Source organism: Kitasatospora sp. NPDC058046 (assembly GCF_042885595.1).
In the GTDB taxonomy this organism is placed as follows: domain Bacteria; phylum Actinomycetota; class Actinomycetes; order Streptomycetales; family Streptomycetaceae; genus Kitasatospora.
Genome location: NZ_JBHVRS010000001.1, coordinates 375,266 through 488,289, shown reverse-complemented (window position 1 = coordinate 488,289; position 113,024 = coordinate 375,266). Strand labels below are relative to the sequence as shown.

Sequence of the window (113,024 nt, the reverse complement as noted above, 5' to 3'; positions counted from 1 at the left end):
GGACCCGCGCCGCCGTGTCCCACCCCGCCATGTACTACGCCGCGACCGGAGGACGGCGCCTCCCCGCGGACCGGCTGGCGGCACTGCGGGAAGCGGTCGTCGCCGTGGCCGCCGAGAACGGTTTCCCGGCGCAGTCCGACAGGCCGCCGGCCCGGCGGGCGGCGGCGCGCTTCGACACGGAGGTGGCGCGACTTCTCTACAAGGACGCGGGGATCATCCCCGCCGAGGCCCTGTCCCCGCAGCTGTGGGCGTTCCTCTCCCTTGTCGTGATGCCGGACGTGGCCGCGTGGCGTTTCCCCGGGTTCAACCCGAGACGCGTCACCGGCCGCGACATCACCCGTCACGTTTTTGGGCGCCTCTGGTGGCGGGCCCATCTGGTGGGTGGCGAGCGGCTCGACCCGGACGACCTCTACGACGCGCTCTCGGTGCTCGGGGAGGAGGCCTTCGACCAGGTCTTCGCCCGGCGGACATCTATCGGCGCCAGCTCGCACCTCGTCTGCGGGATCCTTCGGGTGTGGCAGGAGTTCGACATCCCGGACGAGGAGGTCGCCGATCGACATGTCTTCCGAGACTTTCTGAAGCGCATCCTGCGACTGCGCGCGTTCGTTTCCTTCGACGCCCTCGACGAGAAGGAGCTCGACGAGGAGCTGCGAACCCTCGTCCAGGAGTCGCTGGCGACGGTCACGGGCCGGGACATGGGGCGTGAGCCGGAGCCTCCGGTCCCGATTCCGGCCCAGCGTCCGTCGCTGGACGCGGTGCGCGCGATCGAGGGCCCCGACACGGGCGGGGCGGGACCTACGGGTTCGGCCGTGGGCGGCACCGTGGCGGAGGACGCCCCGTTGACGGTGATCGATCTCTGTGCCGGAGTCGGAGGCATGGCGCTCGGGCTGGAACGGGCCGGGTTCGAGATCGCCGCGGCGGTCGAGATCGACGCGGACAGCTGTGACACGCTCAGGACCAATCGACCGGGCTGGCAGGTGTTGACAGGCGATCTCCAACACCTTGGACCGGAACACTCCGTTTTCCGCGGCAACGTCGATGTCATGGTGTGCGGGTTGCCCCGCTCCCCGTACACGTCGGCCGGTCGACAGCAGGCGACCAGCGACCCCCGCGACGTGCTCGTGGGTGCGTTGGCCGTGGCCGTAGCCGTCCGACCGCGCATTCTGGTGTTGGAGAACATCCCCGACTTCGTGGAGAAGCCCAAGTTCGAGGAGGCCCGGGCCAAGGTTCTCGCCGCTGCGGAGGAGCTCGGCTACGTGGTCGAGAAGGGTGAGCTCCAGGCGGTGGACTTCGGCGTGCCACAGCTCAGGGGGCACGGCTTCGCGGTGGCCATGAGTGCAAACGACATGGCGCGCTTCACCTGGCCCGCCCCGCTTCCCGGTCATCGGCCCACGCTGGGCGAAACACTGCTGCCGTCCATGGCCGCCGGTGGGTGGCCCCACGCCGCGGAGTGGGCCGCCGGGGCGAATGTTCCCGCGCCGCTGATCGTGGGGGGCGCGACGGGGCGCGGGGGCGCCGATCTCGGCCCGTCGCGGTCCAAGGCCATGTGGGCCCGTTTGGGCGTGTACGGGGGGAGTCTGGGGGACGAGCCACCCGCCGCCGACTTCGTTCTGGATCGGGAGGCCCCTCCGCGCGGTGGACTGCTGCGACTTACCCTGGAGCAGGTGGCACTCCTGCAAGGGCTTCCGGCCAACTGGAAGGTTCAGGGCGGGAAGACGTCCGTCTACCGGCAGATCAGCCAGGCGGTTCCGCCGGTGGTGGCCGAGGCGTTGGGCCGCAGCCTGCTCGCGGTACTCGGACCGCGAGCGTGACCGTCCCAGCAGACGCGGGAACACCCGTACGGCGGGCCGACCGCCTTGATCGCAAAGTAGAATCCGACACCATGCCCATCTGTGACTCTGACCTCGCCGACCACGACGGCTCCGCCCGTGAGCTCACGGTGGTGGATCTTTTCGCAGGTGCGGGAGGGTTCACCGCAGGACTCACGAAGAGCTACCGGCCGGAAGGCGCGGAGCACAGCCCGTTCCGCAGCATTGCGGCGGTCGAGCACGATCCCGCGGCCGCGGCGACCTACGCGGCGAACTTCGGTGGGCACGTCGACAACGTCGACATCACCGGTTGGTTGCCTCCCCAGGAGGTACTGAGCGCCGACGTGATCGTGGGGGGTCCGCCCTGCCAGGGTTTCTCGGGCCTGGGAAAGGAGGACCCGGACGATCCGCGCAACCTTCTGTGGAAGGAGTACGTGCGCGTTGTCGGGCTGGTCCGACCGAAGATCTTCATCATCGAGAACGTCGACCGCTTCATGCGCTCGCCCCAGTTCGCCGACCTGCAGAGGGCGCTCGACGACGATCGGCTGGGGGACTACGAGATCGTCCCCGCCGTGCTCAACGCGGCCGACTACGGGGTGCCCCAGGCGCGCCGCCGGACCATCGTGATCGGCACCCGCAAGGACGTGATCCGACGACACCCCGGCAAGCGGCCTCTGAGCCATCCGCCGGCCACCCACGTCCGGGAGCCGGACCTCACGGGCCGCCCGCTCTGGCGCACGGTTCAGGAAGCCGTTTTCGACCACGTCGCCAAGACCGTGGACGGGATCGACCTGCCCGATCGAGCGGCGGCGGACGGCGGTGTGCCGGGGCCGTACCGGACCACCGAACTGCACATCGGCCGGGAACCGCGCCCGCTCTCGATCGCGCGGTACGCCGCTATTCCGGCCGGAGGCAACCGTAAGAACCTGCGGAACAAGACCGCCGTCATCGACGGAGAGGAGATCCCGCTCTCGACGGAGAGCTGGGACCGGCACAACAACGGTTCGGGCGATGTGATGGGACGGCTGCACGCCGACCGGCCCTCGGTGACCATCCGCACCGAGTTCTACAAGCCGGAGAAGGGGCGCTACCTGCACCCGGTGGCGGACCGACCGATCACCCACTACGAGGCGGCGTTGATCCAGGGCTTCCCCAGGGATTTCGTCTGGCACGGTTCCAAGATTCAGATCGCCCGTCAGATCGGCAACGCCGTGCCGGTCGGGCTCGGATCGGCGATCGGCAAGGCGATCGACGAGTACCTGCGGAAGCTCGGGCCGGAGGAGGCCTGATCCGCAGCGTCATCCTGCCCGGCCGTCGGCCCCGAGAGCCGTTCGCTCTCCGCTGACCGGCGCTGGGACGACCTTGGGAGTCGGAACCGGGCGTACAGACCGACTCCTACGTCCTTGAGCGGCCAAAGGCCCCTCGGCCGGTGCGGGAAGCGGCGGTCGGGGGCCTTCGCGCATCGCGGGCCCTCCTGTTGCGGCCAGGCGGGACACGGCTGGAGGGTGGACCGTCGGGAGGACCCGGCGTACAGGCCGACTCTTCCGCCCCCTTTCCCGCCCGCCGGTCAGGCGGGGCGGGCGCCGACCGCGTCGCGGATCTGGTCGCCGAGGCCGCCGTTGACGCGGGCGCAGTTGGCGCAGCAGAAGAACATGCCGGCGACTTCGACGCCGTGGCCGACGATGCGGACGTCGCACTGTTCGCAGCGTGGGGCGAGCTTCTCCATCGCGCACTCGAAGCTGTCGAAGGTGTAGGTGTCGCCGGTGACCGTCCTGATCTCGAAGGCCAGCCAGTAGTCGTTGCCGCAGGTGACGCAGATGGCCATGGCGGCCGTCTCCTTCCGGTGGGGCCGACCCCGGCGGGGCGGCTCGTCTCCCAGTGTCGAAGGCCCGGTCGGCGGCGGCCACCCGGAGGGGGCGGGCGGGGGCTCAGGCGGAGCCGGCGGCGAGGTCCTCCAGGGCGCGGACGGCGCGGTCGGCGTCGGCGGCGGCGACGAACAGGTGGTCGTGGTGGAAGCCGGCCACCACGTTGCAGCTGATGCCCTCCTCGGCGAGCCGGCCGGACACGGCGGCGGTCAGTCCGACGGCCTCCAGCGCCGAGTGGATCCGCAGGGTGATCCAGGCCGCCACGTACTCGTAGCGCAGCCCGAGCGCGTCCGCCTCCTCCTGGGCGATCACCATCGTGACCCCCTCGGGTTCGGCGACGGTCACCACCGGCCGCATGCCGGCGGGCACCCGGGCGGGGAGCGTGCAGTAGACGTACCGCCCGGGGTTGAGCTGCGGGCTCATGCCGCGCAGCAGCGTCGCGAGGTCTCGTTCTGCGGCCATGCCCGCCACCGTAGCGGCTGGGCGGGGGCTGCGCGGTGCTCCGTGGGCGTGTCGGAATCCGTTGACGAGCGACAGTCGCCGATATATCGTCGAGCTATCGAGACAGTGACTCGACTGCCTCGTTGAACCTCAGAGATTCGAGGAGGTGGGCGCGATGCGCTCAGAACGTCAAGGAAGGCGATTCCGCTGGGAGGGCCCGCGCGGCGGTGACGGTGGCGGCCCCGGTGGCCTCGGCGGCGGCGGTCGGCGCCGCGGGCCGGGCCCGGGGCCGGAGTTCCGGGGGATGCCCGGGGAGGGCTTCGAGGGCCGGGAGGCGTTCGGCGGGTTCGGCCCGCCGTTCGGTGGCGGCGGTCCCGGCCGGCCGATGGGCGGCCCGTACGGGCACGGCTTCGGCGGGCACGGCGGCCGGCGCGGTGGCCCGCACGGACGGCGCGGCGGGCGGGCCCGGCGCGGTGACGTCCGGGCCTCGCTGCTGGCGCTGCTCAAGGAGCGGCCGATGCACGGCTACGAGATGATCGCCGAGATCGCCGAGCGGACCGGCGGGGCCTGGCGGCCCAGCCCGGGGTCGATCTACCCCAACCTCCAGCTGCTGGAGGAGGAGGGCCTGATCACCGCGGAGGAGGTCGGCGGCAAGCGGCTGGTCTCGCTCACCGAGGCGGGCCGGGCCGAGGCCGACGCCGGGCCGGCCGAGCCGTGGGCGGAGGCCGGCCGGGAGGTCGACTGGGAGGCCGTCCAGGAGGTCGGCCAGGCGCTCGCCGCCGTCGACCAGGCGATCCGCCAGGTCATGGCCACGGGCACCGAGGCGCAGCGCGCCAAGGGCCTGACGGTGCTGACCGAGGCCCGGAAGAAGCTGTACCTCATCCTCGCCGAGGATGACTGACCGACCGGGGGGAGCGGGGCGGGCGGTGCTGCTGCCCGGGTGGCCCGAGCGGTCCGGGCGGCCGGGGGGAGGGCCTCACGGCCGGACCGTGAACAGGGCCACGCACACCAGCAGCAGCACCGCCCAGCCGAACCAGAGCCAGGCGTTCGGCTCGATGACCACGCTGTAGAGGCACACCGCCAGGAGCAGCACCCCGGTGACGCCGGCGACCTCCCGGTTGTGGTGCCGGACCGCCCGGGAGCGGTCCCGCGGGTGCCGTACCGTCCTCGCCATGCCGACCTCCGGGGGAGACTGCGGCCGACCTCCGGGGGCCGCGGCGGGAGGGGGCGGCCGTCAGCCGGAGGCCGCCTCGTCGTACTCGTAGCGCCAGAACCAGCTCAGGCCCCGAACCTGCTTGCTCCGGACGTACACCAGTGTGCGCGCGGGAGTCCCGCCGTGCGCGGGGACCGGGACCTTGTACTTCTTGGGCACGCCGAGCATCGGCCCCAGCGGGATGGGGAGGATCTTCCCGTCCAGGGGGCCGCCGACGAATGCGGTGTCCGCGCTCTTCATCCCTCCAGGGTCTCACCTCCGCGGACGAGCCCGGGGCGCACCCGTGGGCCGCACCCGCGGCCGTCGCCGGGAGTGTGACCGGAGAGGCACCGCCCCCGGTCATCCGGAGGCCCTCCGCACCCTTATCCTTCCTGTTACGCCCTCGGGGTCCACCCGGGTCAGCGGGCCCGTACGGGCCGGGCGAGGCGCGAATCCGCGCGCCCTCCGGCCGATTTGGCGCGGACAGCGTGCTGCCGCGACTGCGTACCGTGACCCGGGCGTCGGCCGTCCGGTGACCCCGGGCCGCGGCCGGCAGGGCGCCGACGTCAGGGCCGAGCACCCCGGGAAGCAGACGGGGGCGCCGTGCGTTGCGTCGGAGTGGTACGTCGAACGCTGTGTCGCACCAGGCACGGCAGTTGCGCGGAAGGGGCCCGATGGAAGCCGGCAGCAGGTGGACGACCTGGTGGCAGAAGCGTGATCGTCAGCGGGCGGGGGGCCCGGACGGGCCGGCCGCCGACCTCGATCAGCTGCTCGGCGCGGTCCGCGCCGGATTCCCGCTCGCGCCCGCCGCCCACCCGGCCGGCTACCGGTGCTCCTGTGACCGGGTGGCCTGTCCGGCCCCGGCGCAGCACCCGGTCTCCTTCGCCTGGCAGACCCAGGCCACCACCGACCCCGAGCAGCTCTCCCGCTGGCTCTCCCGCGATCCGGAGGCGAACTTCATCACCGCCACCGGCCGGGTGCACGACGTGCTGGACGTCCCGGCGGAGGCCGGACGGCTGGCGCTGGAGCGGCTGACGGCGCTGGGCGTCGAGGGCCCCGTCGCCGCCGTCGGCGAGGACCGCTACCTCTTCTTCACCGCCACCCGCGGCACCCCGCAGGACGAGGACGAGTGGTGGCCGAGCGCGCTCGACTCCACCCCGGACACCATGTCCGAGCACCCCGGCCTGCGCTGGCACTGCCGCGGCTCGTACACCCTGCTGCCGCCGGCCGCGCTGCCGGACGGCTCCCACGTGCGGTGGCTGCGCGGGCCCGAGCAGCCGCTGCCGGACCCGCTGCGCGTCCTGGACGTGCTCACCGACGCCTGTACCGAGGTGGGCGCCGTCGCCGAGGAGCAGTGGCTGATCGGCTAGGGCGCCCACCGGGCCGGGTGGGTCACGGCAGGGTGAGGACCTCCGCGCCGGTCGGCGTGACCACCAGGGTGTGCTCGAACTGGGCGGTGCGCTTGCGGTCCTTGGTGACGACCGTCCAGCCGTCCGGCCAGATCTCGTAGTCGTAGGTGCCCAGGGTCAGCATCGGCTCGATGGTGAAGGTCATGCCCGGCTTGATCACCTCGGTGGCCCGCTCGCTGTCGTAGTGCGGGATGATCAGGCCGGAGTGGAACGACGTGTTGATGCCGTGTCCGGTGAAGTCCCGCACCACGCCGTAGCCGAAGCGCTTGGCGTAGGACTCGATGACCCGCCCGATGACGTTGATCTGACGACCCGGCTTGACCGCCTTGATCGCCCGGTCGAGGGATTCCCGGGTGCGCTCGACCAGCAGCCGGGACTCCTCGTCCACGTCGCCGACCAGGTAGGTGGCGTTGAGGTCGCCGTGCACCCCGTGGATGTAGGCGGTGGCGTCGATGTTGACGATGTCGCCGTCCTGGAGCACGGTCGAGTCCGGGATGCCGTGGCAGATCACCTCGTTGATCGAGGTGCAGACGGACTTGGGGAAGCCCCGGTAGCCGAGGTCGGACGGGTAGGCGCCGTGGTCGCACATGTAGGCGTGGGCGACGGCGTCCAGTGCGTCGGTGGTGACGCCGGGGGCGATCAGCTTGGCCGCCTCCGCCATCGCCCGGGCGGCGATCCCGCTCGCGATCCGCATCTTCTCGATCGTCTCGGCGGTCTGCACCTCGGGCCCGGTGTACGGCGTCGGCGCGGGCTTGCCGACGTACTCGGGGCGCGCGATGTGCGCCGGGACCTTGCGGGTGGGGGACTGGATGCCGGGTACGAGAGCCATGCCGCGAGTCTAGTCGTCGGGCTCCGCGGCCCCGGGTGGTGTGCGGCCGGGCCCGGGGCGGGGAATGATCGGTACCGACCCATCCTTCTGGCCTTCTGAACGGGAGAGCGCCATGCCCCTCGGATTCAACCGCAAGCCGACCGGCAAACCCGGCGAGTGGTTCTACTGCATCAAGCACAACAAGGTCGAAGAGGGCCCGGAGTGCCCGGCGAAGGACCGCCTGGGCCCGTACGGCAGCCCCGAGGAGGCCGCCCAGGCCCTGCGGATCGCGGACGAGCGCAACCGCGAGTGGCGGAACGACCCGCGCTGGAGCGACCGGCCCAAGGACGAGGCCGAGTAACCACGGCGGGACCCCGATCCCGACCCCGGTCAGGCGGTCGGCGCGGCCTCCCGGGCGGCGCGCTCGTGTTCGGCGCGCACGGCCGCGGCGTTCGGGTCGGTGCGGTCGTCGTAGGCGAGCAGCTTCGGGAGGGCGGCGGCGACCGCGAGCACGGCGACGACGCAGGCGGCACCGCCGGCCCAGACGGCGGCGCGCACGCCGACCAGCCCGGCCATGGTGCCGGCCCGGACCTGGCCGAGCTGCGGGCCGACGGAGTAGCTGAGCAGTTCCACGCCGGCCATCCGGCCGCGCAGCTCGTCGGGGATGGACTGGTTCCACATGGTCGAGCGGGCGAGCCCGCTGATCTCGTCGGCGCCGCCGGCCAGCGCCAGGCCGAGCAGCACCAGCCCGATGTGCTCGGTGAGCCCGGCGAGCGCCATCGCCGCGCCCCAGCCGACGGCGGCGACCACCAGCAGCCGCCCGTGCCGGTGGACGCGGGAGGTCCAGCCGCTGGTCGCGCCGACCAGCAGGGCGCCGAGGGCGGAGGCCGCGTACATCGGGCCGAGCGCCCAGTCCGCCCCCAACTCCGAGGCCAGGAACGGGAAGACGGCCACCGGGTAGGCGAACAGCATGGCGCAGACGTCGATCGCGTAGGTGCCGAGCAGGTCCTTGCGGCTCCACGCGTAGCGGACCCCGGTGAGCACCGCCCGGACGGACGGCCGTTCGGCGCCGGTGGGCGGCGGCACCGCCTTGATCCGGACGAGCAGCAGCAGCGAGAGGGCGAAGGAGAGGACGTCCAGCGCGTACGCGGTCTGCACCCCGGCGAAGGCCACCACGACACCGGCCAGCGCCGGGCCGGCCACCGAAGCGGCGTTGTGGTACAGCGACCTGAGGGCGAACGCGGCGGTCAGGTGCTGGTGCGGGACGAGCCGCGGGAGGAGCGAGTCCAGTGCCGGGCGCTGGATGCCGTCGGCGGCCGCGACCAGCGCGGCGACCAGGTAGATCGGCCAGAGCAGCGGGTGCGGCAGCAGGGCGTTGACCAGCAGCAGCCCGGCCAGCAGGCCGAGCGCGACCTCCGCCCGCAGCACCAGTTTCCGGCGGTCCAGGGCGTCGGCGAGGGCGCCGCCCCACAGGCCGAAGACGATCAGCGGCACCAGTTCGACGGCGCCGATCAGGCCGACCGCGAAGGAGGAGCCGGTGAGTTCCTTGATCTGCATCGGCACGGCGACGAGGGTCAGGAAGCCGCCGAAACTGGTGACGCAGCCGGAGGTCCACAGGTAGCGGAAGTCGCGCGAGGCGCGCCAGGGGGACAGGTCGGGCGTCAGCGAGTGCAGCAGCCTCCGGGCGCGCCCGGGCACGGGGGGATGCGGGGGTTCGTCGACGTTCACGAACCGTCATCCTCGGGTGGCGGCCACCGCTTCCGCAAAGGGTTTTCGACCGGGGCGTGAACTTTTCGGCCGGGTGGTGAACAGGGTCACCAGCGGGTGATCGCGGGCCCCGAGGCCAGCCGCCCGGCGAGGTCGGCGAGCCGGTCCCGGACGGAGCGGCGGCCGGTCCGCTGCCCGGCGGCGACGCTGACCAGGTGCTGGGCGAGGTCGAACGGCCCCTCGGCGGCGGTGCCGACGGTCAGCCGCTCGTGCGCGAGCCGGCGGAGTTCGTCGAGGCCGTGGGGTTCGCCACGGCCGCCGGACGCACCGGGCCCGCCGGACGCACCGGGCCCGCCGGAACCACCGGGCCCGTCGGGTGCGGCGAGCCCGTCCGGCCCGTCGGCGTCAGCGGAGCCGCCGTCCAGCGCGAGCACGGTCGCGCCGCGCCGCCGGGCGTCGTGCACCCGCTCCAGCAGCGCGGCGCCGGCCGCCCGGGGGACCACCACCAGCACGGTGTCGCCGCGCCCGGCCTCGGTGAGCCGCCGCAGGTCGTGGGTCAGGTGGGCCGGGGCGTCGGCCGGCGGGCTGTGCCGCAGCAGGGTGGGCGCCAGCCGGGGGACGTCCGACCAGGCGGCCTCGTCGTCCAGGTGGGCGGCCAGGTGCCAGGGTTCGTACGCCTCGGTGCCGACCAGCAGCAGCCCGCTCGCGCTGCGGCGTTCCACGGAGCGGCGCAGCGCGCCGGCGAAGCCGCCGACCTCCTCCAGCCAGCCCGTTCCCGTCAGCCGTTCCCGGAGTGCCGAAACTCTCACCGCGTCCATGCGGGCCAGGATGTCCCGCCGGGCCGGGGATTTGGCAGGATCGGCCCATGACTTCCCTCGATTCAGCGACAAACCCGGCCCACGAGGTCCCGGACGTCTCCCAGCTGGTGGTCGGTGTCCTCGGTGGCACCGGCGACCAGGGGCGAGGACTCGCCCTGCGGCTGGCCAAGGCCGGCCAGCAGGTGATCATCGGCTCCCGCGACGCCGCCCGGGCCGAGGCCTCGGCGGCCGCGCTGGGCCTCGGCGTGCGCGGCGCCGACAACGCCACCGTCGCCCGGGAGAGCGACGTGGTGATCATCGCGGTCCCGTGGGACGGCCACGCCGCCACCCTGACCGCGCTGCGCGAGGAGCTCGCGGGCAAGATCGTCGTCGACTGCGTCAACCCGCTGGGCTTCGACAAGCAGGGCGCGTACGCGCTGAAGCCGGAGGAGGGCAGCGCCGCCGAGCAGGCCGCCGCGCTGCTGCCGGACTCCCGGGTCACCGCCGCGTTCCACCACCTCTCGGCGGTGCTGCTGCAGGACGAGTCGGTGGAGAGCATCGACACCGACGTCATGGTGCTCGGCGACGACCGGGAGGCCACCGACGTCGTCCGGGGCCTGGCCGCCCGCATCCCCGGGATGCGCGGCATCTTCGCGGGCCGGCTGCGCAACGCCCACCAGGTCGAGGCGCTGGTCGCCAACCTGATCTCGGTCAACCGCCGCTACAAGGCCCACGCGGGCCTGCGGATCACCGACGTCTGAGCGGATCCGGGCAGAGGCGTGTCGACCTCACCCCTGGACCCGGTCCGGAGGTGAGGTCGGCGACAATGGGTGGCGGCCGTGACCCGGCCGCCCGCACCCGTTCTAGGAGCCCTCCGCCATGCCTCGCACGTCCCGCTTCGCCCTGGCCGCCGTCGTCCTCGCGCTCGTGGCCTTGGTGGTCTCGCTGGTCCAGGGCTTCTGGCTGGGCCTGATCTGGCTGCCGCTGGCCGGCGTGGCCAGCAACGTGCTGTGGATGGACCGCCGCCGGGCCAGGATCGCCGCCGCGACCGCGGCCGCCGCCGAGTAGCGCCGGCCGCCGAGCAGGGCTAGTTCTTCCAGAAGCTGAACAGGTACCGGCCGAGCGTCGCGTAGTCCTGGTCCACGCCGAACAGGTTCATCAGGCCGTGGACGATCCCGAAGAAGAACTCGTTCACCTGGGGCTGCCACAGCAGCGCGAACACCGCGAGCATCCCGTACGGCGCGAACGGCTCGATCGCGCGCCGGGTCTGGTACGACAGCCAGGGCTCGACGATGCCGTAGCCGTCCAGCCCGGGCACCGGCAGCAGGTTCAGCACCGCCGCGCTCAGCTGGAGGAAGCCGAGGAAGCCCAGCGCGCCGGAGAACGGCGAGATGATCAGCTCGTGGCCCTCCCAGAACGCGTGCACGGTCGGGTCGTCCAGCCAGCCCGCGCCGATCGGGACCAGCAGCGCCGCCGCGATGAGCAGGTTGACCAGCGGGCCGGCCGCCGAGATCAGGCTGTGCTTGAGCCGGCCCTGGATGCGGTGCCGCTCGATCCAGACCGAGCCGCCGGGCAGGCCGATGCCGCCGAGGATCACGAAGACGATCGGCAGCACGAAGCTGAGCAGCACGTTGGCGTACTTCAGCGGGTTGAGCGTGAGGTAGCCCTTGGCGCCGACGGAGATGTCGCCGCCGTGCAGCGCGGTGCGCGCGTGGGCGTACTCGTGCAGGCAGAGCGAGACCATCCAGCCCGCGACCACGAACAGGAACACCCCGAACGAGGCGTTGCCGTAGCCCTGGTACACCGCCCAGCCGGAGGTGCCGAGGACGGCCAGGAGCACCCAGAACACCGGGCTGATCCGGCGGTCCTCGCTGCGGGAGCGCGGCGTGGCGGCGAAGGTCATGGTGTGGGTGCTCCGTGGGCAGAGGGAACGGGAAGGACCGGCAGGGACCGATCATGCCGGGCGGGCCGGTGGCCGGACAAGCCGCCTCCGGTGAACGTCCGAGGGCCCGGGGTCGGTTCCGCCGGGGCGCCGGGCCCTGCACAATTGTGCGGCCCTTCCCCCGCCGATCGACCAGAATGGTCCGGTGCACTACGGCATCCTCGGAACCACGACGGCCCACCACGACGACGGCACCCCGGTACCGATCGGCGGCGCCCGGCTACGGGCCCTGCTCGCGGCCCTGGCCCTCCGGCAGGGCCGGCCGGTGCCGGCCGACCTGCTGGTGGACGAGGTGTGGGAGGCCGAGCCGCCCCAGGACTCCTCCGCCGCGCTCCAGACCCTGGTCGGCCGGCTGCGCCGCACCATCGGCCGGGACGAGGTCGGCTCCGGCCCGGCCGGGTACTGGCTGACCGGTCCGGCCACCGACCTCGCCGACTTCCAGCGGCTGACCGGCGAGGGCCGCCGCGCCCTGGACACCGGGGACCACGCGCTCGCCGCCGAGCGGCTGGGCGCCGCCCTGGCGCTGTGGCGCGGCCCCGCGCTGGCCGACCTGCCGGACCGCACCGGCCCGGCCGTCCGGCTGGAGGCCCAGCGCGAGGAGGCCCGCCGCCACCGGATCACCGCCGACCTCGGCCTCGGCCGCGCCGCCGACCTGGTCGCCGAGCTGGCCGAGCTGTGCGAACGGCAGCCGCTGGACGAGTCGTTGCAGCTGCTGATGATCCGGGCGCTGCATGAGAGCGGACGGACGGCCGAGGCGCTGCGCCACTACGAGCGGACCAGGCGGGCCCTGGCCGAGGAGCTCGGCGCCGACCCGGGCCGCGGACTCCAGTCCCTGTACGCCGAGTTGCTCGCCCCGGAGGCGCCGGAGCCGGTCCACGCCGCGCCCGCGCCCGTACCCGCCGCCGCCGCTCCCCAACTCCCGCGCACCGTCGGCAACCTGCGCGGCCGGCTGACCAGCTTCGTCGGCCGCGAGGACGATCTCGCCGCGCTGCGCGGGATGCTGACGGACCGTCGGCTGGTGACGTTGACCGGCCCCGGCGGCTCCGGCAAGACCAGCCTCTCGACCGAGGCCGGGCGCGCCGAACAGGCCGCCGGGGGCTGGCCGGGCGGCGTCTGGGTGGCCGAACTCGCCCCGCTGGAGAGCCCGGACGCGGTGCCCGCCGCCGTGGTCTCCGCGCTCGGCCTGCGCGAGATCGTGCTGCACAGCACCAGCATGGTCGCCGAGGTGATCGAGAAGCGGGCCGAGGACCCGGTGCGCCGGCTGGTCGAGCACTGCGGCCACCGCCGGATGCTGCTCGTCCTGGACAACTGCGAGCACCTGATCCAGGCCGCCGCCGACCTCGCCGACGTCCTGCTCGCCGAGTGCCCCGGGCTGACGGTGCTCGCCACCAGCCGCGAGCCGCTGGGCGTGCCCGGGGAGACGGTGCTGCCGGTCGAGCCGCTGCCCGACCCGGTCGCGCTGCGGCTGTTCGTCGAGCGCGCCGCCGCCGCCCGCCCCGGCTTCGACCCGCAGGGCGACCCGGAGGCCTGCGCCGAGATCTGCCGCCGGCTGGACGGGCTGCCGCTGGCCATCGAACTGGCCGCGGCCCGGCTGCGGGTGATGACGGCGCGCCAGATAGCCGACCGGCTGGACGGCCGGTTCGCGCTGCTCACCGCGGGCAGCCGCACCCTGCTGCCGCGCCAGCAGACGCTGCGCGCGGTGGTCGACTGGAGCTGGGACCTGCTGGGCAAGCGGGAGCGGGCGGTGCTGCGCCGGCTCTCGGTGTTCGCGGGCGGCTGGCAGCTGGAGGACGCCGAGGCGGTCTGCGCCGACGGCGTCGAGGTGGCCCCCGGCGAGGTCGCCGACCTGCTGCTGTCGCTGGTCGACAAGTCCCTGCTGGTGGCCGACCTGGACGGGGCCAGCCTGCCGCGCTACCGGATGCTGGAGACCATCCACGAGTACGCGACCGAGCGCCTCGCCGGGTCCGCCGCCGAGCGCGCCGCCACCGAGGCCCGCCACCTGGCGCACTTCCGCACCCTGCTCGCCGCCGCTGACGCGGAGATCCACGGCCCCCGGCAGCTGCACTGGCTGACGGTGCTGGAGCGCGAGCAGGACAACATCCGGACGGCGCTGCGCCGCGCGATCGACCTGCGGGACGAGGAGCAGGCGCTGCTCCTCGCCATCGGCATGAGCTGGTACTGGTCGCTGCGCGGCTACAGCATGGAGGCGCGCACCTGGTACACCGCGATCGCCGCGCTCGGCCCGGACCCGTTCGGCCCGGACGCCCCGCGGGCGGTGCCGCTGGAGCGCGGCGTGCTGGCGTACGACCTGCCGCTGCCGACGGCGGTGGTCGAGGAGGCCCGCCGGCTGCTCGCGATGTTCCGGCTGATCGGGCTGTTCGAGGGCAACCTGGACGTCCTCGGGGACCCGGAGGCGATCGAGGTCGCCCAGCGGCTGATGGACGCCTACACCCCGGACCTGCCGCAGTCCTACCGCTTCCCGGCGCTGATGCGGGTGTTCGGCGCCTTCCTGGCCGGCCGCCTGGACATGATGAAGGACCTGATGGACGACGCCGTCCAGGGCTGCGAGCAGTACGGCGGGCCGAGCGACCTGGCGTTCATCCTGCAGGTCCGGGCCAGGATGATGAACGACTGGCCGAGCGGCGCCGAGCAGAGCATCGAGGACGGCGCCCGCTCGCTGGAGCTGTACGAGCAGTCGGGCGACCTCTGGGGGATCTCCCAGGCGCTGTCCGCGCACGGCGAGTCGCTGGCCAACCGGGGCGAGGCCGCGGCCGCCGCCGAGGCGTACGCGCGGGCGATCGAGTTGATCGAGGAGCTGGGGGCGCCGCAGGAGGTGCCGATCCTGCGGGTGAACCTGGGCACCGCCCTGCTGGAGCAGGACATGGAGCACGGCGAGCGGGTCGTCCGCGAGGCGCTGGCCTCCATCGACACGCCGGGCCTCAACCAGGCCACCACCGGGGCGCTGATGTTCGGCCACCTGACGCTCTGCGGCATCCACGCCCACCGCGGCGAGTTCGCGCAGGCGCTGGCCGAGCTGGACGAGCTGGACATAGTCCGGGTCGGCGGCTTCGCGCCGAGCCTGGTGACCGGGATGCTGATGAGCGCCCGCGGCTGGATCACCGCCCGGGCCGGGGACCCGGAGGCGGGGCTCGACCTGCTGCGCGCCGGCTGGCGGCAGCTGCGGGCGGTGACGGCCGCGAGCGGCTTCGCCGAGCACATGACGGTCATGGTGGTGCCTGCGGTGACGGCGGTGCTGGGCAGCTTCGCCCAGCGCGACGGGGACCTCGGGCGGGCCCGGGCGGCGGCCGTGCTGGCCGGCGCCCACGGCGGGCTGAACGGCCCGAAGGGCGGCTACCTGGACCGGGTCGAGCGGGCGCGTTCGGAGGCGGCCCTGCGGGAGTCGCTGGGGGACGCGGGGTACGAGGAGGCCCGGGCGGGCGGGGTCGGGATGACCCAGGAGCAGGTCTTCGAGCTGCTGGAGGGGCTGCTCGGCTAGCCACGGCGCGGTCGGGCCCGGGCGGTCGGTGCCCGTACAGCCGGTGCCCGTACGGCCGGTGCCCGTCCCCTGGTCACCGGCCGCACGGGCCCGTACGGCGGCCGGCGCCTGTCCGGGGCGGCCGGCCGTCCTGCCCGGCGGCCTTCCCCGGCGAGGGCCGGGGGAGCCGACGGTGGTCATGGGGGTCAGGTCCGCTTGCGGAACCGGGCGACCGCCAGCGGGGCGAAGACGGCGGTCACGGCGGCCGACCAGATCAGCACGATCATCACCGGGTGGGCCACCGGACCCGTGCCGTTGAGCAGGGAGCGGGAGGCGTCGGCCAGCGCCGAGAGCGGGTTGACCTTGGTGAAGGACTGCAGCCAGCCCGGCATGGTGTCGGTCCGGGCGAAGATCGAGCTGCCGAACTGCATCGGCATCAGGACCAGCATGGCCACGCCCTGGACGGCCTGGGCGCTGCGCAGGGCCATGCCCAGCAGCATCGAGATCCAGACGATCGACATGCCGAACAGCAGGGCCAGGCCGATCGTGGCCAGCACCTCCAGCGGTCCGGTCTTCACCTCGAAGCCGATGCACATCGCGAAGCCGATCAGGATCGCGAAGGAGAGCAGCCCGCGGAGGGTCTCGGCGACGATCTTGGACAGCAGGACGGAGGCCCGGCCGATCGGCAGCGTGCGGAAGCGGTCCATCACGCCGCTCTGGAAGTCGCTGTTGAGGCCGGTGCCGACGGCCATCGCGAGGGTGAGGCCGGTCTGCCCGAGCAGGCCGGGGATCAGGTACTGCTTGTAGGTGTCCTGGTCGCCGGCCATCGCGCCGCCGAAGACGTAGACGAACAGCACGGTGAAGATGACGGGCATCAGCACGGCGTCGAACATCGACTCCGGGTCGGCCTTGATCCGCATCAGGTTGCGCCGGGTCAGCGCGCCGACGTGGCGCAGGGTGCCGGTCAGGCCGATCCGGGAGTCCTCCGCCGGGGGCCGGGTGTCCCGGGCCCGGGAGGGGGTGAGCGTGGCGGTGGTCATGCGACGGGCTCCTTGGCGAGGCTGGGGGCGGGCACGGCGGCGGACGCGGGCTTGCCGGTGATGGCGAGGAAGACCTCGTCCAGGCTGGGCACCTTGGTGTCGATGCCGGCGATGGCGAAGCCGCGGGTGCCGAGCACGCCGATCACCGCGGTCAGCTGCTCCTCGCCGGTGATCGGCACCGCGAGCAGCCCGGTGTCGGTGGAGACGGTGGCGTTGAGGACGCCGTTCTCGTGCAGGCAGCGGGCCATCTCGGGCAGCTCGGCCGGGTGGGCCGGGCGGACCTGGAGGGTCTGGCCGCCGACCTTGGCCTTGAGCTCGGAGACGGCGCCGTTGGCGATCACCCGGCCGCGGTCGATGACGGTCAGCTCGTTCGCGAGCTGCTCCGCCTCCTCCATGTACTGGGTGGTCAGCAGCACGGTGCTGCCCTCGGCGACCATCCGCTGCACCTCGTCCCAGACCTCGTTGCGGGTGCGCGGGTCCAGGCCGGTGGTGGGCTCGTCCAGGTAGAGCACCCGGGGGCGGCCCATCATGCTGGCGGCCAGGTCGAGGCGGCGGCGCATGCCGCCGGAGTAGGTCTTGGCGGTCCGCTTGGCGGCCTCGGTGAGCGAGAAGCGCTCCAGCAGCTCGGCGGCCCGGGCCCGGGCCTCCCGGCGCGGGAGGTCGAGCAGCCGGCCGATGAGGTAGAGGTTCTCGTACCCGGAGAGCAGCTCGTCCACGGAGGCGTACTGGCCGGTGAGGCCGATCGTGCGGCGCAGCTGCTTGGGCTGGCGCAGCACGTCGTAGCCGCCGACGTACGCGGTGCCGGCGTCCGGCTTGATCAGGGTGGAGAGGACACGCACCAGGGTGGTCTTGCCCGCGCCGTTGGGGCCGAGCAGGGCGAGCACGGTGCCCTCCCGCACGGTCAGGTCGACCCCGTCGAGGGCCTTCGTCTCGCCGTAGTGCTTGACGATGCCCCGCACCTCCACGGCGTTCCCGGAAGTGGTTCCCCGGTCGTTCGGGGCTGTCGCGATTCGTGTCATGCCCCCAGGCTGTCCGCCCCGGCTGTCAGCTCCCTGTCGGCCGGGGCGGTGCGCTGTCGGTTCGCTGTCACGCCGCTGTCAGCGGCCGCGGAGGGGCCGGGAACGGCAGCGGCCCCGCTCCCGGCGGGGGAGCGGGGCCGCCGGCGGCGGTCCTTACGTGAAGCTGTGCTCGGCCGCGGGGAAGGCGCCGGTGCGGACGTCCTGGGCGTAGGCGCGGGCGGCGTCGCCGAGGACGGTGCGCAGGTCGGCGTACTGCTTGACGAACTTGGGCACCCGGCCGGCCGTCATGCCGGCCATGTCGGTCCAGACCAGCACCTGGGCGTCGGTGTCCGGGCCGCCGCCGATGCCGACGGTCGGGATCGCCAGCTGCTCGGTGACCTGGGCGGCCAGCTCGGCCGGGACGGCCTCCAGCACGACCGCGAAGGCGCCGGACTGCTGGACGGCCTTGGCGTCGCGGAGCAGCTGGTGGGCCGCCTCGTCGCCGCGGCCCTGGACCGGGTAGCCGCCGAGGGCGTGCACGGACTGCGGGGTGAGGCCGATGTGGGCCATCACCGGGACGCCGGCCTCGACCAGCAGCTCGATCGAGCGGGCGCTGCGCTCCCCGCCCTCCAGCTTGACCGCGCCGACCCCGGCCTCCTTCATCAGCCGGGCCGCGTTGTGCATGGCCTGGGCGGGGGACTCCTGGTAGGAGCCGAACGGCAGGTCGGCGACGATCATGGACCGCTTGGTGCCGCGGACGACGGCGGCGGAGAGCATCACCATCTGATCCATGGTCACCGGGACGGTGGTCTCGTAGCCGAGGTGGCAGTTGCCCGCCGAGTCGCCGACCAGCAGCACCGGGATGCCGGCCTCGTCGAACACGCCCGCGGTGAGGGCGTCGTAGGCGGTCAGCATCGACCACTTCTCGCCGCGCTGCTTGGCGGCGGCGAGGTCGCGGACGGTGACCCGGCGGTTGGTGACCCCGCCGTAGAGGGTGGTGGTCGACGCCTGGTTCTGGGCAGGCGAAGGCGTAGAAGCGTTCATCGAACGGACTCCTGAAGGGTTGTCGTCTCGTGGCGCCGTACGGCGTCCCCGGATCACCTCCATGCTTGCACGCCCCGGCTCCGGCGCAAAGAGGGGTGCGTTCGTCCCGGTGCGATCCACGCCACACCGGGTGCGATCCGCGCCGCACCGGGTGCGCGGGCGCCCCGCGCCGGGGTGCGCGGGAGGCCCCCGAATTTGCCTGCTCTTTACGAAACGGGTTCGTCTCGTATCGTATCGGCCGCTAGTCTGGTGCAGGGGGTTACGAGACGCATTCGGCTCGGAATTGCCCGCCAGTGCCACACCACCACGGACGGGAACACCCATGACCACCGCAGCCGCGCCACCCCGCGTGCCGGAAGCCATCCACCGTCGGCGCTGGGCGATCCTCGGCACCCTGCTGCTCGCCCTGCTCGTCGTCGTGCTCGACAACTCGATCCTCAACGTCGCGATGAAGACCATCGCGACCCCCGCGCCGGTCGGCCTCGGGGCCACCCAGAGCGACCTGGAATGGTCGATCAACTCCTACACCCTGGTCTTCGCCGGGCTGCTGTTCACCTCCGGCCTGCTCGGCGACCGGTTCGGCCGCAAGCGCGCGCTGCTGGCCGGCATGGTGGTCTTCGGGATCGCCTCGCTGCTGTCCGCGCTGGCCGCCTCGCCCGGTGAACTCATCGGCTACCGCGCCCTGATGGGCGTCGGCGGCGCGCTCGCGATGCCCGCCACGCTGGCGATCATCATGAACGTCTTCGAGCGCTCCGAGCAGCCCAAGGCGATCGGGATCTGGGCCGGCGCGGTCGGCCTGGCCATCGCCATCGGCCCGATCACCGGCGGCCTGCTGATCGAGCACTTCTGGTGGGGCTCGGTCTTCCTGGTCAACGTCCCGATCGTGGTCGTCGCGGTGATAGCGATGGTGATCCTGGTCCCCGAGTCCAAGGACCCCAACCCGGGCCGGATGGACCCGATCGGCGTACTGCTGTCGATCATCGGCCTGGTCGCGCTGATCTACGGCATCATCAAGGGCGGCGAGCTGGCCGACTTCACCGCGGCCGGGGCCTGGGTGCCGACCCTGGTCGGCGTCGTCGCGCTGGTCGCCTTCGTCTGGTACGAGCGCCGCACCGCGTTCCCCGCGCTGGACGTCACCTGGTTCCGCAACCGGGTGTTCAGCGCCTCCGTGGTGGTCGTCGGCGTGATCTTCTTCGCGCTGATGGGCGTCTCCTTCTTCGGCGTCTTCTACATCCAGAGCGTGCGCGGCTACAGCGCCCTCCAGGCCGGTGTGCTGATGCTGCCGCTGGCCGCCGCCCAGCTGGTGTTCGCGCCGCGGGCCCGGCTGGTGGTCGACCGCCTCGGCGTCGCCGCCACCGCCGCCGGCGGCATGCTGCTGGTCGCGCTCGGCTTCGTCGGCTACGTCGTGCTGACCGCCACCACCCCGATCTGGGTGCTGGTCCTGCTCGGCCTGGTGATGGGCGCCGGCATGGCGCACGTCATGCCGCCGGTCACCGTCGCGATCATGGCCTCGCTGCCCCGCGAGAAGGCCGGCGCCGGCTCGGCCGTCAACAACACCTTCCGCCAGGTCGGCGGCTCGCTCGGGGTCGCCGTGCTCGGCGCGGTGCTCTCCACCGTCTACCGCGACGGGATGGCCGACACCCTGACCCACCTGCCCGAGGGGCTGCGCGACAAGGCCGGCGAGTCGCTGGAGGCCACCCTGGCCATCGCCGGCCGCATCCCCGGCGGCGAGGCGCTGGTCGCCCCGGCGAACGACTCCTTCATCCACGCCATGCACGTGGTCGCCTCGCTCTCGGTGGGCGTCTCGGTGATCGGCGCCGTCGTCGCCTGGTTCCTGCTGCCGGGCCGCTCGGCCGCCCCCGCGGGACCGGCCGGGCCGGCCCCCGAGCAGCGCGGCCAGGAGCGGGAGTCCGCGGCCGCGGACGCCTGACCGGCGGCCGGCCGTACCGCGACTGAGTGACAATGGCCCTGTCACCCGGGTACGCCCGGGTGGCGGGGCCTCGGTCCCGGCAGGCCCCCTGCCGAGGGCCCACCGGAGGACACCCCACGGCGCCAGGGCGACCGGGGAGGACGAGGGAGAGACAGCGGGGATGAAGACGGACACGCCGACCGCCGGCACCGGGCAGCACTGCGCGGAGGTACGCCGTGGCCGGCCCCGCAGCGAGGCCGCCGAGCAGGCCATCTTCGGGGCCGTCGAGGACCTGATGGCCGGCGGCACCGCGCTGTCCGAGCTCACCATCGAGGGCATCGCCGCCGCCGCCGGCGTCGGCAAGGCCACCATCTACCGGCGCTGGCCCAACAAGGAGGCCCTGCTGGTCGACGTGGTCAGCCGACTGGAGGAGCCGCTGCCGGAGCCCACCGGCGCCGGCGCCCGGGCCGACCTGATCGCCCTGGTGGACCACGTCCGCCGGCGCGGCCTGGCCAAGCGCACCCGCTGGGTGCTCAAGGCCGCCCTCGGCCAGATGCAGACCCTGCCCGAGCTGTACACCGCCTACCGGGACCGGGTGATCAAGCCCCGCCGGGAGGTCGGGCTCGGCCTGATCCGCCGGGCCGTCGCCGAGGGCGTGATCCGCGACGACCTCGACCTGGAACTGCTCAACGACCTGCTGATGGGGCCGATCCTCTACCGCAGCATCCTGTGGGACGACTCCGACCTGGAGGACCCGGACCTGGCCCGCAAGCTGGTCGACTCCATGCTCGAAGGCCTCGCACCCCGCTGACCCGGCCGGACGGCGCCCCGGACGCGGCCGCGCCCACCGAACCGGACGCGGCCTCGCCCGCCGGACCGGACGTGGCCTCGCTCACCAAACCGGGCCACGCCGGAACCCGCTCAGCGGGCCCGACGTCTGTCCCGGCATAGGCTGAGCCGGGTATCCGATCAAACCGGCACCGGTCCGGTCGTGCCCGCACCTTCGACGGTCCGGGTACCGGAACGGCGGCGGCACGAGCGAACGGGAGCCACTTCATGGCGCAGGCGGACAGGACCGAACGGATCGCGGCCCCAGGGGGCGGCGCCGACGGCCCGGCCCCCGCGTCGCGTCGAGGCGGCTTCCTCGGCCTGCGCCACTGGGGCCGGGACGCCCGCGGCAGCACCACCTGGCGGCGCGGCCTGGTGATCGCCGCGCTGGCCGTGCTCACCGCCGCGCTGATCGCCCTGCACGCCGAGGTCCCCAACAGCGCCGGCAACCTCGGCAGCCTGCTGGAGACCTTCCTGCCCTGGCTGGGCCTGGCCGTCCCGGTGCTGCTGGTGCCCGCGCTGCTGCGCCGCTCCGCCACCGCGCTGATCGCCCTGCTGCTGCCCGTCGTGCTCTGGGCCAACCTGTTCGGCGGCCTGCTGAGCGACAAGAGCGGCGGCAAGGGCGATTGGACGGTGGTCAGCCACAACGTCGCCGCCGCCAACACCGACGTGCCGGGCACCGTCCGCACCCTGGTGGACTCCGGCGCCCAGATCGTCGCCCTGCAGGAGCTGGCCGGCAAGCAGCTGCGCTCGTACGAGACCGGGCTCGCCGCCGCCTACCCGCACCACACCGTGGAGGGCACCGTCGGGCTCTGGTCGAAGTACCCGATCGGCGACGTCACCCCGGTGGACCTGAAGATCGGCTGGACCAGGGCCTTCCGGGCCGAGGTCACCACCCCGCAGGGCCCGGTCGCGGTGTACGTCGCGCACCTGCCCTCGGTGCGGCTGAAGGCCGAGGGCGGCTTCACCGTCAACCAGCGGGACGTCAGCGCGCAGGCGCTCGGCGACGCGATCCAGGCCGAGCCGCTGAAGAAGGTCCTGCTGCTCGGCGACCTCAACGGCACCATGAACGACCGCAGCCTGGCGCCGGTCACCTCGCAGATGCGCTCGGCCCAGGGCGCCGCCGGGGACGGCTTCGGCTTCAGCTGGCCGGCCGCCTTCCCGATGGCCCGGATCGACCAGATCATGAGCAAGGGCGGGCTGAAGCCGGTGGACTCCCGCACCCTGCCCCGGGACGGCAGCGACCACCTCCCGGTGGCCGCCACGTACCGGTACTCCTCCTGAGGGCCGGCCGGGTGAGCGCTGGCCGGGTGGGGGTCAGCCGCGGCGCCAGCGGTTGGTGATCGGCAGGCGGCGGTCCCGGCCGAAGTTCTTGGCCGAGATCTTCGGGCCCGGCGGGTACTGGCGCCGCTTGTACTCGGCGGTGTCGACCAGCCGGACCACCCGGTCCACCAGGGCCGGGTCGAAGCCGGCCGCCACGATCGCGTCCCGGCCCTCGTCGCCCTCGATGTAGCGGGTCAGCAGGCTGTCCAGCAGGTCGTAGTCGGGCAGCGAGTCGGTGTCCACCTGGTCCGGCCGCAGCTCGGCGGACGGCGGCTTGGTGATGGTGTGCTCCGGGATCGGCGGCACCTCGCCGCGCCGCCCGGCCTCCTCGTTGCGCCAGCGCGCCAGCCGGAAGACCAGCGACTTGTAGACGTCCTTGACGGGCCCGTAGGCGCCCACCGAGTCGCCGTACAGGGTCGAGTAGCCGACCGCCAGCTCGCTCTTGTTGCCGGGCGCGAGCACCAGGTGCCCCTCCTGGTTGGAGATCGCCATCAGCAGGGTGCCGCGCAGCCGGGACTGGAGGTTCTCCTCGGCCAGGCCGGTCAGCTCGACGGCGCCCAGGTAGGCGTCGAACATCGGGGCGATGGAGACGGTCCGGAAGCGCAGCCCGGTCCGGCGGGCCAGTTCGGCCGCGTCGTCCCGGGAGTGCTGGGAGGAGTAGCGGCTGGGCATCGAGACGCAGTGCACGTTCGGCGCGCCGACCGCGTCCACCGCGATCGCGGCCACCAGTGCCGAGTCGATGCCGCCGGACAGGCCGATCAGCACGGAGCCGAAGCCGTTCTTGGCCACGTACGCCCGGGTGCCGGAGACCAGCGCGGCCCAGATCTCGGCCTCGTCGGACAGCCGCGGCGCCACCCCGGCGGTGAGCGGTTCGGCGGGCGCGGCCTGCGGCCCGCCGCCCAGCTCGGTACGGACCAGGTGCAGCCCGTCGCTGAGCAGCAGGCCGTCGGTGTCGTCGCCGGCGGCGGCCGGCAGGTCGAGGTCCAGCACCAGCAGGTGCTCCTCGAACTGCGGGGCGCGGGCCAGGACTCCACCGTCCGCGCCGACCACGATCGAGTCGCCGTCGAAGACCAGCTCGTCCTGGCCGCCGACCATGTTGACGTACGCCAGGGCGCAGCCCGCCTCGGCGGCCCGGCGCCGCACCAGCTCCAGCCGCTGGTCGTCCTTGTTCCGCTCGTACGGGGAGCCGTTGACCACCAGCAGCAGCCCGGCGCCGGCCTCGCGGGCGGCGGTGACCCGGCCGCCGTCCTGCCAGATGTCCTCGCAGATCGCCAGTGCGACGTCCACCCCGTGCAGCCGCAGCACCGGCAGCTGGTCGCCCGGGACGAACCAGCGGAACTCGTCGAACACGCCGTAGTTGGGCAGGTGGTGCTTGGCGAAGCGGGTCACCACCTCGCCCCGGAGCAGCACGGCGGCGCAGTTCTGCGGGGAGCCGGCCGGGCGGTTGAAGCGCGGCGAGGCGTGCTCGGAGCGCCCGAGGTAGCCGACCACCACCGGGACCCCGCCCAGCCCCTCCGCCGCCAGCCGGGCGGCCAGGGCGACCAGCGCGGCGCGGGAGGCCTCGACGAAGGAGTGGCGCAGGGCGAGGTCCTCCACCGGGTACCCGGTGAGGGCCATCTCGGGGAAGGCGACCAGCTGCGCGCCGGCCTCCGCGGCCTGCTTGGTCCGGCGCACCACCTCGTCGCCGTTGCGGGCGAGGTCACCGACCCAAGGGTCGGTCTGGCACAGGGCGAGACGGAGATTGGGCATGCCCCGAGTGTAATCGTCTAACTGACGCGATGTCCTGGGCGGGAGCCGGCGGCGGGGGTCGGCACTGCCGGGCCGGGCGGGGATCGGCCATGATGGGGGCAACCGCTTTACGAGGTCTTTCCACGGCCTCCGGGGCGTAACACGAGCGTAAAGAGCAGAGGTGAGACTGTCCCCATGGGCAAGCAGCAGCAGTTCGTGCTTCGGACGCTCGAAGAGCGTGACATCCGGTTCGTCCGGCTGTGGTTCACCGACGTGCTCGGCTTCCTGAAGTCGGTCGCGGTGGCGCCGGCCGAGCTGGAGCAGGCCTTCGAGGAGGGCATCGGGTTCGACGGCTCGGCGATCGAGGGGTTCGCCCGGGTGTACGAGTCCGACATGATCGCCAAGCCGGATCCGACCACCTTCCAGATCCTGCCGTGGCGCTCGGAGACCCCGGGCACCGCCCGGATGTTCTGCGACATCCTGATGCCGGACGGCTCGCCCTCCTTCGCCGACCCCCGGTTCGTGCTCAAGCGCACCCTGGAGAAGGCCTCCGAGCAGGGCTTCACCTTCTACACACACCCGGAGATCGAGTTCTTCCTGCTGAAGAACCTGCCCGGCGACGGCACCCCGCCGATCCCCGCCGACCAGTCCGGCTACTTCGACCACACCCCGCGCGGGGTGGGCCACGACTTCCGCCGCCAGGCGATCACCATGCTGGAGTCGATGGGCATCTCGGTCGAGTTCTCGCACCACGAGGGCGCCCCCGGCCAGCAGGAGATCGACCTGCGCTACGCCGACGCGCTCTCCACCGCCGACAACATCATGACCTTCCGGCTGGTCATGAAGGAGGTCGCGCTGGAGCAGGGCGTGCACGCGAGCTTCATGCCCAAGCCGTTCTCCGAGCACCCCGGCAGCGGCATGCACACCCACGTCTCGCTGTTCGAGGGCGACCGCAACGCCTTCCACGAGTCCGGCGCCGAGTACCAGCTCTCCAAGGTCGGCCGGTCCTTCATCGCCGGGCTGCTGAAGCACGCCGCCGAGACGGCCGCCGTCACCAACCAGTGGGTGAACTCCTACAAGCGGATCTGGGGCGGCTCCCAGCGCACCGCCGGGGCCGGCGGCGAGGCGCCCTCGTACATCTGCTGGGGCCACAACAACCGCTCGGCGCTGATCCGGGTGCCGATGTACAAGCCGGGCAAGCAGGGCTCCACCCGGATCGAGGTCCGCTCCCTGGACACCGGCTGCAACCCGTACCTCGCCTACGCCGTCACCCTCGCGGCCGGCCTGAAGGGCATCGAGGAGGGCTACGAGCTCCCGCCCGGCGCCGACGACGACGTGTGGGCGCTGACCGACTCCGAGCGCCGCGCCCTCGGCATCCAGCCGATGCCGCAGAACCTCGGCGAGGCCATCGACCTGATGCAGCGCAGCGAACTCGTCGCCGAGACCCTCGGCGAGCACGTCTTCGACTTCTTCCTGCGCAACAAGCACAAGGAGTGGGAGGAGTACCGCTCCGAGGTCACCCCGTTCGAGCTGCGGAAGAACCTCCAGGTGCTGTGAGCGGCTGACGGCCGCTCAAACCGTTTCCGGCCCGCTGTCGCCCGAAGGGACGACGGCGGGCCGTCCTATGGAGTGGATCTGCGACGGATCGCCGGTCGCGGTGGCGGAATGTGAAGCTTGTATGACCGGGTGTCATGGTCCGATGGGGTCTGAATGTCCGTTTCATCCTGAAAGAGGATCACATGACCTCCTCCGTCAGTCGCGCCGCCGCCACCCGACTGCTCGTCCGCCGGACCTGCGTCGTGGGTGCCGCCGTGGCCGCCGTCGCGGGCCAGCTGCTGGCCGTCCCGACCGTCGCCGACGCCCGCGGTTCGGGTACGGGCACCGGTGCGAACGCGGGTGCGCAGTACCCGCAGAACTCGCAGAACTCGCAGGCCCCGCAGAGCTCGCAGAGCCCGCAGAACTCACAGAGCCCGCAGAGCTCGCAGCTCCCGCAGCTCCCGCTGCACCCGAAGAACCCGCTGGAGCTGCTGCAGTCGTTGCAGTCGAAGAACCCGCTCCAGTCGTTCCAGGCGCTGCAGGCGCCGCAGCCGCACCGCCCGCAGCAGCGGGCCACCACGATCGCCGAGAACCAGCTGCCGTTCACCACCCGCTTCGAGGGCGACTTCCACGGCTCCATCACCCGGATCAGCAACTCGCTGATGACCTGCGACGAGACGAAGGCGCCGCTCGACCCGGAGCAGCCGCCCTGCGAGGACGCCCGCAAGGGCCTCGGCTCCCGGCCGATCAACAACAAGTACGAGATGAAGTACATCAACATCGACCCGGGCTCGGTCGGCCCGCTCGGCGACGGGATCTACTCCGCCAGCTCCGCCGACCTGGGCCTGATCGACGGCTCCCGGGTCAAGTACGCCCGGCTGTACTGGGGCGGCACCCGCGGCATCGACGACGTCGTGCTGCCGGAGAACCAGATCGACGAGGTGTACCTGAAGGTCCCGGGCGAGGGCCAGTACCGCAACATCGCCAACGACCAGCCCTCGATCGGCTACATCACCACCGACGTGGAGAGCAGCTACCAGGCCTCCGCCGACATCACCGACCTGGTCCGGCAGGCCGGCAACGGCACCTACACCGTCGCCAACATGGACTCGGTGGTGAAGCCGCACAGCTGGGGCGGCTGGACGATCGTGGTCGCGTACGAGAACGACTGCAAGCCGTACCGGCACATCCACCTGTGGGACGGCTTCCGGGTCGAGCTGCCGGACAGCCCGCCGCGCGAGTTCGACCTCACCGGGCTGCAGACCCCCGCCGCCGGCCCGGTCGCGGGCAAGCTCGGCTTCGTCGTCTACGACGGCGACCTCAAGTGGACCGGCGACACCCTCGCCATCAAGTCCACCAACGGCCCGCAGGCGCTGTTTTCGGACCTCAACCACGCCTCCAACGACGCGTTCAACTCCACCATCGAGGAGCTGACCCCGGCCGACCAGTTCATCCGCACCCCGTACAACCGCAACAACTTCGGCTACGACTCCAACCGTTGGGACATCTCGCCGTTCCTGCGCAACGGCGACACCGACATCAAGGTGCTGTTCGACACCGACAAGGACGGCTACGACCTGGGTGTCTTCTACGCCTACGTCAACCTGGACGGCTCCACCGAGGGCTGATCCGCCGAGGGCTGATCCACCGTCCGGCCACGGCGCCGCTGCCGCACCACCCGCACCGCGCGGGGCGGCAGCGGCGCCGCCGCGTCCCGGCCCCGCGGGGCGCCGCGCAGCAGCCGCTCGCAGGGGCGTTCCACCCAGCGGTACAGGGCCCCCGCGGCCACCAGCGAGCCGCCCGCCAGCAGCAGCCAGACGCCGAGCGTCGCGGCCCCCGGCGCCGGGCGGCCCTGGACGGCCAGCCAGCAGCGGACGCCGATCTCGTGCGCCAGGTACCAGGCGTACGACCACTCGCCGAGCCGCACGGCCGTCCGGCCCGCCAGCAGCCGGGGCGGGGCCCCGGCGGCGTCCCGCCGGGCGGCGGCCGCCAGCAGGGCGGCGAACAGCGGCGCGGACAGCAACTGGGAGGCGCTGTACGGGCCGTACCAGGAGGAGTCCGGGACGGCGGCGTGCCAGGGGACCAGCAGGACGTGGAAGAGCAGCACGGCGGCGGCCGCCGGGAGGAGCCCCGGCCGCAGGAGGCGCACCCGGGGGAGCACGCCGTGCCGCACGGTCAGGCCGGTGACCACGCCGAGGACGAACTGCGGGGTCCGGGCCGGCGGCAGGTAGTCCAGCAGCCAGCCGCGCACCGTCGGGTCGGCGGGCAGCACGGCGCCGGCCGCCCACAGCACCGGGCCGAGCACGGTGCACAGGGCCGCGAGCGGCAGCCAGGCGCGCCGGCGCGGGGCCAGCAGGCGCAGCAGCGGCGGGAACAGCAGGTAGAACCAGGCCTCGGCGCCCAGCGACCAGGAGGCCGGGTTGCCGCCGTACAGGGTGGGCAGCGCCCACGGGTGCACCAGCGCCAGCGACCAGAGCGCCGCCGCCACCGGCAGCACCGCGCCGATCGCCGCGTCCGCGCCCAGGGACAGCGCGGTGGTCAGCACGTGCAGCGGCCAGATCCGGGCGAACCGGCGGCGGGCGAAGACCCACGGCCGGGCGGGCGAGGCCCCGTACGTCCAGGCCAGCACGAAACCGGAGAGCACGAAGAAGAACGTCACGCCCGAACGGCCGTACCAGGCGAGCGGGCTGAGCAGCGGCAGCTCGCCCACCTTGCGGGAGAGGTGGTAGAGCACCACCAGCAGGGCGGCCCAGAAGCGCAGCCCGGTGAGCGAGGGCAGGCGGCTGGGGCCGGTCGTGGGCATCGGCGCTCCGGGGGCGGGGGACGGGGGCGGGGGACGGGGGCGGCGCCCGGGTGAACGAGCACGGCGGGGCCGAGGTCACGCCGACGGCGGCGGGCGGTCGCGTCCGGCGACCGGGTGCCGGGGCGCGTAACCTGCTAGGGCCCGGACGGACCTGCCAGGCCCGGACGGGCCCCTGGGCGGACGGATGGAGGGGCCGATGGCGGTGGAGGAGCAGCGGGCCGGGAGTCGGGTCAGCCGGCCGGAGAACCGGCTGGTCCGGCGCGGGTTCACCGACCCGGCGCGGGCGGTGCGGCTGTTGGAGGGCCCCGGGCTGGAGGGCCTGGCCGACGACCCCGTGCTGCTGGACGCGCTCGGCGCCACCGCCGACCCCGACCTCGCGCTGCTCGGCCTGTCCCGGCTGCTGGAGGCCGCCGACGAGGCCGACCGGCACACCCTGCGCGACACCCTCACCACCTCCAAGCCGCTGCGCGACCGGCTGCTCGGCGTGCTCGGCGTCTCCACCGCGCTCGGCGACCACCTGGCCCGGCACCCGCACGACTGGCACGTGCTGGTCACCTTCGAACTGCGCGACATGCACCCCGGCCCGGAGGACTTCCGCCGCTCCCTCGCCGAGGGCGTCCGGGACGACACCCTCGGCCCCGCGAACGCGCTGCGCGTCGCCTACCGCCGCTGCCTGCTCGCCATCGCCGCCCGCGACCTCACCGGCACCACCGACCTCGCGCAGACCGCCGCCGAACTCGCCGACCTGGCCGGCGCCACCCTCCAGACCGCCCTGGACCTCGCCGCCGAGCAGGACCCGGAGGCGGCCGCGGCCTGCCGGCTCGCCGTGATCGGCATGGGCAAGTGCGGCGGTCGCGAGCTCAACTACGTCTCGGACGTGGACGTGGTCTTCGTCGCCGAGCCGCGCGAGGGCGTGGACGAGCACGAGGCGCTCAAGGCCGCCACCCGGCTGGCCGCCGCCCTCACCCGGCTGTGCGCGGACACCACCGGCGAGGGCACCATCTGGCCGGTGGACGCCAACCTGCGCCCCGAGGGCCGCAACGGCCCGCTGGTGCGCACCCTGGCCAGCCACCTCGCCTACTACCAGCGCTGGGCCAAGACCTGGGAGTTCCAGGCGCTGCTCAAGGCCCGCCCGGTCGCCGGGGACGCGGAGCTCGGCGCCGCGTACGTGGCGGCGCTCGCCCCGATGGTCTGGCAGGCCGCCGCCCGGGAGAACTTCGTCGCCGACGTGCAGCAGATGCGCCGCCGGGTGATCGACTCCATCCCGGCCACCGAGCTGGACCGCCAGCTCAAGCTCGGCCCGGGCGGGCTGCGCGACGTCGAGTTCTCCGTCCAGCTGCTCCAACTGGTGCACGGCCGCACCGACCCGGCGCTGCGCAGCGGCAACACCCTGGAGGCGCTGGCCGCGCTCTCCCGGGGCGGCTACGTCGGCCGGGCGGACGCCGCCTCGCTGGACGCCGCGTACCGCTTCCTGCGCTCACTGGAGCACCGCATCCAGCTGTACCGGCTGCGCCGCACCCACCTGATGCCCACCGGGGCCGAGGACCTGCGCCGGCTGGCCCGCTCGCTGGCGGCGCTGATCAACGACGACACCCGCGCCGACCCGGTGGCCGCGCTGAAGCGCGAGTGGAAGCGGCACGCGATGGAGGTCCGGCGGCTGCACGAGAAGCTGTTCTACCGGCCGCTGCTCGACGCCGTCGCCGAACTGCCGCCGGGCGCCACCGGGCTCAGCCCGGAGGCGGCCAGGGTCCGGCTGGAGGCGCTGGGCTACGCGGACCCGGCCGCCGCGCTGCGGCACCTCAGCGCGCTCGCCTCCGGGGTGAGCCGCAAGGCGGCGATCCAGCGCACCCTGCTGCCGGTGCTGCTCGGCTGGTTCGCCGAGTCCGCGGACCCGGACGCCGGGCTGCTCAACTTCCGCCAGGTCTCCGACGCGCTCGGCCGCACCCCCTGGTACCTGCGGCTGCTGCGGGACGAGAGCGCCGCCGCCGAACAGCTGGCCCGGGTGCTGTCGGCCGGCCGGCTCGCCCCCGACCTGCTGCTGCGCGCCCCCGAGGCGGTGGCCATGCTGGGCGACCCGCACGGCCTGGAACCGCGCGGCCGGGCGGCGCTGCAGTCGGAGATACTGGCCGCCGTCGGCCGGGCCGGGTCCACCCACGCCGCGGTGGCCGCCGCCCGCTCGGTGCGCCGCCGCGAGCTGTTCCGCACCGCCGCCGCGGACGTGCTCGGGCGGCTCGGGGAGGACCCGGCCGAGGCGCTGGACACCGCGGGGGAGGCGCTCACCGCGCTCAACGCCGCCACCCTGGGCGGCGCGCTGCGCGCCTGCGTGGCCGGCTGGGAGGCCGAGCACGGGGACCTGCCGACCCGGATCGCGGTGATCGCGATGGGCCGCTTCGGCGGCCACGAGCTGGGCTACGGCTCGGACGCGGACGTGCTCTTCGTCCACGAGCCGCTGCTCGGCTCGCTGGAGGAGGCGGCCGCCCGGGCCGCCCAGGCGGTCTGCCACGAGCTGCGCGCCCAGCTGGGCGCGCCGTCCACCGAGCCGCCGCTGCTGGTCGACGCCGACCTGCGGCCGGAGGGCCGCAGCGGCCCGCTGGTGCGCACCCTCGCCTCGTACGCGGCGTACTACCGGCGCTGGTCGCACGCCTGGGAGAGCCAGGCGCTGCTGCGGGCCGAACCGGTGGCCGGGGACGAGGAGCTGGGCGCGCGGTTCCGGCAGCTGATCGACCCGCTGCGCTACCCCGGCGGCGGGGTGCCGGAGCGGGACCTGGTGGAGATCCGCCGGATCAAGGCGCGGATCGAGGCCGAGCGGCTGCCGCGCGGGGCCGACCCGACCACCCACACCAAGATCGGCCGGGGCGGGCTGGCGGACGTCGAGTGGACGGTGCAGCTGCTGCAGCTCCGGCACGGGTACGAGCTGCCGGCCCTGCGCACCACCCGGACCAGGGCGGCGCTGGCCGCGGCCGCGGAGGCCGGGCTGGTCGAGCCGGAGGACGCCGAGGTGCTGGACACGGCCTGGGTGCTGGCCTCCCGGGTGCGGGCGGCGGTGATGCTGGTGCGCGGGCGGCCCGGGGACAGCTTCCCGGGGGAGGCCCGGGAGCTGGCGGGGGTGGCCCGCTACCTCGGGTACGGCTCCGGGCACAGCGGCGAGCTGCTGGACGACTACCGGCGGACCACCCGGCGGGCCCGGGCGGTGGTGGACCGGCTGTTCTACGGCGCCGACTGACCGGGGCCGCGCACGGGGACGGCCCGCCCGGGGTACGCGAAAGGGGCCCCGGTCGGGGCCCCTTCGAAGACGGGCGCTAGCGGCGCGCGCTGCTGATCGCGGGCTCGCTCCACTGCTCCGGGACGGTGATCGGCCGGTCGGCCGGCGTCTCCCGGGCGGGCACCTTCGGCAGCCGGTAGACCCACTCGTGGTACATCCAGCGGGCGGTGAGGAAGCCCACCATCAGGCAGAGCTCGCCGCCGACGGCGTCCATCCAGAAGTGGTTGGCGGTGGAGACGATCACCACCAGGGTGGCGGCCGGGTACATCAGGCCGAGCACCCTGACCCAGGTGCGGCGGGCCAGGAAGAAGATCGCCAGGCCGCACCACATCGACCAGCCGATGTGCATCGAGGGCATGGCCGCGTACTGGTTGGAGACGTGCGCGGCGGGCCCGGAGGCCATCGAGCCCCAGGTGCCGTGGACCTTCACGGTGTCGACGAAGCCGCCGTCGGTCATCAGCCGGGGCGGGGCCAGCGGGAAGAAGTAGAAGCCGACCAGGGCGATCCCGGTGGTCACGAACAGCACCGTGCGGGCCGCGACGTAGCGCCCGGGGTGGCTGCGGTAGAGCCAGACCAGCACGCCTATCGTGATCACGAAGTGCAGGGTCGCGTAGTAGTAGTTCATCCCCGTGATGAGCCACCCGACGCTGTCCACGGCGTGGTTGATCGAGCGCTCGACGGCGATGCCGAGGTGGTGCTCCAGGTCCCAGATCCAGCTCGCGTGCTTCTGGGCTATCGCTTCCTGTTCGGGAACCGCGTTGCGCACGATCGAGTAGACCCAGTAGCTGATCCCGATCAGCGCCAGCTCGAACCAGATCCGCGGCCTGGCCGGTGAGCGGCGCTGGGCGCTGATGCGGCTGCGCAGGGCGGCGGTACGGGACTGGGCGGCACGGGTGGCTCCATCGGGCAGGCGGCCGGGGACGGCCTTCGCTGCTTCGGAACCGCCACCGCTGGCCGCGTCGGCGCGCCGTACGTCGCCTCGCTGGATCTCGGTCGGTTCCCCCATGGACGGCAAGTCTGCCAGACCGCTCGTAGCCGTCTGCTCATCCTCTGGAAGTGGATTCTTCACCGGCTGTCCCCCTTGAGGGGTAGGGGCCGGCGCCCACCGGGGTAGGGGGTGCTCGGGGGTTGGGTGCATACCGGTGGGACGGACATACGTCCCATTGTCACGCGCGTCGCTCCAGGGGAGTAATCGGGGTGGTCGGAGACGGTCCTCCACCTGGAACTTCCGGCGACGAAACGATTTCTGCATCTTGCTGAAACATATTGCAGGCCGCTAGCTTCCTGGGAAATCGATCGCCCCTTCCCCCTAAGGGAGCCCTCAGTGGCCGATGCCCCGCTCCGCCCCCGACGGAGCACTGCCGAACGAACCCCTGGCCGCCGCAGACCCCCGGGCCGCACGGCCGTCCTGCTGGCCGCGGCCCTGACCGCCGCCACCCTCGGCAGCGCCCCCGCGGCCCTCGCCGCCGCCCCGCCTGCCCCGCCCTCGGACGCCGCGCTGGCGGCCACCGCCGGGCGGCACGACCTCACCCGGGAGCAGTTCTACTTCGTCCTGCCCGACCGCTTCGCCAACGGCGACACCGCCAACGACACCGGAGGCATCACCGGGGGGCGGCTGGAGAACGGCTTCGACCCCGCGGACAAGGGCTTCTACCACGGCGGCGACCTGGCCGGGCTGATCCAGCGGCTCGACTACGTCCAGGACCTCGGCACCACCGCGATCTGGCTGGCCCCGATCTTCAAGAACAAGCCGGTGCAGGGCAGCGGGGCCGACGCCTCGGCCGGCTACCACGGCTACTGGATCACCGACTTCACCCAGGTCGACCCGCACTTCGGCACCAACGAGCAGCTCAAGGAGCTGATAGCCAAGGCGCACGCCCGCGGCATCAAGGTCTTCTTCGACGTCATCACCAACCACACCGCCGACGTCATCGACTACGCCGAGAAGCAGTACGGCTACCGCTCCGCCGGCGCCTACCCGACGCTCGACGCGGACGGGAACCCGGTGGACGAGACCGCCGTCGCCGACGCGGGCGCCCCCTGGCCGCGGACCACCAAGGACTCCTTCCCCTACACCCCGGTCTTCCGCACCCCGGCCGACGCCACGGCCAAGACCCCGTCCTGGCTCAACGACCCGGCGCTCTACCACAACCGGGGCGACTCGACCTTCGTCGGCGAGTCCGCCACCGAGGGCGACTTCAGCGGCCTGGACGACCTCGACACCCAGAACCCCAAGGTGGTGAAGGGCTTCGAGAAGGTCTACCAGCAGTGGGTCAAGGACGCCGGCGTGGACGGCTTCCGGATCGACACCGTCAAGCACGTCAACATGGCGTTCTGGCAGCAGTGGGCCCCCGCGCTCAAGGACTTCGCCGCCAAGCAGGGCAACAAGAAGTTCTTCATGTTCGGCGAGGTCTACTCCGGCGACCCGGCGGTCACCTCGCCGTACGTCACCAAGGGCAGGCTCCAGGCCACCCTGGACTTCCCGTTCCAGGGCGCGGCCCGCTCCTACGTCTCGCAGGGCGGCTCGGCGCGCGGCCTCGCCGACGTCTACGCCCAGGACTACCGCTACACCAGCGCCGACACCGACGCGTACGAGCTGCCCACCTTCCTCGGCAACCACGACATGGGCCGCTTCGGCTCCTTCCTGCTCGCCGACAACCCGGGCGCCGACGACGCCACCCTGCTCAGGAAGGACCGGCTCGGCAACGAGCTGCAGTTCCTCACCCGCGGCCAGCCCGTCGTCTACTACGGCGACGAGCAGGGCTTCACCGGCGCGGGCGGCGACAAGGACGCCCGGCAGGACCTGTTCGCCTCGAAGACGGCCTCCTACAACGGCGACCGGGTGCTCGGCGGCCCCTCTGGCCCGGCCGACCGGTACGGGCAGGGCGGCGAGCTCTACCAGGGCATCGCCGGACTGGCCAAGCTGCGCCGCGACAACCCGGCCCTGGCCGACGGCGCCCAGATCGAGCGGTACGCCGCCGACGGCGCCGGCGTGTACGCCTTCTCCCGGATCGACGCCGGGCAGCAGGTCGAGTACCTGGTCGCGGTCAACAACGCCGCCGAGGCGAAGACCGTCACCCTGGACACCTTCTCGGCGGGGATGGGCTTCGACCCGGTCTACCCGGCGGCGGGCGCCCGCGTCACCAGCGGCGCCGACCGCAAGGTGACGGTCACCGTGCCCGCGCTGTCCTCGCTCGTCCTCAAGGCGGGCGGCCGGCTCTCGCCGGTGGCCGCCGCGCCCCAGCTCTCGGTGCAGCCGCCCGCCGACGGCTCGACCGGGCTCGTCACGGTCGGCGCCACCACGGACGGCGGCTTCAACCGGGTGAGCTTCGCAGCCCAGATCGGCAACGGGCCCTGGCAGACCCTGGGCACCGCCGACAACGGCGGGTACAAGGTCACCCAGGACCTGGCCGCCGTCGCCCCCGGCACGGTGGTCCGCTACAAGGCCGTCGTCCGGGACTCCAGCGGCCACCTGCGCTCCGCCACCGCGAGCTTCACCACCGGCACCCCCGCGCCCAAGCCCGCGCCCACCGCCGGCTCCCGCCCGTACGCCGTCGTCCACTACAACCGGCCGGACGGCGACTACGACGGCTGGAACCTCTACGCCTGGGGCGACCTCGCCGACGGCGAGGCCACCCCGTGGCCGGCCGGGCACGCCTTCACCGGGCGGGACGCGTACGGCGCCTTCGCGTACGTGAAGCTCAAGCCCGGCGCCTCGGACGTCGGCTTCATCGTGGAGAAGGACGGCGTCAAGGACGTCGACGCCGACCGGCACCTCGACGTCGGCAGCACCGGCGAGGTGTGGCTGAAGCAGGGGGACGCGACCGTCCGCACGGCGAACCCGGGACCGCCGGCTGGGTCGACCGGTCCTGGCCAGCCGGCGAACACCGCCGTCATCCACTACAACCGGGCCGACGGCGACTACGACGGCTGGGGCCTGCACGACTGGACCGGCGCCGCCACCCCGACCGACTGGGGCAAGCCGCTGACCCCGGCCCGCCGCGACGCCTTCGGCGCCGTCTTCGAGGTGCCGCTCGCCCCCGGGGCGACCAGCCTCAGCTACATCCTGCACAAGGGCAACGACAAGGACCTGCCCGCCGACCAGTCGCTGGACCTCGCCGTCAACGGCAAGGAGGTCTGGGTGCTCGGCGGCCGCGAGGGCTACCTGCTGCCGCAGAACCCGGCCGCCTCCTCGCAGATCGACCTCACCGGCGCCAAGGCCCAGTGGATCGACGCGAGGACCGTCGTCGTCCCGGCGAACTACGGCGCGGGCGACGAGGCCCTGGCCGGCGGCACCAGCGCCCAGCTGGTCTACGACCCCGAGGGCGGCATCCGGGCCGACAAGGGCGCGCTGACCAAGCCCGGCAAGTGGCTGCGGCTCACCCCGGCCAAGGGCGGGCTGACCGACGCGCAGAAGGCCGAGTACCCGCACCTGGCGGGCTACCGGGCCTTCACCGTGGACCCCAGGGACGCCGCCCGCGTCCCGGCCGCACTCCGCGGCCAGCTGCTGTTCACCGAACACCTGCCCAGCGGCGCCGTCCTGGCCGGCACCGGGGTGCAGACCCCGGGCGTGCTGGACGACCTGTACGCCGGGCGGACCGGCAAGGTCGACTTCGGCCCGGCCTACTACAACGGCAAGGTGGCGCTGTCGCTCTGGGCACCGACCGCGCAGGAGGTCTCCGTCCAGGTCTTCGACAGCGCCACCGGGGGCACCCCGAGGACGCTGCCGCTGAAGCTCGACGACGAGACCGGCGTCTGGGAAGTCGTCCGCGACAAGGGCGAGTTGGACGGCCGGTACTACCTGTACCAGGTGAAGGTCTGGGCGCCGTCCACCCAGCAGCTGGTGGTCAACACCGTCACCGACCCGTACTCGGTGGCGCTGTCCACCGACTCCCGGCGCAGCCTGGTCGCCGACCTCGACGCCAAGGCGCTCAAGCCCGCGGGCTGGGACGACCACGCCCGCCCGCAGGCCGTCCCGCCGGCGCAGCAGCAGATCCAGGAACTGCACGTCCGGGACTTCTCGGTGGAGGACCCCACCGTCCCGGCCGCCGAGCGCGGCACCTACCTGGCGTTCACCGAGTCGGACTCGGCCGGCATGCGGCACCTGCGGGACCTGGCCAAGGCCGGGGTGACCACGGTCCACCTGCTGCCGACCTTCGACATCGCCACCGTCCGGGAGAACCGGGCCGACCAGAAGCTGCCGGCCTGCGACCTCAAGTCCCTTCCGGCGGACGGCCCGAAGCAGCAGGAGTGCGTGGCGGCCGTGGCCGCCGACGACGCGTACAACTGGGGCTACGACCCGCTGCACTACAACGTGCCGGAGGGCTCGTACGCCACCGACCCGAACGGGGTCGCCCGCACGGTGCAGTTCCGGCAGATGGTGCAGGCGATGCACGCGGCCGGGCTGCGGGTGGTGCTCGACGTGGTCTACAACCACACCGCCGCGAGCGGCCAGGCCGAGCACTCGGTGCTGGACAAGGTGGTCCCCGGCTACTACCAGCGGCTGGACGCCGACGGCAAGGTGACGGCGGACAGCTGCTGCGCCGACACCGCGCCCGAGCACGCCATGATGAACCGGCTGGTGGTCGACTCGGTGACGCTGTGGGCCCGCGAGTACAAGGTGGACGGCTTCCGCTTCGACCTGATGGGCCTGGACCCGAAGTCCACCATGCTGGACGTGCAGGCCGCGCTGCGGAAGATGACGCCGGACTCGGACGGCGTGGACGGGAAGAACGTGTTCCTCTACGGCGAGGGCTGGAACTTCGGCGCCGTCGCGAACAACGCCCGGTTCGAGCAGGCCACCCAGCAGAACATGGCCGGCACCGGCATCGCCACCTTCGACGACCGGATCCGGGACGCCGCCCGCGGCGGCAACTTCATGCTGAACTCCGCCCCGCAGCAGGGCTTCGCCTCGGGCCTGTACACCGACCCGAACGGCTCCGCCGCGAACGGCACCCCGGAGGAGCAGAAGGCCCGGCTGCTGCACCAGATGGACCAGCTGAAGGTCGGGCTGACCGGCAACCTGGCCGGCTACTCCTTCACCGACAGCTCCGGAAAGCCCGTCACCGGCGTCCAGGTCGACTACAACGGCGCCCCGACCGGGTACGCGGCCAAGCCCGGCGAGGCGGTGGAGTACGTGGACGCCCACGACAACACCGACCTCTTCGACGCGCTCGCGTACAAGCTGCCGACCGGCACCGCGCCCGCCGACCGGGCCCGGATGCAGGCGCTCGGGCTCTCGCTGACCGCGCTCACCCAGGGCGCGGGCTTCGCCCAGGCCGGCAGCGACCTGCTGCGCTCCAAGTCGCTCGACTCCAACTCCTACGACTCGGGGGACTGGTTCAACGCGATCCACTGGGACCCGGCCCAGGGCAACGGCTGGGGCCGCGGCCTGCCGACGGCGAAGGACAACCAGGAGCAGTGGCCGGCCGCCCGGTCCCTGCTGGCGAACCCGGAGCTGACCGTCGGCGCGGCCGACATCCGGTCGGCCTCGGCGCAGTACCAGGAGTTCCTGCGGATCAAGCAGTCCTCGCCGCTGTTCTCGCTGCCGAGCCTGGCCGCCGTCCAGCAGCGGCTCTCCTACCCGCTCTCCGGCACCGCCGGTGAGGCGCCCGGGGTGATCACCCTGCACCTGGACGGCACCGGGCTGCCGGGGGCGGAGAAGGGCGTCACGGTGGTCTTCAACGCCACGCCCACGGCGCAGGCGCAGACCGTGCCGGCGCTGAAGGGCACCGGCCAGGCGCTGCACCCCGTCCAGGCGGGCGGGGCGGACCGGGTGGTGCAGCGGTCCGGCTTCGACGCCGCGACCGGCACCTTCACCGTGCCGGGCCGCACCGTGGCGGTGTTCGTCCAGCGCTGACCCGCCGTCGCCGACCGGTCGGCACCGGTTCGTTCCGGCGCCGACCCGTCCGACACTGATTCGTACACCCCGACAACTCCCGGGCCCCGTACCACTGTTCAGGTGGTGCGGGGCCCGGTCGCGGTCGGCGGGGGCACGGTTGCGTTCCGGACGCGCGATGGCCGGAAACCGTTGATGGCACGGCCGGAACTGTGACGTGCCGGGTCTGCCGGGCGCTGTCGGCCACCCGCCGGGGCCGGAACCGGCCCTGAGTGCTGGTCACCGACTGCCGGTGGTGATCGAACTTTGTCCGGGGCCATGAAAACCGTGTTCACGAGTTCGTCGTGGGGTAACACAACTGACGGAGCGCCCTCCATACGGTTTCGGTAATGAATCGGCCAATCCGTGGCATGCATCTGTCATTAACGGCTCGTTTGCTGCCACGATTCCCCCGGCTGTAGACGAGGGGACCCCACCCCCCGGTGCAGCTGTTCCAGTTCAGGTGCAGCGCGTCCGACCCTGCAACGAGTTGTGAGCACCGCATCCGCACTCCCGTCGCACCCGGCGGGGGCCCCCACTGCGCCGCGACCCCGCGGCTCAGGTTTCTCTCCACCGTGCGCGACCCAGCGCCGGTCGGAAAAGGAGTCCGCATGTCCCGTTACGCTCACGCACGGAAGGCGGCGGTTGTCATGGCCGCCTCCACCGCGCTGCTGGTCACCGGCATACCGGTGATCGCCCAGGCGGCCACGCCGGACGCGCCGGCCGCCGTCGCGGCCCAGCAGGCGAACCGCGCCCAGCTGATCTCCGCCGCGAACCAGCAGACCACCAGCCTCGCCCAGAGCCTCGGGCTGAGCGGTGAGGAGAAGCTGGTCACCAAGGACGTCTTCCAGGACGCGGACGGCACCCGCCACCTGCGGTACGAGCGCACCCTCAACGGACTGCCCGTCCTGGGTGGGGACCTGGTGGTGCACCAGGCGCCCACCGGTGCGACCAAGAGCGTTGACCGGGCCAGCACCGCCCCGCTGAGCGGTGTCAGCACCACGCCGAAGCTGGCCGCCCCGGCCGCGCAGACCGCCGCGCTCGCCGCCGAGCAGGGCACCGCGGTCGACACCGCGCCGCGCCTGGTGGTCTGGGCCGCGGACAACAGCCCCCGGCTGGCCTGGGAGACCGTCGTCTCCTCAACCAAGTCCGACGGCACCCCGAGCAAGATGCACGTCGTCACCGACGCCACCAGCGGCCAGGTCATCCAGCAGTGGGACGGCATCGAGACCGGCTCCGGCAAGGGCGTCTTCGTCGGCAACGTCACCATCGGCACCACCCAGTCGGGTTCGTCGTACCAGCTGAAGGACGGCACCCGCGGTGGGATGTACACCACCAACCTGAACCACGGGACCTCGGGCACCGGCACGCTGTACAGCAAGTCCACCGACACCTGGGGCGACGGCACCGTCAACAACGGCGAGTCCGCCGCGGTCGACGCCCACTACGGCGTCGCGGCCACGTGGGACTACTACAAGAACACCTTCGGCCGCAACGGCATCCGCAACGACGGTGTCGGCGCCTACAGCCGCGTCCACTACGGCAACAACTACGTGAACGCGTTCTGGGACGACTCCTGCTTCTGCATGACGTACGGCGACGGCAGCAACAACACCGCGCCGCTGACCGAGCTGGACGTCGCGGGCCACGAGATGAGCCACGGCGTCACCGCGGCCACCGCCAACCTGACCTACTCCGGCGAGTCCGGCGGCCTCAACGAGGCCACCTCGGACATCTTCGGCACGATGGTCGAGTTCTACGCCAACATCCCGACCGACAACCCCGACTACCTGATCGGTGAGTTGATCAACATCAACGGGGACGGCACCCCGCTGCGCTACATGGACAAGCCGTCCAAGGACGGTGCCTCGGCCGACTACTGGTCCTCCACCGTCGGCAACAAGGACGTCCACTACTCGTCCGGCGTCGCCAACCACTTCTTCTACCTGCTGTCCGAGGGCAGCGGCGCGAAGACCATCAACGGCGTCAACTACGACTCGCCGACCCAGGGCAACATCGCGGTCACCGGCATCGGCCGGGACAAGGCGGCGGCCGTCTGGTACCGCGCGCTGACCACCTACATGACCTCCAGCACCAACTACGCCGCGGCGCGCACCGCGACGGAGAAGGCGGCCACCGACCTGTACGGGGCCGGCAGCGCCGAGCTGGCCGCGGTCGGCACCGCCTGGGCGGGCGTCAACGTCGGCACGGCGCCCAACCCGGGCGGCGTCACCGTCACCAACCCGGGCAACCAGTCCACCGCCGTCGGCGGCGCGGTCAACCTGGCGATCAAGGCCACCGGTGGCACCGCCCCGCTGACCTACTCGGCCACCGGCCTGCCCACCGGCCTGTCGATCAACGCCTCCACCGGCGCGATCACCGGCACCGCCTCCACCGCGGGCACCTACAACGTGACCGTCACGGCGAAGGACTCGGCCGGCAAGACCGGTACGACCAGCTTCACCTGGACCGTCTCCACCGGTGGCGGCGGCTGCACCCCGGCCCAGCTGCTGGGCAACGAGGGCTTCGAGTCGGGCACGGCCACGCCGTGGACCGCGTCGAGCGGTGTGGTGGACAGCAGCGCCTCGCAGGCGGCCCACAGCGGCTCCTGGAAGGCGTGGCTGAACGGCTACGGCTCCACCCACTCGGACTCGCTGTCGCAGACGGTGAGCATCCCGGCCGGCTGCAAGGCGACGCTGAGCTTCTGGCTGCACATCGACACCGCCGAGTCGGGCACCACCGCGTACGACAAGCTGACCGTCTCGGTGAACGGCACCGCGCTGAAGACCTACTCCAACGTGGACGCCGCGGCCGGCTACCAGCAGCGCACCTTCGACCTGTCGGCCTACGCGGGCCAGACGGTCACCGTGAAGTTCGCCGGGACCGAGGACGCCTCGCTCCAGACCAGCTTCGTGATCGACGACACCTCCGTCCAGACCGGCTGAGCCCGGGCCGGCTCCTGACGGGCCGGTGAACCAGGACAGGTGAGGGGCCCGGCGGCTACGGCTGCCGGGCCCTTGTCGTGCCCGCCCCTCCTGGCCCGGCCCCGGCTCGTCCTCGGCTTCTCCTCGGCTCCTCCCGGGTCTGCTCCCGGGCTCGCTCCCCGGCTCCTCCTCGGCTTCTCCCGGGCTTTCGACCAAGGTCTTGACGGCCCCCGCGGGTGCCTCTAGGTTCGGCGCTGCAAGTTTCCGGCAAGTTGCAGAAACTTCCTGCAGTTCCCCTGCGGCCCTTCCGCAGGCTCCCCCTCCGGCTGCCCCACCCCAGCCACCCCCAGGAGACGACGTGGTCACCACCGCCCCCGCCCGCCGGCCCGCCCGCGCGGCCGGTGCGCTCGCCGCCTCGGCGGCGCTCGCCCTCTCGCTCGGCACCTCCCTCGGTGCCCCCGCCGCCCAGGCCGCCCCGCCCGCCAACAACGGCAAGGACGTCACCGCCACCCTCTTCGAGTGGCGCTTCGACTCCGTCGCCCAGGCCTGCACCTCCACCCTCGGGCCCAAGGGCTACGGCTTCGTCGAGGTCTCCCCGCCACAGGAGCACATCCAGGGCGCGCAGTGGTGGACCTCCTACCAGCCGGTCAGCTACAAGATCGCCGGACGGCTCGGCGACCGCACGTCCTTCAAGAACATGGTCGCCACCTGCCACGCGGCCGGGGTCAAGGTGATAGCCGACGCGGTGGTCAACCACATGTCGGCGGGCTCCGGCACCGGCACCGGCGGCACCGCGTACACCAAGTACAACTACCCCGGCACGTACCAGGACCAGGACTTCCACGGCTGCCGCCAGCCGATCACCAACTACCAGGACCGCGGCAACGTCCAGAACTGCGAACTGGAGAACCTCTCCGACCTGGACACCGGCAGCGCGTACGTCCAGACCACCATCGCGCACTACCTGGACGACCTGGCCTCGCTCGGCGTCGACGGCTACCGGATCGACGCCGCCAAGCACATCGCCGCCGCCGACCTCGCCGCGATCAAGGCCAGGATGGCCAACCCCAAGGCGTACTGGGTCCAGGAGGTCATCTACGGCGCCGGCGAGCCGGTCCAGCCCACCGAGTACACCGGCACCGGCGACCTGGACGAGTTCCGGGCCGGCACCGACCTCAAGCGGATGTTCACCACCGACAAGCTCGCCAACCTCAGCGGCTGGGGCGCCTCCTGGGGATACCTGCCGAGCGGCCAGGCGCGCACCTTCGTCGACAACTGGGACACCGAGCGCAACGGCTCCACCCTCAACTCCACCTACGGCAACACCTACACGCTCGCCAACGTCTTCCTGCTGGCCTCGCCGTACGGCGCCCCCAACGTCTACTCCGGCTACTCCTTCGCCAACAAGGACGACGGCCCGCCGAACGGCGGCACCGTCAACGCCTGCTACCAGGACGGCTGGAACTGCACCCACGCCTGGCGGCAGATCGCCAACATGGTCGGCTTCCGCAACGCGGTGGCGGGCACCGGGGTGAGCAACTGGTGGTCCAACGGCGGCAACGCGATCGCCTTCGGTCGCGGCGGCAAGGGCTACGTCGCGATCAACCACGAGGGCGCCGCGATCACCCGGACCTTCCAGACCGGGCTGCCGGCCGGCACCTACTGCGACGTCCAGCACGGCGACCCGCAGGCGGGCGGCGGCTGCACCGGCCTGACCTACCAGGTGGGCGCCGACGGGCAGTTCACCGCGACGGTCGGCGCGGGCGACGCGGTCGCGCTGTACGTCCAGCCCGGCGCGAGCGTCTCCGGCGCCTCGTTCAACGTCAACGCGACCACCACGCCCGGGCAGAACATCTACCTGGTCGGCGACGCCGCGGCGCTCGGCGGCTGGGACCCGGCGAAGGCGCTGCCGCTCTCCTCGGCGGGCTACCCGGTCTGGTCGCTGGCGCTGTCGCTGCCGGCCGGCACGTCCTTCCAGTACAAGTACGTCCGCAAGGACGCGAGCGGCGCGGTGACCTGGGAGTCCGGCGCCAACCGGACGGCGACCGTGCCCTCGGGCGGGACGGTCACGCTGAACGACACCTGGCGGCCGTGAGGCCGGAGCGGACCGGGGCCCCGTCGGCATCGACCGGCGGGGCCCCTCCCGCGGCCCTCCGGGCCGGGGTTCAGCCCCGCCCGATGTAGGGCATGGCCGTCGCCATCACGGTGGCGAACTGCACGTTGGCCTCCAGTGGCAGCCCGGCCATGTGCCGTACGGTGCGCGCCACGTCGGCCACGTCCATGGTCGGCTCGGGGGCGATCCGGCCGTCCGCCTGCCGCACGCCCGCGCCCATCGCCGCCGTCATGTCGGTCGCCGCGTTGCCGATGTCGATCTGCCCGCAGGCGATCCGGTACGGGCGGCCGTCCAGCGACAGCGACCTGGTCAGGCCGGTCACGGCGTGCTTGGTCGCGGTGTAGGCGATCGAGTGCGGGCGCGGGACGTGCGCGGAGATCGAGCCGTTGTTGATGATCCGGCCGCCCTGCGGGTCCTGCTCCTTCATCCGCCGGAACGCGGCCCGGGCGCAGAGGAAGGCGCCGGTCAGGTTGAGGTCGACCACGGCCCGCCAGTCCTCGACCGCCAGCTCGTCCACCGGGACGGCCGGGCCGAAGGCGCCGGCGTTGTTGAACAGCAGGTCCACCCGGCCGTGGCGCTCGGCGGCCGTGGCGAACAGCGCGTCCACCGCGGCCGGGTCGGTGACGTCGGTCGGCACCACGTCGGCCGGGCCGGCGCAGAGCGCGGCGGTCTCCCGCAGCGGTCCGGACCGGCGGCCGGCCAGCACCGTCCGCCAGCCGTCCGCGGCCAGTTCCACCGCCACGGCCCGGCCGACGCCGCTCCCGGCTCCGGTGACGACGGCGATCCGCTGGTTCATGGCACCCTCCTCGATGACTGTTCCCGGTCGGCCCCGGCCTGGGCGTGCCCTGGGCATGGCCTGGGCACAGCCTGGGCAAGGCCTGGGCGTGCCTTGGAGATCTTCGCGGATCCGGGGGCCGCCGTCACTGGTCGAAGCCGCCGAGGAGCTGGTCGAATCACCAGAATCCGGATGATTCGACGGGGCTCCGACGGCCACCCCCGCCGACCGGCCCCCGCCGACCGGGGGGACGGGTGAAGGCTTTTACCTGATCGCGAACAAACATTGGATTTCCGGTGGCCACCGCGCAACCGGGCCACCCCGGCCTACGTCATAAGATCGCAGGAAGGCGCACCCCCGCGAAGGGGCGACGCGCCATCACTCCGGGGGACGCGCCAGCGCTGTGCCCTCGGGCATGTCCGGCCCCACCGGGGGGCCGCCGCCCGGTCACGGACCGGGCGCGACATCGGTCGGAGAGTCCTCACCGTGCTTAGGCAGTCGTCCCGTTCCCGCGCCGTCCTGTCCGGCGCCGCCGTGCTCGCCCTGGCCGCCTCGCTCGCGGCCTGCGGGAGTTCCGGCGGTGGGAAGGGGGACAGCGCCACGGCGAGCGCCGGCGCGACCGGCGGCAGCTCGTCGGGCAGCCCGAGCACCACCGGCACCGGCCAGCCCGCGACCGGCAGCGCGACCCCGGCCGCCGCCTCCGGCAAGGTGCTGATGCCCACCGGGCCCGCCGCCGCCCTCAGCAAGTCCCGGGACACCGGCGCCGGCCCGATCATGATGACCAAGGTGACCGGCGCGAAGTCCGGCGTCACCGGCCAGGTCTGGGTCTGGCTGCCGCCCGAGTACAACGACCCCAAGTTCGCCAAGACCGGCTTCCCGGTGCTCACCCTGTTCGCGGGCGGCCAGAGCAACGGCTACAACACCTGGACCGACAACCAGCTGCCGATCCAGGAGGAGAACGAGCGGCTGGTCAAGGAGGGCAAGTCCCACCCGTTCATCATGATCATGCCGGTGCAGAACTTCAACGGCGACGAGAAGAACGCGCTGGACTGCTCCGACATCCCGGGCCAGGCCAAGATGGCCACCTGGATGGCCGAGGACCTCCCGGACTTCGTCCGCGCCAACTTCCGCACCGTGAAGGGCCGCGACGGCTGGGGCGTGATGGGCGCCTCCACCGGCGGCTTCTGCAGCGCCAAGCTCGCCCTCCAGTACCCGCAGGTCTACAAGGCCGCGGTGCCGATCGACGGCTACTTCATACCGGACTCGGGGCTGTGGAAGGGCCACGACGCGGAGAAGGCCGCCAACAACCCGGACGTGCTGGTCACCCAGGGCAAGGCGGACGTGAGCATGCTGGTCACCGCGGGCGGTGCCAACCCGTACGAGACCAAGGTGGTCAAGAGCTGGGTGGAGAAGGCGGTGCCGCCGGTGAACCTCCAGTACCACGAGCAGCCCGGCGGCAAGCACCTGACCTCGGACTTCAAGAAGATGATCCCGGACACCCTGGTGTGGCTCACCGCCCACCTGGCGGGGCCGGCGGCCGACTGAGGCCCCTGCTCCGACCTGTTTCCCACCTGCTCCCACCGCTGCCGCCGGTGCCGGGACGCGTTCGCGCTCCCGGCACCGGCGGTTCTGCTTCCGGAGGGTCTGTGCGCGGGCCTTCCCGCGGTTCTTCCGCGGGTCTTCCAGCGGCTTCCCCGGCGGGCCCGCCGGGAGGGGTTCCGGTGCGGGTCCGCCGCCCGTCGGCAGCCCCGTGACCTGCGCGTCAATCGGACATTGATTCGCTTCTGATCGACTGCGAGCACCTTGGCTGGGGCGGTCCTCACCGGCCGCCACCACCCGTCGTGCCCCAAGCAGTGAAGAGAGTCCCATGCCGATCCACCTGGTGCCCCAGCCCGTCCACACCGTGCCCGCCCAGGGCCAGTCCGGAGCCGACTCGCTGGGCGGGGACGCGTACGCGTACGGGCAGGTCGTGGACGACGAGCCGGCCACCCCGCGGTTCGCCGGCCTGCGCCTGGTGCACGCCGCGCTGCGCCGGGACCTCGCCCGGCTGCCCAACGCGCTGCGGCTGCTCCAGCCCGACGAGGACGACAAGGGCGAGGCGCTGCTGCGGCACTGGAACTTCATCACCGCCATGCTCACCTGCCACCACGAGCAGCAGGACACCCGGCTCTGGCCGATCGTGCGCCGCTTCGCGCCCGAGCTGCGGCTGCTGCTCAACTGGCTGGAGGACGACCACCACAACCTGGACCACTCCTTCACCCGGGTCACCACGCTGGTGCGGATAGCGAGCCGGGACACCGGCAGCGCCTGGCCGGTCGCGTACGCGATGGAGGACCTGGCGGCCCGGCTGGAGACCCACCTGCGGATCGAGGAGCGGCAGCTGCTGCCCCGGATGGAGCGGGTGGTCGCTGACGGCTCCCGGCTCGGCGGGCTGGGCGAGCTGCTGGACCTGCTGCGGCTGGCCGACGGCCCGGGCGTCGCGGACGCGCTGGCCTGGCTGCTGGAGGGCGTGGAGCCCGCGCTGGTCGAGCGGCTGCTGGCCGAGTGCGACGACGACGTGGCCCGCAACTGGCCGCACTGGCACGCGACCTACCAGCGCTGCACCTCGCCGCTGTGGGGGCCGGTGGACGGTCCGGTCGGCGGTGCAGGCTCCGGCACGGGCGCGGGTTACGGCCTCGGCCCCGGCCCCGGCTTCGGCGGTCTGGGGAGCGTCGCCGACTGACCCCGGGGCCTCTTCTCGGGCCGTTGATCTACGCGCGTGGCATGGGCCTCCGGTACGGGCCTCCGGCATATGCCTGACGGCTCCCGGGGGCTGGCTGATATTCCAACTCTCCGTATTTCAAGGGGGATTGGGCCCACCGGCATCGGGTGCCGGCCGTCCTGCCCGCCGCTCCGGCCGCTTACTCCGGCAGGCGGTTGAGCCACTCCAGCGGTGCGACCCGGATCGCCGTGTGCGGCGAGCCGTCCCACTCCGCCGTCAGCCCGACGGCCTCCAGCGCGGCGACCACCGTCCGCCCGACCTCCGCCGTCCGGCGCTCCGAGGCCTCGGTCGTCTCCTCCCCGGCGCGGAACCCGCCGTAGCGCAGCATCAGCCCCCGGCCGGCGGCCGCCGCCTCGGTGTCCTGCTGGTGGAAGAAGACGAAGCCGACCGAGCCCTCCCCGGCCTCGCCGCCGATCTCCGCGTAGCCGCAGCCCGCGCAGCAGGTGAAGTCCATCGCCGCGACGATGCCCTGGTCCTCCAGCGCGTCGAAGGCGTCCGCCAGCCGGTCCACGTCGGTGGTCTCCGGCCAGGCCGCCTGCTCGGCCAGCCGCGCGGCCCACAGCGGAGCGACGATCCGCTCCGCCTCCTCCTGCGTCAGCCCCTGGTCGTCGAGGTCCTCGACCAGGGACTCGGCTATCTCGTCCGGCTCCTGGAAGCCGCACCGGATCAACTCGCTTGCCCGCTCCTGGACTTCGCGCAGCACGTCGGGGGTGAGAACCGTCTCCTCGGTCATGCCCGCATCCTCGCACCCGCCACTGACACCGACGGCCGGGCGCGGGGGGCGGGGACCAGCGCTTCGCCGCGGGCCGCCGTCCTGCTACCGTCCCGCCGGTGACCTCCCTGCTGCAACCACCGCTGCTCACCCGGCTGCTGGCCGCCGAGCGCATCCTGATCGCCGGAGCCGGCGGCGGATTCGACGTGTACGCCGGGCTGCCGATCGCCCTCGCCCTGCGGGCCGCGGGAAAGGAGGTGCACCTGGCCAACCTCTCCTTCTCCCACCTCTACGGCCTGCCGCTCGACGTCTGGGCGGAGTCCGACGTGGCCCGGATCGGACCGGACACCGCCGCCCCCGAGGGCTACTTCCCGGAGCGCACCCTGGCCCGCTGGCTGAACCGGCACGGCATGCCCGACACCGTGTGGGCCTTCCCGTCGGTGGGTGTGCAGCCGCTGCGCGAGGCCTACCGCGCGCTGGTCGGCCGCCTGGGTGTGGACGCGGTCCTGCTGGTGGACGGCGGCACCGACATCCTGATGCGCGGCGACGAGGCCGGACTCGGCACCCCGGAGGAGGACATGGCGAGCCTGGGCGCGGTGGCCGGCCTGGACGAGGTGCCCGAGCGGCTGGTCGCCTGCCTCGGCTTCGGCATCGACGCCCACCACGGCGTCAACCACTCCCTGGTGCTGGAGAACCTCGCCGCGATCGACCGGGCCGGCGGCTACCTCGGCGCCTTCTCCGTCCCGCGCGACAGCCGGGAGGGGGTGCTCTACCTGGACGCCGTCGAGCACGCCCGGGCCGCCTTCCCGGAACACCCCAGCATCGTCAACGGCTCGGTGGCGGCGGCGCTGCGCGGCGAGTTCGGCGACGTCCGCTTCACCGAGCGGACCAAGGGCGAGCAGCTCTTCATCAATCCGCTGATGACGCTCTACTTCGGCGTCACGGTCGAGGCGCTGGCCGCCGAGCACCGGTACCTGGACCGGCTGGAGAACACCGTGGTGACCCGCCAGATCGCCACCGTCATCGCGGAGTTCCAGGACGAGCTGCCGCGTCAGCGGCCGCCCCGGCAGTTCCCGCACTGACCCGGGGCGCCTGGGCGGGCGGGGCCGGGGGCGGGCCGGTCAGAGCGGGGCGAGCCGGAACTCCAGGTTCCCGAACCGCACCTGGTCGCCGGGCCGGACCCGGACGCCGCCCGCTATCCGGCGCCCGTTCACATGGGTGCCGTTGGTCGAGCCGAGGTCGTACAGCATCCAGCCGTCCCGCTCGTGCCGCAGTTCGGCGTGGTTCCGGGACACCGAGGGGTCGTGCAGCCGCAGCCCCGAGCCGGGGAGCCGGCCGATCGTCAACTTCCCGGCCCCGGACTGCGGCAGGCTCAGCCCCGGCAGCCGCTCGGTGCGCCAGGCCCTGCCCAGCCGGTCGCCGAAGGCGGAGATCCGCCCGACCGTCCGCAGCACGAACCGCTCGACCGGCCCGCCGGTCGGCAGTCCGGCCACCGCCGCGTCCAACTCGCCGCGGCTGGTGGCCCGGAGGACGATGTCCATCCGGCCGAGGAAGGTGTCGTGCGAGAGCCGCCCGCTGCCCGCGCCGTCCCGCAGCACCCCGAGCGCCTCCTCCCGCTCGGCGTCGGAGGGCCGGACCGCGCCGGTCGGCCCGGCCGTGCCGGCGGGGAGCTCAGGAGGCGTCATGGCCACATTGTCCGCGCGGCCGATTCCGACTGTCCAGATCACGCCGGGCGCGGGCGCGGGGTTCGTACGTCACGGCAGTCCAGACGCCCTTTCCGGCCGGGCGGTTCCGCGCGTTTCCGGTGTGCCGTACGGGCCGTTCCGGGACGCCGTACCGACGGCCCCCGGCTGCCGTCCGGGCCGTCCCCGGCTGCCGTACGGGCCGTCAGGCCTTGCGGGCGGCGGCCAGGATCTTCTCCGTGGTGTGCAGGAACCGGGAGGTGACCGCGCCCCGGTAGGCCTTGCCGAACATCTCCTTGGTGACCCACTTGCCGTCCCGGAGGTGGACAACCACGTAGGCGGCCCCCGGACCGGCGCCGACCACCTCGACGTCGCCCTTCGGCGAGCGGTGGGGGAGGGCGAGTTCGACGGGCAGCGGCTCGGAGAGGAAGGCGACGACCAGCCGGACGTCCGGCGTCACCTCGACGCCCCGGAACGGCTCGGCGGCGAGCAGGTCGTCCACCTCGTCCACCGTCCGCAGCAGCACCGGCACCGGGTACCCGAGCGCCTGCTCCAGGTGCTCCTCGATCCGCCCGGTCAGCGCGGCGCGGTCCGGCTCGGCGGTGGTGAAGAAGACGTTGCCGCTCTGGATGTAGGAGCGGACGTTCCCCAGCCCGAGCTCGGCGAAGAGCGCCCGCAGCCGCTCCATCCGCACCGTCCGGCCGCCGACGTTGATGGCCCGCAGGAAGGCGATGTACGTGGTCGTGGTGGTCACCCGGCCAGTCTGGCACCGGCCACCGACAGCGGCCCGGCGCTCCCGGCCCGCCGCCCCCGACCGGCCCGCCGCCCCTTCCCCGCATCCGCCCGACCGCCCCTGTCCGTCCGGTCGTCCGCGTCCGGCGGTTGTCGGTGCCGGGTGCCAGACTGGCGCCATGGCTACCTGGCAGGATTTCGAGCACGAGGCCCCCGACCTGGCGCCCCTGGTCCGGGCCCGGTTCGAGGCGAACAAGCACCACGTCCTGGCGACGCTGCGCAAGGACGGATCGCCCCGGGTGAGCGGGACGGAGGTCGAGTTCGTCGGCGCCGACCTGTGGATCGGGTCGATGTATGGCGCGGTCAAGGCGCGTGAGCTCCAGCGCGACGCCCGCTTCGCGCTGCACGCGCACCCGGGGGACGAGACCATGGCCGGCGGGGACTCCAAGGTCTCGGGCCGGGCGGTGGAGGTCACCGACGAGACCGAACTCGCCGCCTTCGCCGCCGATCTGCCCGAGCCGCCGCCCACCCCGTTCCACGCCTTCCGGCTGGAGCTCGACCAGGTGGTGCACACCGCCCTGGAGGGCGACCACCTGCTCGTCTTCAACTGGCACCCCGGCCGGCCGGTGGAGCGGATCCAGATCCACTGACCGGCCGACCCGGCTGACCGGGCTGAGTCGGGCGGGTCGGCCGGGCGGGCCGGGTGGGCCGGGTGGGCCGGGTGGGCCGCAACCGCCCTACGGCAGAACGGACTTGAGGGCGTCCGGGGTGCGGGCCACGACGGCGTGCCCGTCGTCCGCGGTGATGATCGGGCGCTGGATCAGGATCGGGTGCTCGGCCATCGCCGCGATCCAGCGGTCGCGCGAACCCTCCTCCCGGGGCCAGCCCTTCATCCCCAGGTCCTTCGCGGCCTGCTCGTCGGTGCGGGTGACGTCCCACGGCTCCAGGCCCAGGCGCTCCAGCACCCGCACCAGCTCGGCCGCGGTCGGCGGATCCTCCAGGTAGCGCCGTACGGTGTACTCGACCCCGGCGCCGTCCAGCTCGCCGAGCGCGGTCCGGCACTTGCCGCACCGGGGGTTGATCCAGATCTCCATGCCGACCACCCTACCGAGCCGCCCGCGCCCGCCCCGGCAGCCGCCGCGCGCGCCCGCCCGCTTCCGCCCCTGCCCGTCCCCGCCCCCGGTTCCGTCCCGGGCCGCCGCGCGCGATCCGTTCCGTACGGGAACTCCGCCCCGCCCACCGGCAGTTGACCGGTCAGGAAGCGTGAGCTCGGGAGGGGAGCAGCGGATGGACGGCGCGGCGATCATCGAACAGCTGATGACCACGGAGGTCAGGACCGATCCGTACCCGTTGTACGCGAGGGCCCGCGAGCTGGGCCCGGTGGCCCCGGCCGGGGACGGCATGTTCGTGGTGAGCGGCTACGCGGCGGTCAAGAAGGTGCTGCGCACGCCCGCCTTCGGCGTCGCGACCGCCGAGATGACCGAGTACGCCGCGCACTCCTCGCTCGCCCTGCTCGGCCGCTCGATCCTCCAGCGCAACGCCCCCGACCAGCCGCGGGTCCGCTCGCTGATCGCCTCGGTGTTCACCGCCCGCCGGGTGGCCGCGCTGCGCCCGGCCGTGGAGGCGGCGGTCGGCCGGCTGCTGGACGGGATGGCCGAGCAGGGCGCCGACGGCTCGCCGGTGGACTTCATGGACGCCTTCGCCTTCCGGCTGCCGGTCGGGGTGATCTGCGAGCTGCTCGGCGTCCCCGAGCAGGACCGCTACCGCTTCCGCGGCCTCACCTCCGACCTGACCGTCGCGCTGGAGATCATGCAGGACCTGGACGGGCTGGCCGCCGCCGACGAGGCCGCCGACGAGCTGGCCGGCTACTTCACCGAGCTGGCCGCCGAGCGTCTGGCCCGTCCGCAGGACGACCTGGTCACCGACCTGGCCCGGATCGCCGCCGCCGACGACGAGCGGCTCTCCGCCCGGGAGCTGCTGGCCAACCTGGTGCTGCTGCTGGTGGCCGGCTTCGAGACCACCACCAACCTGCTCGGCAACGGCCTGGCCCTGCTGTTCCGCCACCCCGAGGCGGCCGCCGGGCTGCGCAGCGGAAGGATCACCCCGGCCGGGTTCACCGACGAGGTGCTGCGGTTCGACGCCCCGGTCCAGGCCACCGGGCGGGTCGCGCTGGAGCCGGGCCTGGTCGTCGAGGGCCTGCCGATCCCGCCCGGCAGCGGGCTGACCCTGCTGATCGGCTCGGCCAACCACGACCCGGCCCGGTACGAGCGCCCCGAGGTGTTCGACCCGACCCGCACCGACAGCCAGCCGCTCAGCTTCGGCGGCGGCACCCACTTCTGCCTGGGCTCCCAGCTGGCCCGGATGGAGGCCGAGGTCGCGGTGCCCGCCCTGCTCGACCGCTTCCCCCGGCTCGCCCCGGGCGGCGTGCCGACCCGGCGCGACCGCCTGGTGCTGCGCGGCTACGAGACGCTGCCGGTGACCGTCCGCTGACGCTCCGCTCCCGGGGGCCGGGGATTTGGCTCCTCCGGCCCCGGGGACCGGGACGTTCGGCCATTCGTGGCAGGGTCGTCCGTGGGAGAGCATGGAGGGACCAAACCGGCCAATCCGGGCGGATCGCCCGGAGCGGCCGCCTGCCAGGAGGTCCCGCCGTGCGCACAGCACCCCGCCCGCCGCGTCCCGCGGCGCTGGAGCCCAAGGCGCCGCGGTGGGTGCCCTGGCTGCCGGTGCTCCTGCTGGTGCTGGACCTGGTCGCCGAGGCCGTCGTCCCGGACGCCGTCGCCGCCGGCTTCCTGCTGACCGCGCTGCCCGTGGTGGCCGCGTTCAGCTACGGCCCGGTGCTGACCGCCGTCACCACGGCCGGCTCCCTGGGCCTCCAGCTCGTCCTGGCGCTGCGCGCGGACCACGTCGACGAGCAGCACCACGTCTGGGTCTACATCGCCACCCTGCTCTCCGGCGTCATGGGCACCGCCCTGTCCTGGCAGCGCACCCGGCAGAACCGCAACCTGCTCCAGGCCCGTACGGTCGCCGAGACCCTGCAACGCACCGTGCTGCGCCCGGTGCCCGAACGGGCCGGCGGGCTGCGGGTGGCCGGCCTCTACCGCCCGGCCCAGGCCGACGTCCTGGTCGGCGGCGACCTGTACGAGGTGTGCGACACCCGCTTCGGCGTGCGGGTGCTGCTCGGCGACGTCCGGGGCAAGGGCCTGGCCGCGGTCCGCACCGTCGCCGACGTCCTCGGCGCGTTCCGGGCGGCCGCGTACGACACCCCCGGGCTGGTCGACCTCGCCGACCAGCTGGACCGCGCGGTGCTGCGCGACGCCGCCGACCGCGGCGACGACGAACTGTTCGCCACCGCCGTCCTGCTCCAGTACCGGCCCGGCTCGGACTGCGTGGAGATCGTCAACCGCGGCCACACCACCCCGCTGCTCCTCGGCGGCGGGGGCATATCCCCGGTGTCCTGCGCCGACGAGCTCCCGCTCGGCCTCGGCCACCTCGGCCCCGCCGACGAGCGCAGCAAGGCGATCGCCGTCGCGCTGCCCCCGGGCCACACCGTCCTGCTCTACACCGACGGCGTCAGCGAGGCCCGCGACACCACCGGCGCCTTCTACCCGCTGGCCCCCCGCCTCGCCGCCCTCGGCACCACCGCCCCCGACCGCGTGGTCTCCTTCCTGGCCCAGGACGTCCACCGCTACGCCGGCCTCCTCGCCGACGACCTCGCCGTCCTCGCCCTCACCCCGGACACCCCGTAGCCCGACGGCCAGAACAGGTCAGGACGTCCCCTGGGAACGCAGAAGCTGAATTCACTCGATCGAGCTAAGGAAGCCCTCAGTAGGAGCGGATCGCCGAGTCGGTCCAGCATGCTCTGTCCAGGCCGATGGGCCAGATCTGGGGTGGGTTGTGCGTGACGTTTTCGATCGCATACAAGAGTACGCTCGCACGGCTTGTGGCGAGGGTCCGGTCTGCGTTCACATGGAAGATATTCGGGACTGCGAAATCAAGCGGCATCCGGACTATGAGAAATTCCGCGCAGATGCCGTTGCCGCCGGGCTGCGGGCTACCGCGGGCTCTCGATCCCGCCTCTGGGAGTCCATAGTGGCCAGGGCGAGGTTGTGCGATGTCGAGAGTGGCGAAAAATGGCGGATGATTATCCTGGACTGCCTCGCTCCAGTCCTTCGCACGCGGTCCTGGAAGATATCCCGGGAGTTTTTCGTCGATCGACACGATGTCCAGTCGGACATGGTGGAGGCCGCGCTTGAAGCATGGAAAGCCACCGAAAAGGGGGTTCCTGTACACCAGGTTCGGGGGGCCATGGTGAAGGCGGCCGTCTCGTCGGCTTATCGACGGGCGAAAGTGGACTCGCTCAGAAGCCTGACGAGCGATGTGGAAGCGCTCCTCTCGCTGGACAAGATGACCCATGTCCCTGCGCTGAAGGCGTCTTCGGTCATCGGTGCAGCGAATCTCCAGGATCCCGACCTGGCTGAAATTATTCGCGGTGAGCGACAAGGGGCCTTGTTCCAGGAGGTCGGCTGCGTCGATCGAATGAGGATTTTTCACGAGCAGATCCGTTCCGGTCAGCGCCCGAAAATGAGCGCACAAGTCGCCGGTGATTTGGCGTTGGCCCGCTCGGGAATCGCGGGTTCGGATAACTACTATAAAATTTCCGACTTCTTGCCTGCGGTCATGGGAATTCAGGAGGCGGCAGTGGCCATGGGGCTGTCCGAAGCCACTGTGCGTCGAATGGTCAGAGATGGCACCTTTCCCTGCCCCGTGACGCTGATGGGTCGGATCTACAAAGTTTCAGTGAAAGCTTTCATGCGTGGCGTTGGAATCCAGGATGCGATCGTTCATCCGGACGACGTGGAAAACGGTGCAGTCCACGCCGCCGGATTCGGCGAGGTGAACATCGCGGAAAGCCCGACCGGGTTCGACTGTCCGGACGGGTGAGGGCGATCGACGGAGACCTCGTGCTTCGACCAGGCGGCACATGACGGCCGGCGCGTCCGCCCCGGCCGCTGTGAGGCGGAGGGTCACATCAAGAACATCAAGGTCCGGTTGAGGCACCTTTGTCTCAAAGGTGCCTCGGCATCGCCGTCTTCGGGCGCGGTCAGAACCGCGAACACCTACCTCCAGACGAGGTTCAGGTGCCTCGCCGCCTGCCCGTGCCACCCGCCGACGGTGGGGCATCTCAACCAGGTCGGCTGCACCGTCACCCTCAACCCGATCGAGACCCTGGCCTGACCAATAGCACGACAGAACCCGGCGGCCGTTGACGGCCGCCGGGTTCAAACCCTGCCCAAAACCCGTCTGAACTGCTGCGGTCTACGCGTCAGAGGGGGCTCCTACAGGTCGTAGTTCTGATCGAACATGCCTCTGACCTGCGGAAATAGGGGTTTCTCGGAAGATCATTTCACAATCAGTGCACACGCGGCGGCTTCAACAGATGAGAGGAGTCGAGAAGCAGCGAGCGGAGGCCACGAGGTTGAGCCCGGGGCCACCGCGGGGTGCTACGCAGTGCCACTGATCGTGCAGGTGCGATGTCGATGAGCCTCAGCGACCTTGAGGGTCGACTACGGCTGCGAAGAAGTCTCGAAGCATCGCTGGCGCTGTCTCCTGCCCGAGCTCGTGCCCGCCGAATCGGTATACCTGGTATCCCTTGAGCCGTAGGGCCCGGTCGTCGGCGACCATCTTCGAGTACAGGCGCGGAGATGCGACAGCGCCTTCGGCGTAGTGTTGCTTTCCGTCAACCTCAACGACAATTCGCACGGCGCCGGGGAGCAGGAGCAGGAAGTCCATGCGCTCCCGGCCCAGGACGCTGTCCTTTCCTCCCCGTTCTGCGCGGGTCCGAGGGTCGAGGTGCAAGTAGACCTGGGGGAGCAGGGCGGGGTAAGCGGCTCCTGTCTCGTTGATCGGATAGTGCCGGCAGTAGGTCCGGAAGAGGAGCCTTTCCGGGGTGATCGCTTCGGGTTGCTTTGGGTCGTAGTGCAGCGAAGCCCAGAGTCGTCTGTATAGGGATTTGCCGACAGCCTCACCTGTTGTGCCTTCGGGGAATGGAGCCTGTATCCGCCACCAATCCATCAAGTCGCCCCAAGTGAGGCCGGGAGCCGCCAGGGGGCGGTCGTACTGGAGGCAGAACTCACCGTTCTTCACGACCAGGATGTCGTTGTTGATGGCGTCGCCGAGTACGAACTCCGGCTTGGGTCCGTTGGAGGCGAAGAACAGGTTCTTCATGGTGCCGGTAACGCCGGCGCCGATGGGGCGGGGTATGAAGACGGGTGCGCCGCTGATGCTGTCGGTCTCGGTGAGTTCGTATCCGTCGTGGACCAGCGTTGCGTTGATGAGTGTCTTGAGTTGCCCGACCTCTGTGGCGTCGGTGCGGACTTCGGGGTGCAGCATCTCGGCGAGGAACCGGAGCAGGTACTCGTCGCCGTCCGCGAGAGCGAATCTCGGGTCGGTCCAGATCCAGTCCGCCTCCCAGTCGTACGGATCGGCAATACAGTGATGCCCGATGTCCTGGGTGGCGGAGGCGTGCCTGTGGTCGCCGCTGGGCAGGTTGTCGAGGTCGTAAAGACGGCCGAGGAACTGCACCTCGTCGAGGGTGCCCCACCAGTCGGTCGGCAGCCGTTCGCGCAATCGTCGGCGTGTGACGTCGGTGATTCGGTGTGACTTCGGGCGGTCGTGCACCAAGTGCGGATGGTGGGTGTCAAGCTTGGCCAGGACCGGGTCGAAGAGGCTTGCGAGGTACCTGCGTCGTGTCTCATGGCTTCCGGTCATGCCCTGGTGCTTCCAGTAGCTCCTGAAGCTCTTGAAGTCTCGGAAGGGCAGGCTGAGGCCCACACCAAGCCGACGGAGCACTGCAGGAAGCGCTCCGAGGAGTACGGCCATCTCGTCGTCGTCCAGGCATTCTCCGCCGGATGTGCCGAACGCCTCCAGGTCGGCCCTGGCGATTCGAACGAGCGCGTAGGCGGCGTCCAGATCGGTCACATCGCCCAGGGAACCGGCACGCAGTCGCTCTACTCGTCCGGAGTCGAGACCGGTCCTGGCGAATCCGAACCCTCCTTGAGGGGTGGGTTGGCGTACGAGGAACTGGCGGTTCACGGCACCGTTCACCTTGGGTCCTAAAAGTCGACGTCGAGGAGGGTGTAGGGGCGACGGTCGAGTTTCGCGTTGCGGGTCTTCTGGCGCAGCCAGTCGGCAAGGCTCTCCTCGCGCTCCAGGAGCAGTACCAGTTCACGCAGTTCACCGAGAACCATGACCTTGAACGCCAGGAACTGCACACACTCTGCGATTGCCGGAGCGCTGTAGCCGGATGCTGAGATCATCAGGCCGCTGACATCGGCACGGTTCATCAGCCGAACCATGTGGCGGCTGACCGGGTTGACGTCCAGCGGCTTGGCCCACCACTTCACTTCGACGAGGAAGGTCTGGCCGTCGAGTTCGACAACGCCGTCGATCTGCTCGGCTGCCTCGCCGTCCTCCAGTCGGAGAGTGAACGATTCCCTGATGCCGATCCCGTCCAGGGCGAAGACGCGGTTGAGGAGGCTTTCGAGCTCCAGACCGCGCTTTTGGGGGTCCTCCATCGAGAAGAGAGCGGCGAGTTGCGCTCTCAGGTCCGCGTAGAGCGTGCTCCGACGCCTGCGCTCGTCCTCGGCAGCCCGGCGGTCGGCCAGGTGAGCCTCGCGTTCCCGGTCGCGCTCCTGCTGCATGCGAGTGAAGGAGTCCTTCACGCCGACGACCTGGCGTATCTGCGCGACGAGACCGCGGGCCTTGAGCTGGTCGTCCGGCCAGCAGGTCGAGAAGTCGTCGAACTCGGTGACCCTGCGGAGCAACGCGCGGCGCACTCCCAGACTTTGGTCGCCTTGCTCGTTCAGCTGCCTGATCACCTCGCGGGCGATCTGGTACTTACTCACCGCAGTGCGGTCGACCGAAAGTTGCTGGCGGAATCGGCCCAGGAGCGCCTCGCTGGTCCCGGCTCCGCGTAGGAAGTTGACGACGTCGTCCTTGCTGCGGCAGAGCAGGGGGATGGTGTCGGTCAGCAAGGCCATCAGTTCCGGGGGCCAGTGGTACGCGGCGTCGTGGGCCATCGAGGGCGGTGCTCCCAACTCTTCGCGGCGGGAGGCTTCGGAAGCGGGCCTCCGCGATGGAGACCATCATCTATCTGACTGCGCAGGAAGTCTCAGAGTCGGCTGAGAATGCCAGCGCGTCAGTGACGGTTGCGCAGTAGCCAGTGGTGATCATGGAGCGGGAAACAGCAGCCCGGGTCCAACCGCCATAAGGCTGGTTGGACCCGGGCGCTTGCTGGGTTCAGCAGCAGCCGCCAGCGGGAGCCTCGACGGGGGCGCCGATGCTGATGGCTACCGGGACTGGCGCGGCCGCGGGGGCCGCGCAGCAGCCGCCCCCCGCGTCCTGCTGGGCGGTGGGCTGGTCGAAGAGGCCGGCTCCGCCGCAGACACCGGTCTCGGGGAGGGTGAGTTCGACTCGGGCGGCGGCTTCGTGGTCGCCAGCGAGGTGGGCGGCGACGGAGCGGACCTGCTCGTAGCCGGTCATGGCGAGGAAGGTCGGGGCGCGGCCGTAGGACTTCATGCCGACCAGGTGGACACCCTGCTCGGGGTGGGAGAGTTCGTTGACGCCGTGCGGGTAGACGGTGCCGCAGGAGTGCTGGTTGGGGTCGATCAGCGGGGCGAGGGCTGCAGGGGCCTGGAGGCGCTCGTCCAGGCCGAGCCGCAGTTCGCCGAGGAAGGACAGGTCGGGGCGCAGGCCGGTCAGGACGATGATCTCGTCCAGGTCTTCGGCGCGGTGCCCGTCCTCGGAGACGAGGGCGAGCTTGTTGCCGACCTGCTCGATGGCGGTGATGCGGAAGCCGGTGAGGGCGCTGGCGTAGCCGTTCTCGACGGCGGCCTTGGCGGCAAGTCCCAGGGCACCGCGGGCGGGGAGCTGGTCGGCGCTGCCGCCGCCGAAGGTGGAGCCGGTGATGCCACGGCGAAGCACCCACACGGTGTGCGTCCGCTGTTCCTGCTTGGCGAGGTCGGCGAGCGTGGCGAGGGCGGTGAAAGCGGAGGCGCCGGAGCCGACAACGGCGATGCGCTTGCCCGCGTACCGGGCACGGACGGCCGGGGCCTTGAGGTCTGGGACACGGTAGGAGATGCGGGCGGCGTGAGCCTTCTCGCCGATCGCGGGCAGGCCGTCGGCGCCGAGCGGGCTGGGGGTGGACCAGGTGCCGGAGGCGTCGATCACGGCAGCGGCAGTGATGCGCTCTTCGCGGCCGTCAGCGTGGGTGACGTGCACGGTGAATGGCTGGGTCTCGCGGCCGGAGTCCACGACGCGGTCGCGGCCGGCGCGGGCGACGCCGGTCACCGTCGTGTTGTAGCGGACCTTGTCACCGAGGGCGTCGGCGAGCGGCTGGAGGTACAGCTCGGCCCAGTCGGCGCCGGTCGGGTAGGTGCCGGGGGCGGGGCGGCTCCAGCCGGTGGGGGCGAGGATCTTCTCTGCGGCGGGGTCCACGAGTTCGGCCCAGGTGGAGAACAGCCGCACGTGGCCCCACTCGCGCACGGCACTGGCGGCGGCCGGGCCCGCTTCGAGCACCAGCGGGGTCAGGCCGCGCTCGGTGAGGTGGGCGGCGGCGGCCAAGCCGATCGGGCCGGCACCGATGACGAGGACGGGCAGGTCGGAGCCTTCGGACATGGCGGTGGTCCCCTTCGCGGTAAGCGGGTGCGGCCCCGGCCGCCCCGCCTGATTCGACAGGCGTCGATGTGTTGACGATCTCGACCTTGCCACTCCGATTCGATGGATGTCAACATAGACACATGTCGAATCTGGAATTGACGGTCCTGGAGCCCGAAGCCGTACCGTGCTGCCCGCCGATCACCTCGGCCGAGCTGTCCGCCGAGGACGCGGTGCGGATGGCCGCGATGTTCAAGGCGCTGTCCGACCCGGTCCGCCTGCGGCTCTTCTCGAAGATCGCCTCGCACCCGGGCGGGGAGGCGTGTGTGTGCGACATCCAGGATGTGGGAGTGTCGCAGCCGACCGTCTCGCACCACCTGAAGAAGCTCCGCGAGGCCGGGCTGCTGACCAGCGAACGCCGGGGCACCTGGGTCTACTACAAGGTCGAGCCCTCCGTAGTGGCCGGCATGTCCGCCCTGCTTGACCTGCCCCGCTGATACCCACCCAGAAGGAGTACCGGTGCCGCACGCCCTCCCCGTCCTCGCCCCGATGACCCCCGGGCACGCCGACCAGGTCTTGGCGATCTACCGGGCGGGCATCGAGGAGGGCAACGCCACCTTCGAGACCATCGCCCCCACCTAGCCGGATTTCGACGCCGCCCGCCTGCCCGGCCACCGGCACGCCGCCCTGGGGTCCGATGGTGAGGTGCTCGGCTGGGCAGCGGTGAGCGCCGTCTCCGCCCGCCCCGCCTACGCCGGGGTGGTCGAGCACTCCGTCTACGTCCACCCCGAGGCGCGGGGCCGGGGAGTTGCCGGGGCGCTGCTGGAGGCGTTGGTCGCCTCGACCGAGGCGGCCGGGATCTGGACGATCCAGTCCGGGGTGTTCCCGGAGAACGCCGCCAGCCTCGCCCTTCACAGGCGCCCGGGAGGTCCCCACTCTGGACCGGTGCGTACCCGGGTGCGGGAACACCGTGCGTACCGACCGCCACGCCGACCAACTGCGGGCGCGCGCCGACCAGCTCCACCAGCAGGCCCACCACACCCCCGAGCCCGTCGCCGAACGGCTTCGGGCCAACGCCGCCCGTCTCCGGTCCTGGGCCGACGAACACGACCGCACGCGCCTCACCGAGCCGGAGACCTCACGACGATGACCCCCGCCCTCGACGAGCGCGACCGCATCCGCGCCGCCATGCAGCGCATCCTGGCCGGCGCCCCGCAGCACTCCAACGGCGCGTTGACCATCGTGGCTCTCGCCCAGGAAGCCGGAGTCCCCCGCAACGCCCTGACTCAGCGCCACCCCGATCTGCGCAACGAGTTCTACGATCACGTCCAGCAGCGCGGCGCCGTCCCGGACACCGAAGCCCGGCTGCGGGAGACCGTCGCCAAGCTGAAGAAGACGATCGCCGCGAAGAACAAGGAGCTCGGCCAGCTCCGCGCCGATGTCCCGGCCCTGGTGCGTGTCGTCAACCAGCTCGCGCTGGAGAACCAGCGACTCCGCGACGAGCTGGTCACCGGCGATCCCCACGTCGTCCCGATCAGGCCGCGCCCGCTCCAGTAGTGATCACCCGGATGGGCCAAGCGCGGCCCGGCGGGCCTTCGCCCTCCCGCTCTGCATCACGGGAAATTGGTCCGGTGTGCTCCCGGGCCGTCAGCTCCCAGTACCGCCGCTGCCGGGTCGGGTTGTCGACCACCGCGCTCCGCTTGGCACGCAGAGGATGTCTGTCCGTCAGGTCACCTCCGCGCCATTCAGCCTGACGGGTGGTTGTGACAGCCCATTGGAGTACCTGCACTCAGGTCGTACGCGTCCTTGTGCTCGGCTGCGCGAGCATGATCGTCGTCTCTGCAGGCGCGGAGTGCGTCCGTACCACCATCGGCCGAGCAGAGGAACTCAACTCTCCAGCGAAGGCACTGTGATGACCTCTCTGCGTCACCAGTTCGGTCGGGCGGTCTGCGTTGCCGCCACCGCACTCGCACTGATCTGCACGGCAACCCCGAACGCCTCCGCCAGGCCCCTGCCGGGCCGCGATGTGCCCGAGACTGCGGACATCGACCGCGGCACCACGGCCGAGGTCCCATGGACCTACCAGAACAGTGGTGGCCTCTCCGCGCCCCCCAGCGGCAGTACGGTGGTCTTCCAGGCCCCTGGCAACACCACGTTCACCGAGCAGACCACCGTGAACACCAGCTACAGCACGAACGGCCAGAACTGGGGCGCGACCAACCTGGGTCTGCGCAACTGCCAGCGCAGCAACAACGATCGCACGCTGACCTGTGAGGCTTACGGCAAGAATGGCCAGCGGACCACCTGGGGCACCGGGGGCTACTTTCAGTTCCGCCCCGAGGTGACCGTCGATTATGACGCGCCTTTCGGCAAGACCCCTGCGGGGAGCGGGGAGTTCTCCTTCACCAGCATCACCGGCATCCCGTTCACCGCCGAGGCCACGCTGAATGTCAACGTGCCGGTCCCGGTGATGTGCCTGGTGGCGCCGAAGGACGCCGACCAGCACGATCCGGTGCGGATCTGGAAGTGCGCCGACATCGACAGCGCCCGGTTCTCCTCGGACTGGCAGTACGTGGGGAAGGAACTGCAGTCGACCGACGGCACCGGGTATGCCAATTGCGTGTACAACTGGCCCACCCAGGCTAACGAGGTCCAGATGTGGCAGTGCGGTGAGACCTACGACGACCGGACGCACTGGACCCGCCAGGGGCTGACGTTCATCCACGACCGGAGCGGGATGTGCCTGGACGCGGGCAGTGGCCGCCGCAACGGCGACATCGTGCTGCTGCAGCCGTGCACGGCGGGCAACACCGCCCAGGACTGGACCTGGTCGGGCAGCAAGCTCGTCGTGAGCTGACTCCGCGCTGAGTCTGGTGGCCCCTGGCGTACACGCTGAGTCCGGGGCCACCACACGGCGCGGCGGAACAGACGTGAGGTTGAGGTATTCGAACACCCCGGCCCGTGGATGCTGTCCCAACTCGTGGGCAGAGCCAGCCCGGAGACCGGCTCGTACAGTCCCCCTCAACACGCTGACTTGACAGGGAAGTGCATGCCGCGTGCGAGGTCGGCCTCGGTCTCCGCGTCCAGGCTGCGGTGCAGGGCGGAGATGACGCGGTCGAACTTCGCGCCCATTCGCCGGTGCCCGTAGACGTGGACGGCCGCGCAGGGCCCGAGGTAGTTGATGACGTCGAACGGCTTGGTCGTCGCGTCCAACAGCCGGGCGTACGCTCTGCCGGCGCCTCGCGGGAGCCGTCCGAAGACGCGCACCAGGACCAGCAGCGCGCGGACGATCATGTAGCCGAAGAGCATGTGGAACAGCAGCTGCTCGTTGTTCCACCGGGTGCCGCAGGTGGGCCTGCCCAGGGCGTCCTCGTCGGCCGCGTCGAGCAGGCCGTGGAACTCGGCGCGGGCCCGCTCCAACTCCTCATGGACTGAATCCCGGTCCAACAACGGTCTGTCGGTCACGGCCCACCAGCTCCTTCGGCTTGACCGGCCCTACGGTCTGGCCGGGGGTTCGATGATGCCCGCCGACCTCGCCGTCAGTCGTCAGAGCGGCGGCTGGTTCCTGCGGCGCGGCCCGGACAAGCGGTCTGTCAGCTGGCGGTGAGGATGCGGCAGATGTCGCCCTCGGTGCAGGTGGCGGGGTCGGTGGTGGACGCGGTGCGGGCCAGGTCGCGGAGCATGACGCGGGTCGCTCGGAGTTCGGCGATCCGGCGCTCCACGTCGGCGAGGTGCTGGTCGAGCAGGGCGGTGACGTGCTCGCAGGGGGCCTGGCCGCCGTCGCGCACGGCGAGGATGCCGCGGATCTCGGCGAGACTGAGCCCGGCCGTCTGGGCGGTGCGGATGAAGGCGACGCGGGTGGTAGCGGCGGGCGGGTAGTCGCGGTAGCCGCCCGGGGTGCGCTGTGGCTCGTCCAGCAGCCCGGCCTGCTCGTAGAAGCGCAGGGTCTTGGTGGTGGTGCCGGTGGCGGCGGCGAGGGCTCCGATGCGCATGCCTTCACGGTAGCCCTTGACCTTCCAGCGCGGTGGAAGGTCTAGCGTGGGCCGCAGCGAAGGACGAGGGAGGTACCGCGATGCGGGTGGAGATGCTGACGGTTCCGGACTGCCCGAACGGCCCGGTGCTGGAGGAACGGCTACAGCTGGTGCTGGCCGGGCTCCCCGCCGTCGAGCTGGCGCACCACGTGGTCGAGGACCAGGAGGAGGCCGAGCGGCGGGGCATGCACGGCTCGCCCACGTTGCTGATCGACGGGCGCGACCCGTTCGCCGCCCCGGGCACCCCGGCCAGCGTGTCGTGTCGGCTCTACCGCGGTCCGGACGGCCGCGCGGGCGGAGCGCCCTCGGTCGACGACCTCCGGCGGGTGCTCGCCGGGAGCAACACCAGCGCCGACCCGGATCGGCGGACGGCGCATTCCGGTCCGGCCGGTCGAGGCGGCCGGGGCCGACTCGCGCCCGCCGAACGCGGCCTGCGCGCGGTGCAGCAGGCCGTGCTGCGGTCCTTCGCCACCACGGGCACCCCGCCCGAGACCGCTGATCTGGAGCGCGCCGCCGAACCCTTCGGCGTACCAGCCGAGCAGGTGCTCGCGGAGCTGGCCGCAGAGGACTTCCTCACCCTCGACCAGGCCGGACAGATCCAGGCCGCGTACCCGTTCTCGGCCACCGAGACCGAGCACGCGGTACATATCGCGGGTGGGCCGCAGGTGTGGTCGATGTGCGCGATCGACGCACTGGGCATCCCCACAATGCTCGGGGCCGACGCGGTCATCACCTCGACCGACCCGGTCACGGGCCACCCGATCAGGGTCGAGTTCACCGGCGGAGCGACCACCTGGCAGCCGGCATCAGCGGTGGTCTACTACGGCGCCCGCAGCGGGGACGGCCCGGCCGCGTCCGTGTGCTGCGGCTACCTGCGCTTCTTCACCGACCGCACCACCGCCGAGCAATGGACCGGACAGCAGGCCGGGCTCAGCGGGGCGATCCTGAACCAGGCGGACGCCGAACGCCTCGGCGCCGAGATCTTCGGCGCACTGCTGACCGACGGCGCCGGATAGGCCCGGCGCACCATGCACCCACCCACGCACTCCCGACACCGCGACCCCGAGGGCCCCGGCGGCCTCGGCCTGTTCGCGGCGGTGGTGGCCGCAGCCCTCCTGTGCTGCGCGGGGCCTGCCTTGATCGTCGCCGCGGCGTCGGGTGCGCTGGCCGCGTGGCTCGGCAATCCGTGGGTGATCGCCGCCGCTGTGCTGCTGGCCGTGGGCGCTGTGTGGTGGCTGCGGCGGCGCCGGCAGCGGGCGTGCTGCCCGCCACGCTCCGAGCCCTCACACGACGCCGTTCCCCGTGGCGGCGACCCGCGCGGCAACTGACGCCCTGTCGAGGATGATTGGCCCATGCAGATCCGGATCGACGCCTTCGACCTGCCGGGCCGCACCTGCGGAGCTGGCCCGGACTTCCCCGGCTACACCAACATCCACGTCGCGGTCCAACGCCTGGAGCGGCGCGAGGAACTGCTCGACCCCCAGCCCGGCGACGCCGCCTCGGCGACCTGGACGCTGGACTGCACCGCCACCACCACCCCGGAGGGCACCGACCTCAAGGGCCCCTACATCCAGGGCCGTCCAGGCGGCCGGTTCATCTACCTCTCGTGGGGCACCGTCGACGAAGCCGGCGCCTTCACCCTGTTCCGACGCGCCAAGCTCATGCTCGACGCCGTCGACCCGGCGACCGCTGCCGCCGCTACCCGGCTTGGACGGCTCACCGGACGTCTTCGCCTCACCGACGCCAAGGGCCACCCCCTGTGTGCCGCCGTCCGGCCGCCGCTCGTCGAATGGTCCGCCGAGGCCGCACGCTGATCACCGTCCTGGCGGTGCCGCAGGGGGTGCTCCGGGTCAGCTCAGCAGGGCACTGATCTCCTGGACGGCGGCACGGGCGGTACGGCCGACGCCGATGAGGGTGGCGGAGGCAGGTCCGGTCCAGTCGCCGTAGCCGAGCAGGTGGACTCGCGGGTCGGTCACAGCCCGGGTGTCGACGCTGGCGATCCGGCCGCGCTCGCCGGTCCGCAGGCCCAGCGGGGCGAGGTGGGTGAGGGCCGGGCGGAAGCCGGTACACCAGATCACGGCGTCGGCCGACCACACCGTGCCGTCGTCGAAGCGAGGCCCGTCTGCGGTGAGGGCGTCGAACATGCGGTGGTCGTCGAGGAGTCCGGCTGCACGGGCCTGGCGGACGGGTGGGACGGCGACGATGTCGCCGAGGTCGCTGATGCGCGGGCCGCCGTCCTGGACGCGGCGGGTCGCGATCTCGAACAGGGCGCGGCCGTCGATCTCGTCCGGCAGGAGGCGGGCCGGGCGGCGGGTGACCCAGCGGACGGCGTCGGCATGGCCCGTGAGGTCGGCGGCGATCTGCGCGCCGGAGTTTCCGCCGCCCACCACGACGACCCGCTGGCCGGTGAAGTCCTCAGCGCGGTGGTATTCGCGGGTGTGCAGCTGCCGTCCGGCGAACAGCTCGCGGCCGGGGACGGCGGGAATGAAGGGCCGGGACCAGCTGCCGGTGGCGCTGATCAGGGCCCGGGCGTGCCAGGTGCCCTCGTCGGTGCGGGCCAGCAGGCCGCCGTCGCCGGTCTCCTCCACCGCCTGCACCCGAACTGGCCGGTGGACGGGCAGCTCGTACCGCTTCTCGTACTCGGCCAGGTACTCGGCGACGTGCTCCGCGTCCGGGTAGGTCTGCCCGGCCTGACCCGGCATCGGACGTCCGGGCAGCGAGGAGTACGCGGCCGGGGAGAACAGGCGAAGGCTGTCCCAGTAGTGCTGCCACGCGCCGCCCGGCGCCTCGGAGGCGTCGAGGATCGCGAAGTCGAGTCCGGCACGCCGCAGGTAGTACCCGGTGGCGAGGCCGGCCTGGCCGGCTCCGACAACGAGCGCCTGGACGCGCCGGACGCCGCTCACTTGGCGGTGGCCTTGACGCGATGGGTGAAGATCAGCGCAACGAGGGCCAGGCCCACGACGCCGCCGATCAGCTGCATCCCGATGAAGCCGGGCAGCGAGCTCGGGGCGATGCCGGCGAAGGTGTCGGTGAACGCCCGGCCGATGGAGACTGCGGGGTTGGCGAAGGAGGTGGAGGAGGTGAACCAGTACGCGGCGCCGATGTAGGAGGCGACCGCGACCGGCGCGAAGCGCAGGTGATCGGTCTTCGCCAGGCCGAAGATCAGCAGCACCAGGCCGGCCGTGGCGACGACCTCGCCGATCAGCAGATGCCCGGCCGAGCGGTCGTGGGTGGACCACTTCACCAGCGCCTCGCCGAACATGGCGTCGGCGAGGATCGCCCCGGCGATGGCGCCGACGATCTGCGCCGGGATGTAGGCCGAGACCTCGCGCAGACCGAGGCCCTTGGGGTCCTTGCGGCCGCTCCACCACTCGGCCAGCGTCACGACCGGGTTGAAGTGCGCGCCCGAGACGGGGCCGAGGAGCAGGACCAGCACGCCGAGACCGAACACGGTGGCCAGGGAGTTGGCGAGCAGTTGGAGTCCGACGTCCTTGGTGAGTTCGGTGGCCTGGATACCGGAACCGACCACGACCGCGACCAGGGCGGCGGTGCCGACCAGCTCGGCCGCCACCCGGTTCAGCAGCGGAATGGCAGGCGGCTCGACGGCAAGGGGCTCGGCCTCGGTGATCTCGGGTCTCGCCTCGTCTATGGCGCTCAACAGGTGCTCCTCGTGCAGGGCGGAGTGGGGCCGCCGGGATGGGGCTGGGTGGTTCAGCAGGACCGCTTGCGGCCTTCCGCGGCGGCTTCGCGGGCGGTGGCGGCCAGCCCGGAGAACTCGGCGGCGACGGCCTCCAGGGCGTCGGCGCGGAGCTTGTAGTACGTGAAGCGCCCGCAGGGCTCGGTGTCGACCAGCCCGGCGTCGCGCAGGATCTTCAGATGGTTCGACAGGTTCGTCTGCTTGGCGCCGGTCTCCTCGACCAGGTGCGTCGTGCACAGCGCCTCCTTGGCGAGGAGCGCGACGATCTGCATCCGGAGCGGGTCGGCCAAAGCCTTCAAGACGTCACTGTCGACTGATGTCACCATGGGCTGATACGTTACCCGTGTCGGGCCCGCGAAGCGAGCCCCCTTATCCCGGCCGCCACCGGGGACACCTGCGCGTCTTCGCTCCACGACCGCTGCCCCTGAAGGGCTGGAACCCCTGATGAACGAATCCCCGCCCGCGTCGCCGGACCCGAGACTCCAGGCGGGCGCCACCCGCCTGGCCCTGCGCTACGACGGCGTCTTCGCCCCCGAGACCGTCCAACACCTGCTCGCCGACTCCTACCGGCTCCTGGCCGAAGGAGCCACCGTCCGTACCCACCTGATCGTCCTCGCGGAGCACCTCGCGGACCAGCGCCTGGACGCCCTCGCCCACACCGAGGGCCGCACCGCCTCCGCCGTCCCACGCGTGCTCTTCGTCTGCTCCGGCAACGCCGGGCGCTCCCAGCTCGCCGCCGCGATCCTCACCCACCTCGCACACGGCCGGGTGCATGTCGCCTCGGCCGGCACCGACCCGGCCGACGACCTGGACCTGCACATCGCCGAGGTTCTAGAGGAGGTCGGCGTCTCCCTCCCGCGAGAGGTCTTCCCGAAGCCGCTGACCGAGGAGGTCGTGGCCGCCGCCGACGTGGTGGTCACCATGGGCTGCGGCGACGCCTGCCCCCTTCCCGCGGGGCGCCGCTACCTGGACTGGCACATCCCCGACCCGGACGGCGCCCCGATCGAGCGCGTGCGCGCCATCCGCGACCAGATCACCTCCCGCGTCGAAGCCCTGCTCGCCGAACTCATCGCCCAGCCGAAGTAACCCCCACCCGTCCCACAGCGGGCACCGCACAACCGAAGGACACCTCACCATGACCACCGCGCCGACCGCCTCCGTGCTGTTCGTCTGCATCCACAACGCTGGGCGCTCCCAGATGGCCGCAGGCTTCCTGCGCCACCTCGCCGGCGACCGCGTCGAGGTTCGCTCTGCCGGCTCCATCCCGGGCGACCAGATCAACCCCTCCGCCGTCGCGGCGATGGCCGAGCTGGGCATCGACATCTCGGACCAGAAGCCGAAGGTGCTGACCACGGAGGCCGTCCAGGCGTCCGACTACGTGATCACCATGGGCTGCGGCGACGCCTGCCCGTACTTCCCGGGCAAGAAGTACCTCGACTGGAAGCTGGACGACCCGGCCGGCCAGGGCGTCGAGGCCGTCCGCCCCATCCGCGACGAGATCAAGGGCCTCATCGAGGGCCTCATCGCCGAGATCGACGCCAAGGCCGAGCAGGGCAAGGAGAGCTGAGCATCTTCATGACCGCGAATGCAGAGACCGGGGCCGAGGTGCGCGAGGTCGTCATCATCGGCTCCGGCCCCGCCGGGTACACCGCCGCCCTCTACACGGCCCGCGCCCAGCTCAAGCCACTGCTGTTCGGCAGCTCGATCTTCGTCGGCGGCTCGCTGACCACGACGACCGAGGTTGAGAACTTCCCCGGCTTCCCGCAGGGCGTCGACGGCCCCGATCTGATGACCAACATGCGGGCCCAAGCCGAGAAGTTCGGCGCCGAGATGATCGACGACGACATCGTCGAGGTCGACCTCACCGGCGACATCAAGCTCCTCACCGACTCCGCCGGCACCGTCCACCGCGCGAAGACCGTGATCGTCGCCACCGGCTCCGGCTACCGCAAGCTCGGCATCGACCGCGAGGACGAACTCTCCGGCCGCGGCGTCTCCTGGTGCGCGACCTGCGACGGCTTCTTCTTCCGCGGCAAGGACGTCATCGTGGTCGGCGGCGGCGACACCGCCCTGGAAGAGGCCACCTTCCTCACCCGCTTCGCCGACTCGGTCACCGTCGTCCACCGCCGCGACAGCCTCCGGGCATCGAAGGCCATGCAGAACCGGGCGTTCGCCGACCCGAAGATCACCTTCGCGTGGAACAGCGAGATCGCCGCCATCCACAGCGACAAGCTGGTCTCCGGCGTCACCCTGCGCGACACCGTCACCGGCGAAGAGCGCGAACTCGCCGCCTCCGGCCTGTTCATCGCGATCGGCCACGACCCGCGCACGGAACTCTTCACCGGCCAGCTCGACCTGGACGGCGCCGGTTACCTCAAGGTCTCCTCGCCTACCACCCGCACCAACGTCCCCGGCGTGTTCGGTGCGGGCGATGTGGTCGACCACACCTACCGCCAGGCCATCACCGCGGCCGGCAGCGGCTGCTCGGCCGCGCTCGACGCCGAGCGCTACCTCGCGGCCCTCGCTGATGTCCGGGACGACCTCGACGAGGCCACCGTGGAGACCGTGCCGGTCGGCTGACCGCTCCGGCGCCAACCATCTCCTCAGCACGGCCCGGGTGGAGATCACCACCCGGGCCCTCTCGGAACTGGAGTCACCGTGGCAGGAGCCACCATCACCGTCACCGACGAGACCTTCGCCGCCGACGTCCTGCAGAGCGACAAGCCCGTCCTGGTCGACTTCTGGGCCGACTGGTGCGGCCCCTGCCGCCAGATCGCCCCCGTCCTGGAGCAGATCGCCGCCGAGCACAGCGACAAGATCACCATCGCCAAGCTCGACGCCGACGCCAACCCCGAGACCACCCTCAAGTACAGCGTCCTGTCCCTGCCCACCCTCCACCTGTTCAAGGGCGGACAGGTCATCCAGACCATCACGGGGGCAAAGCCCAAGGCGGCGCTCATGGCCGACCTCGCCGAGTACCTGTAGCCCGGCGGAACCAGCTTCTCGCTGGTGCGCCGCGAGAGGCACTACACAGAACTCCTGCTGAGATCGAACTCAGTGCACTCTCATTTCACATCGCGAGCCCCAGAGCGTTCAGCGTGAGTCGGCGGCCGAGCATTTCCGCAGGTCAGAGCGTTGCCGACCTGCGGAAATGATGAGAGATCAAACTGCGTTTCCGCAGGTCAGAGGCGCCTCTGGCAGTCGTAGAACATGCCTCTGACCTGCGAGAATAGGGGTTCTGCGGAAGATCATTTCACAACCAGTGCACACTCGGCGGCTTCAACGGATGAGCCGTGTCGAGAGACGCTGAGAAACGATGAGCGCATCGTGTCGGCCACCCGCACCCGCCGCTACGCAGCGCCACTGATCTGGAAGGCGCGACGACCGCCAGGCTGTCGCAGATACCGATCCTACGCGGCGTGCTTGTAGCGCCGACCGATCGCCTCGCGAGCCTTGCTGAACGACCGCGCCACCCGGTGGACGTACCTGCGGAGGGTGAAGGCAGGGTCTTCGTGGCCAAGGAGATCGGCCAATGTGTAGATGTCGACTCCCTCGTTCAGGGCCTCAGATGCGAACAGGTGCCTGAGTGAGTGCATCATCTTGTCCCGGCACTTTTCCCACAGCCGGCCGCGGCCGACCGGCTTGTCATTCAGGGCCTGAATTAGCCCGATCTCCTCAAGGGCCGCTTTCCAGAGCCAGTTGTAGTAGTTCTTATTGATTGGCTTGTGCTCGCGAGACGTGAAGAACAGCTTCACCGTTACCGGCGGACCATTCTTTTCGATCCATGGGAGTGTGATCTCAACCGGAGGGAACAGGCGGATGTGCTCGGAAAGAAGGAACGCCAGATCGTCTCCGATTGGAACCATCCGGTCCTTCGGGTCGTCCTCGCCGCCGCCCTTCGGAGGGGCAAATACCATCACGCCGCGGTCATGTGCAATCTGGCGACGGATGTGAACGACCTTCTCCTTGTGGAGCCAGTTGACATCGTCGGGGCTGAACGCGAATATCTCGCCCTGCCGCATCCCGATGCCGCGGCCGCAGTCGACCGTGACCTTGTATCGGTCCGGAAGGTTTTGCTTGATACCTTCGGAGTCTTCCCAGTCCACCGGAAGTTCCTTTGGTGTCTTGCGCTGACGCCTCGGCTTGACACGCTGGACCGAGCGTGAGGCGCAGGGATTCTTGAGGATCAGGCCGTCGTCAACTGCCATCGTGATGATGGAGTTGAAATGGCTAAAAATCAGGCCGGCGTACGTCTCTCCGATGGTCCGAAGCATTCCCTTGATCCACGAGACGATGCGCGAAGGAATCAGGTCCTTGATCTTTATATGCCCCAGCGGTTCGATGATGTAGCGATTCACGCGAGCGATGTACTGCGGCTCGGTTCGAGGGTTCCGAAAGACAAGGTCTGTCAGCCACTGCTCCGCCAGGCTTTTGATGAGAGTAGCGCCCTTATCTTTGGAGATGTAGGTGCCCTCAGTGACACTCGTCTCGATCTTTGCCAAATGCTGCTTGGCATCGTCGTACTTGTCGAAACTCTCGCTGAGCTGCTTCCCATCGTGGTCCCGCCATCGAGCTAGCCAGCGCTTACCTTGGCCGTGGCTGCTCGACGCTACCTTTTTGTGGGCCGTGCACTTCTTTTCCCCGGCGGCCGGGCGCGACTTGTGCCAGCGATCGTAAGGTTCAGACATGTGTTTTCACCGTGCTTCATTGCGATTTGGTCCATGGTGATAACTCCTTCTTTCTGCCCGTTCGAATGTGCGGATTCTGCCGCACTTCGGGTTGCATGGTTTATCTGTAGTCCGCATGTGGCGCTGGTGGTTGCGATGCAGACGAGGGGCGGCCAGAGGCTGGGGCGCCGTGACAGAGATCAGGCCGGCCGTGGGAGGGGGCGAATGCCGAGTGCTGGGTTGCTTGGGAGGAAGCCGCGCCGGACTCCGAACTCCAGTGCACGCTTGAGCGTCGCGAGGATTCCGTTGATCGTGGCGGTGCTCAACCGGCCCTCGGCGCGAAGTGCGGCCACCAGTCGCTCGACGTCTGATCGGCTGATCGTCACGGCGAGCCGGGCGCCGAGGTGCGGCAGGGCGTGCAGGTCGAGCGGCCTGCGGTTGGGGAACCGCGGCGGGCCGGACTTGGCGGGCATTGCGGGCACGGCCGACCAGAGCTCAACCAGACGGTTGAGCGTCAGCGGTGTCCAGCCGCGGGCGATGTCAGCTTGTGCGGCCGTCGCGAGTGATCGCGTCGGCAGGCTCATGCTGCGGAGGCTGCCGGCTTCGTCGCGCCAGCGGACGCGGTACCGGGCCGGAGGAGTGCGGTGGGCCGCGCGAGCGCGTGCGACGGCCTGTTGGTAGTCCGCGTGCCTAGCGCGGTCCTCGATTCGAGAGGGGTACATGCTGTTCTGCCGATCTCTGGTGAGTACATGTCATGAATCTGCCTCTTTCTCTGCCCGTAGGGGTGCGGCCGGTCGGGCACGCAATCGGGTTCGCTTGGATTCGGCGTCCGGCATGGCCGGACGCCAGGTGGTGGGGCCCTACCGTGAGCCGGGTTGGCCCGGCTTGAGCAGGGTGGCGATCTCCTCCGGGCTTGCGCCCGACTCGACCGCGGCGTTGATCTTCGCCAGAGCCTCCGCCATCCCCGAGTTGAAGTCCTCGGTCAGGGCGGCGGCCCGGTCTTGGAGTACCGCGCGGGTGAGGTCCGCGACCGTCTGCTGGCCGTCGTTGGCCGGCATCCGCTGGAGGGCTGCGGAGTAGAACTGCCGCGAGTCGCTTCCAGGCAGCGCCTTCTGTCCACAGAACCACTCCAGGAGCAACTTGGGGTCGCTCTCCGCGAGTTGTGGGGTCAGCTGGAGGGCGGTCCCCGGCTCGACGTCATCGGGCAGGCCCATCAGGTGTGCCGGTGAAATATCCAACACCACTGCCAGGGCCACGAGTTCATCGATCGTCAGGTCGCGCTTCCGGGTGCCGTCTGCGTCTCGCCTGCCGGTTTCGATGTTGTTCAGCACGATGGCCGTCAGCTTCGGGACCCCGGCCTCTTGGCAGGCGTTCGCCAGCTGCTTCGTGGTCCATCCGCGCCTTGTCCGGGCCGCCTTCAATCGGAGTGCCGCCGCGTCGCTCACCGACATCGCCGGTAGAGCCGGGTCGCTGGACATCTGGCCTCCTTGCTCGTCGTATCGGCGACTCTACCCATCGTCTCTCGATCGCGCAATCGACGCTTCGCAACAGGCGGCCGCTCGCCGATACGGCGCACAGCGCATCCGAGGCCCCAGTCACAGTGCAGCAATCGCCCCTCGTTCGCCGATTAAGCGAATTGGATCGCCGTATTGACAACTTGGTCGCAGGCGGATGATGCTCATCCCAGCAGTTCGAAACGGCGAATTCAATCGCCGAAACGGCGAACGAGATGGATGTGAGTACTCATGAGTGCGGACAGGTTGTGGACCTTGCCGGAACTGGCGGAGTTCCTGGGTGTGCCGACGCAGACGATCTACCAGATGAACTGGAAGGGCACCGGACCGCGGAGCTACAAGGTCGGGCGGTGCAGGCGGTACGACCCGCACGACGTGCGGCGGTGGCTGGAAGACCGCTCCTCCGACGCGGGGAGCCAGCGATGAAGCGACAGCACTGCACGAGCCGTCACCCGTGGTGGTCTGTGGATGACGCGGCGATGTACCTCGGGATCACGAGCACGCATCTGCGGGACCTAGCCGCCATCGGTACCGGCCCCAGGTACACCGAGAGCACTGACGGCCTGCGGCGCTACCGGCCGTCCGACGTCAGGCTCTGGGCCTCGGCGGGCCTGGTGCGCGACAGCTGCGGATGGAACAGGGACGCCCGATGACGAGATGGCGTGCCCGCCCGTCCGCTTGTGGGCCGGCCAGCCCAGCGGGATGCCCGAGCCCGCCCCGCCCACCGTGACCGGAACTGCTCCTCCCGACAGACCGGCGCCGAAGCCACCCCTAGCACCGCAGGAGTCACCATGAACAACATCACCCACGACCGCTACGCCGCGCAGCCTCCCACCACCTGGATAGGCCGGCACTGGATGGCGACGACCAGGGACGGCTCCGGCCAGTACCTGCGCGGATTGATCATCGACGTGCGCCCCGGAGGTGTTCACGTCCAGTGGCCACCCTCGGACGGCCAGGATGAACACGCCGAGTGGACCACCACCGACAGGGGGACGCTGGCCAGGGAGTGACGAATCGCAGAGGGCCGGGGCCTCACCACGAACGGTGAGGCCCCGGCCCTCTGCCTATGTACGCGAGTCGATCCCGTAGGCCGACAACACCGCCGACTGTGTCAGCTGACGCGGCTCAGTAGCTTCACCACCGCGGAGCCGTACGCTCTGGACCGCTCCCAAATCGCGTGGCGGTCACGGCTGGCCTGCTGGAACTCCTCCTCCAGATCGGCCCGGACCCGCATCCCGAAGTCGGGGTGCAGCCACGTCTGCTCCTTCCAGCTCGTCTTCCTGCTCAGCGCGGCGATGGGCGGGACAGAAGCGCCCTGCCCGTGTTGACCGTCCGGCTTGAACGCCTCGTAGTAGGCGTCGCGGTTTTGGTGCCCGAGCAGGCTGGCGCGCAGGAGTCGTGCCTGCTCGGCCACGGCCAGGACAAGCGGGTCGTCCTCTGGAAGACCGACGAGGCGCTCCGGACCGGGCAGCGGGATCGCGTGCCAGATCCCGGCGTCGTCCCGGTGGACGGCGGCGTTTCGCCACCACCGAGGGGAAGCTGCTCCGGGCAGAACCCGGCCGAACGGAAGCCACAGCGGCGCCGGTCGGCCGGCAGCACGGCGACGAAGGGCGAACCCGGCGGCCTTGAGGAGAGCGGCATCCCGTGCCCGGCTGAGCGCGACGGCGGAGAACAGTTGCTCGCGGCCATCGCGCTCGCCCGGAGCACGGTCACCGGGGAGCCGCTCGCGGACGACCTCAACCTTGGACGCGGCGCTGCGCGCGAGGTTCGCCCGTTCGGCGAGATCGCGGACCGTCCGGTTCCACGACTGTTGGATCATGTTCCCTACTCACGTCGGGGTGGTGGTGCAGGCGGGCCAGGACGAGGTCAACCGGGACCTACGAGGGAACGATCCGCCGGAAGGCCACCGCTTGCTTGTCCCAGTATCCGCCGGTGAAGTTCGTGATCTGGATGTTCTTGCCCGTCCGTGGAGCGTCCAGGACGAGGTTCGACCCGAGGTACATCCCGACGTGTCCGGGGGAGGTCGGGGTGCCGTCCGTCCCGGCCAGGAAGATCAGGTCGCCCGGCTTGAGCTGCGCCGCGCCGTAGACCGGTGTCCCGTCGAAGACCTGCTCGAACGTGGTTCGGTGGATCGTGATGCCGGCGGCCTCGTAGGCGCGCAGCATCAGGCCGGAGCAGTCGTAGCTCGGATCGCCGGTTCCGCCCCACTGGTAGGGCATGCCCAGCTTCGAGATGCCGAACTTGATCGCGGTGACGACCTGGACGGGTGTTCCGGCGGGGAGGGAGAAGCCGGCCGGGAGGCTGGTGGCCTCCGTCGTCGTCTGACCGTCGCCGTTGCCCTGCGAGCAGCCCGTGGCGTTCCCGCTGTAGGTGGCCACCAGCTGCTGGGCGGTGCTCTCCCACTTCGCGTAGGCGGAGGGGAACGCGCTGGCCTGGACCCGTTGGGCGGCCACGGTGACCGGCAGGGTCTCCCAGCCCGGAACCTTGACGAGGGCGGCGTAGAACTTGGTTGCGGAGTAGACGGGGTCCATGATCTGTGCAGGCGAGCCCCACCCCTGCGACGGGCGCTGCTGGAACAACCCGACCGAGTCGAGGTCGCCGGAGCTGAGGTTCCGCAGCGTCGACTCCTGCAAGGCGGTCGCGATTGCGACCACCGCGGCCTGCGGCGGCAGCTGGAGCTGGACCGAGACCTGGTAGATGATCTGGCCGTTGTTGATCTGTTCCGTGGTCAGCTGCTGTCCGTCCGCGGTGATCTGTCCTGGTGCCACGGGCTTGAAACAGCCCAGCCCGCCGTTCGCGGCGGAGCCGGCCGGGGTGGCGGCGGCGGTTCCTCCGCCGGAGAGCGCGATGCCAAGGACCACCCCGAAGGGCGCCAGGACGCCCGCGAGAGCCAGATGGGCTGCCTTCTTCACGTGCCACCTCTGCGGCCGTCGCCGCAGAGCAGCGCACGGCCGTTTCACATCAGCTAATGGGATTCGTTCGAACCATAGGCTGACGTGGTGCACTCTGGTCAACCAGAGTGAGCGTGATCAATGCCACTGATTAGCCAGAGTGAATTCGTTTGGGCATGCCCGGCCTAAGAAGTCATGAGAGGGGCCCTGCTGTCGCGAGGTGGTCGCGGTGCACGTGCTGGCAGCGGCTCAGGCGCCGGCGCGGCCGAACAGGTGCTGGAGAGCGGCGGGCCTCAGATCCGGGAAGGCCAGGCGAAGGGCCGCTTCGGCGACCCCCTCCGCCCCAGCCGCGTGGAGCCGGATGTCCGCCGTTGCAGGCGAGCGCCGCCTCGGCGGCGCTCCGGCCGATGTCGGCGGAGCGGCTGCCGCCGGCGACTGCTGGGATGGCTGCGAAGGGGCGCCATGGTCCAGCTGTCGGTTGCCGCAGAGCTGCGACGCGCTCATGAAGATGCCTCCCTGGTCGGGAGGCAGTCCATGGAGCGGTGCGCCGGTAGTCGGCCGGTCACTCCTCCCGGCTCGCAGAACTGTATGCGACCGAACACCGGGAGTGTGCCGACTATGTGAACTTGTGATGATCGGGTGAGCGAGGTGGCGTGTGGGCCTCGTCACTCGGGTGCGGCGCTGGAATCGGGCAGACCCTCCATCGCTCGCGCCGATTGGATCATGGTGGCGATGGCCGCCATGCTGCGCTCCGAGAGGCCGTCCATGTCGAGCACCATCTGTCGGATCGACGCGCTTCGCAGTGCGCCCGCGAGGCGTAGCTGCTCGTCGGTCCGCTTCGCCGTCTCCTCCTCGTAGAAGTAAAGCGGGGAGACGCCGAAGAAGTCCGCAATTGCCGTGAGGCGACTGTGTGTTGGGTCGGTCCGCTTGCCCTTGCGTAGCTGCCATAGATAGGTGGCTCCGAGGACCTGGTGGCCCGCCTTCTCGTTGATCGCTTGGGCGACCTCGGGGTTGGTGTACGGACCCCGGTCGGCAGGGTGGACCGTCGCGAACAGGTGTTCCAAGCGGCTCGCGACCGAGCCGGCCCCGGCGGATTCTTCGACTGGCATGACGCGGGTAGCACTCCTTGCTGCTGACTGGGTCTCATCGTTGCGCACAGTGACGCCGATTAGCCACCGTAAACAGAGAGTGGTCGGGTGAGGCTAGTCACATTCACTTTGGTTGACGCGCAGGGCCTGCGGGCGCTTATCGTTTGCTCACGGCCGATTAGCCAATGTGAATCGCACTGACCTGACGTGCTGCACTCAGGTGAAGGCCGCTTCATTCGCCTCCCCATGCCCGACAGCAGGGGCGGCTCCTTCTGGCCAGGACAGATCCTGCGGGATCGCTGGCACGTCTGCCTTCCGGGAGCCCGGTATGTCCCTCACCCTGCAAGCCGTTCACCACCTTGCAGACGTCCACTACCTCGCGGATATCCAGAATCCCGCGCCGGCCGACCCGACCAACGGCAGCAAGGGCGCGAACTTGCTGCTCAGCTACGCGAAGTGGGGCGCGCTGATCGCGTGCGCCGTCGCCGCCGTGGTCTCCGGGGGCCTGATGGGCATAGGCCACCTCTCCAACCGGCCCGACAGCGCCGAGAAGGGGAAGCGCTCCCTGGTCTGGTCGCTGGGCGGCGTCATCGTAACCGCCTGTGCAATCCCGGTCGTGAACACCGTTTTTGGCGCTGCGGCCTAAGACGCGTCATGAACCAGTTCCTCGACCACCGCCCTCGCCGCCGGATTCTGCCGCTGCTCCTCCTCGGTGTCGTTGGCCTGCTCGCCTTCGTCGCCATCGGGGTTGCCATCGAGTCCGGCAGCGAGCCCCGCGGGCCCAAGGTGTTCACACCGCCGGCTGCCATCCCGCCACCGGGATCGGTCACCGGAGTGGACTCCACAGGGTCGCCCACCCCCGGGCTGACCGGCCCGCTCCAGCTCGTGCGCGGAGAGCGCCTCGTCAACGGGGTGCAGTTGGGCTTCCCGCATTCCACGGTAGGCGCTGTTTCGGCGGCGGTCGAGTACTGGCGCCAGCTCGGCTCCACCCTTGAACCCGACCGTGCCGCAGCCGTCGCCCGGCTCGTCGCAGCCGACTCCTGGTCTTCCGCCGCGGACGACCTCGCCAAGGGCCCGGTCGCCACCCGCAAGGGGCTCGGTTTGCCGCAGACCGGCCAGTTGCAGCCCGGGGCCTCCGTCGTCCTGTCACCCATTGAGTACCAGGTGCGCTCGGTCGGCCCCGACAACGTCCAGGTCCTGCTGCTGGCCACTTACACCACCAGCGTGCCCGGCACCGGAATGCAGACCCGCATGGGCGTTTACCCGCTCGACCTCACCTGGTCCGCGAACGACTGGCGCATCCCTGCCCCCTCGGGCAACTCCACCACCGACTACACCAGCCTCACCGCCGAGCCGGGCAGCCCCCAAGCCTCGGCCAAGGGCTGGCAGGAATTGAAGCGATAACCATGGCCACCACCAGCACCACCAGGGGGTCAGCATGGCCTGCGGCCTGACCAGTCCCCTCGACTGCGTTCCCGGCATCGGCGACACCGTCCTGGGCAGCCTCGCGGGTGACGCCGCAGGCAAGGTCGCGGGCAGCGCGTGGGAGTCGATCTGCAAGAACTTCGCCGACTCCGCGACCGAGCTGCTCAAGACCTTCGCCACGGCCTTCGTCAAGATCCCGCCCGTCGACCTCGCCAGCAACGGCATACGAAGCGTCTACGCGATATCCCTCGGCATCGCCGGCCTCGTTGCCTGCCTGCTCGTCATCGTCCAGGTCATCCGTACGGTGATCACCCACGACGGCCGCCCGCTGGCCACCGCCGCCGTAGGTATCGGCAAGGCGGTGCTCGCGTTCATGCTCACGCTGATCGTCGCCTCAACCGCACTGGTGGCGAGCGACGAGCTGACCAAGTACATCGTCGACAACTCGCTCGGCGGCGAGAAAGCCCTCAGCGACAAGATCGCCAAGCTCGTCTCCTACACACCGGGGACAGCGGCCTCGCTCCTGCTGATCATCGCCATCATCGGCATCCTGCTGACGCTGGTGCTCTGGTTCGAGATGCTCCTGCGCAACGCCGCGATCGCCGTGCTGATCGCCACATCACCGATCTCGGCGGCGGGCCAGGTGTCCGACTCCACCAAGAGCTGGTGGTCCAAGCTGGTCTCCTCCACCGTCCAGCTGATCATCCTCAAGCCGATCATCGCGCTGGTCTTCGCCCTCGGCTTCAACGTTGCGGGCGACTCGAAGGACCTCCAGACCACCCTGTCGGGGATGCTCATCCTGCTGCTTGCGGCCCTCGCCTGGCCAGCCATCGCGAGGTTCTTCACGTTCGCATCGGTGCAGGTCGGCGGCGGCTCCGGTCTCGCCGCTCTGCTCGGCTTCGCCGGAGGCCGGATGAGTGCCCCAGGGGGTTCGCCGACGGGTGCCTCACCGGACTCCTTCGGTCAGGAGAGCGCCAGCCGGACGATGAGCAACTTCGCTAGCAAGGGTGGCGGCGGTGCTGCAGCAGGAGGCGCCTCCGGGGGTGCCGGAGGTGCGGCAGCTGGTGGTGCCGGAGGCGCGGCGGCCGGAGGAGCCGGTGCAGCAGCAGGACCCATCGGGATGATCGCCGTCGCAGGGGTAAAGGCCGCGCAGCAGGCCGTCAACAGCCTGGCCAGCGGCATGGAGAAGATGGCCGGTCACGCCGGTGTGCAGGGGGCGAATCCGTACGCGGCGCAGCCCGCTGGCTATGTCAATCGCCACGCAGGAACACCCTTGCCGACAGGGGGCCAGATGGTTCCGGGGCAGCCGGAGCCTGACTGGTCCGGCCAGCAGGGGTCTCAGGAGGAGCCGGTGCAGCCGGCCAGCCCGCAGGCCGACCACCATCAGGCGCTCCAGGACTCCACTCCGGATCTGCCGGTCGCCGGTGCTGGGCGGAGTGACCCTCCCACGATCGAGATGCCCCCGGTGCCCGCAAGCCCGCCCACCGGCGCCTCGGCAGCGCAGGTTCCCCTGGCCGGGGCCGCACCCAGCGGCGGTGCCGCGCCGACTCCCACGCCGGGGGCCTCCCCAAGCGGTAGCCCGGCCGGTGCGCCCGCTCCGTCCGCCACGGCGGCATCCGAGGGTGAAGCCCCGAGTGCTGCGGCCCGGCCGGTCTCCGGGGCGGCACTCAACGCGAACCAGCCCGCTCCTGGCTCCCGGGCCGAAGCCGCCCCGGCCGAGAGCGCTGCCAAGCCGCCTGCCAAGTCCATCCGCCCTGACCGCTCCGAAGGAGGGGCCAAGTCATGAGTACCGAAGTTGCCCGCACCCGTACGTACTTCGGGTGGCAGCAAGAGCGGGTGGCCTTCCTCTTCGGCCTCTCCGCTCAGCGGGCCGCCATGCTCGGCGGTGCCGTCCTCGGCTTGATCTGGCCGTTCGCTATCTCCTACGTCCGGGCCGGCGTCGTGACCTGGCCCCTGTCCTTTCTCCTCTTCCTTCTCGCGTTCGTCCGGATCGCCGGGCGCACCGTCGACGAATGGGCGGTCGCCGCAGTGTCCTTCGAAATCCTCCGCTTCCGTGGGCAGAATCGTTTCCTCTCCGGTGCCTTCGCGCCGCGCAAGGCAGCTACGGACGAGCCGAAGTTGGACCTTCCCGGCATCCTCGCCCCGCTGGCGATCCTCGAAGCAGACGGGGGTGGCGGCGTCCCGATCGCCGTGATTCACCACCAGCTCGACCGCACGTACACGGCGGTCGCGCGAGTGCGCTTCCCCGGCATCGGCTTGGTCGACTCCCATCGCCGCGACCAGCGGGTGGCCAGCTGGGGTGAACTGCTCAACTCCCAGTGCACCGAAGGCAATCCGATCATCCGAATCCAGGCCCTCCAGCGCTTGGTCCCGGAATCCGGTGCGGCCCTCCAGCGCTGGCACACCGACCACGTCGCCACCGAAGCGCCCACCGTCGCCGTCGACATCACCAAGTCGCTGCTGTCCACGGCCACCCTGGCCACCAGCCAGCGCGAGGCGTACCTGGCGATCACGATGGACGCCACCCGCGCCGCCGGGCCCATCAAGGCAGCCGGCGGAGGAAGCGCGGGAGCCGCCGCCGTCCTGGTCCGCAACCTTCGGGCCATGACGTCCTCGATCGCCTCCGCGGACCTCCAGGTGGAGAGCTGGCTCAACCCCCGTGAGCTGGCCGAGACCATGCGGACCGCCTTCGACCCGGACTCCGGCCGGATGCTCGCAGAACGACGCGCGACGGCCACCGCAGCCGCGATTCGCGGACACAAGGCCCCCTTCGAAGCCGGAGTGGACCCGGCAGCGGCAGGCCCGTCCGCTGCCGAGAGCTGGCGCGGCCGGTACGAGCACGACGGCGCGATGTCCGTCACCTTCTCCGTCCACAGCTGGCCGAAGAACAAGGTGTACAGCACCGCCCTCGCCCCGCTGCTGGGCGAAGGCAAGTACCGCAGGTCGCTGAACATGCACATCGAGCCCCGCAGCCCCCGCGCCGCCGAGCGCGAGGTCATGCAGGAGCGAACCGCCCGCGAGGTCGCCGTCAGCATGCGGCACAAGACCGGCCAGATCATCCCGGAGCACGAGAAGCAGGCACTTCGCCAAGCAGAGGCCCAGGACGCCGAACGCGCCGCCGGCCACGGCCTGGTCCGCTACACCGCCTACTGCACCGTCACCGTCACCAACCCCGCCGACCTGGAAGACGCCTGCGCCGAGCTGCTGGCCGACGCCAACAACGGCCGGATCGAACTCCAGCGCATGTGGATGGCCCAGGACGTTGGCTTCGCGCTCGGCGCGCTGCCGGTCGGCATGGGCCTGCCCAAGAAGCGGGTGGCGTGATGATCTTTCGCCGACGTGCCACCGACCTGCCGGTGCTCGACCTAACCGACGTGCTCGGCCGCCCGGCCCCGGTCGCGACGAAGCCCGTGAAGCAGAAGGCGCCCAAACAGCGCCGCGAGCCGGTCGCACCCCGGCGCGGCCACGCCCGCCCCTTCGGCGGGCGGGCACCGAGGATGCCCCAGGTGCCGGTGTACCGCGGCTCCACCGGCCAGGTGCAGGGCCTCTACCCCTGGCTGTACGGGGCATCCATGCCCCCGGCCGGCGCCTACATGGGCGTCGACTGCCTGGCCGGCGGCGCCTTCTCCTGCCACCCGATCGAGTGGCTGCACCGTGGACTGATCACCAACCCCAACCTCTTGATCACCGGGGTCCCCGGTACGGGCAAGAGCGCGACGATCAAGTCCCTGGTGACCCGCCTGTCTGCCTACGGCGTCCGGAGCTTCGTCCTCGGCGACATCAAGAACGAGTATGCCGGGCTGGCCCGGGCGTTCGGCGTCGAGCCGGTCGAACTCGGCCCGGGATTGCGCAACAGGCTCAACCCCCTCGACTCCGGCCCGCTCGGCACGAACCTGCCGTCCGACCCGGAGGAGCTGCGCGAGCGCCTGGACGAGGTCCACCGCCGCCGGATCACCCTGCTCTCCTCCCTGCTGGTCATGCGGCTTGGCCGCAACCTGACGCCCACCGAGGAAGCCGCGCTCTCCCTCGCCATCCAGCACGCCTCCGGACAGGCCGCTGGAGCGAGCCACCTCGCCGACCCGACCATCCCGCAGGTGTGGGCCCTGCTGCGCGACCCGCTGCCCGAGATGGCCCAGGACCTGCGCGTCCGCGACGCCGACGTGACCGAACTGCGGGAGATGATCCGCCCGGCCGCCGACGCGCTCGGGAACATGGTCCGCGGCTCCCTCAGCGGGTTGTTCGACGGGCCAACCACCGTACGGCCCGACTTCGACGCGCCGATCCAGACCGTCGACCTCTCCCGGATCGACGGCCGAGGCGACGAGACGGTGGCCATGACCCTTGCCTGCGTGAGCAGTTGGGGCCAGGCGGCGATCGACGAACCGGGTGGACCTGTGCGCCTGGTCGTGCGCGACGAGCTGTGGCGCGCGATGCGAGTCCCAGCGATGATCCGCAAGCTGGATTCGGACCTGCGGCTCTCGCGCGCCCAGGGAACGATCCAGGTCTTGAGCACCCACCGCTTGTCGGACTTCGAGGCGGTCGGCGCCCAGGGCAGCGAAGAGGTCAGCATCGCCCGCAACTTGATCTCCAGTTGCGACGTGCGGATCTGCCTGCGCCAGGACACCGCGCCCCTGGCAATGACGCGCGACGTGATCGGCCTTACCGACACCGAATGCGCGCACATCGCCAGCTGGTCGGGCGAGCAGATCGGCCGCGCCATCTGGAAGATCGGTCGGACCTCCAGCCACGTGGTCCAGACCATCCTCAGCCCGATCGAGCGCCAGCTGTACTACACCAACGAGCGGATGGCTGTGTGAGATGGCCTCCGCCTCGAACTCCACCGTCGCGCGGCGGCCGGTGCTGGACGGCCCTGCGGACTACTTGATCGTACTGCTGATCATCGTGGTGGTCACCGTCACCGCGGGGACGTGGGCCACCGGCCAGGTCGCCGGGCTGATCACCCACGCCTCGTGGCCGGCGGTCCCGTTCGGCGACGCGTTCAGCGTCGCCAAGCAGCTGCCGCACCACCTGGACGACCCGAGAGCGGCCTGGCCCGGGCAGGTCCGTCGTGACCTGCCCGGCCCTGTCGGCTTCGCCGTCGCCGCCACGATCGTCGCCAGCATGATGGTCACCGCTGGCGCCTTCGCCCTGCGCCGTCTCCGGCGGAGCCGTTCTGTGCGCGGCTTCGCCTCCGTCTCCCAGCTCTCGAAGACCCTGTCCGCCGCCGCGGTGGTCAAGCGCGGCCCCATCGTCCGGCCCTCGCTCAAGGGCCACCGGATCACCCCAGCCGACGTTGCAGTGCAGCTCGGCCGCACCCTGGCCGGCATGCTGCTCTGGGTCTGCATCGAGAACTCCGTGCTGATGCTGGCCGCCCCGCGCCAGGGCAAGACCAGCCAGGTGATCATCCCCTGGATTCGTGCCTGGCGCGGTCCGATGCTCATCACCAGCGTCCGAGCCGACGTCCTCGACGCGACCGCGCTGATCCGACGCGGCCTCGGCCCGACCCTGGCGATGCTGCCGACCGGCATGGTCGAGTGGCCCGACCAGGTGCAGTGGTCGCCCACCAGCGGCTGCGAGGACTTCGGCAAGGCCATGCAGAGAGCCGACCTCATGGTCAAGATCGGCAAGAGCGAGACCACCGACTCCAGCGGCGCGGGCTTCTTCGGCGCCACCGCAACCTCCCTGCTCGCCGGTTGGCTGCACGCCGCAGCCATTACCGGCCGCAGCATGGAGGACGTCCTGCGCTGGGGCTTCAACGCCCACCTCGAAGAACCGATCAAGCTGCTCGCCGAGTCCCGCCGCGCGGAACCGGGCGTCGCCGAGATGCTTGACGGCCTCTACCGCAACCCCGGTGACACCCGGGCGAACCTCTTCGCCACCGTGCAGACCGCGCTGACGCCCCTCTTCTCGCCGCTGGCCCGCGCCACCTTCGTCCCCAAGGCCGGCCAGGGCATCGACATCGAGGACTGGCTGCGCAGCAACGGCACCATCTACCTGCTGGTCGACAAGGAAGATGCCACCGCGCTCGCCCCCCTGATCTCCGCCTTCGTCTCCGAGGTCTTCGGCACCGCCAAGCGCCTCGCCGACCGTTCGCCCGGCGGCAGGCTCGACCCGCCGATGGGAGCGCTGCTGGACGAGGTCGCCAACGTCACGCCGCTGCCGAACCTGCCCGACCTGATGTCCTTCGCCGGCGGCTCAGGCATCTACGTCGTCGCCGTCCTCCAGAACATGGCCCAGGCCCGCAAGGTCTGGGGCCGCGAAGGGGCCGAGATGCTCTGGGGAAGCTCCACCGTCAAGATCGCCCTCGGCGGCCTCGGCGGCGACGAACTCGAAGAGTTCTCGAAGCTGGCCGGGATCTTCCGCGAGTCCCTTACGACCTACCAGAGCGGCGCGCAGGGCACCACGATGCAGACCACCCTCCAGGACCGCAAGACCGTCACACCGGACGAGATCCGCACCCTCGACGAGGAGAAGCGCGAAGCCCTGGTCATCCACGCCACCACCCCCATCGCCAAGGTCCGCATGCAGCGCCACTACGAAGGCCCCGACCGCAAGCTGTACGAGGAAAGCAACGACTGGTCGAAGCGGTACCGGGCGGGCGACGTCGACTTCATCAAGGACGCCGCATGACCGCCCGACCCGTGTGGAGCGGGCACCAGGGCGACGCGCGGACCGATGCCGACCGGCGATGGGAGTCCCGGTTCGACCAGCGGCACCGTCGCGGCCTGCTCAGCCGCCCAGAGACCCTTACCGACTACAGCCTGCGGTGGAGCGGGCCGGTGCGCGGAATCGACGGCGCCCTCTACCACGCCGGCGAGGACCACGCCGGTGCTCCGGTGATCTCCGTGTTCAGCCCCGGCTATCAGGAGGTCGTCCCCGTCTCGTGGGCAACGGACGACTGGGCCGAGCACCGGGCGCTCACCGATGGGCAGTTCGTGGCTCTCAGCGACTGGCGCAGGGCACGCGCGGACTACGAGGACCTGGTGCTCGCCTACCTCATCCAGCGCCCGCGTGAGCTGAACGACCTCGGCAGGTGGGTGCCGGTGGACACCTTCACGACCCACGTCCGCTACGGCATCTTCGAGGCCATGCTGGCGCTGCACACCGACGCGGAACCGGTCACCCCCGCCGCCGTCGAGGAGCGCGTGCGCCGGAGCATCGAAGAGCTGTCGCCCCGCCTTGCGCAACTGATCGCCGACACCATGGACAGCCCCGCCTACCTTCGGCGCCTCATGCTCACCCCGAGCACGTCGATCGAAGCGCTCGACGCCGCCGTGTACCTCGTGATGGCTGACTGGAAAGCCGCATCGACCGCCGACCGTACGGACACAAGGCACCAGTACACCAGGCTCCCGGACGACCTCGCCGAGACCAGCCCGCATCTGCCAATCCAGCTCCAGGAACAACCATGACCGAGCCCGCGATCACGCCGATCGGAAGGGTCAAGCACCGCCCGCACGCCCGTATCCGCCGCTCGCGCGGGCGCCGCGCCACCCCCGGACCCGTCACCGGCACCAAGCCGGCCGCCACCGAGGCGAGCCCCCGCACCCGGTTGGTCGAGTGGCACACGATGACCGGACCCGAGCGCATCGCGGCCTGGGGCGGCCTCTGCGACTGGGTGACCTGGTTCCACGACCGCTACGAGCTGGCCGTCGAATCCAGGCTGCCACGCTGCTGGGCCGAACACCCCGGCCTAATCGAAGAGCTGTGGGCCCTCAAGGTCTGGCGGGAGGAAATCTACGGTGCCGCCCCGGACCAGCAGGTTGGCCAGGCCGCTCGCTACTGGCACACCGAACTGCGCACGGTGGTTGCCAACGCGACCGCCGTCTACGCCACCGCATGCCGGACGGGCCACCGTGGCCAGGAGTTCCCGGCCGCCGAGGACCGGGAGCTCCAGAAGCGCTGGACCGACGCGGACCCCTGGGCCGGCATCCCCGGCCGACTGCTGGCCGCCCACGCCGACACCGCCGAAGCCGGTAGCCCGGACCGCCTCACCGCAGCCCAGATGGACGACGCCCGGGCCCGCGGCCTCGCCAGGCCGATCAGCCCCGGCATCCCCGAGTACGTGCGGTTCGCCGACACCTGGTGGGCCGTCGACATCGACGGCGCCTGGCTTCGCGTCGTCAACGAGGAACTGTTGGCACGACTCGACGACGCCGCCGCCCGGATGGCCGCCGCGGACGACGCCGCCCGCCGCTACAGGGAAGCCACCACCGGAACGAAGTCGAGGACGAACTGACAATGACCCACCCCGACCTCGTACTCCGTGCCGAGCAAGCCGTCATCGGCGCCGCCCTCCGCGACCGCCAACGCCTGGACGACATCGCTTACCTCACCCCCGACCGCATGGCCCACCCCACCCACCGCGCCGTCCTGACCGCGCTGATCGACTCGCGGACCAGCAGCCCGACCACCCCGACCGCCCAGCTGCCGGAGCTGATCGCCCAGCGAACCGCCATCCCCGGGGTCACCGCCGACTACCTACGCCGTCTCGCCGACGCCGCGCCGCAGCCCCGAGCCATCGCGAGTTACGCCCGCATGGTGCAGGAGGCGGCCGTCCGCCGCGACCTCGCACAGCACGTCGACCGACTGCGGACAGCCACCCCGGGCCTGCGTGGACCGGACCCGGTGCTCGACCGCCTCGCCCAGGCGGTGCGGCACACCGAGCACGCCGCCCCCGTGGCCAAGTACAACGAGCCCGCCCCGGCGCCGTACGAGGTACGGGCGAGGCCGGCGGGGGAGGGGGAGGCCCGGGTCGAGAGCCGCCTTGAGCGCCAGGACGCCGTACTGGCGGACCTGCTCCAACGCCCGGAGCAGGTCCGGGAGGTGAGCACCTGGCTGTACCCCGAGGTGTTCGAGGAAGGCCCCCGCCGCGAGGTCTACGAGGCGATCGTGGTCGTGGCGGAGCGGGGCGAACCGGTCGACCAGCTGACCGTCGAGTGGGAGGTCTACCAGCAGGACCCCCAGGCGTACGAGGTGACCGTGGAGGTTCGCGTCGAGCAGCGTGAGGAGCGCCCCGACTACCTCGCCCGCCTGGCCGCCACCGCGGTCGTCGTCGGTGCCGCCATCGAGCTGTCGGGGGAGATGATGGCGGAGGACATCCGGACGAAGCTCGCCACGGAGTTCGCCGCCGTAGACGTCACCGCCCGCACTCCCGGGGCGGAGCCCAAGGCGGACCTCGCCATCAGGGCCGTCACGTCGACCGCCCCCGTAGAGCCGGCGCCACTTCTGCAGCCACCGCCAGTGCAGCAGGCCCCCAGCATCCAGCCGAACATCCGGCCGTGAGGGGGACCACGATGACCAACTCCGACGCGGGCATGGCCGACCTCAGCCACGCCGTCATGAACGCCGCCCTCGCGGACGGCAGTGCCCACCACCTCAGCGAGACGATCACGGACTTCGCCCGCTACCGGGAGTCCTGGTGGATCTACGACCGTGCAGGCTGGTGGGAGGTCACCAGAGCAGACGTCGCCGCCGGACTGGACCTCATGGAGGCGAACATGCGACTCGCGGACCAAGCCGTTCGCCGGAGCACTAGCAGGGCGTGAGGGTATTCGCCGTTGGCGGTCGCCCTCTAACCCCGGGACCGCGCAGAGCAAGGCGTACGCGGTCGCGCGGGAGCCAGGTGCCGCGTTCCGGGCCGGACGGGCGTCATCGGTTTGTCCAGTCGGTGGGGGTGTTGAGGACGTCAGCGGCCCACTGGTAGTGGCCGGTGGTGCGGATGTGCGTGTCCGGCTCGGGGTAGAGGTCGCAGCTGAGTAGGGCGGTCAGGTGCAGGTAGTCGGCGAGGTCGGCGCGTCGGTCGGGGGTGAGGTCCGCGGAGGCGGTGGCAAGGAGGCGGGTACGGACGGCGGCGCGGTCGTCGTCGTACATCCGGTAGTAGGCGCAGGCGCCAGCGAGGTCGTAGAGCGGGTCTCCGAACAGGGTGAAGGTGCCGAAGTCGAGGACGGCGCCGATCTTGCCGTCGACGACGAGGATGTTGTCGGGGTAGAGGTCGCCGTGGATGACGCCTTCGGGGCCGGTGTAGGGGTAGGCGAAGCGGGCGGTGAGCCGGTCGGCGATGCTGTCGACGGCGGGGACGTCGATGCGCAGATTGGGCAGCACGGTGGGGAGCTTCTGCTCTAGGAGACGGAGCAGGAAGGCGGTCCAGTTCTCGCCGGAGTGGGTGGTCGGGTCGGGGTCGAGGAGCATCCGCCGGCCGAGCGGGGCGGTCAGGCGCAGGCCGCCGAAGTTGTGGAGGGCGGCCAGGTAAATCTCCTCGGCTGCCGGGGTGTTGAGGTCGATGGCCTTGCCCATGGGGGTGCCCGGCAGGCGGGTCTCGGTGACGGCCAGCAGGGTTCCGTGCTGCTCGATCGAGTGGATCTCGGGCAGGGAGAAGGGGACGGTGGCGCGGTCGAGGTGCTCGTACAGGTCGGCGATGCTCGCCAGCGCCTGGAGCTGGCCGGGGTCGGCGTAGACCTTGAGGACCCGGTCGGAGCCGAGGGCGTAGACGCGGGCCTCGGTGCCGGTCGCGATCAGGTCGGAGGAGGTGAGTTCGTGGGCGGCGAGGAGTTGCTGCTCGGCGTCGTCGGTGATGCTGCTGACATCTCGGCGGGTGATCACGTGTTCGGGCTCCTGGTGCCGGTGGCGACTACGACCCGTCTCTTCGGCCGGACCAGGGTGTATCTGAGGAGAGCACGACGAGAGGCGGTGCTGGTAACGGGGAGCGGCCCGAGAATGTGTCCGCTCGGGCCGCTCTCCGGGACGCTCAGGGCCTGCGAAGTTCGCCGCGCATGATGCCGGAAACGAAGACGTCGTACTCGGCGTCGTCGAAGATGTGCGGTGGCTTGTGCCTGTTTTTGGAGTCGCGGATCGCCACGATGGCGCTGTCGAGGAAGGCGACCTCTACGCAGTTGGTTCCGCCGCTGCTGGCGGTCTGCCACTCGGCTCTGGCGAGTTGCTCTTCGAGCCAGGCAGGGGCGAGGTCGTTCTTGTTCATGACGCGAGTTCCTTGGCGATCGTCTTGAGTAGGGACAGGGATGCCTTCTGACCGAGGGCATCGGACTTCAGGTGGTTGCTGGTGGTGCGGTAGACCTCGACCGACTCCGGGTCGGTGAGGTGGAGTCGCGCTCGGGTGGCCTCTATGGTGACCGTGTCGTTGCCGGTGGCGAACGACATCAGCATGAACGGTCCGTCCATGCCTGCGTGCGCGCCGGCGCTCAGCGGCAGGACCTGGATGGTCGTGTTCGGGTCGCTCTTGAGAAGGTCGATGAGGTGCTCGACCTGGGCCTGGGCGACGGCCCGGCCGCCGACTTCCTGGCGGAGGAGCCCTTCGGGGATCACGGACCATATGCGCAGGGCTGGTTGGCGCTTGGCCATGGCCTGGCGATGCTCTGTGCGCATGGCGAGGAAGCGCTCGATGTCTTCGGCGGTAGTCCAGGCCCGGCTGCCTTCGACGATCGCCCGCTCGTACGACGGGATCTGGAGCAGGCCATGCAGGGCGCCGGAGTTCCAGTGGAACAGGTCGAGGGCTTCCTCGATCTCGGTCAAGTAGTCACTGAGGGGGTCCTCGACGACGCCCTGGTAGCGCTGGTGCCAGTCCGGCTCGCCAGCACGTCGGACCAGCTCGCGCCACTGCTCGCGCCGGGCCTGGTCGTGGATCTGCAGGACCTCGAAGAAGTGGGGGAGTACCTGGAGTTTGACTCCCTGTGTCCCGTTCTCGATCTTGCTGACGGTCGACAGCGCCTTGTAGCCGAGGTGCTGGGCGGCCTCTTCCAGGCTCCATCCCAGTGCCTCGCGGGCACGCCGGATCTCTGTCCCCAGGCGCCTTCGGCGCGGGGTCGGCTCGACGGGCATCGCACCTCCTGACTCCGGAACCGCAGCTTTCTCAGGGAAAGCGTAGTGCCCGTGCCAGTAAGTGCATATGACAGTTCGCCAGAAGGAAAGGTTTTCCTCTCTGGAGACCTTGCCCTTCTGCCATTGCGGGTCCATCATCGAACTCCGGCCGAGCGCAGAGTGCCCCATTGGGTACGGAGCGCAACGGCAGCCCTGTATCCGAAGCCGTCCGGAGGGCCCATGTCTGCCGCGACTGTCGATCAGCCCGGGGAACTCCGCCTGGTCCTTCCCGTGCTGCGACCCGAAGCGATGGGGCGCGTGCGCGAGATCGTGCGGGCCCAGCTGTGGATCTGGCGCAAGAGCGAGTTTGCGGACATGGCGGAGCTGGGGGTGACCGAACTGCTGACCAATGTCCTCCTGCACACCGAAGGCGGGGGCGAACTGCGGATGCGGGAGACCGTGGACGGCATCTGCGTCGGCGTCACCGACTTCGACGACCGGCTGCCGCTGGCTGGCGAGCCGGACCGGGACGCGACCGGCGGGCGGGGCCTCCTCCTGCTCGCCGGCCTCGTGGGCGGACTGGAGACCGAACTCCTGCCGCGAGGCAAGGAGATCCGGTTCAGCCTCCAGTCCACGGACCGCGAGGGCGAAAACGCCTTCGAAGGGGTGTCGGCGATGGCCGTGGCACCCGGCTGATCATCCCATCGCACCGTGGTCCGACCGCCCCGGCAGGGGGCGGGAGAACGTGAGTTGACGGTCACTCAGGAGATCTAGACTCGTGGGCTTCCCGGTCCGGCGTCACCGCCGGACCGAAGGGCTGGAGCCGTGCTCCCGCAGGCTCCAGATGATCATTCCCGACCACGTGGAGGTTCCGATGCCCGAGAAGGTCACCAAGGAGAAGGTGCTCGTCTACGTCGTACGCGACGGGCGGCTGCTGGTGTTCCGGCACACCGACTACAGCTACGAGGAGGTCGGCATCCAGGCCCCGGCCGGCAGTATCCGCCCCGGGGAGACCCCGGAGGCTGCCGCCCTGCGCGAGGCCCGGGAGGAGACCGGCCTGAACGACTTCAAGATCGTGCGCAAGCTCGGCGAGACCGAGTACGACATCAGCCCGTACCGGTTCGAGATCCAGCACCGGCACGTCTTCCACCTGGAGCTCACCGAGCCCACCCCGGAGCGGTGGATGAGCCAGGAGGACCACGACGGAGAGCAGGAGCCCACCCACTTCGAGTGCTTCTGGATTCCGCTGGAGGCCGCGCACATCCTCCAGTCCGGCCAGGGCGCCCTGCTGGGACGCCTGTCCGACTAACCACCCGGTCACGGCAGCAAGGGAGGCAGCCGATGCACCGCACCACCGAACAGCACCACCCGATCGACCGGCTCTACCGGAGCCTTCAGCCCGAGGACACCAGCACGGCGGTGTCGGTGATCGTCAAGCTGCGCGGGGAGACCTGTGACATCGACTGCCCCCACTGCTACGAGAAGCGCAAGGAGGTGCCCGGCGGAGCCCGGATCAGCGCCGACCAGATCGGACAGCTGGCCCGGCTCTTCCGGGGCCGCCCGCTCGCCGTCGAGCTCCACGGCGGGGAGCCGCTGACCGCCGGCCGAGAGGCCGTCGCCGAGGTGCTGCGCGAACTCGCCGCCCAGCCGCAGGTGGTGCGGGTGTCGATGCAGACCAACGGCGTCCAGCTCGACGGGCAGTGGCTCGACCTGTTCGACGATCTCTGCCCGCAGTTGCAGATCGGGGTCTCCCTCGACGGCGACGCCCAGGGCAACGCCTGGCGCATCGGCTACGACGGTCAGCCCGTCTACCTGCGCGTCGCGGCGGCTCTGGAACTGCTGGCCGAGCGGGGCCGCAAGGTCGGCGTCATCACCACTGTGACCCCGGCCGTGCTGGGCCGGGCCGAGCAGGTCCTCGACCACCTCGCGTCGTTCGCGGCGGTCAACGCGGTCAGCTTCGTGCCCTGCTTCGACACCGCCATCCGCCGCTCCACCACGGTGCGAACCAGGCGTGTCCCGGCGAGCCGCCTGCTCCAGCAGGCCGCCCTCGCCGGTGAGGGTGGCCCGGCGTGGGCGATCCACCCGGACGAGTATGCCGAGTTCGTGCTGGCCGCCACCGCCCACTGGATCGGCGCCGGGCACTTCACCCGGATCAAGCTGGAGCCGGCCGTCTCCACGATCCGGCGCCTGCGCGGCTTAGGCAGCGGCTTCTGCCACTTCTCCGACCTCAAGTGCGACCACGTCTTCACCCTCTACCCCGACAACCGGTTCGGCTCGTGCGACGAACTGCCCTGGCCCCAGGCCCACCTGAGCCAGCTCGACGAGATCACCGGCCAGGCCGAGGTGGCCCGCCTCCAGCACGGCAGCCTGCTGCTGAACCAGGGCAAGGCGCTGATGGCCAAGTGCACGAGCTGCGACTACCGCAGCACCTGCGGCGGCGGCTGCATCGCCACCCGCTGGCGCCAGGACCCGGCCGTGGACGGCGACGCCTACTGCGACTACCGGATGCGCATGGTCGACGGCATCGCCGCCCTCCTCGCCCAGCCCGCCCACCCCGAGGGCGCCTGGTGCCAGACCCTGCGCTGGCACCCCCGCAGCCCGAACAGCATGCGCGACGTGAACGCCTTCACCGCCCGCTGGGACGACCCCGCGGCCGTCCGCGCCGAGGTGAGGCTGCACGCCAGCGAGCACGGCAACATCAACACCGTCGGCCTTCCCGGCGTCCACGAGGCCGACGACCTCGATCCCGCCCACCCGAAGTGGCGCGAGGCGATCGAGCCCCGCATCTGGCCGCTGGTGGACGTCCTCACCACCGGCTGGGGCCTGATCACCTACGACAGCTGCCAGGGCCACCCGTACGGCGGCCTGGACCTGGACCCGGCCGAACTGCGGGTCGGCCTGCTGCCACGCGACCGCGCCGAGTACGCCCGCACCGCAGCGGCCCTGTGCCGCGCGGCCACCGCCGTCGCCTCCACGCTGCCCGGCGGCATCGAGGTCCGCGTCGCCCGCTCCGAGCTGACCTGCGAGACCTCCGGCGCCACCGTCCCGGTGCTCGACCTCAGCCTCCACCCGGACCACCGCCAGGACTGGGACGCCTACTTCGCCGACCTCGACGCCGCCGCCCGTGCCCTGGCCACGGTGCTGGCGGCCGAGCGCCCGGCGGGCACCACGTGCTCCTGCCCGCTGCCGGCCCCGGCCGCCGTGGAGCGGGAGGTGGCGGGATGAGGCCCGGCGACGAGGCGACCGTCCACCAGCTCCTCGGGCGGATCTCCTACTTCCACGCGCTGTTCATCGAACCCGCCCTCGCCCCGGCCACGGCCGCCACCGACAGCGAACCGTGCTGCAACCACCGCACCCCGGCGCGGGCGGTGCGGCCGGACGCGGGCGCTCTGCTGGCCCACAGCGCGTGGGCGGTCCTCGACGAGGTCGCCGCCACCCTCGGCGCCAGGGCCGGGAGGTGCCCGTCGCACGGGACCGCCTGCTGTGCGACGTGCCGCGTCGCGAGCGCGGCTGCCGCCGTCGCCGACGCGTGGCTGGCCACCGAGCACCGCGCCTACCAGCGGCCTGAACCCCACGGCCCGATGCGGCAGGCGTGCCGGGAGGCCGCCGCCGCCCGGCTGACCCGCGTCTTCGTCCACCAGCACCACGCCCCCTGCCCTGCGGCCCAGGCCGGAGAGACGGCCGGTGCCTGGCTGCTGCCCGGCACCGGCGAGCTGCCGCTGACCGGCGAACTCCTCGCCCTGTGGCGCGACCCGCTGGCTGGCGGCGGCAGCCCGGTCGTCAGCTGGCTCAACCACTGCACCGACCTCGACGACATCCGCCGTGTCCTCGACACCAGGAGGCCCACCCCGTGACGATCCACATCGCCGAGACCACCGGCGTCGGCAGCATCGAGAACTTCCTCGGCTCCACCGAGCGGCTCCAGCTCGCCGCCCTGATGCACGATGTCCTGGCCGACGCCGACGCCGACCGCTTCGGCGACGAGCGCCGCACCTCCATCCACGAGATCCCCGGCCACAGCCACGAGCAGGCGATGGCCGTCTACGAACCCGCCGGCCGCGTCGAGATCCCCGACATCCCGCAGGCGGCGGAGAAGATCCTCCAGGACGCCTTCGACCGCGCCCTCCCGGCCCTGGCCCGGATCATGCCCTCCATCACCGTGTGCCGCCCGTGGACGTACGTCGAGTACGGGGTGGGCCAGCACATCACCAGCCACCTCGACGGCATCGCCCCCGACCCGCTCGCCTGGCCCCGCCAGATCGCCGGCATCAGCGTCGTTATCGCCCAGGCCGACGCCGGGGGCGCCTTCTACGTCGAGACCGCCTCCAGCAACCGTCTCTGGTACCGCCCGGCCCCCGACCCGGAGGCGAACGGCTACACGGAGGGCATGTGGCTGGCCCACGACGGCGCCGACAACTCCACCGACTGGTTCACGACGATGCCTCGCACCCGCTGGTCCGTGGACCCCGCGCCGGGCACCGCGCTGCTGTACGGCTCCCAGCTCGCCCACGGCACCCTGCCGGTCACCGCCGGGCGGTGCGCGAAGTTCATCAGCTGGCTCGCCGCCGACGAACCGGCGAGGTGACCGCCGTGCTCATGGCCCTGGAGGGCTTACCCGGTGCTGGCAAGAGCACCCTGCGAGACCGGCTCCTCGCCGACGCCCGCACCGGCGGCGTCCCGCTCGACCACACCGGCCAGTTCTCCTGGCTTTCCCTGGCCGCCACCCGCACCCTGGTGCGGCTGCGGGCCGGACACAGCTCCGACGATCCCGAGGAAGCCGCCGAGGCAGCCTGCTGGGACCTCGCACTCCACGCCCGCTTCAACCTCACCCCCGCGCTCGCCCGCGGCCTGGTGGTCGCCGACCGGCTCAGCCTGTCCACCGCCTGCCTGCTCGCCCTGGTCCACCGGCGCCCGGTCGCCGAGTACGTCGAGCGTCTCGCCGAGCAGGAGCGGGCCCGTCCGCAGCTGACCGTCCTGCTGACCACCGAGCCCGGCCTGTGCCAGGCCCGCCTCGCTGGCCGCGAGAGTGCCCCGCGCTTCACCGACCGCCCCGAGGCCGCCGCCCGCCTCGCCGACCTCTACCCGCAGGCCGCCACGGCCTGGACCAGCTGCACCGGCCTGGAGGTCTGGCAGCGGCCCTGCACCACCAAGGCCGACCTTGACCAGCTGGCCGCCGACTGCCTTGCCCACCTGACCGGCTCCATCCGCCCGTCCGTGACCTGAGGAAGCGAGCCGATGAACCTCCACCCCCTCCACCCCGCCGCTTGGGTCCTCGACCAGCTCCGCGCGGACGGCTGGCAGGTGAACGACCTGCTGGCCTTCACCCGCGCCAGCACCCTGGTCACCGCCCACCGCGACGGCCAGCAGCCCGTCGTGCTGAAGGCCGGCTTCGGCTCCAACCACGTCCTGGCCGAACTCCCCGCGGACCAGCGGCCCGCCGCTTACGGCTTCTACTGGTACGCGCAGATGACCGACGCCGAACGCGCCTTGGCCCGCGAGGACTTCCGCCACGAGGCCGACCTCACCCGGGCCGCCTCCGGCGCCGACCACGTCGTCCCCCTGCTCGAACACGGCACCGGCGAGCGGTTCGACTGGTACACCATGCCGCTGTGCGACAGCGGCAACTTCCGCACCTTCATGGCCTCGGGCAAGGACACCGACGAGGGCCTGAACATCCTCGCCGACGTCGCCGAGGGCCTGACCGCCCTGCACCAGCGCGGCATCGTCCACCGCGACGTCTACCAGGAGAACATCCTCATCCACGACGGCCACGGCCTGATCACCGACCTCGGCGCCGCCCGCCGCCTGGCCACCGAGCGCGGCCCCGAGCACCGCGGACCCGAAGTCCACTGGCCGCCCGAGTACCTCACCGGCTACCACCAGGCTGACCCGGCCGCCGACGTGTTCAGCCTCGCCGTCCTGGTCTACCGCTACCTGTGCGCGGACATCCCCCGCCTCGGCGGCCACGCCAACCTCGCCCTCATCCCCGCGGTGCTGCGGACCCTGGTCGTCGCCGCGCTCTCCGACGAGGGCCGCGACCGTCCCGCCATGAGCGACCTCGCCGCCGCTCTCCGCGCCGCCGCCCGCACCGCTTCGCACTGACCGGGAGGCCGCCGTGACCCGGGCGCGTTCACCGCCCGGTGCCCGAGCACGCACCACCGCAACGGGCACGCACAACCATCCGATTCGCTCAGAAGGAGAAGGACCCGATGGACAACGACCGCATCTCCGAGTTCCTGGCCGACGTCGAGGGCCTGCGCGGCGAGGACGAGACCGTCCGCACCACCGCCCACACCTCCAGCGTCTCCGCCGAGGGCTGGCTGACCGCCGAGGGCGACGTCGCCTGAACACCCCTGACCGCCCGGCGCGCTGAACGCCGGCGGTAGCCAACCTGGGGCCGGACCCGACCGCGGCGGGCCCGGCCCCAGGCCACCCCTTCCGCCCTGGACAGGAGCCCGCACGTGGACAACCCCGGCCTCTTCGACTTCCCGCCGACCAGCCGCCTGCACGACGAGCGCACCGCAAAGATCCACACGATCCTCAGCCCCGGGGCCCCGCCCCGGCCCACGGGCCTGGGCCCCGCTGCCGACTACTGCCTGGCCCACCACGCCCTCGAAGGTGCCGAAGCCGCCGCCCGCTCCGGGGAGCGGGCCGCCTTCGACTGGTACACCGCCAACCCGCACGCCGACGCCACCGCCGGCTCCACCCCCACCGTGCTCGGCCCGCGCGTCGTCGTCGCCCCCGACCCCGCCGGCCTGCCCCGCTCCCCGATCTCGGAGACCCCGTACTACGTGCTCGGCCCCGGCACCGAACACGCCGCGCCCGGCCTGCGGACGCTGGTGGCCGACGCGTTCACCACCGCCGACCAGACCGGCTTCGGCCCCCTGCTGGCCGCGCACGCCGTCGTGGTCGTCCTGCTGCGGGCCAAGCAACTCGGCCAGACCCTGATCAGCTGGACCATCACCCGCCTACCCGGCACGGTGTTCCTCGACCACACCGGCGACCCCGCCGTGCTGGCCCGCGACCTCATCCACGAGGCCGGCCACAACTGGCTCAACGACGCCCTCGCCGCCGCCGGGTGCACGTTCGACGACCAAGCTGTCTTTCACTCCCCCTGGAGGGAGAGCATGCGGCCCGCGTTCGGCTTCCTCCACGCCTGCTGGGCCTTCCCCCTCACCATGCTCTACACCGCCCGCGTCCTGGAGCACACCGAAGGTGACGTGCGCGCCTTCCTAACCGCCTACCTCGACCAGCAGCGCGACCTCCTCGCCGCCAGCGCCGCCGACCACCCGCGCGCCCTCGAACTCATCCACGACGAGGACCTGCGCGAGCGCCTGGCCGCCGTCCACCGCCAGGCGCTCACCCTGTAACCGCCGACCGCCCCACCTCCCCGGGCCCGACGTTGCTCGTTCGTAGCGAGCTCGTTTGTGGATCGAACGTCAGTCGGTCGATCTGAGAGCGTCGAGCACGTCTTCAACCGTGAGATCGCTACGGTCTTTCAGGCTGTCCCACCTCATCAGGGTGCTGGCAGCTGCGTGCGCGAGGTCGGCGGGCAGGCCGGCGTCCGTCAGAGTCCGGGCCACATCCTGCATCTCTGGCACCCATCGCCAGGCTCGGGGGGCGACGGTGCGGAGGTAGTCCCGATCGGCCAGGAATGGGCCGGCCATCGTGTTGCCTTCGTCGATCAACTCAGCTGTCACTCCGTGGAGATCGGCGAGTGCGTGTGCGACGCCTACCAGGCTCCTGACGGCCTTCTGGTAGCTGGCGAACGCCAGCTTGAGTGCTGAGGCCGCACCGGCGTCCCGGTCGAGGCAGCGGACAGTGACCAACGTGTTGTCGAAGATCTCGGCCACCTGCCTCGCCGCTGCCGGGTCGCCGGCAAGGTACAGACGTGCAGTAGTCGAACCGGCTGGGGGCGGGCCGATAATGGAGCCGTCGAGGAAGGTCGCACCTGCTCGGGAGACGGTACGGGCGATGTTCGTGGCCCGGGCGGGGCTGATCGCGTTCGCGTCCACGAAGATGCCCGCGAAGGTCGGGACGGCCGCCACGTCAGCCGCGACGTCCTCGGCGGCGGCCGGTGGGCAGATCGAGATCACGATCTCGCTCTGCCCGAGCGCGGTGCGCAGGTCATCGACGGGGAGCAGGCCCGCGTCATCGGCACGGCGCCGACTGCTCTCGCTGCGGCCCTTCGGGAGCCACAGCACCCTGTGCCCGGCGGTGACGGCCTGGGCGGCAACAGCGGCACCCATCTGTCCCGGGTGCAGAACCGTGATGGTGCTCAACCGCGTCCCCCAGCTGGTAGTTCGTTGCGGGCCCTTCGATGCTGCATGATCCCATCCTGGAGGGACAACCCGATCGCCGAGGTACCGGCCGGACTCGCAGCCAGTCGGCGCGCGAACTGACCGAGTCGTCGGCTGACGCTCTCTGTGGGTCGCCTGCTCGCGACGGCGATCACCGCGTCGATCTGGTGGGCTGCTCCCTCTATCTCGTCACCCGCCAGCTCTGCGAGGGCCAGGTCCATGCGGGCAAGAGACAGCTCGCCCAGCCGCTGATTCTCCGGCGGGGCGGACTCGTAGAGTGCGACGGCCTCTTCGGCCAGGGCCGCTGCCTCCCTGTTGTTCGCGTCGCCGCCGAGCCACAGGCGAGTGGTGGCGGCGTAGAACCGTTGCTTGGCCAATGGGAAGGCGAGCATCCCGCCAGGGATGTCGTCATCGGCCGCTTGCTCCCGATACTCGTCGGCCCGGCGCAGGGCTGCCACTGCGTCGTGCTCCTGACCGAGGCGGGCGTGCGCCCTTGCGGCGATGCTGGCGAGACGGATGTGGGCGGTTCCGTTTTCCGGGACGTACTGTTCGCCTGATTTCACCAGGCGGATCGCGTCGTGCGGGCGCTCCTCCCAGTAGCAGATCAGCGCTTGGGTGCCCCTGATCCACGATCGCAGTCCGTTGTGGCCGGCCTGTTCGGCGCAGACGAACGCGGTCCGGGCCTGGGTTTCCGCTTCGCGGTAGGCGCCGAGGTCGAAGCTCGCGTTGGCGAGGATTCCGCAGAGCACCGAGGCCGCCAGGTAGAGGTCGCTGGTGTACGCCGGAGGCTGTCGGCCTTCCAGAAGCTCGAAGCATCGGTCCCGAAGGGAGAGGACTTCCTCGAAGAGGGGGACGACCGGCCGGTTGGGGTAGGTGGAGACGATCCTGCGGATGTCGGCCGACAGCTGTTCGAGGCTGTGCGGGCCGACGTTGCTCTGTTCCGCATAGGCGGCGAAGGAAGCCGATTCGCTGGCGGCTGTCATCAGCAGGTCCCGGGTGTGAGCGTCCGAGCTGGCGCCCGGCTCTATGCATTGTGCGGCAGGGAGACGCGAACTGCGCTCCCCCGCGGCGCGGGCAGGCCCGAACAGGTCCCGGGCACTGCGCTGGAACAGGTGCTCCAAGACCCGCGCTGTCAGCGGCCTGGGCCCGCTGCCGTGCTGTCCGCGCGTCCATCTGGAGAACTGACGCTCTCCAATGGTGACCTTCGCCAGCGCGGGGTTGTGTTCGAGGCGCGCTACCTCGGCAGCAGCGGTTTGCAGCTGCTTGAGGAAGACGAGGTACTCACCCAGCCCGCGCTGCTGCACCAGGACCTGGAACAGGGAGATCTCTTGGTCTGACGCCATGACAACTCCGTTACGGCGATCGATGGAACGGCCTCAGGTCAACGATCTCCGATCCCAGCCCGAGGCGGGAGGGGCAGCGGCGAAATGTCGGCACTCATGTCGGCTCATGTCCACCTGTGTCGGCTCGTGTCAGCGTTTGATTACTAGCCGAAGTCGGTCGGACACGAGCAGGATTCCCCCTGTCGCGCCAGACGAGCGCCGTCCGCCTGGGTGATCCAAGCGGTGGACGAGCACCCGAGTCGGAGCGGCAGGCCGGCCGCCGTAGCAGCGGCTACGGCCCGGGGCAGGTCGGCGCGCTGGCCATAGGGGCATCACGCGCAACTCAGAGACGACAGCCCCGACTTCTCGGCCATCTCCCCGCACGACCTGGCGAAGGAGCAACACCGTGAGTTCACCCCACCCGCAGTTCCTGAAGGAGCTGGTCACCGACACCACCGGTGCCGTTGCCGCCATCCACGTCAGCTCCGAGGGCCTCGTCGTGGGCACCTCTCCCGGGCTCGACCGCGACGATGCGGACAAGTGGGCCGCCGTGATGGCGGCGCTGAGTGCCGTGAGCACCAACGGGGTTGACATCGTCGGCAGCGTCACCTCCATCAGGTACCCCTGGGGGCACAGCATCATCGAGGACCGGCTCGGCCGGAACCTCACGCTGGTCGGCGCGCCCGACAAGTCGATGCTCGCCGTGGTCGGCACCGAGGCCACGGACCTGGGCGAACTCTTGGACCGGATGATCCGCCTTGCGGAGCAGGGCCTCCTCGCTCTGGTGGCGGCGTGAAAGCGGCACCGGCCGGGCGCGCCGCCCGGGGCTTCCGATGTCCCCGCCCGCTTCCCGACGTCCTGATCGCCCCGCACGTCGTCGACCCGCACAGCCCCGGCATGGCCGGGCTCGCGTCCTACCTGGCCCGGCGCGGTGCACGCGTGACCGTCGCGCCACAGCACGACGGCCGCGAAGACGAGCTGCTCCAGCGCCTCGCCCGCGCCGGCGCCGTGCTGCAGCCCGTGGTGCCGGGCGTGACGACGGCGCTGCTCTGGGGCGGACACGGCGCAGCGGTGCACGAGATCCTCGATCGTGCAACCGGCCAGGGCCTGCCGAGCATGGGCTACTCGCGCGCGCTGGAGCTGCTGGGCGGCACCGCGCCCACCGTCGTGGCCGTCGTGGGCAGCCACTCCACCACCATGGCCGCCGCCGCCCTGACCTGCGCCCTGACCGCCCGCGACCCGGGCTGGATCCTGACCGCCGCCCCGCACGGCGACGCACCCGGCTACGACGGCAGCGGCGACGTCCTGGTGGTGGACCTCTGCCCCGACACCGCTCTCCACGAGGCCGCCCCGCCGGGCTGGCGCCACCGCACCCTAGGCTCGGGCCTGCACCCGGCGGTCACGCTGGTCACCGCCGTGGACACAGCACCGCCGATGTTCGCGACCCGCGAGGACGCGTTGGACGACATCGAGGCCCTGGCCCGCAGCAGCGAGAGCGTGGTGGTGTGGGCCGGGCAGCCCGGCTGCGACGAACTGCTGGAGCGCCTGCGCCGAGCCCCAGGCCCGCGGGTCGTGACGGTGGGCCGGGGCCAGGGCATGGACGTGCAGATCCTCCGTCTCCTCTGGAGCGGGGAGGACCACCACCTCACCATCCAGGCCGGCGGCGAACGGGTCTCGCTCACCGTGCCCATCGCGGGCACCACGTCCGCCCTCGGCGTCGCGGCGGCGTTCGCGGCCGGATGGGCCCTCGGGGTGTCCGGCTCCGACCTCGTCGACGGGCTCGGGGCGTTCACCGGGGCCGAGAGGTCGCTGACCCGGCTGGGCACGGTCGGCCGCGTCACCGTGATGGAGTCCCGCGCACAGCACCCGGAGGAGATCGCCGCCGACCTCCAGGGGGCGCGGATGCTTACCGAGGGTGCGGTGATCGCGGTGTACGAGCCGGTCGGTCACCTGCGCACCGCCGCGCTCGCTGACCGGATCACCGCGGCCCTGGCCGCCGCCGACCACACGGTGCTGCTGCCCGTCCTGTCCACCCCGGCCCGCCCCCAGCTCCACCTTGACGGCATCGCCGCGCTCGCCAGCGCCAGCGACGGTGTCGGCGGTCAGGACGGCGGCGCGCTAGTGATCCCCGAGCCCGGACCCTGCGAGATGGGCGCCGAGGAGGTGGCAGCCTCCCTCGCCCGCGCCGACGACGTGATCCTCACCATCGGCAGCGAGGGCGCCCGCCGCAGCGGCCCGAGGCTGCTGGCCGCCCTTGACCGGGCCGCCCAGTAGCAGCACACCCCACCCTGCCCTCACCTGATCGTGCCAAGGAGCTTCGTCATGCCCGTTTCCCTTCCTGACCGGCCGGACCTGTCCGAGGCCGACGTCCTGCTGCTGCGCCAGGTCGCCGGTGGTCACCTGATCGACCCGATCAGCCGCGCCACGGGCCTCGCCGCCAAGGCGGTCAACCCCGCCGTCGAGGCGCTGACGGCCCGGCTCGGCACGCCGTACCGCCACCGCGCCGCCGCTCTCGGCGCGGCCTGGGGATGGGTGCGCCCTGAGGACGTGCCCGTGTCCCACCCGACCGGCGAAGCGCTGCTTCCTCGCCACAAGCAGGTGCTCGCCGGCCTGGTCGCCGGTGAGGACCCGAGGGCGACCGCGAAGCGCCTCGGCCTGGCCGAGAGCAGCGTCCGCACCTACCTCCAGACCATCATGCGCATCCTGGGCGTCCGCACCCGGCAGCAGGCGACGGCCCTCGCCGTCCTCACCGGCATCGTGCCGCTGAGCGCCCTGGGCAACGGCTGGCCGGACACCCGGCTCTCCGCGGCCACCAGCCCGCCCGCGCAGCAGCAGGCGAGTTGATGCCCGACACCCGGCCGTAGCCGCGCAGCCGCTCCACCCGCCCCGAGGCCGCCGGGAACGCCCGTCCCACGAGGCGCCCTGCCATCCTCTCCACCCAGCGTCAGGACCACCATGTCCCTGCCCATGTCCGCCCCGCCGATCGAGGACCATGCCCTGATCGGCAACGGCCGCACTGCCGCTCTCGTCACCCGCGACGCGATGCTCACCTGGTTGTGCTGGCCCCGGTTCGACTCCGCCGCCGTGTTCAGCGCGCTGCTCGGCGACGACGAGCACGGCTTCTGGCGCGTCGCTCCCGCCCGCGACAGCGATGGTGCGCCGACGCTCAGGACCCGGCGGCGCTACGCGGGCAACTCTGCGGTGCTGGAGCAGGAGTGGAGCACCCCGCTGGGTTCGGCCCGCGTCACGCTCTTCATGCCGGCGCCCGACGCGACGGGTTACGCCCCGGCCCGGATCGTGTGGGTGGTGGAGGGCCTGACCGGCAAGGTGGACTTTGCCTCCGAGTTCCACCCGCGCCCCGGCTACGGAAGCCTCCGTCCGGTCTTCCACCGTGTGGAGCACAGCGGACAGGCCCGGCTCGTGGCCACTAGCGGGCACGACTCCTTCTGCCTCGACGGGCCGCTCCACAGCGTCGGCCAGCAGGGCCCCTGCCGGGCCGACTTCACGGTGGCAGCCGGCCAGAAGACGGTGCTCGCCCTGTCGTGGCAGCCCGCCGACCTGCCGCTGCCCGCGCCCACCGACAGCCTGGCCGAACTCGCGGACGCCCTGCGCTTCTGGGAGTCCTGGGCGTCCACGTGCACCTACCAGGGGCCGCACCGGGCCGTGGTCCTGCGGGCCCTGGTGACCCTCAAGTTGATGTGCTCCGCGGACGGGGGGATGGTCGCGGCCCCCACCACGTCGCTGCCCGAGGCGCTCGGCGGCGAGCGCAACTGGGACTACCGCTTCGCCTGGCTGCGCGACTGGTCGCTGGCGGTCAAGACCATGGTGCGGTGCGGGTTCCTGGACGAGGCCAGGACCTTCCGCGAGTGGCTGCTGGCCCACGTCGACCCCGTCGACCCGGGCGTGCTCTACGGCATCGGTGGTGAGACCGGCGTGGAGGAGTACGTCCTGGACCACCTGCCCGGCTACGAGGGCTCGCGTCCGGTCCGGGTGGGCAACGGCGCCGCCGGCCAGCTCCAACTCGACGTTCCCGGCGAGGTGGCCGACGCCCTGCTGGCCGCTGAGGACGCCGGGCTCGCCCCCGACCCGGACGCCGACCGGTGGCTACTCCTCCAGGCCGACGTGCTGGAGCAGCGGTGGCGCGACCCGGACGAGGGAATCTGGGAGGTGCGCGGGCCGCGCCGGCACTTCACCCACTCCAAGATCCTCGCCTGGGTCTTCTTCGACCGGCTCGTGACGCTGCTGGAGCGCCGGACTCCTGTCGATTCGGAGCGGCTGGAGCACCTGCGCGCGGTGCGCGAGGAGATCCACGCCGACGTGTGCGCGCGGGGCCTGGACCCGCAGCGCGGGGCGTTCACCCAGTACTACGGCGGCGAGGACTTGGACGCCTCCCTCCTGCTGATCCCCGCGCTCGGGTTCCTGCCCGGCGACGACAAGCGAGTGATCGCCACGGTGGAGGCCGTCCAGCGCGAACAAGCCACCCCCGATGGCCTAGTCCACCGCTACCTCACCCACGCGGCGAGCGGTGCGAACGTCGACGGCCTGGCCGGGCGCGAGGGCGCCTTCCTGCCCTGCGCGTTCTGGCTCGCCGACGCGCTCCACGCGATCGGCTACCGGGACGCAGCATCCGAGCTGCTCGACCGCCTTCTGGTGCTGCGCAACGACGTCGGGTTGCTTGCCGAGGAGTACGACCCGGTGAGCGATCGCCAGTTGGGGAACTACCCGCAGGCGTTCAGCATGCTCGCGCTCGTCGACTCCTGCCTCGCCCAGCAGCACCAGACGGTTGCTCTGCCCACCCAGCCCAGGCCCGCACCGGCCGTGCTCACCGCTGTGGAGGCACAGTGACTCACGGCTCGGTGAGCAACACCATCGGCGGCTCCGCCGAGCTCCACACCGCCGTGCAGGCGCGTGACATCCACACCATCCACTTCCACCCCGAGCGCCGGGCCTGGCCGACGCCCCGGCAACTGCTCGCGGTGCCCGCGGTCTTCACCGACCGCTCGGACGCGCTCGCCTTCCTCGACGCGGCGCTGGCCGACCCGCCGCCGACCACCGCGCCGGTCGCGGTGATCAGCGGCCCGGACGGAATCGGGAAGCGGACCGTCGCCGCCCGCTGGGGCCACCGGGCCGCCGAACGGTTCCCGGACGGCCAGCTGGTCGCCCGGCTGCGCGCCGGCCGTCCGGCCTCGGTCGGCGAGGTGACCCGAGCCCTGCTTCGGGCGCTCGGTCTCGGCAACGGCGAGGTGCTGCCGTGGCACACCGAGGAGCTGCTGGCGTTGTGGCGGTCGGTGACCGCCACCCGGCGGCTGCTGGTGGTGCTGGAGGACACCGAAGCGGCCGAGCAGGTTCTCCCGCTCGTGCCCGCCAGCCCTCAGTGCGCGGTCGTCGTGACCTGCTCGGCGCCCCTTCCCGCCCTCGCCGCCCACGGCGCACGCCACCACCGTCTGGAGGCGCTCTCACCCGAGCACTCCCTCCTGCTGCTCGGCCGGATCGTCGGCGAGCAGCGCGTTCACGCCGAGCCGCAGGCCGCCGCCGCGATGGTCCTGGCCTGCGGCGGCAACCCGCTCGCGGTCGGCCTCGCCGCCGGGGAGGCCGTGCTCGACCCGGCCCGGCCGCTCAGCGCTCACCCGGTGCTCGCCGCACCCACAACCACGGAGGCCGTCACGATGACGACCGCGCTCGTCTACGACTCGCTGCCCGAACCCGAGTCCCGGCTGCTGCGGCTCCTGGCGCTGCTGCCCGCACCCGACTTCGACGTGCTCACGGCCGCCGCGGCGACCGCGACCCCGGTCGTCCAAACCGGGATGCTGCTCCAAGACCTCACCGCCCGCCACCTGTTGGAGCACACCGGCCGATGTACCGGCCGCGGCGAGGTGTACCGGTTCCGGCCCGCCCTGCACGACAGCTTCCGGACCTCCGCAGTCGGCGCCGACTCGAACAAGATCCGGGTCCTGGTCGTCCAGCGCTACCTGGACGTCCTGACCGCCACCGCGCACGCCACCGTCCAGCAGCTCACCCCGCACCACCGCGTGCTGCCCCGCCAGCACCGCCACCTGCCCAGCGAACCGATCCGCTTCGACGGCGAGCACAGTGCGCTGGCCTGGCTGGAGGCCATCGCACCCGCCATCCAGCCCGCCCTCGACGCCGCCCGCGAACTCGGCGAGCACCAGGCGCTCACAGTCCTGGTCCACGACCTGTGGCCGCTCTTCCACCGCCTGCGACGCCTCGACCTCAGCGTGGCCGCCCACAAGCAGGGCCTGTGGTCCGCCAAGCTCTGGGGCGACCGCATGGCGATCCGCGAGATGACCACCACCCTGGCCCTCGCCCTGAAAGGGACCGGCAGCCTCGCCGACGCCCGACAGCGCTACCAGGAGGCCCTCGACCTGGCCGCCGCCGACGAGGACCTCGGCGGGATCGCCCAGTGCACGATGGGCATCGGCTCGTGCCTGTGGGCCGGCGAGCACTACGCCGACGCGAAGCCCCACCTCAGCGAGGCCGCCCGCCTCTACGACGACCTCGAAGACCTCCGCGGTGCCGCGCTGGCGGACATCCTGCTCGGCTCGGCCGCCGCCCGCCAGGGCCAGCCCGACGACGGCGTGGCCCCGCTCTCGGAAGCCCACGCGAGTCTGGCCCTGCTCAAGCCGCCCGACCCGCTCAACGCCGCCCGGGCCCTGGCCTTCCTCGGCGAAGCCCACTCCCTCGCCGGACGCCATGACCTCGCCGTCACCGCCCTCACCCAGGCCCGGCAGATGTTCGAGGACATCGGCCACGCCCACTGGTGTGCCCACGCCACGGAGTTCCTCGGCCAGGACGCCGAACGCGCGGGGGCGAAGGAGGCAGCGCTCGCCTGGTACAGCGCCAGCCTCGACCAGTACACCGCGCTGGCCAGCCTGAGGGACATGGATCGCCTCGACGCCCGGATCACCCAGACGAACCTCCCGTGACCGCCCCCGGCCGAACCAGCACGAGCCACGCCGGCGACGACCGCTCCCCGGTCCGTCCCGCGCCCGGTCACCGCGACCGGCCGTAACGCCCCGCGCGCACGGCTGACCGCCCGCCGCCCGTGGACAGCCGGCCACGGGCGGCGAGGTCGCCTCACCATCTCCTGGTGATGCGAGGCGCACGTCCGCGCCCCGACGCCAGGTCCCGCAAGGGAAGTTCGAACAGGAGGTATCACATGGCCCGTCAGATCAAGGCCGAGACCCCGGCCGCCCCGGTGGCGGCCACCGACGAGTTCGACCTCGACGTGACCATCGTCGAGCGGACCGACGCCGCCAGCCTGGAGGTCCTCACGGACGACGGCTGCGGCGCGACGTGCGGTGCCTGCACCACCGGCTTCCACTGATCCACCCGGTGCCGCCGGAAGGACAGCCGTCCTTCCGGCGGCACCACCGCCCCGCCAGCGTCCCGACAACTCCCGAGGTCCCCGATGCGCCGCTCCGCCCGTTCGGCCCCTTACCGCGCTGCAGACGTGGCACTGGTGCGCGCTGTCGCCCGTCCCGCTCTGCCGGTCCCCGCCTGGCCGGACCTCACCACCACCAGCCCCGAGCCGGACGCCCAACAGGCCGAGTGGCTGCGCGAGGTGTGGGCCGACGAGGACACCGCCGAGGCGCTCGCTCTGGCAAGCCCTGCCCTGGCCCGCCAGGTCCGACAGCTGCTCTCCGGTGAGCAGCAGCCGCGGGAGGTGCGGCGCGCCGCCCTGTCCACCGCCCGCTACCTGGTGCGGGCGACCGGGCGGCCGACTCCGTTCGGGCACTTCGCCGGTGTCCAGGCGGCGACCTTCGCTCCCGTCGCCGACCTGCGCTGGGGCGACGGTCACCAGGTTGTCGCGCGGGCCTCGTCCGCCTGGCTCGCCCATGTGATCGGCCAGTTGGAGCGCATATCTGCGCTGCTCTGCCGGCTGGAGGTGGCGGCGAACGACACCGGCCACGTTCGCGGTGACCGGCTGGTGATCCCGCACCGGCCGCTGGAGCGGCCCGGGGGCGGTACGGGCGCGGCGGAGGTGAGCCTGCGCCACACCCGCCCGGTCGCCTTCGCGCTCGATGCCGCCCGCCGCCCGGTCCCGTTCGGGGTGGTGACCGGCAAGCTCCGTGCGGAGTTTCCCGCAGCGGCCACGGCGAGGATCGAGGGCGTGCTGGCCGAGCTGGTCGCCCACGGCGCGCTGATCACCAGCCTCCGGGCCCCGGCCACCGAGCCTGACCCGCTCGCTCACCTGCTGGCCGCGCTGGAGAAGGCCGGCGCCGACCAAGCCCCGGAAGCCGCCGCCCTGCTCACCGACCTGCGCGCCGCCGACCGTGCGATCGCCGCCCACACCCGGTTGCCGAGCCGTACCGCCCGCACGGAGATCACCCGGGCGATGACCGCCACCGCCCAGCCCGGCGCGCAGGACCGGACGGGGCTCGCCGTGGACGTGCGTCTGGACGCGGACCTCGTCCTGCCCCAGGCCGTGGCCGACGAAGCGGCGAAGGCCGCCGGGCTGCTCACCCGCCTCAGCGCCCTCCCCTTCGGGACGGCGGCATGGCGTTCCTACCACCAGCGGTTCTACGAGCGGTTCGGCCGGGGCGCGCTGGTACCGCTGCTGGACGTGGTCGCGGACAGCGGGATCGGCTGGCCGGACGGCTACCCGGGCGCCCGGCCCGCCGAGCCGCCGCGTTTCGGCGAGCGCGATGAAATCCTGGCCTCCCTCGCCCAGCGGGCGGCGCTCGACGGGCACCGCGAGGTCGTCCTCGGCGAGCAACTGCTGGACGCGCTCGACCTCGGCCCCGCCGAGGGGCCGCGCCTGCCCCCGCACCTGGAAGTCGTCTTCGGCCTCCACGCCGCCAGCCGACAGGCCCTTGACCGGGGCGAGTTCTGGCTGGAGGTCGTCTCCGTCGCCCGCGCCGCCGGTGTCTCGACCGGACGCTTCCTCCACCTCCTCGACTCGCAGCACCGGGCGGCCTTCACCAGCGTGTTGACGAACCTGCCGGCCATGGACGACCAGTCGGTCACCGCGCAGCTGTCCTGCCCGCCGCTGGACCCGGCGACCGGGCACGTGGCCCGCAGCGCGGCGACCGGGCAGCTGGTCGTCAGCCTCGCCGAGCACCGCTCGGGCGCCGAGGGTGTCGTGCGGCTGGAGGACCTGGCGGTCGGCTGCGACGGGCGCCGGATGTACCTGGCCGCGCCCGCGCTCGGGGTGCGGATCGAGGCGAACGCCACCAACGCCCTGAACCTGCGCACCCACACGGCGCCGATGGCTCGGCTGATCTGCGAACTCTCCCGTGCCCAGGGCGCGCAGGTCACCGCCTTCTCCTGGGGCGCGCTCTCCAGCTTGCCGTTCCGGCCCCGGCTGCGGCACGGCCGCGTCATCCTGTCCCCGGCCGCATGGCGGCTGTCCGCCGCCGAACTGCCGGACCCGCGCGCGCCGTGGCAGCAGTGGGAGGCGGCTCTGCTCGACCTGCTGGAGCGGCGCCGGGCACCACGGCGGGTGCTGCTGGCCGCCGACAGCCAGGGCCTGCCCCTCGACCTCGACCACCCTGGCCACCGCGTCCTGCTGCGCTCCCACCTCACCTCCGCGCCGCACGCCGTCCTCGTGGAGACACCGGCCCCGACCGACCTGGGCTGGTCGGGAGGCCGGGCCCACGAGATCGCCGTCCCGGTCACCGCCACCCAGGCGCCGCCCTGGCCGGTGCTGCCCAAGCCCACCACCGCGCGGCTCCTGCCGCCCGGGCACGGCGACGCCCCCGGCACCTCCCGCCTCCTGCTCGCCTCGCTGTACGGCGACCTCGACCGCCAGGACGTCATCCTCACCCAGTACCTGCCCGACCTCCTGGACCAACTCGGTGACCCCGACTGGTGGTTCGTGCGCTTCCGCGACCCCGGCCAGCACCTGCGGCTGCGCATCACCCTGCCCCACCCCGACGCGTTCGGGCACGCCGCCACGGTGATCAGCACCTGGACCGCCGGACTCCACCGGGCCGGGCTGCTGTCCGCAGTCGTCTACCCCACCTCCTACACGGAGCACGGCCGCTGGGGCGAGGGCCCCGCCTGGGCCGCCGCCGAGCACGCCTTCCGCGCCGACTCCGCCGCCGCCCTCGCCCACCTGTCCCAGCCCGCCCGGCCCGGGAGGCTGGCGCTGCTGACCTCCCACGCCGTCGCCATCGCCTCAGGTTTCACCGGCTCGCCCGGCGCCGGGCTGCGCTGGCTCATCCGCAACGTCCCCGCCATGCCCCCCGCCACCATCGCCCGGCCCGTCTTCCGCGAGGCCGTCCGCCTCGCCGACCCCGCGGACGGCTTCGCGGCGCTGCGCGAACAGCCCGGCGGCGCCGCGATCGTGGACGCCTGGGCCGAGCGCCACCAGGCCCTCGACGCCTACCGCCGCTTCTTCCCCGGACCGCACACCCAGGGCGTCTCCCCGGACGACGTCCTCGGCTCGCTGCTGCACTGCTCCTACGGCCGCACCCACCGCATCGACTTCGACGACGAGGCCCAAGTCCTGTACCTGGCCCGCGCCGCCGCGTTCGCCCGCCTCTCCCGGGACGGTGACCTGTGAACCCGCACCCCGCCCTCCACCTGTCCGACCGGATCGCCGACCTCCTCGCCGACCCCAACCGCGTCCCCGTGAGCTGGGCTTCGCGTCCGCAGTGGCGCCAGTCCCTGGCCACCGGTGCCCCCGGCGTCGCCCTGCTCCATATCGAGCGCGCCGCCGCCGGGCGGGGCCCGTGGGAGCGTGCGCGGGCCTGGCTGGAGGTGGCGGCCGACAATCAGGTCACCAGCGGCCCCGACAGTCACCTCTACTACGGCGCCCCCGCCCTGGCGCACGTTCTCGGCTGCGCCGCCCAGGCCCGGCCCGGCTCCTTCCGGCGCGCGCTCGACCACCTAGGCCAGGCCGTCGCCGCCGACGCGCAGCGCCGCTGTGAGGCGGCGCTCGCCCGGATCGACGCCGCGGAACTCCCGGCCCTGGCCGAGTTCGACACGATCCGCGGGCTGGCCGGCATCGGCTCCGTCCTGCTGCACCGCGCCCCGCGCGGCGAGGCGATCCGCACCGTGCTCACCTACCTGGTCCGCCTCACCGACGACGTCAAGCACCACGGCCGGGTCCTGCCCGGCTGGTGGACCCCCAGCGGCCCCTCCGGCGAACCGGACGACCGGTTCCCGGACGGGCACGCCAACAACGGGCTCGCGCACGGGATCGCAGGTCCCCTCGCCCTCCTCGCCCTGGCCCTGCGCCACGGCGTCGAAGTCGACGGCCAACGGGCCGCGATCGCAACGATCCTGGCCTGGCTGGAGCGCTGGCGCGAGCGCCACGCCTGGCCGTACTGGATCACCCCTGCCCACCTGACCCGCGCGGTCCGCGGACCGCTGGCCCCGCAGCGGCCGAGCTGGTGCTACGGCACCGCGGGAATCGCCCGCGCTCAGCAGCTCGCCGCCCTCGCCCTCGGCGACCAGCGCCTACGGCACGACGCCGAAGACGCCCTCGCCACTGCCCTGCTGGACCCGCCGTCGCTGGCGGCGACCACCGACCTGTCCGCCTGCCACGGCTACGCCGGGCTCGCCCACATCGCGCACCGAGCCGCCGCCGACGCCCTTCCGCGCACCGCGGCCCGGCTGCGGTCCGCCGCCGCCCTGCTCCTGGACACCGCCCACCCGCCGCGCACCGACCCCGACGCCCAGGCCCGGCGGCTCCTCGCCCAGACCGGACCCTCCTTCCTGGACGGCGCCGCCGGCACCGCCCTCGCGCTGCTCGCCCCCGCCACCCACGCCGCACCGGCGACCCGCTGGGACGCCTGCCTCCTGACCGCCTGACCGCCTGACCGAGGACCGACCGATGACGACCAGCTGGATTCAGCACGACCTCACCTTCGCCGACCCCGCCAACGTCGAACCCATCGCCGCCCACCACCTCACCCCCGCCCTCGACTTCGCCGAGAAGTCCGGAGCGCTGGAGGGCTGGTGGTACATGCGCAAGCACGGGCTGCGGCTGCGCTACCTCGCCGACGCCCCCGCCCCCGTCGTCACCTCGCTCCTGGACACCCTCACCGAGGAGGGACTCCTCACCGGCTGGGCGAGCGTCGTCTACGAGCCCGAGACCATGGCGTTCGGCGGTGCCGAGGCCATGGAGACCGCCCACCGGCTCTTCCACACCGACAGC

General features: G+C 71.7%; 103 protein-coding genes and 1 pseudogene (2 of these 104 running past the window's edge). 66 read left to right on the top strand and 38 right to left on the bottom strand.

Features of this window, described 5'->3' with window-relative positions; genetic code table 11:
* Both ACFVU7_RS02250 and ACFVU7_RS02245 read left to right on the top strand, forming a co-directional pair.
* Positions 1-1,811: the 3' portion of a DUF6339 family protein gene (locus ACFVU7_RS02250; protein WP_388043873.1), read on the top strand. Its footprint begins 85 nt before the window's first position; 1,811 of the gene's 1,896 nt are visible here — the last part of the coding sequence; its start codon lies beyond the left edge, outside the window; it ends in the stop codon at positions 1,809-1,811.
* A 71-nt stretch (positions 1,812-1,882) separates the two neighbouring features.
* Entirely contained in the window at positions 1,883-3,097 is a 1,215-nt protein-coding gene (locus ACFVU7_RS02245; protein ID WP_074000844.1) for a DNA cytosine methyltransferase, read from the top strand.
* 278 nt (positions 3,098-3,375) lie between these two features.
* Here the strand turns inward: ACFVU7_RS02245 and ACFVU7_RS02240 are convergent, their stop codons facing one another.
* Both ACFVU7_RS02240 and ACFVU7_RS02235 read right to left on the bottom strand, forming a co-directional pair.
* Entirely contained in the window at positions 3,376-3,633 is a 258-nt protein-coding gene (locus ACFVU7_RS02240) for a hypothetical protein (RefSeq protein ID WP_049658025.1), read from the bottom strand.
* A gap of 103 nt (positions 3,634-3,736) precedes the next feature.
* Positions 3,737-4,135, bottom strand: coding sequence for an ACT domain-containing protein (locus tag ACFVU7_RS02235; RefSeq protein ID WP_074000845.1), 399 nt, complete (start codon positions 4,133-4,135; stop codon positions 3,737-3,739).
* Between the two features lie 154 nt (positions 4,136-4,289).
* On the opposite strand from ACFVU7_RS02235, the gene ACFVU7_RS02230 reads away from it, so the two are divergent.
* Complete coding sequence (locus ACFVU7_RS02230; protein WP_117487491.1) at positions 4,290-5,015, top strand: PadR family transcriptional regulator; 726 nt, start codon at positions 4,290-4,292, stop codon at positions 5,013-5,015.
* 75 nt (positions 5,016-5,090) lie between these two features.
* On the opposite strand, the gene ACFVU7_RS02225 is transcribed toward ACFVU7_RS02230, so the two are convergent.
* Together ACFVU7_RS02225 and ACFVU7_RS02220 are read right to left on the bottom strand one after the other, a co-directional pair.
* Positions 5,091-5,288, bottom strand: coding sequence for a hypothetical protein (locus ACFVU7_RS02225; RefSeq protein ID WP_375874053.1), 198 nt, complete (start codon positions 5,286-5,288; stop codon positions 5,091-5,093).
* A gap of 60 nt (positions 5,289-5,348) precedes the next feature.
* Positions 5,349-5,567 (bottom strand): hypothetical protein, encoded by a 219-nt coding sequence (locus ACFVU7_RS02220; protein WP_053112518.1) that lies wholly within the window; start codon positions 5,565-5,567, stop codon positions 5,349-5,351.
* Between the two features lie 413 nt (positions 5,568-5,980).
* Between ACFVU7_RS02220 and ACFVU7_RS02215 the strand changes: the two genes are divergently transcribed.
* Positions 5,981-6,676, top strand: a complete 696-nt coding sequence (locus ACFVU7_RS02215; RefSeq protein ID WP_049659894.1) for a bifunctional DNA primase/polymerase — start codon at positions 5,981-5,983, stop codon at positions 6,674-6,676.
* Between the two features lie 22 nt (positions 6,677-6,698).
* On the opposite strand, the gene map is transcribed toward ACFVU7_RS02215, so the two are convergent.
* Complete coding sequence (map, locus tag ACFVU7_RS02210; RefSeq protein ID WP_049659897.1) at positions 6,699-7,544, bottom strand: type I methionyl aminopeptidase; 846 nt, start codon at positions 7,542-7,544, stop codon at positions 6,699-6,701.
* A 112-nt stretch (positions 7,545-7,656) separates the two neighbouring features.
* Here map and ACFVU7_RS02205 point away from each other — a divergent pair, with 112 nt between their 5' ends.
* A complete protein-coding gene (locus ACFVU7_RS02205; protein WP_049659898.1) occupies positions 7,657-7,884 on the top strand; it encodes a hypothetical protein in 228 nt (75 codons plus the stop codon).
* 29 nt (positions 7,885-7,913) lie between these two features.
* Here ACFVU7_RS02205 and ACFVU7_RS02200 read toward each other — a convergent pair whose 3' ends face one another.
* Entirely contained in the window at positions 7,914-9,251 is a 1,338-nt protein-coding gene (locus ACFVU7_RS02200; protein WP_375874052.1) for an MFS transporter, read from the bottom strand.
* Between the two features lie 86 nt (positions 9,252-9,337).
* Positions 9,338-10,048, bottom strand: coding sequence for a hypothetical protein (locus ACFVU7_RS02195; protein ID WP_388043870.1), 711 nt, complete (start codon positions 10,046-10,048; stop codon positions 9,338-9,340).
* Positions 10,049-10,095: 47 nt separating this feature from the next.
* On the opposite strand from ACFVU7_RS02195, the gene npdG reads away from it, so the two are divergent.
* Both npdG and ACFVU7_RS02185 read left to right on the top strand, forming a co-directional pair.
* Entirely contained in the window at positions 10,096-10,788 is a 693-nt protein-coding gene (npdG, locus tag ACFVU7_RS02190) for an NADPH-dependent F420 reductase (RefSeq protein WP_049660247.1), read from the top strand.
* 118 nt (positions 10,789-10,906) lie between these two features.
* Entirely contained in the window at positions 10,907-11,095 is a 189-nt protein-coding gene (locus tag ACFVU7_RS02185) for a hypothetical protein (protein ID WP_074000852.1), read from the top strand.
* A gap of 19 nt (positions 11,096-11,114) precedes the next feature.
* Here the strand turns inward: ACFVU7_RS02185 and ACFVU7_RS02180 are convergent, their stop codons facing one another.
* Positions 11,115-11,930, bottom strand: a complete 816-nt coding sequence (locus ACFVU7_RS02180; RefSeq protein ID WP_049660242.1) for a site-2 protease family protein — start codon at positions 11,928-11,930, stop codon at positions 11,115-11,117.
* 184 nt (positions 11,931-12,114) lie between these two features.
* On the opposite strand from ACFVU7_RS02180, the gene ACFVU7_RS02175 reads away from it, so the two are divergent.
* Positions 12,115-15,465 (top strand): ATP-binding protein, encoded by a 3,351-nt coding sequence (locus ACFVU7_RS02175; RefSeq protein ID WP_388043867.1) that lies wholly within the window; start codon positions 12,115-12,117, stop codon positions 15,463-15,465.
* Between the two features lie 185 nt (positions 15,466-15,650).
* Here ACFVU7_RS02175 and ACFVU7_RS02170 read toward each other — a convergent pair whose 3' ends face one another.
* The 3 genes from ACFVU7_RS02170 to panB form a co-directional block, all read right to left on the bottom strand.
* Positions 15,651-16,484 carry an ABC transporter permease gene (locus ACFVU7_RS02170; protein ID WP_074000854.1) on the bottom strand — a complete coding sequence of 278 codons (834 nt, stop codon included), beginning with the start codon at positions 16,482-16,484 and terminating at the stop codon, positions 15,651-15,653.
* Entirely contained in the window at positions 16,481-17,503 is a 1,023-nt protein-coding gene (locus tag ACFVU7_RS02165) for an ATP-binding cassette domain-containing protein (RefSeq protein ID WP_388043866.1), read from the bottom strand. The genes ACFVU7_RS02170 and ACFVU7_RS02165 overlap by 4 nt, the downstream gene beginning before the upstream one ends.
* 153 nt (positions 17,504-17,656) lie before the next feature.
* Complete coding sequence (gene panB / locus ACFVU7_RS02160; RefSeq protein ID WP_049652786.1) at positions 17,657-18,526, bottom strand: 3-methyl-2-oxobutanoate hydroxymethyltransferase; 870 nt, start codon at positions 18,524-18,526, stop codon at positions 17,657-17,659.
* Between the two features lie 322 nt (positions 18,527-18,848).
* On the opposite strand from panB, the gene ACFVU7_RS02155 reads away from it, so the two are divergent.
* From ACFVU7_RS02155 to ACFVU7_RS02145, 3 genes are all read left to right on the top strand, one after another.
* Positions 18,849-20,456 (top strand): MFS transporter, encoded by a 1,608-nt coding sequence (locus tag ACFVU7_RS02155; protein ID WP_117487485.1) that lies wholly within the window; start codon positions 18,849-18,851, stop codon positions 20,454-20,456.
* Positions 20,457-20,616: 160 nt separating this feature from the next.
* On the top strand, positions 20,617-21,246 hold the full coding sequence (locus ACFVU7_RS02150) for a TetR/AcrR family transcriptional regulator (RefSeq protein WP_074000856.1): 630 nt from the start codon (positions 20,617-20,619) through the stop codon (positions 21,244-21,246).
* 245 nt (positions 21,247-21,491) lie between these two features.
* Positions 21,492-22,547 (top strand): endonuclease/exonuclease/phosphatase family protein, encoded by a 1,056-nt coding sequence (locus tag ACFVU7_RS02145; protein WP_388043864.1) that lies wholly within the window; start codon positions 21,492-21,494, stop codon positions 22,545-22,547.
* A 33-nt stretch (positions 22,548-22,580) separates the two neighbouring features.
* Here the strand turns inward: ACFVU7_RS02145 and ACFVU7_RS02140 are convergent, their stop codons facing one another.
* Positions 22,581-24,335, bottom strand: coding sequence for an NAD+ synthase (locus ACFVU7_RS02140; protein WP_388043862.1), 1,755 nt, complete (start codon positions 24,333-24,335; stop codon positions 22,581-22,583).
* A gap of 174 nt (positions 24,336-24,509) precedes the next feature.
* Between ACFVU7_RS02140 and glnA the strand changes: the two genes are divergently transcribed.
* Together glnA and ACFVU7_RS02130 are read left to right on the top strand one after the other, a co-directional pair.
* Positions 24,510-25,871, top strand: a complete 1,362-nt coding sequence (gene glnA, locus ACFVU7_RS02135) for a type I glutamate--ammonia ligase (protein WP_049652796.1) — start codon at positions 24,510-24,512, stop codon at positions 25,869-25,871.
* A 182-nt stretch (positions 25,872-26,053) separates the two neighbouring features.
* Positions 26,054-27,478 carry a hypothetical protein gene (locus ACFVU7_RS02130; RefSeq protein WP_388043860.1) on the top strand — a complete coding sequence of 475 codons (1,425 nt, stop codon included), beginning with the start codon at positions 26,054-26,056 and terminating at the stop codon, positions 27,476-27,478.
* Here ACFVU7_RS02130 and ACFVU7_RS02125 read toward each other — a convergent pair.
* Positions 27,445-28,653: an acyltransferase family protein gene (locus ACFVU7_RS02125; protein WP_388043858.1), complete on the bottom strand. Its 1,209-nt coding sequence runs from the start codon at positions 28,651-28,653 to the stop codon at positions 27,445-27,447. The two genes, ACFVU7_RS02130 and ACFVU7_RS02125, sit on opposite strands and share 34 nt — an antisense overlap.
* A gap of 196 nt (positions 28,654-28,849) precedes the next feature.
* On the opposite strand from ACFVU7_RS02125, the gene ACFVU7_RS02120 reads away from it, so the two are divergent.
* The gene (locus ACFVU7_RS02120; protein WP_388043856.1) at positions 28,850-31,876 is read left to right on the top strand and encodes a bifunctional [glutamine synthetase] adenylyltransferase/[glutamine synthetase]-adenylyl-L-tyrosine phosphorylase; all 3,027 of its coding nucleotides are present in this window, start codon (positions 28,850-28,852) and stop codon (positions 31,874-31,876) included.
* 76 nt (positions 31,877-31,952) lie between these two features.
* Here ACFVU7_RS02120 and ACFVU7_RS02115 read toward each other — a convergent pair whose 3' ends face one another.
* Positions 31,953-32,921 carry a phosphatase PAP2 family protein gene (locus ACFVU7_RS02115; protein ID WP_388043854.1) on the bottom strand — a complete coding sequence of 323 codons (969 nt, stop codon included), beginning with the start codon at positions 32,919-32,921 and terminating at the stop codon, positions 31,953-31,955.
* A 318-nt stretch (positions 32,922-33,239) separates the two neighbouring features.
* Here ACFVU7_RS02115 and pulA point away from each other — a divergent pair, with 318 nt between their 5' ends.
* From pulA to ACFVU7_RS02100, 3 genes are all read left to right on the top strand, one after another.
* Positions 33,240-38,774 (top strand): pullulanase-type alpha-1,6-glucosidase, encoded by a 5,535-nt coding sequence (pulA, locus tag ACFVU7_RS02110; RefSeq protein WP_388043851.1) that lies wholly within the window; start codon positions 33,240-33,242, stop codon positions 38,772-38,774.
* Positions 38,775-39,403: 629 nt separating this feature from the next.
* The gene (locus ACFVU7_RS02105; protein ID WP_375874041.1) at positions 39,404-41,737 is read left to right on the top strand and encodes a M4 family metallopeptidase; all 2,334 of its coding nucleotides are present in this window, start codon (positions 39,404-39,406) and stop codon (positions 41,735-41,737) included.
* Positions 41,738-42,074: 337 nt separating this feature from the next.
* Entirely contained in the window at positions 42,075-43,811 is a 1,737-nt protein-coding gene (locus tag ACFVU7_RS02100; RefSeq protein ID WP_388043848.1) for a carbohydrate-binding module family 20 domain-containing protein, read from the top strand.
* A 70-nt stretch (positions 43,812-43,881) separates the two neighbouring features.
* On the opposite strand, the gene ACFVU7_RS02095 is transcribed toward ACFVU7_RS02100, so the two are convergent.
* Complete coding sequence (locus ACFVU7_RS02095; protein WP_388043846.1) at positions 43,882-44,625, bottom strand: SDR family oxidoreductase; 744 nt, start codon at positions 44,623-44,625, stop codon at positions 43,882-43,884.
* A gap of 465 nt (positions 44,626-45,090) precedes the next feature.
* On the opposite strand from ACFVU7_RS02095, the gene ACFVU7_RS02090 reads away from it, so the two are divergent.
* Both ACFVU7_RS02090 and ACFVU7_RS02085 read left to right on the top strand, forming a co-directional pair.
* Positions 45,091-46,149, top strand: coding sequence for an alpha/beta hydrolase family protein (locus tag ACFVU7_RS02090; protein WP_079271752.1), 1,059 nt, complete (start codon positions 45,091-45,093; stop codon positions 46,147-46,149).
* 322 nt (positions 46,150-46,471) lie between these two features.
* On the top strand, positions 46,472-47,326 hold the full coding sequence (locus ACFVU7_RS02085; protein WP_388043844.1) for a hemerythrin domain-containing protein: 855 nt from the start codon (positions 46,472-46,474) through the stop codon (positions 47,324-47,326).
* A gap of 178 nt (positions 47,327-47,504) precedes the next feature.
* Here the strand turns inward: ACFVU7_RS02085 and ACFVU7_RS02080 are convergent, their stop codons facing one another.
* The gene (locus tag ACFVU7_RS02080) at positions 47,505-48,098 is read right to left on the bottom strand and encodes a DUF6891 domain-containing protein (protein WP_380737860.1); all 594 of its coding nucleotides are present in this window, start codon (positions 48,096-48,098) and stop codon (positions 47,505-47,507) included.
* Between the two features lie 98 nt (positions 48,099-48,196).
* Between ACFVU7_RS02080 and ACFVU7_RS02075 the strand changes: the two genes are divergently transcribed.
* Complete coding sequence (locus ACFVU7_RS02075; RefSeq protein WP_074000867.1) at positions 48,197-49,159, top strand: DUF1152 domain-containing protein; 963 nt, start codon at positions 48,197-48,199, stop codon at positions 49,157-49,159.
* A gap of 39 nt (positions 49,160-49,198) precedes the next feature.
* Here ACFVU7_RS02075 and ACFVU7_RS02070 read toward each other — a convergent pair whose 3' ends face one another.
* Together ACFVU7_RS02070 and ACFVU7_RS02065 are read right to left on the bottom strand one after the other, a co-directional pair.
* Entirely contained in the window at positions 49,199-49,762 is a 564-nt protein-coding gene (locus ACFVU7_RS02070; RefSeq protein ID WP_380737858.1) for an FHA domain-containing protein, read from the bottom strand.
* 202 nt (positions 49,763-49,964) lie between these two features.
* Positions 49,965-50,513: a DUF1697 domain-containing protein gene (locus ACFVU7_RS02065; RefSeq protein ID WP_380737856.1), complete on the bottom strand. Its 549-nt coding sequence runs from the start codon at positions 50,511-50,513 to the stop codon at positions 49,965-49,967.
* Positions 50,514-50,670: 157 nt separating this feature from the next.
* On the opposite strand from ACFVU7_RS02065, the gene ACFVU7_RS02060 reads away from it, so the two are divergent.
* On the top strand, positions 50,671-51,141 hold the full coding sequence (locus ACFVU7_RS02060) for a pyridoxamine 5'-phosphate oxidase family protein (RefSeq protein WP_074000870.1): 471 nt from the start codon (positions 50,671-50,673) through the stop codon (positions 51,139-51,141).
* An 87-nt stretch (positions 51,142-51,228) separates the two neighbouring features.
* Here the strand turns inward: ACFVU7_RS02060 and ACFVU7_RS02055 are convergent, their stop codons facing one another.
* Positions 51,229-51,585, bottom strand: coding sequence for an arsenate reductase family protein (locus ACFVU7_RS02055; protein WP_388043841.1), 357 nt, complete (start codon positions 51,583-51,585; stop codon positions 51,229-51,231).
* 169 nt (positions 51,586-51,754) lie between these two features.
* On the opposite strand from ACFVU7_RS02055, the gene ACFVU7_RS02050 reads away from it, so the two are divergent.
* From ACFVU7_RS02050 to ACFVU7_RS02040, 3 genes are all read left to right on the top strand, one after another.
* Positions 51,755-52,981: a cytochrome P450 gene (locus ACFVU7_RS02050; protein ID WP_388043840.1), complete on the top strand. Its 1,227-nt coding sequence runs from the start codon at positions 51,755-51,757 to the stop codon at positions 52,979-52,981.
* A 158-nt stretch (positions 52,982-53,139) separates the two neighbouring features.
* Positions 53,140-54,237 (top strand): PP2C family protein-serine/threonine phosphatase, encoded by a 1,098-nt coding sequence (locus ACFVU7_RS02045; RefSeq protein WP_159028402.1) that lies wholly within the window; start codon positions 53,140-53,142, stop codon positions 54,235-54,237.
* Positions 54,238-54,457: 220 nt separating this feature from the next.
* Entirely contained in the window at positions 54,458-55,432 is a 975-nt protein-coding gene (locus tag ACFVU7_RS02040) for a helix-turn-helix transcriptional regulator (RefSeq protein WP_388043837.1), read from the top strand.
* 603 nt (positions 55,433-56,035) lie between these two features.
* On the opposite strand, the gene ACFVU7_RS02035 is transcribed toward ACFVU7_RS02040, so the two are convergent.
* From ACFVU7_RS02035 to ACFVU7_RS02025, 3 genes are all read right to left on the bottom strand, one after another.
* Positions 56,036-57,469 carry a hypothetical protein gene (locus ACFVU7_RS02035; RefSeq protein WP_388043834.1) on the bottom strand — a complete coding sequence of 478 codons (1,434 nt, stop codon included), beginning with the start codon at positions 57,467-57,469 and terminating at the stop codon, positions 56,036-56,038.
* 134 nt (positions 57,470-57,603) lie between these two features.
* The gene (locus ACFVU7_RS02030; RefSeq protein ID WP_388043831.1) at positions 57,604-58,569 is read right to left on the bottom strand and encodes a restriction endonuclease; all 966 of its coding nucleotides are present in this window, start codon (positions 58,567-58,569) and stop codon (positions 57,604-57,606) included.
* A 220-nt stretch (positions 58,570-58,789) separates the two neighbouring features.
* Complete coding sequence (locus ACFVU7_RS02025) at positions 58,790-60,166, bottom strand: FAD-dependent oxidoreductase (RefSeq protein ID WP_388043829.1); 1,377 nt, start codon at positions 60,164-60,166, stop codon at positions 58,790-58,792.
* A 122-nt stretch (positions 60,167-60,288) separates the two neighbouring features.
* On the opposite strand from ACFVU7_RS02025, the gene ACFVU7_RS02020 reads away from it, so the two are divergent.
* From ACFVU7_RS02020 to ACFVU7_RS02000, 5 genes and pseudogenes are all read left to right on the top strand, one after another.
* On the top strand, positions 60,289-60,642 hold the full coding sequence (locus tag ACFVU7_RS02020; RefSeq protein ID WP_388043827.1) for an ArsR/SmtB family transcription factor: 354 nt from the start codon (positions 60,289-60,291) through the stop codon (positions 60,640-60,642).
* Positions 60,643-60,694: 52 nt separating this feature from the next.
* Positions 60,695-61,114 (top strand): annotated as a pseudogene (locus tag ACFVU7_RS02015) (GNAT family N-acetyltransferase); the annotation flags it as partial.
* 1 nt (position 61,115) lies between these two features.
* Positions 61,116-61,295 carry a hypothetical protein gene (locus ACFVU7_RS02010; RefSeq protein WP_388044185.1) on the top strand — a complete coding sequence of 60 codons (180 nt, stop codon included), beginning with the start codon at positions 61,116-61,118 and terminating at the stop codon, positions 61,293-61,295.
* Positions 61,292-61,702: a hypothetical protein gene (locus tag ACFVU7_RS02005; RefSeq protein ID WP_388044172.1), complete on the top strand. Its 411-nt coding sequence runs from the start codon at positions 61,292-61,294 to the stop codon at positions 61,700-61,702. The genes ACFVU7_RS02010 and ACFVU7_RS02005 overlap by 4 nt, the downstream gene beginning before the upstream one ends.
* Positions 61,703-62,057: 355 nt before the next feature.
* Complete coding sequence (locus tag ACFVU7_RS02000) at positions 62,058-63,002, top strand: ricin-type beta-trefoil lectin domain protein (RefSeq protein ID WP_388043825.1); 945 nt, start codon at positions 62,058-62,060, stop codon at positions 63,000-63,002.
* A gap of 164 nt (positions 63,003-63,166) precedes the next feature.
* Here ACFVU7_RS02000 and ACFVU7_RS01995 read toward each other — a convergent pair whose 3' ends face one another.
* Together ACFVU7_RS01995 and ACFVU7_RS01990 are read right to left on the bottom strand one after the other, a co-directional pair.
* Positions 63,167-63,610, bottom strand: a complete 444-nt coding sequence (locus tag ACFVU7_RS01995) for a DinB family protein (protein ID WP_388043823.1) — start codon at positions 63,608-63,610, stop codon at positions 63,167-63,169.
* A 128-nt stretch (positions 63,611-63,738) separates the two neighbouring features.
* Positions 63,739-64,137, bottom strand: coding sequence for a MerR family DNA-binding protein (locus ACFVU7_RS01990; protein ID WP_388043820.1), 399 nt, complete (start codon positions 64,135-64,137; stop codon positions 63,739-63,741).
* 80 nt (positions 64,138-64,217) lie between these two features.
* Between ACFVU7_RS01990 and merB the strand changes: the two genes are divergently transcribed.
* Genes merB through ACFVU7_RS01975 form a run of 3 tightly spaced genes read left to right on the top strand, consistent with a single transcriptional unit; the run spans position 64,218 to position 65,990 of the window.
* Positions 64,218-65,192, top strand: coding sequence for an organomercurial lyase (merB, locus tag ACFVU7_RS01985; RefSeq protein ID WP_388043819.1), 975 nt, complete (start codon positions 64,218-64,220; stop codon positions 65,190-65,192).
* 12 nt (positions 65,193-65,204) lie between these two features.
* Complete coding sequence (locus ACFVU7_RS01980; RefSeq protein ID WP_388043817.1) at positions 65,205-65,504, top strand: LPXTG cell wall anchor domain-containing protein; 300 nt, start codon at positions 65,205-65,207, stop codon at positions 65,502-65,504.
* Positions 65,505-65,528: 24 nt separating this feature from the next.
* Entirely contained in the window at positions 65,529-65,990 is a 462-nt protein-coding gene (locus ACFVU7_RS01975) for a DUF5990 family protein (protein WP_388043815.1), read from the top strand.
* 36 nt (positions 65,991-66,026) lie between these two features.
* Here ACFVU7_RS01975 and ACFVU7_RS01970 read toward each other — a convergent pair whose 3' ends face one another.
* From ACFVU7_RS01970 to ACFVU7_RS01960, 3 genes are read right to left on the bottom strand one after another with little or no spacing between them, the layout of a single operon-like run.
* Complete coding sequence (locus ACFVU7_RS01970; RefSeq protein WP_388043812.1) at positions 66,027-67,079, bottom strand: ArsO family NAD(P)H-dependent flavin-containing monooxygenase; 1,053 nt, start codon at positions 67,077-67,079, stop codon at positions 66,027-66,029.
* Positions 67,076-67,834, bottom strand: a complete 759-nt coding sequence (locus ACFVU7_RS01965; protein WP_388043810.1) for an aquaporin — start codon at positions 67,832-67,834, stop codon at positions 67,076-67,078. The genes ACFVU7_RS01970 and ACFVU7_RS01965 overlap by 4 nt, the downstream gene beginning before the upstream one ends.
* Positions 67,835-67,887: 53 nt before the next feature.
* Positions 67,888-68,199 (bottom strand): ArsR/SmtB family transcription factor, encoded by a 312-nt coding sequence (locus tag ACFVU7_RS01960; protein ID WP_388043808.1) that lies wholly within the window; start codon positions 68,197-68,199, stop codon positions 67,888-67,890.
* 118 nt (positions 68,200-68,317) lie between these two features.
* On the opposite strand from ACFVU7_RS01960, the gene ACFVU7_RS01955 reads away from it, so the two are divergent.
* The 4 genes from ACFVU7_RS01955 (at position 68,318) to trxA (ending at position 70,858) form a co-directional block, all read left to right on the top strand.
* The gene (locus ACFVU7_RS01955) at positions 68,318-68,959 is read left to right on the top strand and encodes a low molecular weight phosphatase family protein (RefSeq protein WP_388043807.1); all 642 of its coding nucleotides are present in this window, start codon (positions 68,318-68,320) and stop codon (positions 68,957-68,959) included.
* 49 nt (positions 68,960-69,008) lie between these two features.
* A complete protein-coding gene (locus tag ACFVU7_RS01950) occupies positions 69,009-69,440 on the top strand; it encodes an arsenate reductase ArsC (protein ID WP_388043805.1) in 432 nt (143 codons plus the stop codon).
* A gap of 8 nt (positions 69,441-69,448) precedes the next feature.
* Complete coding sequence (trxB, locus tag ACFVU7_RS01945) at positions 69,449-70,453, top strand: thioredoxin-disulfide reductase (protein WP_388043803.1); 1,005 nt, start codon at positions 69,449-69,451, stop codon at positions 70,451-70,453.
* 78 nt (positions 70,454-70,531) lie between these two features.
* The gene (gene trxA, locus ACFVU7_RS01940; RefSeq protein WP_388043801.1) at positions 70,532-70,858 is read left to right on the top strand and encodes a thioredoxin; all 327 of its coding nucleotides are present in this window, start codon (positions 70,532-70,534) and stop codon (positions 70,856-70,858) included.
* Between the two features lie 425 nt (positions 70,859-71,283).
* On the opposite strand, the gene ACFVU7_RS01935 is transcribed toward trxA, so the two are convergent.
* From ACFVU7_RS01935 to ACFVU7_RS01925, 3 genes are all read right to left on the bottom strand, one after another.
* Positions 71,284-72,561 carry a tyrosine-type recombinase/integrase gene (locus ACFVU7_RS01935; protein WP_380655239.1) on the bottom strand — a complete coding sequence of 426 codons (1,278 nt, stop codon included), beginning with the start codon at positions 72,559-72,561 and terminating at the stop codon, positions 71,284-71,286.
* A gap of 179 nt (positions 72,562-72,740) precedes the next feature.
* Positions 72,741-73,124, bottom strand: a complete 384-nt coding sequence (locus ACFVU7_RS01930; protein WP_380655242.1) for a hypothetical protein — start codon at positions 73,122-73,124, stop codon at positions 72,741-72,743.
* Positions 73,125-73,400: 276 nt separating this feature from the next.
* Positions 73,401-74,018, bottom strand: a complete 618-nt coding sequence (locus ACFVU7_RS01925) for a helix-turn-helix domain-containing protein (protein ID WP_388043799.1) — start codon at positions 74,016-74,018, stop codon at positions 73,401-73,403.
* A gap of 267 nt (positions 74,019-74,285) precedes the next feature.
* On the opposite strand from ACFVU7_RS01925, the gene ACFVU7_RS01920 reads away from it, so the two are divergent.
* Positions 74,286-74,480 carry a helix-turn-helix transcriptional regulator gene (locus tag ACFVU7_RS01920; RefSeq protein WP_380655246.1) on the top strand — a complete coding sequence of 65 codons (195 nt, stop codon included), beginning with the start codon at positions 74,286-74,288 and terminating at the stop codon, positions 74,478-74,480.
* 365 nt (positions 74,481-74,845) lie between these two features.
* Positions 74,846-75,067: a hypothetical protein gene (locus tag ACFVU7_RS01915; protein ID WP_388043797.1), complete on the top strand. Its 222-nt coding sequence runs from the start codon at positions 74,846-74,848 to the stop codon at positions 75,065-75,067.
* A gap of 101 nt (positions 75,068-75,168) precedes the next feature.
* On the opposite strand, the gene ACFVU7_RS01910 is transcribed toward ACFVU7_RS01915, so the two are convergent.
* From ACFVU7_RS01910 to ACFVU7_RS01900, 3 genes are all read right to left on the bottom strand, one after another.
* Positions 75,169-75,876: a hypothetical protein gene (locus ACFVU7_RS01910; protein ID WP_388043796.1), complete on the bottom strand. Its 708-nt coding sequence runs from the start codon at positions 75,874-75,876 to the stop codon at positions 75,169-75,171.
* 58 nt (positions 75,877-75,934) lie between these two features.
* Positions 75,935-76,969: a C40 family peptidase gene (locus tag ACFVU7_RS01905; protein WP_380655860.1), complete on the bottom strand. Its 1,035-nt coding sequence runs from the start codon at positions 76,967-76,969 to the stop codon at positions 75,935-75,937.
* 644 nt (positions 76,970-77,613) lie between these two features.
* Positions 77,614-78,057 (bottom strand): XRE family transcriptional regulator, encoded by a 444-nt coding sequence (locus ACFVU7_RS01900; RefSeq protein ID WP_388043794.1) that lies wholly within the window; start codon positions 78,055-78,057, stop codon positions 77,614-77,616.
* Between the two features lie 307 nt (positions 78,058-78,364).
* Between ACFVU7_RS01900 and ACFVU7_RS01895 the strand changes: the two genes are divergently transcribed.
* The 10 genes from ACFVU7_RS01895 to ACFVU7_RS01850 are packed head-to-tail and all read left to right on the top strand — an operon-like array spanning position 78,365 to position 89,009.
* Positions 78,365-78,682: a hypothetical protein gene (locus ACFVU7_RS01895; protein WP_045700742.1), complete on the top strand. Its 318-nt coding sequence runs from the start codon at positions 78,365-78,367 to the stop codon at positions 78,680-78,682.
* Positions 78,683-78,690: 8 nt separating this feature from the next.
* Positions 78,691-79,440 carry a hypothetical protein gene (locus tag ACFVU7_RS01890; protein WP_388043791.1) on the top strand — a complete coding sequence of 250 codons (750 nt, stop codon included), beginning with the start codon at positions 78,691-78,693 and terminating at the stop codon, positions 79,438-79,440.
* A gap of 34 nt (positions 79,441-79,474) precedes the next feature.
* Positions 79,475-81,247, top strand: a complete 1,773-nt coding sequence (locus tag ACFVU7_RS01885) for a hypothetical protein (protein ID WP_388043790.1) — start codon at positions 79,475-79,477, stop codon at positions 81,245-81,247.
* Positions 81,244-82,785 (top strand): SCO6880 family protein, encoded by a 1,542-nt coding sequence (locus tag ACFVU7_RS01880; protein ID WP_388043789.1) that lies wholly within the window; start codon positions 81,244-81,246, stop codon positions 82,783-82,785. The genes ACFVU7_RS01885 and ACFVU7_RS01880 overlap by 4 nt, the downstream gene beginning before the upstream one ends.
* A complete protein-coding gene (locus tag ACFVU7_RS01875; protein ID WP_388043787.1) occupies positions 82,785-84,278 on the top strand; it encodes a VirB4 family type IV secretion system protein in 1,494 nt (497 codons plus the stop codon). Before ACFVU7_RS01880 ends, ACFVU7_RS01875 begins: the two co-directional genes overlap by 1 nt.
* 1 nt (position 84,279) lies before the next feature.
* Positions 84,280-86,091, top strand: a complete 1,812-nt coding sequence (locus ACFVU7_RS01870; RefSeq protein ID WP_388043785.1) for a type IV secretory system conjugative DNA transfer family protein — start codon at positions 84,280-84,282, stop codon at positions 86,089-86,091.
* Positions 86,088-86,873, top strand: coding sequence for a DnaB-like helicase N-terminal domain-containing protein (locus ACFVU7_RS01865; RefSeq protein ID WP_388043783.1), 786 nt, complete (start codon positions 86,088-86,090; stop codon positions 86,871-86,873). The genes ACFVU7_RS01870 and ACFVU7_RS01865 overlap by 4 nt, the downstream gene beginning before the upstream one ends.
* Complete coding sequence (locus tag ACFVU7_RS01860; RefSeq protein WP_388043781.1) at positions 86,870-87,700, top strand: hypothetical protein; 831 nt, start codon at positions 86,870-86,872, stop codon at positions 87,698-87,700. Before ACFVU7_RS01865 ends, ACFVU7_RS01860 begins: the two co-directional genes overlap by 4 nt.
* Positions 87,701-87,702: 2 nt before the next feature.
* Positions 87,703-88,746 carry a DnaB-like helicase N-terminal domain-containing protein gene (locus tag ACFVU7_RS01855; RefSeq protein WP_388043779.1) on the top strand — a complete coding sequence of 348 codons (1,044 nt, stop codon included), beginning with the start codon at positions 87,703-87,705 and terminating at the stop codon, positions 88,744-88,746.
* 11 nt (positions 88,747-88,757) lie between these two features.
* Positions 88,758-89,009, top strand: a complete 252-nt coding sequence (locus tag ACFVU7_RS01850; RefSeq protein ID WP_388043777.1) for a hypothetical protein — start codon at positions 88,758-88,760, stop codon at positions 89,007-89,009.
* A gap of 103 nt (positions 89,010-89,112) precedes the next feature.
* On the opposite strand, the gene ACFVU7_RS01845 is transcribed toward ACFVU7_RS01850, so the two are convergent.
* The 3 genes from ACFVU7_RS01845 to ACFVU7_RS01835 all read right to left on the bottom strand — a co-directional run bounded on the left by ACFVU7_RS01845 (position 89,113) and on the right by ACFVU7_RS01835 (position 91,296).
* Entirely contained in the window at positions 89,113-90,063 is a 951-nt protein-coding gene (locus ACFVU7_RS01845) for a phosphotransferase family protein (RefSeq protein WP_388043775.1), read from the bottom strand.
* Between the two features lie 145 nt (positions 90,064-90,208).
* A complete protein-coding gene (locus tag ACFVU7_RS01840; protein WP_388043773.1) occupies positions 90,209-90,439 on the bottom strand; it encodes a DUF397 domain-containing protein in 231 nt (76 codons plus the stop codon).
* Positions 90,436-91,296 carry a Scr1 family TA system antitoxin-like transcriptional regulator gene (locus ACFVU7_RS01835; protein ID WP_388043771.1) on the bottom strand — a complete coding sequence of 287 codons (861 nt, stop codon included), beginning with the start codon at positions 91,294-91,296 and terminating at the stop codon, positions 90,436-90,438. The genes ACFVU7_RS01840 and ACFVU7_RS01835 overlap by 4 nt, the downstream gene beginning before the upstream one ends.
* A gap of 270 nt (positions 91,297-91,566) precedes the next feature.
* On the opposite strand from ACFVU7_RS01835, the gene ACFVU7_RS01830 reads away from it, so the two are divergent.
* The 9 genes from ACFVU7_RS01830 (at position 91,567) to ACFVU7_RS01790 (ending at position 98,645) form a co-directional block, all read left to right on the top strand.
* Positions 91,567-91,971 (top strand): ATP-binding protein, encoded by a 405-nt coding sequence (locus ACFVU7_RS01830; protein ID WP_388043769.1) that lies wholly within the window; start codon positions 91,567-91,569, stop codon positions 91,969-91,971.
* Between the two features lie 178 nt (positions 91,972-92,149).
* On the top strand, positions 92,150-92,584 hold the full coding sequence (locus ACFVU7_RS01825) for an NUDIX domain-containing protein (RefSeq protein WP_388043767.1): 435 nt from the start codon (positions 92,150-92,152) through the stop codon (positions 92,582-92,584).
* Between the two features lie 32 nt (positions 92,585-92,616).
* Positions 92,617-94,500, top strand: a complete 1,884-nt coding sequence (locus ACFVU7_RS01820) for a radical SAM protein (protein ID WP_388043765.1) — start codon at positions 92,617-92,619, stop codon at positions 94,498-94,500.
* Entirely contained in the window at positions 94,497-95,129 is a 633-nt protein-coding gene (locus tag ACFVU7_RS01815) for a hypothetical protein (protein WP_388043763.1), read from the top strand. Before ACFVU7_RS01820 ends, ACFVU7_RS01815 begins: the two co-directional genes overlap by 4 nt.
* Complete coding sequence (locus ACFVU7_RS01810) at positions 95,126-95,860, top strand: hypothetical protein (protein ID WP_388043761.1); 735 nt, start codon at positions 95,126-95,128, stop codon at positions 95,858-95,860. The genes ACFVU7_RS01815 and ACFVU7_RS01810 overlap by 4 nt, the downstream gene beginning before the upstream one ends.
* Positions 95,857-96,498: a hypothetical protein gene (locus ACFVU7_RS01805; protein WP_388043758.1), complete on the top strand. Its 642-nt coding sequence runs from the start codon at positions 95,857-95,859 to the stop codon at positions 96,496-96,498. The genes ACFVU7_RS01810 and ACFVU7_RS01805 overlap by 4 nt, the downstream gene beginning before the upstream one ends.
* A gap of 12 nt (positions 96,499-96,510) precedes the next feature.
* Positions 96,511-97,377 carry a protein kinase gene (locus tag ACFVU7_RS01800; protein WP_388043756.1) on the top strand — a complete coding sequence of 289 codons (867 nt, stop codon included), beginning with the start codon at positions 96,511-96,513 and terminating at the stop codon, positions 97,375-97,377.
* A gap of 107 nt (positions 97,378-97,484) precedes the next feature.
* The gene (locus ACFVU7_RS01795; protein WP_369184148.1) at positions 97,485-97,622 is read left to right on the top strand and encodes a hypothetical protein; all 138 of its coding nucleotides are present in this window, start codon (positions 97,485-97,487) and stop codon (positions 97,620-97,622) included.
* A 114-nt stretch (positions 97,623-97,736) separates the two neighbouring features.
* Complete coding sequence (locus ACFVU7_RS01790; protein WP_157882206.1) at positions 97,737-98,645, top strand: aKG-HExxH-type peptide beta-hydroxylase; 909 nt, start codon at positions 97,737-97,739, stop codon at positions 98,643-98,645.
* Positions 98,646-98,714: 69 nt separating this feature from the next.
* On the opposite strand, the gene ACFVU7_RS01785 is transcribed toward ACFVU7_RS01790, so the two are convergent.
* Entirely contained in the window at positions 98,715-99,557 is an 843-nt protein-coding gene (locus tag ACFVU7_RS01785; RefSeq protein ID WP_388043752.1) for a DUF1932 domain-containing protein, read from the bottom strand.
* Complete coding sequence (locus tag ACFVU7_RS01780) at positions 99,554-100,918, bottom strand: hypothetical protein (RefSeq protein ID WP_387926607.1); 1,365 nt, start codon at positions 100,916-100,918, stop codon at positions 99,554-99,556. The genes ACFVU7_RS01785 and ACFVU7_RS01780 overlap by 4 nt, the downstream gene beginning before the upstream one ends.
* Positions 100,919-101,303: 385 nt before the next feature.
* Between ACFVU7_RS01780 and ACFVU7_RS01775 the strand changes: the two genes are divergently transcribed.
* The 9 genes from ACFVU7_RS01775 to fxlM all read left to right on the top strand — a co-directional run.
* On the top strand, positions 101,304-101,693 hold the full coding sequence (locus ACFVU7_RS01775) for a roadblock/LC7 domain-containing protein (protein WP_045700703.1): 390 nt from the start codon (positions 101,304-101,306) through the stop codon (positions 101,691-101,693).
* Entirely contained in the window at positions 101,690-103,171 is a 1,482-nt protein-coding gene (locus tag ACFVU7_RS01770; protein ID WP_388043751.1) for a hypothetical protein, read from the top strand. The genes ACFVU7_RS01775 and ACFVU7_RS01770 overlap by 4 nt, the downstream gene beginning before the upstream one ends.
* 48 nt (positions 103,172-103,219) lie before the next feature.
* Entirely contained in the window at positions 103,220-103,741 is a 522-nt protein-coding gene (locus tag ACFVU7_RS01765) for a LuxR C-terminal-related transcriptional regulator (protein WP_388043750.1), read from the top strand.
* A 111-nt stretch (positions 103,742-103,852) separates the two neighbouring features.
* Complete coding sequence (locus ACFVU7_RS01760; protein WP_388043748.1) at positions 103,853-105,742, top strand: glycoside hydrolase family 15 protein; 1,890 nt, start codon at positions 103,853-103,855, stop codon at positions 105,740-105,742.
* Positions 105,743-105,753: 11 nt separating this feature from the next.
* Positions 105,754-107,841, top strand: a complete 2,088-nt coding sequence (locus tag ACFVU7_RS01755) for an NB-ARC domain-containing protein (protein WP_388043747.1) — start codon at positions 105,754-105,756, stop codon at positions 107,839-107,841.
* 233 nt (positions 107,842-108,074) lie between these two features.
* Entirely contained in the window at positions 108,075-108,242 is a 168-nt protein-coding gene (locus tag ACFVU7_RS01750) for an FxLD family lanthipeptide (protein ID WP_078860513.1), read from the top strand.
* Between the two features lie 135 nt (positions 108,243-108,377).
* Positions 108,378-111,425 carry a lantibiotic dehydratase gene (locus tag ACFVU7_RS01745; RefSeq protein WP_388043745.1) on the top strand — a complete coding sequence of 1,016 codons (3,048 nt, stop codon included), beginning with the start codon at positions 108,378-108,380 and terminating at the stop codon, positions 111,423-111,425.
* Positions 111,422-112,678: a lanthionine synthetase C family protein gene (locus ACFVU7_RS01740; RefSeq protein ID WP_388043743.1), complete on the top strand. Its 1,257-nt coding sequence runs from the start codon at positions 111,422-111,424 to the stop codon at positions 112,676-112,678. Before ACFVU7_RS01745 ends, ACFVU7_RS01740 begins: the two co-directional genes overlap by 4 nt.
* 22 nt (positions 112,679-112,700) lie before the next feature.
* Positions 112,701-113,024: the start of a methyltransferase, FxLD system gene (gene fxlM, locus ACFVU7_RS01735; protein WP_388043741.1), read on the top strand. Its footprint extends 1,758 nt past the window's final position; only the first 324 of its 2,082 coding nucleotides appear in the window; the start codon lies at positions 112,701-112,703; the stop codon falls past the right edge of the window.

What these genes read in the sequence shown, in the direction of transcription:
- ACFVU7_RS01920 (WP_380655246.1), top strand. Translation starts at nt 74,286, where the DNA reads ATGAGTGCGGACAGGTTGTGGACCTTGCCGGAACTGGCGGAGTTCCTG.
- ACFVU7_RS01825 (WP_388043767.1), top strand. Translation starts at nt 92,150, where the DNA reads ATGCCCGAGAAGGTCACCAAGGAGAAGGTGCTCGTCTACGTCGTACGC.
- ACFVU7_RS02055 (WP_388043841.1), bottom strand. Translation starts at nt 51,585, where the DNA reads ATGGAGATCTGGATCAACCCCCGGTGCGGCAAGTGCCGGACCGCGCTC.
- ACFVU7_RS01860 (WP_388043781.1), top strand. Translation starts at nt 86,870, where the DNA reads ATGACCGAGCCCGCGATCACGCCGATCGGAAGGGTCAAGCACCGCCCG.
- ACFVU7_RS01960 (WP_388043808.1), bottom strand. Translation starts at nt 68,199, where the DNA reads ATGGTGACATCAGTCGACAGTGACGTCTTGAAGGCTTTGGCCGACCCG.
- ACFVU7_RS01910 (WP_388043796.1), bottom strand. Translation starts at nt 75,876, where the DNA reads ATGATCCAACAGTCGTGGAACCGGACGGTCCGCGATCTCGCCGAACGG.
- ACFVU7_RS01820 (WP_388043765.1), top strand. Translation starts at nt 92,617, where the DNA reads ATGCACCGCACCACCGAACAGCACCACCCGATCGACCGGCTCTACCGG.
- ACFVU7_RS02060 (WP_074000870.1), top strand. Translation starts at nt 50,671, where the DNA reads ATGGCTACCTGGCAGGATTTCGAGCACGAGGCCCCCGACCTGGCGCCC.
- ACFVU7_RS02105 (WP_375874041.1), top strand. Translation starts at nt 39,404, where the DNA reads ATGTCCCGTTACGCTCACGCACGGAAGGCGGCGGTTGTCATGGCCGCC.
- ACFVU7_RS01795 (WP_369184148.1), top strand. Translation starts at nt 97,485, where the DNA reads ATGGACAACGACCGCATCTCCGAGTTCCTGGCCGACGTCGAGGGCCTG.
- ACFVU7_RS01870 (WP_388043785.1), top strand. Translation starts at nt 84,280, where the DNA reads ATGGCCTCCGCCTCGAACTCCACCGTCGCGCGGCGGCCGGTGCTGGAC.
- ACFVU7_RS02025 (WP_388043829.1), bottom strand. Translation starts at nt 60,166, where the DNA reads ATGTCCGAAGGCTCCGACCTGCCCGTCCTCGTCATCGGTGCCGGCCCG.
- ACFVU7_RS01925 (WP_388043799.1), bottom strand. Translation starts at nt 74,018, where the DNA reads ATGTCCAGCGACCCGGCTCTACCGGCGATGTCGGTGAGCGACGCGGCG.
- ACFVU7_RS01935 (WP_380655239.1), bottom strand. Translation starts at nt 72,561, where the DNA reads ATGTCTGAACCTTACGATCGCTGGCACAAGTCGCGCCCGGCCGCCGGG.
- trxB (WP_388043803.1), top strand. Translation starts at nt 69,449, where the DNA reads ATGACCGCGAATGCAGAGACCGGGGCCGAGGTGCGCGAGGTCGTCATC.
- ACFVU7_RS02220 (WP_053112518.1), bottom strand. Translation starts at nt 5,567, where the DNA reads ATGAAGAGCGCGGACACCGCATTCGTCGGCGGCCCCCTGGACGGGAAG.
- ACFVU7_RS02230 (WP_117487491.1), top strand. Translation starts at nt 4,290, where the DNA reads ATGCGCTCAGAACGTCAAGGAAGGCGATTCCGCTGGGAGGGCCCGCGC.
- ACFVU7_RS02155 (WP_117487485.1), top strand. Translation starts at nt 18,849, where the DNA reads ATGACCACCGCAGCCGCGCCACCCCGCGTGCCGGAAGCCATCCACCGT.
- ACFVU7_RS01840 (WP_388043773.1), bottom strand. Translation starts at nt 90,439, where the DNA reads ATGAACAAGAACGACCTCGCCCCTGCCTGGCTCGAAGAGCAACTCGCC.
- ACFVU7_RS02085 (WP_388043844.1), top strand. Translation starts at nt 46,472, where the DNA reads ATGCCGATCCACCTGGTGCCCCAGCCCGTCCACACCGTGCCCGCCCAG.
- ACFVU7_RS01950 (WP_388043805.1), top strand. Translation starts at nt 69,009, where the DNA reads ATGACCACCGCGCCGACCGCCTCCGTGCTGTTCGTCTGCATCCACAAC.
- ACFVU7_RS01835 (WP_388043771.1), bottom strand. Translation starts at nt 91,296, where the DNA reads ATGCCCGTCGAGCCGACCCCGCGCCGAAGGCGCCTGGGGACAGAGATC.
- panB (WP_049652786.1), bottom strand. Translation starts at nt 18,526, where the DNA reads ATGAACGCTTCTACGCCTTCGCCTGCCCAGAACCAGGCGTCGACCACC.
- ACFVU7_RS02170 (WP_074000854.1), bottom strand. Translation starts at nt 16,484, where the DNA reads ATGACCACCGCCACGCTCACCCCCTCCCGGGCCCGGGACACCCGGCCC.
- ACFVU7_RS02040 (WP_388043837.1), top strand. Translation starts at nt 54,458, where the DNA reads ATGGAAGATATTCGGGACTGCGAAATCAAGCGGCATCCGGACTATGAG.
- ACFVU7_RS02240 (WP_049658025.1), bottom strand. Translation starts at nt 3,633, where the DNA reads ATGGCCATCTGCGTCACCTGCGGCAACGACTACTGGCTGGCCTTCGAG.
- ACFVU7_RS01855 (WP_388043779.1), top strand. Translation starts at nt 87,703, where the DNA reads ATGACCCACCCCGACCTCGTACTCCGTGCCGAGCAAGCCGTCATCGGC.
- npdG (WP_049660247.1), top strand. Translation starts at nt 10,096, where the DNA reads ATGACTTCCCTCGATTCAGCGACAAACCCGGCCCACGAGGTCCCGGAC.
- ACFVU7_RS02125 (WP_388043858.1), bottom strand. Translation starts at nt 28,653, where the DNA reads ATGCCCACGACCGGCCCCAGCCGCCTGCCCTCGCTCACCGGGCTGCGC.
- ACFVU7_RS02005 (WP_388044172.1), top strand. Translation starts at nt 61,292, where the DNA reads ATGACCCCCGCCCTCGACGAGCGCGACCGCATCCGCGCCGCCATGCAG.
- ACFVU7_RS02215 (WP_049659894.1), top strand. Translation starts at nt 5,981, where the DNA reads ATGGAAGCCGGCAGCAGGTGGACGACCTGGTGGCAGAAGCGTGATCGT.
- ACFVU7_RS02120 (WP_388043856.1), top strand. Translation starts at nt 28,850, where the DNA reads ATGGCGGTGGAGGAGCAGCGGGCCGGGAGTCGGGTCAGCCGGCCGGAG.
- ACFVU7_RS01980 (WP_388043817.1), top strand. Translation starts at nt 65,205, where the DNA reads ATGCACCCACCCACGCACTCCCGACACCGCGACCCCGAGGGCCCCGGC.
- ACFVU7_RS02245 (WP_074000844.1), top strand. Translation starts at nt 1,883, where the DNA reads ATGCCCATCTGTGACTCTGACCTCGCCGACCACGACGGCTCCGCCCGT.
- ACFVU7_RS01885 (WP_388043790.1), top strand. Translation starts at nt 79,475, where the DNA reads ATGGCCTGCGGCCTGACCAGTCCCCTCGACTGCGTTCCCGGCATCGGC.
- map (WP_049659897.1), bottom strand. Translation starts at nt 7,544, where the DNA reads ATGGCTCTCGTACCCGGCATCCAGTCCCCCACCCGCAAGGTCCCGGCG.
- ACFVU7_RS01815 (WP_388043763.1), top strand. Translation starts at nt 94,497, where the DNA reads ATGAGGCCCGGCGACGAGGCGACCGTCCACCAGCTCCTCGGGCGGATC.
- ACFVU7_RS02150 (WP_074000856.1), top strand. Translation starts at nt 20,617, where the DNA reads ATGAAGACGGACACGCCGACCGCCGGCACCGGGCAGCACTGCGCGGAG.
- ACFVU7_RS01765 (WP_388043750.1), top strand. Translation starts at nt 103,220, where the DNA reads ATGCCCGTTTCCCTTCCTGACCGGCCGGACCTGTCCGAGGCCGACGTC.
- ACFVU7_RS01895 (WP_045700742.1), top strand. Translation starts at nt 78,365, where the DNA reads ATGTCCCTCACCCTGCAAGCCGTTCACCACCTTGCAGACGTCCACTAC.
- ACFVU7_RS02080 (WP_380737860.1), bottom strand. Translation starts at nt 48,098, where the DNA reads ATGACCGAGGAGACGGTTCTCACCCCCGACGTGCTGCGCGAAGTCCAG.
- glnA (WP_049652796.1), top strand. Translation starts at nt 24,510, where the DNA reads ATGGGCAAGCAGCAGCAGTTCGTGCTTCGGACGCTCGAAGAGCGTGAC.
- ACFVU7_RS02225 (WP_375874053.1), bottom strand. Translation starts at nt 5,288, where the DNA reads ATGGCGAGGACGGTACGGCACCCGCGGGACCGCTCCCGGGCGGTCCGG.
- ACFVU7_RS01865 (WP_388043783.1), top strand. Translation starts at nt 86,088, where the DNA reads ATGACCGCCCGACCCGTGTGGAGCGGGCACCAGGGCGACGCGCGGACC.
- ACFVU7_RS01800 (WP_388043756.1), top strand. Translation starts at nt 96,511, where the DNA reads ATGAACCTCCACCCCCTCCACCCCGCCGCTTGGGTCCTCGACCAGCTC.
- ACFVU7_RS02020 (WP_388043827.1), top strand. Translation starts at nt 60,289, where the DNA reads ATGTCGAATCTGGAATTGACGGTCCTGGAGCCCGAAGCCGTACCGTGC.
- merB (WP_388043819.1), top strand. Translation starts at nt 64,218, where the DNA reads ATGCGGGTGGAGATGCTGACGGTTCCGGACTGCCCGAACGGCCCGGTG.
- ACFVU7_RS02115 (WP_388043854.1), bottom strand. Translation starts at nt 32,921, where the DNA reads ATGGGGGAACCGACCGAGATCCAGCGAGGCGACGTACGGCGCGCCGAC.
- ACFVU7_RS01900 (WP_388043794.1), bottom strand. Translation starts at nt 78,057, where the DNA reads ATGCCAGTCGAAGAATCCGCCGGGGCCGGCTCGGTCGCGAGCCGCTTG.
- ACFVU7_RS01750 (WP_078860513.1), top strand. Translation starts at nt 108,075, where the DNA reads ATGGCCCGTCAGATCAAGGCCGAGACCCCGGCCGCCCCGGTGGCGGCC.
- ACFVU7_RS01930 (WP_380655242.1), bottom strand. Translation starts at nt 73,124, where the DNA reads ATGAGCCTGCCGACGCGATCACTCGCGACGGCCGCACAAGCTGACATC.
- ACFVU7_RS01990 (WP_388043820.1), bottom strand. Translation starts at nt 64,137, where the DNA reads ATGCGCATCGGAGCCCTCGCCGCCGCCACCGGCACCACCACCAAGACC.
- ACFVU7_RS01875 (WP_388043787.1), top strand. Translation starts at nt 82,785, where the DNA reads ATGATCTTTCGCCGACGTGCCACCGACCTGCCGGTGCTCGACCTAACC.
- ACFVU7_RS02195 (WP_388043870.1), bottom strand. Translation starts at nt 10,048, where the DNA reads ATGGACGCGGTGAGAGTTTCGGCACTCCGGGAACGGCTGACGGGAACG.
- ACFVU7_RS02095 (WP_388043846.1), bottom strand. Translation starts at nt 44,625, where the DNA reads ATGAACCAGCGGATCGCCGTCGTCACCGGAGCCGGGAGCGGCGTCGGC.
- ACFVU7_RS01850 (WP_388043777.1), top strand. Translation starts at nt 88,758, where the DNA reads ATGACCAACTCCGACGCGGGCATGGCCGACCTCAGCCACGCCGTCATG.
- ACFVU7_RS01760 (WP_388043748.1), top strand. Translation starts at nt 103,853, where the DNA reads ATGTCCCTGCCCATGTCCGCCCCGCCGATCGAGGACCATGCCCTGATC.
- ACFVU7_RS01955 (WP_388043807.1), top strand. Translation starts at nt 68,318, where the DNA reads ATGAACGAATCCCCGCCCGCGTCGCCGGACCCGAGACTCCAGGCGGGC.
- ACFVU7_RS01780 (WP_387926607.1), bottom strand. Translation starts at nt 100,918, where the DNA reads ATGGCGTCAGACCAAGAGATCTCCCTGTTCCAGGTCCTGGTGCAGCAG.
- ACFVU7_RS02185 (WP_074000852.1), top strand. Translation starts at nt 10,907, where the DNA reads ATGCCTCGCACGTCCCGCTTCGCCCTGGCCGCCGTCGTCCTCGCGCTC.
- ACFVU7_RS02000 (WP_388043825.1), top strand. Translation starts at nt 62,058, where the DNA reads ATGACCTCTCTGCGTCACCAGTTCGGTCGGGCGGTCTGCGTTGCCGCC.
- ACFVU7_RS02145 (WP_388043864.1), top strand. Translation starts at nt 21,492, where the DNA reads ATGGCGCAGGCGGACAGGACCGAACGGATCGCGGCCCCAGGGGGCGGC.
- ACFVU7_RS01975 (WP_388043815.1), top strand. Translation starts at nt 65,529, where the DNA reads ATGCAGATCCGGATCGACGCCTTCGACCTGCCGGGCCGCACCTGCGGA.
- ACFVU7_RS02030 (WP_388043831.1), bottom strand. Translation starts at nt 58,569, where the DNA reads ATGGCCCACGACGCCGCGTACCACTGGCCCCCGGAACTGATGGCCTTG.
- ACFVU7_RS02070 (WP_380737858.1), bottom strand. Translation starts at nt 49,762, where the DNA reads ATGACGCCTCCTGAGCTCCCCGCCGGCACGGCCGGGCCGACCGGCGCG.
- ACFVU7_RS02205 (WP_049659898.1), top strand. Translation starts at nt 7,657, where the DNA reads ATGCCCCTCGGATTCAACCGCAAGCCGACCGGCAAACCCGGCGAGTGG.
- ACFVU7_RS02165 (WP_388043866.1), bottom strand. Translation starts at nt 17,503, where the DNA reads ATGACACGAATCGCGACAGCCCCGAACGACCGGGGAACCACTTCCGGG.
- ACFVU7_RS01915 (WP_388043797.1), top strand. Translation starts at nt 74,846, where the DNA reads ATGAACAACATCACCCACGACCGCTACGCCGCGCAGCCTCCCACCACC.
- ACFVU7_RS01880 (WP_388043789.1), top strand. Translation starts at nt 81,244, where the DNA reads ATGAGTACCGAAGTTGCCCGCACCCGTACGTACTTCGGGTGGCAGCAA.
- ACFVU7_RS02235 (WP_074000845.1), bottom strand. Translation starts at nt 4,135, where the DNA reads ATGGCCGCAGAACGAGACCTCGCGACGCTGCTGCGCGGCATGAGCCCG.
- ACFVU7_RS02180 (WP_049660242.1), bottom strand. Translation starts at nt 11,930, where the DNA reads ATGACCTTCGCCGCCACGCCGCGCTCCCGCAGCGAGGACCGCCGGATC.
- ACFVU7_RS02140 (WP_388043862.1), bottom strand. Translation starts at nt 24,335, where the DNA reads ATGCCCAATCTCCGTCTCGCCCTGTGCCAGACCGACCCTTGGGTCGGT.
- ACFVU7_RS02130 (WP_388043860.1), top strand. Translation starts at nt 26,054, where the DNA reads ATGACCTCCTCCGTCAGTCGCGCCGCCGCCACCCGACTGCTCGTCCGC.
- ACFVU7_RS01890 (WP_388043791.1), top strand. Translation starts at nt 78,691, where the DNA reads ATGAACCAGTTCCTCGACCACCGCCCTCGCCGCCGGATTCTGCCGCTG.